Origin of the sequence: Microbacterium caowuchunii (assembly GCF_008727755.1) — a bacterium.
Classification (GTDB): domain Bacteria; phylum Actinomycetota; class Actinomycetes; order Actinomycetales; family Microbacteriaceae; genus Microbacterium; species Microbacterium caowuchunii.
This window is the reverse complement of record NZ_CP044231.1, coordinates 2,381,809-2,497,151: the sequence shown is the minus strand read 5'-3', so window position 1 is coordinate 2,497,151 and position 115,343 is coordinate 2,381,809. Positions and strand designations below refer to the sequence as shown.

98 protein-coding genes and 2 riboswitches (2 of these 100 only partly in view) are annotated in these 115,343 nt (G+C 70.9%); of the genes, 47 read left to right on the top strand and 51 right to left on the bottom strand.

Annotated features, from left to right (window positions below; genetic code table 11):
* Positions 1–1,562, top strand: the 3' portion of a protein-coding gene (purH, locus tag F6J84_RS11900) for a bifunctional phosphoribosylaminoimidazolecarboxamide formyltransferase/IMP cyclohydrolase (protein ID WP_150974019.1). It extends 46 nt beyond the left edge of the window; only the last 1,562 of its 1,608 coding nucleotides appear in the window; the start codon falls outside the window, past its left edge; its stop codon occupies positions 1,560–1,562.
* 154 nt (positions 1,563–1,716) lie between these two features.
* On the opposite strand, the gene F6J84_RS11895 is transcribed toward purH, so the two are convergent.
* Positions 1,717–3,156: a dihydrolipoyl dehydrogenase family protein gene (locus F6J84_RS11895; RefSeq protein ID WP_150974017.1), complete on the bottom strand. Its 1,440-nt coding sequence runs from the start codon at positions 3,154–3,156 to the stop codon at positions 1,717–1,719.
* Positions 3,157–3,382: 226 nt separating this feature from the next.
* On the opposite strand from F6J84_RS11895, the gene F6J84_RS11890 reads away from it, so the two are divergent.
* The 4 genes from F6J84_RS11890 (at position 3,383) to F6J84_RS11875 (ending at position 9,159) form a co-directional block, all read left to right on the top strand.
* Positions 3,383–4,864 (top strand): DNA-3-methyladenine glycosylase 2 family protein, encoded by a 1,482-nt coding sequence (locus F6J84_RS11890; RefSeq protein WP_150974015.1) that lies wholly within the window; start codon positions 3,383–3,385, stop codon positions 4,862–4,864.
* Positions 4,861–5,388 (top strand): methylated-DNA--[protein]-cysteine S-methyltransferase, encoded by a 528-nt coding sequence (locus F6J84_RS11885; protein WP_150974013.1) that lies wholly within the window; start codon positions 4,861–4,863, stop codon positions 5,386–5,388. The genes F6J84_RS11890 and F6J84_RS11885 overlap by 4 nt, the downstream gene beginning before the upstream one ends.
* Positions 5,389–5,542: 154 nt before the next feature.
* Positions 5,543–7,351, top strand: coding sequence for an ABC transporter ATP-binding protein (locus tag F6J84_RS11880; RefSeq protein WP_150974011.1), 1,809 nt, complete (start codon positions 5,543–5,545; stop codon positions 7,349–7,351).
* Complete coding sequence (locus F6J84_RS11875; RefSeq protein ID WP_150974009.1) at positions 7,348–9,159, top strand: ABC transporter ATP-binding protein; 1,812 nt, start codon at positions 7,348–7,350, stop codon at positions 9,157–9,159. Before F6J84_RS11880 ends, F6J84_RS11875 begins: the two co-directional genes overlap by 4 nt.
* 64 nt (positions 9,160–9,223) lie before the next feature.
* On the opposite strand, the gene F6J84_RS11870 is transcribed toward F6J84_RS11875, so the two are convergent.
* On the bottom strand, positions 9,224–9,676 hold the full coding sequence (locus tag F6J84_RS11870) for a GNAT family N-acetyltransferase (protein WP_150974006.1): 453 nt from the start codon (positions 9,674–9,676) through the stop codon (positions 9,224–9,226).
* A gap of 79 nt (positions 9,677–9,755) precedes the next feature.
* On the opposite strand from F6J84_RS11870, the gene F6J84_RS11865 reads away from it, so the two are divergent.
* The 5 genes from F6J84_RS11865 (at position 9,756) to F6J84_RS11845 (ending at position 14,537) form a co-directional block, all read left to right on the top strand.
* Positions 9,756–10,967 carry a hypothetical protein gene (locus tag F6J84_RS11865; protein ID WP_150974004.1) on the top strand — a complete coding sequence of 404 codons (1,212 nt, stop codon included), beginning with the start codon at positions 9,756–9,758 and terminating at the stop codon, positions 10,965–10,967.
* Entirely contained in the window at positions 10,964–11,419 is a 456-nt protein-coding gene (locus tag F6J84_RS11860; protein ID WP_150974002.1) for a hypothetical protein, read from the top strand. The genes F6J84_RS11865 and F6J84_RS11860 overlap by 4 nt, the downstream gene beginning before the upstream one ends.
* Entirely contained in the window at positions 11,416–11,712 is a 297-nt protein-coding gene (locus F6J84_RS11855) for a WXG100 family type VII secretion target (RefSeq protein ID WP_150891992.1), read from the top strand. The genes F6J84_RS11860 and F6J84_RS11855 overlap by 4 nt, the downstream gene beginning before the upstream one ends.
* Complete coding sequence (locus F6J84_RS11850; RefSeq protein WP_150974000.1) at positions 11,709–12,221, top strand: hypothetical protein; 513 nt, start codon at positions 11,709–11,711, stop codon at positions 12,219–12,221. Before F6J84_RS11855 ends, F6J84_RS11850 begins: the two co-directional genes overlap by 4 nt.
* Before the next feature lie 99 nt (positions 12,222–12,320).
* A complete protein-coding gene (locus tag F6J84_RS11845) occupies positions 12,321–14,537 on the top strand; it encodes an NADP-dependent isocitrate dehydrogenase (protein ID WP_150973998.1) in 2,217 nt (738 codons plus the stop codon).
* Positions 14,538–14,608: 71 nt separating this feature from the next.
* Here the strand turns inward: F6J84_RS11845 and F6J84_RS11840 are convergent, their stop codons facing one another.
* The 4 genes from F6J84_RS11840 to F6J84_RS11825 form a co-directional block, all read right to left on the bottom strand.
* On the bottom strand, positions 14,609–16,060 hold the full coding sequence (locus F6J84_RS11840) for a L,D-transpeptidase (RefSeq protein ID WP_150973996.1): 1,452 nt from the start codon (positions 16,058–16,060) through the stop codon (positions 14,609–14,611).
* A gap of 191 nt (positions 16,061–16,251) precedes the next feature.
* Positions 16,252–17,622 (bottom strand): FAD-binding oxidoreductase, encoded by a 1,371-nt coding sequence (locus F6J84_RS11835; RefSeq protein WP_150973994.1) that lies wholly within the window; start codon positions 17,620–17,622, stop codon positions 16,252–16,254.
* Positions 17,619–18,041 (bottom strand): YrdB family protein, encoded by a 423-nt coding sequence (locus tag F6J84_RS11830; RefSeq protein ID WP_150891987.1) that lies wholly within the window; start codon positions 18,039–18,041, stop codon positions 17,619–17,621. The genes F6J84_RS11835 and F6J84_RS11830 overlap by 4 nt, the downstream gene beginning before the upstream one ends.
* Positions 18,038–19,639, bottom strand: a complete 1,602-nt coding sequence (locus F6J84_RS11825) for a beta-N-acetylhexosaminidase (protein ID WP_150973992.1) — start codon at positions 19,637–19,639, stop codon at positions 18,038–18,040. Before F6J84_RS11825 ends, F6J84_RS11830 begins: the two co-directional genes overlap by 4 nt.
* 103 nt (positions 19,640–19,742) lie before the next feature.
* Positions 19,743–19,826, top strand: a riboswitch (ZMP/ZTP riboswitch).
* Between the two features lie 37 nt (positions 19,827–19,863).
* On the opposite strand from F6J84_RS11825, the gene glyA reads away from it, so the two are divergent.
* Both glyA and F6J84_RS11815 read left to right on the top strand, forming a co-directional pair.
* A complete protein-coding gene (gene glyA, locus F6J84_RS11820) occupies positions 19,864–21,138 on the top strand; it encodes a serine hydroxymethyltransferase (RefSeq protein ID WP_150973990.1) in 1,275 nt (424 codons plus the stop codon).
* A 169-nt stretch (positions 21,139–21,307) separates the two neighbouring features.
* Entirely contained in the window at positions 21,308–22,189 is an 882-nt protein-coding gene (locus F6J84_RS11815) for a bifunctional methylenetetrahydrofolate dehydrogenase/methenyltetrahydrofolate cyclohydrolase (RefSeq protein ID WP_150973988.1), read from the top strand.
* A 150-nt stretch (positions 22,190–22,339) separates the two neighbouring features.
* Here the strand turns inward: F6J84_RS11815 and F6J84_RS11810 are convergent, their stop codons facing one another.
* The 8 genes from F6J84_RS11810 to F6J84_RS11775 form a co-directional block, all read right to left on the bottom strand.
* Positions 22,340–22,951 (bottom strand): hypothetical protein, encoded by a 612-nt coding sequence (locus F6J84_RS11810; protein ID WP_150973986.1) that lies wholly within the window; start codon positions 22,949–22,951, stop codon positions 22,340–22,342.
* Positions 22,952–23,158: 207 nt separating this feature from the next.
* Positions 23,159–23,971: a transglutaminase-like domain-containing protein gene (locus F6J84_RS11805; protein ID WP_150973985.1), complete on the bottom strand. Its 813-nt coding sequence runs from the start codon at positions 23,969–23,971 to the stop codon at positions 23,159–23,161.
* Positions 23,972–24,150: 179 nt separating this feature from the next.
* Positions 24,151–24,954 carry an HpcH/HpaI aldolase family protein gene (locus F6J84_RS11800; RefSeq protein ID WP_150973983.1) on the bottom strand — a complete coding sequence of 268 codons (804 nt, stop codon included), beginning with the start codon at positions 24,952–24,954 and terminating at the stop codon, positions 24,151–24,153.
* Positions 24,939–25,721, bottom strand: coding sequence for a 2-oxo-hept-4-ene-1,7-dioate hydratase (gene hpaH / locus F6J84_RS11795; RefSeq protein WP_150973981.1), 783 nt, complete (start codon positions 25,719–25,721; stop codon positions 24,939–24,941). Before hpaH ends, F6J84_RS11800 begins: the two co-directional genes overlap by 16 nt.
* Entirely contained in the window at positions 25,721–26,878 is a 1,158-nt protein-coding gene (hpaD, locus tag F6J84_RS11790) for a 3,4-dihydroxyphenylacetate 2,3-dioxygenase (protein WP_150973979.1), read from the bottom strand. Before hpaD ends, hpaH begins: the two co-directional genes overlap by 1 nt.
* Before the next feature lie 23 nt (positions 26,879–26,901).
* Positions 26,902–28,464, bottom strand: coding sequence for a 5-carboxymethyl-2-hydroxymuconate semialdehyde dehydrogenase (hpaE, locus tag F6J84_RS11785; RefSeq protein WP_150973977.1), 1,563 nt, complete (start codon positions 28,462–28,464; stop codon positions 26,902–26,904).
* Positions 28,461–29,138: a GntR family transcriptional regulator gene (locus F6J84_RS11780; protein ID WP_150974802.1), complete on the bottom strand. Its 678-nt coding sequence runs from the start codon at positions 29,136–29,138 to the stop codon at positions 28,461–28,463. The genes hpaE and F6J84_RS11780 overlap by 4 nt, the downstream gene beginning before the upstream one ends.
* Before the next feature lie 5 nt (positions 29,139–29,143).
* On the bottom strand, positions 29,144–30,625 hold the full coding sequence (locus F6J84_RS11775; protein ID WP_150973975.1) for a fumarylacetoacetate hydrolase family protein: 1,482 nt from the start codon (positions 30,623–30,625) through the stop codon (positions 29,144–29,146).
* Between the two features lie 127 nt (positions 30,626–30,752).
* Between F6J84_RS11775 and F6J84_RS11770 the strand changes: the two genes are divergently transcribed.
* On the top strand, positions 30,753–32,636 hold the full coding sequence (locus F6J84_RS11770; protein WP_150974801.1) for an FAD-binding monooxygenase: 1,884 nt from the start codon (positions 30,753–30,755) through the stop codon (positions 32,634–32,636).
* A 21-nt stretch (positions 32,637–32,657) separates the two neighbouring features.
* Here F6J84_RS11770 and F6J84_RS11765 read toward each other — a convergent pair whose 3' ends face one another.
* Positions 32,658–34,310, bottom strand: a complete 1,653-nt coding sequence (locus F6J84_RS11765; protein ID WP_150973973.1) for a thiamine pyrophosphate-binding protein — start codon at positions 34,308–34,310, stop codon at positions 32,658–32,660.
* Between the two features lie 261 nt (positions 34,311–34,571).
* On the opposite strand from F6J84_RS11765, the gene F6J84_RS11760 reads away from it, so the two are divergent.
* Positions 34,572–36,044 (top strand): NAD-dependent succinate-semialdehyde dehydrogenase, encoded by a 1,473-nt coding sequence (locus F6J84_RS11760; RefSeq protein ID WP_150973971.1) that lies wholly within the window; start codon positions 34,572–34,574, stop codon positions 36,042–36,044.
* Positions 36,045–36,064: 20 nt separating this feature from the next.
* Positions 36,065–37,150 (top strand): winged helix DNA-binding domain-containing protein, encoded by a 1,086-nt coding sequence (locus F6J84_RS11755; protein WP_150973969.1) that lies wholly within the window; start codon positions 36,065–36,067, stop codon positions 37,148–37,150.
* Between the two features lie 3 nt (positions 37,151–37,153).
* On the opposite strand, the gene F6J84_RS11750 is transcribed toward F6J84_RS11755, so the two are convergent.
* The 3 genes from F6J84_RS11750 to F6J84_RS11740 are packed head-to-tail and all read right to left on the bottom strand — an operon-like array spanning position 37,154 to position 40,299.
* On the bottom strand, positions 37,154–38,002 hold the full coding sequence (locus F6J84_RS11750; protein WP_150973967.1) for a carbohydrate ABC transporter permease: 849 nt from the start codon (positions 38,000–38,002) through the stop codon (positions 37,154–37,156).
* A complete protein-coding gene (locus F6J84_RS11745; RefSeq protein WP_238702479.1) occupies positions 37,995–38,987 on the bottom strand; it encodes a carbohydrate ABC transporter permease in 993 nt (330 codons plus the stop codon). The genes F6J84_RS11750 and F6J84_RS11745 overlap by 8 nt, the downstream gene beginning before the upstream one ends.
* Entirely contained in the window at positions 38,980–40,299 is a 1,320-nt protein-coding gene (locus tag F6J84_RS11740) for an ABC transporter substrate-binding protein (RefSeq protein ID WP_150973965.1), read from the bottom strand. Before F6J84_RS11740 ends, F6J84_RS11745 begins: the two co-directional genes overlap by 8 nt.
* Positions 40,300–40,527: 228 nt before the next feature.
* Here F6J84_RS11740 and F6J84_RS11735 point away from each other — a divergent pair, with 228 nt between their 5' ends.
* Complete coding sequence (locus F6J84_RS11735) at positions 40,528–41,946, top strand: LLM class flavin-dependent oxidoreductase (RefSeq protein WP_150973963.1); 1,419 nt, start codon at positions 40,528–40,530, stop codon at positions 41,944–41,946.
* 19 nt (positions 41,947–41,965) lie between these two features.
* Positions 41,966–43,198 (top strand): acyl-CoA dehydrogenase family protein, encoded by a 1,233-nt coding sequence (locus F6J84_RS11730; protein WP_150973960.1) that lies wholly within the window; start codon positions 41,966–41,968, stop codon positions 43,196–43,198.
* 36 nt (positions 43,199–43,234) lie between these two features.
* Here the strand turns inward: F6J84_RS11730 and F6J84_RS11725 are convergent, their stop codons facing one another.
* Positions 43,235–44,671, bottom strand: coding sequence for an XRE family transcriptional regulator (locus tag F6J84_RS11725; protein WP_150973958.1), 1,437 nt, complete (start codon positions 44,669–44,671; stop codon positions 43,235–43,237).
* A gap of 170 nt (positions 44,672–44,841) precedes the next feature.
* Between F6J84_RS11725 and F6J84_RS11720 the strand changes: the two genes are divergently transcribed.
* Positions 44,842–46,722, top strand: a complete 1,881-nt coding sequence (locus tag F6J84_RS11720; protein ID WP_150973956.1) for a phosphoenolpyruvate carboxykinase (GTP) — start codon at positions 44,842–44,844, stop codon at positions 46,720–46,722.
* A 125-nt stretch (positions 46,723–46,847) separates the two neighbouring features.
* Here the strand turns inward: F6J84_RS11720 and F6J84_RS11715 are convergent, their stop codons facing one another.
* From F6J84_RS11715 to F6J84_RS11680, 8 genes are all read right to left on the bottom strand, one after another.
* Entirely contained in the window at positions 46,848–48,740 is a 1,893-nt protein-coding gene (locus tag F6J84_RS11715) for an ABC transporter ATP-binding protein (RefSeq protein WP_150973954.1), read from the bottom strand.
* Positions 48,741–48,937: 197 nt separating this feature from the next.
* Positions 48,938–50,377 carry an MFS transporter gene (locus F6J84_RS11710; protein WP_150973952.1) on the bottom strand — a complete coding sequence of 480 codons (1,440 nt, stop codon included), beginning with the start codon at positions 50,375–50,377 and terminating at the stop codon, positions 48,938–48,940.
* A gap of 248 nt (positions 50,378–50,625) precedes the next feature.
* On the bottom strand, positions 50,626–50,979 hold the full coding sequence (locus F6J84_RS11705) for a Fe-S protein (protein WP_150973950.1): 354 nt from the start codon (positions 50,977–50,979) through the stop codon (positions 50,626–50,628).
* 144 nt (positions 50,980–51,123) lie between these two features.
* On the bottom strand, positions 51,124–51,597 hold the full coding sequence (gene ribH / locus F6J84_RS11700) for a 6,7-dimethyl-8-ribityllumazine synthase (protein WP_150973948.1): 474 nt from the start codon (positions 51,595–51,597) through the stop codon (positions 51,124–51,126).
* Positions 51,594–52,868: a GTP cyclohydrolase II gene (gene ribA / locus F6J84_RS11695; protein ID WP_150973946.1), complete on the bottom strand. Its 1,275-nt coding sequence runs from the start codon at positions 52,866–52,868 to the stop codon at positions 51,594–51,596. Before ribA ends, ribH begins: the two co-directional genes overlap by 4 nt.
* Complete coding sequence (locus F6J84_RS11690; protein ID WP_150973944.1) at positions 52,865–53,524, bottom strand: riboflavin synthase; 660 nt, start codon at positions 53,522–53,524, stop codon at positions 52,865–52,867. The genes ribA and F6J84_RS11690 overlap by 4 nt, the downstream gene beginning before the upstream one ends.
* A complete protein-coding gene (gene ribD, locus F6J84_RS11685; protein ID WP_150973942.1) occupies positions 53,524–54,561 on the bottom strand; it encodes a bifunctional diaminohydroxyphosphoribosylaminopyrimidine deaminase/5-amino-6-(5-phosphoribosylamino)uracil reductase RibD in 1,038 nt (345 codons plus the stop codon). Before ribD ends, F6J84_RS11690 begins: the two co-directional genes overlap by 1 nt.
* Positions 54,562–54,620: 59 nt before the next feature.
* Positions 54,621–54,775: riboswitch (FMN riboswitch) on the bottom strand.
* A 63-nt stretch (positions 54,776–54,838) separates the two neighbouring features.
* Complete coding sequence (locus F6J84_RS11680) at positions 54,839–55,837, bottom strand: sugar-binding transcriptional regulator (protein ID WP_150973940.1); 999 nt, start codon at positions 55,835–55,837, stop codon at positions 54,839–54,841.
* Between the two features lie 98 nt (positions 55,838–55,935).
* On the opposite strand from F6J84_RS11680, the gene F6J84_RS11675 reads away from it, so the two are divergent.
* Both F6J84_RS11675 and glpK read left to right on the top strand, forming a co-directional pair.
* Positions 55,936–57,711 carry a glycerol-3-phosphate dehydrogenase/oxidase gene (locus F6J84_RS11675; protein WP_150973938.1) on the top strand — a complete coding sequence of 592 codons (1,776 nt, stop codon included), beginning with the start codon at positions 55,936–55,938 and terminating at the stop codon, positions 57,709–57,711.
* Between the two features lie 158 nt (positions 57,712–57,869).
* Positions 57,870–59,411: a glycerol kinase GlpK gene (gene glpK / locus F6J84_RS11670; protein WP_191905656.1), complete on the top strand. Its 1,542-nt coding sequence runs from the start codon at positions 57,870–57,872 to the stop codon at positions 59,409–59,411.
* Here glpK and F6J84_RS11665 read toward each other — a convergent pair.
* The 3 genes from F6J84_RS11665 to F6J84_RS11655 all read right to left on the bottom strand — a co-directional run bounded on the left by F6J84_RS11665 (position 59,404) and on the right by F6J84_RS11655 (position 62,351).
* Positions 59,404–60,276: an Fpg/Nei family DNA glycosylase gene (locus F6J84_RS11665; protein WP_150973936.1), complete on the bottom strand. Its 873-nt coding sequence runs from the start codon at positions 60,274–60,276 to the stop codon at positions 59,404–59,406. The two genes, glpK and F6J84_RS11665, sit on opposite strands and share 8 nt — an antisense overlap.
* A gap of 140 nt (positions 60,277–60,416) precedes the next feature.
* On the bottom strand, positions 60,417–60,989 hold the full coding sequence (locus tag F6J84_RS11660) for a GNAT family N-acetyltransferase (RefSeq protein WP_150973934.1): 573 nt from the start codon (positions 60,987–60,989) through the stop codon (positions 60,417–60,419).
* A gap of 99 nt (positions 60,990–61,088) precedes the next feature.
* The gene (locus F6J84_RS11655; protein WP_150973932.1) at positions 61,089–62,351 is read right to left on the bottom strand and encodes an alpha-hydroxy acid oxidase; all 1,263 of its coding nucleotides are present in this window, start codon (positions 62,349–62,351) and stop codon (positions 61,089–61,091) included.
* A gap of 131 nt (positions 62,352–62,482) precedes the next feature.
* On the opposite strand from F6J84_RS11655, the gene F6J84_RS11650 reads away from it, so the two are divergent.
* Positions 62,483–63,217 carry a FadR/GntR family transcriptional regulator gene (locus F6J84_RS11650; RefSeq protein WP_238702478.1) on the top strand — a complete coding sequence of 245 codons (735 nt, stop codon included), beginning with the start codon at positions 62,483–62,485 and terminating at the stop codon, positions 63,215–63,217.
* A 650-nt stretch (positions 63,218–63,867) separates the two neighbouring features.
* The gene (locus F6J84_RS11645) at positions 63,868–64,722 is read left to right on the top strand and encodes a type IV toxin-antitoxin system AbiEi family antitoxin domain-containing protein (protein WP_150973930.1); all 855 of its coding nucleotides are present in this window, start codon (positions 63,868–63,870) and stop codon (positions 64,720–64,722) included.
* A 662-nt stretch (positions 64,723–65,384) separates the two neighbouring features.
* On the opposite strand, the gene trpS is transcribed toward F6J84_RS11645, so the two are convergent.
* The 7 genes from trpS to sdhC all read right to left on the bottom strand — a co-directional run bounded on the left by trpS (position 65,385) and on the right by sdhC (position 72,171).
* Complete coding sequence (trpS, locus tag F6J84_RS11640; protein ID WP_150973928.1) at positions 65,385–66,389, bottom strand: tryptophan--tRNA ligase; 1,005 nt, start codon at positions 66,387–66,389, stop codon at positions 65,385–65,387.
* A 56-nt stretch (positions 66,390–66,445) separates the two neighbouring features.
* A complete protein-coding gene (locus tag F6J84_RS11635) occupies positions 66,446–67,294 on the bottom strand; it encodes an exodeoxyribonuclease III (RefSeq protein WP_150973926.1) in 849 nt (282 codons plus the stop codon).
* An 88-nt stretch (positions 67,295–67,382) separates the two neighbouring features.
* Entirely contained in the window at positions 67,383–68,606 is a 1,224-nt protein-coding gene (locus F6J84_RS11630) for a YihY/virulence factor BrkB family protein (protein ID WP_238702476.1), read from the bottom strand.
* A 69-nt stretch (positions 68,607–68,675) separates the two neighbouring features.
* Positions 68,676–69,449, bottom strand: coding sequence for a succinate dehydrogenase iron-sulfur subunit (locus F6J84_RS11625; RefSeq protein WP_150973924.1), 774 nt, complete (start codon positions 69,447–69,449; stop codon positions 68,676–68,678).
* Complete coding sequence (gene sdhA, locus F6J84_RS11620) at positions 69,449–71,257, bottom strand: succinate dehydrogenase flavoprotein subunit (RefSeq protein ID WP_150973922.1); 1,809 nt, start codon at positions 71,255–71,257, stop codon at positions 69,449–69,451. The genes F6J84_RS11625 and sdhA overlap by 1 nt, the downstream gene beginning before the upstream one ends.
* Positions 71,258–71,293: 36 nt before the next feature.
* Entirely contained in the window at positions 71,294–71,737 is a 444-nt protein-coding gene (locus F6J84_RS11615) for a succinate dehydrogenase hydrophobic membrane anchor subunit (RefSeq protein WP_191621739.1), read from the bottom strand.
* Positions 71,737–72,171, bottom strand: coding sequence for a succinate dehydrogenase, cytochrome b556 subunit (gene sdhC, locus F6J84_RS11610; protein WP_150891949.1), 435 nt, complete (start codon positions 72,169–72,171; stop codon positions 71,737–71,739). Before sdhC ends, F6J84_RS11615 begins: the two co-directional genes overlap by 1 nt.
* 198 nt (positions 72,172–72,369) lie before the next feature.
* On the opposite strand from sdhC, the gene F6J84_RS11605 reads away from it, so the two are divergent.
* The 13 genes from F6J84_RS11605 (at position 72,370) to F6J84_RS11545 (ending at position 86,764) form a co-directional block, all read left to right on the top strand.
* A complete protein-coding gene (locus F6J84_RS11605; RefSeq protein ID WP_150891948.1) occupies positions 72,370–73,485 on the top strand; it encodes a mannose-1-phosphate guanylyltransferase in 1,116 nt (371 codons plus the stop codon).
* A 135-nt stretch (positions 73,486–73,620) separates the two neighbouring features.
* The gene (locus tag F6J84_RS11600; protein ID WP_238702475.1) at positions 73,621–74,718 is read left to right on the top strand and encodes a BMP family lipoprotein; all 1,098 of its coding nucleotides are present in this window, start codon (positions 73,621–73,623) and stop codon (positions 74,716–74,718) included.
* A gap of 184 nt (positions 74,719–74,902) precedes the next feature.
* Positions 74,903–75,964 (top strand): BMP family lipoprotein, encoded by a 1,062-nt coding sequence (locus F6J84_RS11595; protein WP_191905655.1) that lies wholly within the window; start codon positions 74,903–74,905, stop codon positions 75,962–75,964.
* A 61-nt stretch (positions 75,965–76,025) separates the two neighbouring features.
* Positions 76,026–76,853, top strand: a complete 828-nt coding sequence (locus F6J84_RS11590) for a GntR family transcriptional regulator (protein ID WP_150973918.1) — start codon at positions 76,026–76,028, stop codon at positions 76,851–76,853.
* Positions 76,850–77,632 carry a transcriptional regulator gene (locus F6J84_RS11585; protein ID WP_150973916.1) on the top strand — a complete coding sequence of 261 codons (783 nt, stop codon included), beginning with the start codon at positions 76,850–76,852 and terminating at the stop codon, positions 77,630–77,632. Before F6J84_RS11590 ends, F6J84_RS11585 begins: the two co-directional genes overlap by 4 nt.
* Before the next feature lie 40 nt (positions 77,633–77,672).
* Complete coding sequence (locus tag F6J84_RS11580; RefSeq protein WP_191905654.1) at positions 77,673–78,704, top strand: ADP-ribosylglycohydrolase family protein; 1,032 nt, start codon at positions 77,673–77,675, stop codon at positions 78,702–78,704.
* Positions 78,701–79,717, top strand: a complete 1,017-nt coding sequence (locus F6J84_RS11575; protein ID WP_150973913.1) for an adenosine deaminase — start codon at positions 78,701–78,703, stop codon at positions 79,715–79,717. The genes F6J84_RS11580 and F6J84_RS11575 overlap by 4 nt, the downstream gene beginning before the upstream one ends.
* A 10-nt stretch (positions 79,718–79,727) precedes the next feature.
* Positions 79,728–81,248, top strand: coding sequence for an ABC transporter ATP-binding protein (locus F6J84_RS11570; RefSeq protein WP_150973911.1), 1,521 nt, complete (start codon positions 79,728–79,730; stop codon positions 81,246–81,248).
* Complete coding sequence (locus tag F6J84_RS11565; protein WP_150973909.1) at positions 81,245–82,576, top strand: ABC transporter permease; 1,332 nt, start codon at positions 81,245–81,247, stop codon at positions 82,574–82,576. Before F6J84_RS11570 ends, F6J84_RS11565 begins: the two co-directional genes overlap by 4 nt.
* Complete coding sequence (locus tag F6J84_RS11560; RefSeq protein WP_150973907.1) at positions 82,573–83,868, top strand: ABC transporter permease; 1,296 nt, start codon at positions 82,573–82,575, stop codon at positions 83,866–83,868. The genes F6J84_RS11565 and F6J84_RS11560 overlap by 4 nt, the downstream gene beginning before the upstream one ends.
* 15 nt (positions 83,869–83,883) lie before the next feature.
* Entirely contained in the window at positions 83,884–84,327 is a 444-nt protein-coding gene (locus tag F6J84_RS11555) for a cytidine deaminase (protein WP_275094035.1), read from the top strand.
* The gene (locus F6J84_RS11550; protein WP_150973903.1) at positions 84,324–85,616 is read left to right on the top strand and encodes a thymidine phosphorylase; all 1,293 of its coding nucleotides are present in this window, start codon (positions 84,324–84,326) and stop codon (positions 85,614–85,616) included. The genes F6J84_RS11555 and F6J84_RS11550 overlap by 4 nt, the downstream gene beginning before the upstream one ends.
* A gap of 32 nt (positions 85,617–85,648) precedes the next feature.
* Positions 85,649–86,764, top strand: coding sequence for an adenosine deaminase (locus tag F6J84_RS11545; RefSeq protein WP_150973901.1), 1,116 nt, complete (start codon positions 85,649–85,651; stop codon positions 86,762–86,764).
* Positions 86,765–86,863: 99 nt separating this feature from the next.
* Here the strand turns inward: F6J84_RS11545 and F6J84_RS11540 are convergent, their stop codons facing one another.
* From F6J84_RS11540 to F6J84_RS11515, 6 genes are all read right to left on the bottom strand, one after another.
* The gene (locus F6J84_RS11540) at positions 86,864–88,015 is read right to left on the bottom strand and encodes a mannitol-1-phosphate 5-dehydrogenase (protein WP_150973899.1); all 1,152 of its coding nucleotides are present in this window, start codon (positions 88,013–88,015) and stop codon (positions 86,864–86,866) included.
* Positions 88,012–88,443: a PTS mannitol transporter subunit IIA gene (locus tag F6J84_RS11535; protein WP_150973897.1), complete on the bottom strand. Its 432-nt coding sequence runs from the start codon at positions 88,441–88,443 to the stop codon at positions 88,012–88,014. Before F6J84_RS11535 ends, F6J84_RS11540 begins: the two co-directional genes overlap by 4 nt.
* A 112-nt stretch (positions 88,444–88,555) precedes the next feature.
* The gene (locus tag F6J84_RS11530) at positions 88,556–90,172 is read right to left on the bottom strand and encodes a PTS mannitol transporter subunit IIBC (RefSeq protein WP_150973895.1); all 1,617 of its coding nucleotides are present in this window, start codon (positions 90,170–90,172) and stop codon (positions 88,556–88,558) included.
* Positions 90,169–91,863 carry a phosphoenolpyruvate--protein phosphotransferase gene (gene ptsP, locus F6J84_RS11525; protein WP_150973893.1) on the bottom strand — a complete coding sequence of 565 codons (1,695 nt, stop codon included), beginning with the start codon at positions 91,861–91,863 and terminating at the stop codon, positions 90,169–90,171. The genes F6J84_RS11530 and ptsP overlap by 4 nt, the downstream gene beginning before the upstream one ends.
* A gap of 7 nt (positions 91,864–91,870) precedes the next feature.
* Positions 91,871–92,146 carry an HPr family phosphocarrier protein gene (locus F6J84_RS11520; protein WP_150891933.1) on the bottom strand — a complete coding sequence of 92 codons (276 nt, stop codon included), beginning with the start codon at positions 92,144–92,146 and terminating at the stop codon, positions 91,871–91,873.
* A 15-nt stretch (positions 92,147–92,161) separates the two neighbouring features.
* On the bottom strand, positions 92,162–92,485 hold the full coding sequence (locus tag F6J84_RS11515; protein WP_150973891.1) for a PTS sugar transporter subunit IIB: 324 nt from the start codon (positions 92,483–92,485) through the stop codon (positions 92,162–92,164).
* A 159-nt stretch (positions 92,486–92,644) separates the two neighbouring features.
* Between F6J84_RS11515 and F6J84_RS11510 the strand changes: the two genes are divergently transcribed.
* Positions 92,645–94,549: a BglG family transcription antiterminator gene (locus F6J84_RS11510; RefSeq protein ID WP_150973889.1), complete on the top strand. Its 1,905-nt coding sequence runs from the start codon at positions 92,645–92,647 to the stop codon at positions 94,547–94,549.
* Positions 94,550–94,573: 24 nt separating this feature from the next.
* Here F6J84_RS11510 and F6J84_RS11505 read toward each other — a convergent pair whose 3' ends face one another.
* Genes F6J84_RS11505 through F6J84_RS11495 form a run of 3 tightly spaced genes read right to left on the bottom strand, consistent with a single transcriptional unit; the run spans position 94,574 to position 97,697 of the window.
* Positions 94,574–95,170 carry a GNAT family N-acetyltransferase gene (locus F6J84_RS11505; protein WP_150973887.1) on the bottom strand — a complete coding sequence of 199 codons (597 nt, stop codon included), beginning with the start codon at positions 95,168–95,170 and terminating at the stop codon, positions 94,574–94,576.
* Positions 95,167–96,870 (bottom strand): phospho-sugar mutase, encoded by a 1,704-nt coding sequence (locus tag F6J84_RS11500; RefSeq protein ID WP_150973885.1) that lies wholly within the window; start codon positions 96,868–96,870, stop codon positions 95,167–95,169. The genes F6J84_RS11505 and F6J84_RS11500 overlap by 4 nt, the downstream gene beginning before the upstream one ends.
* Positions 96,867–97,697 carry a purine-nucleoside phosphorylase gene (locus F6J84_RS11495; protein ID WP_150973883.1) on the bottom strand — a complete coding sequence of 277 codons (831 nt, stop codon included), beginning with the start codon at positions 97,695–97,697 and terminating at the stop codon, positions 96,867–96,869. The genes F6J84_RS11500 and F6J84_RS11495 overlap by 4 nt, the downstream gene beginning before the upstream one ends.
* An 85-nt stretch (positions 97,698–97,782) precedes the next feature.
* Between F6J84_RS11495 and F6J84_RS11490 the strand changes: the two genes are divergently transcribed.
* Positions 97,783–99,234: an NAD(P)H-quinone dehydrogenase gene (locus F6J84_RS11490; RefSeq protein WP_150891927.1), complete on the top strand. Its 1,452-nt coding sequence runs from the start codon at positions 97,783–97,785 to the stop codon at positions 99,232–99,234.
* Positions 99,235–99,283: 49 nt separating this feature from the next.
* On the opposite strand, the gene F6J84_RS11485 is transcribed toward F6J84_RS11490, so the two are convergent.
* Complete coding sequence (locus F6J84_RS11485) at positions 99,284–101,050, bottom strand: acetyl/propionyl/methylcrotonyl-CoA carboxylase subunit alpha (protein ID WP_150973881.1); 1,767 nt, start codon at positions 101,048–101,050, stop codon at positions 99,284–99,286.
* Between the two features lie 78 nt (positions 101,051–101,128).
* The gene (locus F6J84_RS11480) at positions 101,129–101,776 is read right to left on the bottom strand and encodes a Maf family protein (RefSeq protein ID WP_150973879.1); all 648 of its coding nucleotides are present in this window, start codon (positions 101,774–101,776) and stop codon (positions 101,129–101,131) included.
* A gap of 69 nt (positions 101,777–101,845) precedes the next feature.
* On the opposite strand from F6J84_RS11480, the gene F6J84_RS11475 reads away from it, so the two are divergent.
* Genes F6J84_RS11475 through F6J84_RS11460 form a run of 4 tightly spaced genes read left to right on the top strand, consistent with a single transcriptional unit; the run spans position 101,846 to position 106,084 of the window.
* Entirely contained in the window at positions 101,846–103,129 is a 1,284-nt protein-coding gene (locus F6J84_RS11475) for a class I SAM-dependent RNA methyltransferase (protein WP_150973877.1), read from the top strand.
* Positions 103,130–103,152: 23 nt separating this feature from the next.
* The gene (locus tag F6J84_RS11470) at positions 103,153–103,830 is read left to right on the top strand and encodes a response regulator transcription factor (protein WP_150973875.1); all 678 of its coding nucleotides are present in this window, start codon (positions 103,153–103,155) and stop codon (positions 103,828–103,830) included.
* Positions 103,827–105,041, top strand: coding sequence for a sensor histidine kinase (locus F6J84_RS11465; RefSeq protein ID WP_150973873.1), 1,215 nt, complete (start codon positions 103,827–103,829; stop codon positions 105,039–105,041). Before F6J84_RS11470 ends, F6J84_RS11465 begins: the two co-directional genes overlap by 4 nt.
* Complete coding sequence (locus tag F6J84_RS11460) at positions 105,038–106,084, top strand: hypothetical protein (RefSeq protein ID WP_150973871.1); 1,047 nt, start codon at positions 105,038–105,040, stop codon at positions 106,082–106,084. The genes F6J84_RS11465 and F6J84_RS11460 overlap by 4 nt, the downstream gene beginning before the upstream one ends.
* A 294-nt stretch (positions 106,085–106,378) precedes the next feature.
* Here F6J84_RS11460 and F6J84_RS11455 read toward each other — a convergent pair whose 3' ends face one another.
* The 3 genes from F6J84_RS11455 to F6J84_RS11445 form a co-directional block, all read right to left on the bottom strand.
* A complete protein-coding gene (locus F6J84_RS11455) occupies positions 106,379–106,603 on the bottom strand; it encodes an acyl-CoA carboxylase epsilon subunit (protein WP_150973869.1) in 225 nt (74 codons plus the stop codon).
* Positions 106,600–108,189 (bottom strand): acyl-CoA carboxylase subunit beta, encoded by a 1,590-nt coding sequence (locus F6J84_RS11450; protein ID WP_238702473.1) that lies wholly within the window; start codon positions 108,187–108,189, stop codon positions 106,600–106,602. The genes F6J84_RS11455 and F6J84_RS11450 overlap by 4 nt, the downstream gene beginning before the upstream one ends.
* Positions 108,190–108,406: 217 nt before the next feature.
* The gene (locus F6J84_RS11445; RefSeq protein ID WP_150973866.1) at positions 108,407–109,243 is read right to left on the bottom strand and encodes an endonuclease domain-containing protein; all 837 of its coding nucleotides are present in this window, start codon (positions 109,241–109,243) and stop codon (positions 108,407–108,409) included.
* A 329-nt stretch (positions 109,244–109,572) separates the two neighbouring features.
* Between F6J84_RS11445 and F6J84_RS11440 the strand changes: the two genes are divergently transcribed.
* From F6J84_RS11440 to F6J84_RS11415, 6 genes are all read left to right on the top strand, one after another.
* Entirely contained in the window at positions 109,573–110,364 is a 792-nt protein-coding gene (locus F6J84_RS11440; RefSeq protein WP_150973864.1) for a biotin--[acetyl-CoA-carboxylase] ligase, read from the top strand.
* Between the two features lie 82 nt (positions 110,365–110,446).
* Positions 110,447–111,016, top strand: a complete 570-nt coding sequence (locus tag F6J84_RS11435) for a PH domain-containing protein (RefSeq protein ID WP_150973862.1) — start codon at positions 110,447–110,449, stop codon at positions 111,014–111,016.
* Positions 111,017–111,059: 43 nt separating this feature from the next.
* Positions 111,060–112,220 carry a 5-(carboxyamino)imidazole ribonucleotide synthase gene (locus F6J84_RS11430; RefSeq protein ID WP_150973860.1) on the top strand — a complete coding sequence of 387 codons (1,161 nt, stop codon included), beginning with the start codon at positions 111,060–111,062 and terminating at the stop codon, positions 112,218–112,220.
* 130 nt (positions 112,221–112,350) lie between these two features.
* Entirely contained in the window at positions 112,351–112,818 is a 468-nt protein-coding gene (purE, locus tag F6J84_RS11425; RefSeq protein ID WP_150974795.1) for a 5-(carboxyamino)imidazole ribonucleotide mutase, read from the top strand.
* The gene (locus tag F6J84_RS11420; protein ID WP_150973858.1) at positions 112,815–114,293 is read left to right on the top strand and encodes an LCP family protein; all 1,479 of its coding nucleotides are present in this window, start codon (positions 112,815–112,817) and stop codon (positions 114,291–114,293) included. Before purE ends, F6J84_RS11420 begins: the two co-directional genes overlap by 4 nt.
* A gap of 67 nt (positions 114,294–114,360) precedes the next feature.
* Positions 114,361–115,343 carry the 5' portion of a glycosyltransferase gene (locus F6J84_RS11415; RefSeq protein ID WP_150973856.1) on the top strand. 124 nt of this gene lie beyond the right edge of the window, so only the first 983 of its 1,107 coding nucleotides appear in the window; its start codon is at positions 114,361–114,363; its stop codon lies beyond the right edge, outside the window.

Below are 115,343 nucleotides of genomic sequence, written 5' to 3'. Positions count from 1 at the left end.
CCGTCCCTGTACGGCGCGCCCTCGTCTCGGTCAGCGACAAGACCGACCTGCTGGCGCTCGCCGAGGCCCTTGCCGGCGCGGGCGTCGAGATCGTCTCGACGGGATCGACCGCGTCCACCATCCGGGACGCGGGCTACCCGGTCACGGATGTGTCCTCCGTCACCGGCTTCCCGGAGTCGCTCGACGGCCGCGTGAAGACCCTGCACCCCGGTGTGCACGCCGGTCTCCTGGCGGACCTGCGTCTCGAGGGTCACGAGCGGCAGCTGGACGAGCTCGGTATCTCCCCGTTCGAGCTCGTCGTCGTGAACCTCTATCCGTTCGTCGAGACGGTCGCCTCCGGCGCCGAGGGTGACGCCGTGGTCGAGCAGATCGACATCGGCGGGCCCGCGATGGTGCGCGCCTCGGCCAAGAACTACGCCAACGTCGCCATCGTGGTCTCCCCGGAGTCCTACCCCGCCATCATCGAGGCGATCGGCACGGGCGGGACGACGCTCGCGCAGCGTAAGGAACTCGCCGCGCGTGCCTTCGCGCACACGGCCAACTACGACCGTGCGGTGGCGACCTGGTTCGCCGAGGGGACTCTCGCCGAGGGGGAGGAGCTCCCCGCGCACCTGACCATCAAGGCGGAACGACTGGCCACCCTCCGGTACGGGGAGAACGCCCACCAGCGGGCGGCCATCTACACCCGCGTCGGTGGTCACGGCATCGCGCAGGCCACGCAGCTGCAGGGCAAGGAGATGTCCTACAACAACTACGTCGACGCGGATGCGGCGCTGCGTGCGGCGTTCGACATGGTCAAGCCCGCCGTGGCCATCGTCAAGCACGCGAACCCGTGCGGGATCGCGGTCTCCGCGCCCAACGCGCTGGACCCGATCGCGAGCGCGCACGTGCGGGCGCACGAGTGCGACCCGGTGTCGGCCTTCGGTGGTGTGATCGCGGCGAACCGCACGGTGACCCTGAAGATGGCGGAGAACCTCCGCGAGATCTTCACCGAGGTCATCATCGCGCCCGACTTCGAACCGGAGGCGCTCGAGCTTTTCCGCCTGAAGAAGAACCTGCGCGTGCTGCAGCTGCCCGCGGACTGGAAGGAGGAGCCGATGGATGTGCGGCTCGTCTCCGGCGGTCTGCTGCTGCAGGAGGCCGACCGCTTCCCGCAGGACATCGAGTCGGTCGCCAAGGACTGGGAGCTCGTCGCGGGTGAGCGCCCGGAGGGTGAGGACATGACGAACCTCATCTTCGCCTGGAAGGCCTGTCGTTCGGTGAAGTCGAACGCCATCGTGCTCGCCAAGAACGGCGCCACGGTCGGCATCGGCATGGGCCAGGTGAACCGCGTCGACTCCTGCCGACTCGCGGTCGAACGCGCGGGAGACCGCGCGAGCGGCTCGGTGGTCGCGTCCGACGCCTTCTTCCCGTTCTCCGACGGCCCGCAGGTGCTCTTCGACGCGGGTGTATCCGCGATCGTGCAGCCGGGCGGATCCGTGCGCGACGAGGAGACGATCGCCCTGGCCCGCGAGCACGGAGTGACCATGTTCTTCACGGGGGAGCGGCACTTCTACCACTGATCCCCACGGACGCGGATCCCACCGCGTCCCGGGACGAGGGCGATCGCCCCGGATGAGGACGGTCCTGCCACGGATCCCCTCGTCCGGGGCGATCGTCCTTCCCCGGCGGGCCGCCGGGTGCCGGCGGGATGCCGGGTATCCGGACGGGCGGGCGTCAGGGGGTGGGACGGCCGTACTCCTCGAGGAACCGCAGCCAGACCTCGCTGAGCGTGGGATAGGACGGTACCGCGTGCCAGAGCCGGCGCAGCGGCACCTCGCCCACGATCGCGATCGTGGCGGCGTGGAGCATCTCGGCCACGCCCGGTCCGACGAAGGTCGCGCCGATCAGGACCTCCCGATCCTCATCGACGATGGCCCGCGCCCGGCCCGTGTAGTCGTCACTCAGGGTCGAGGCGCCGGCGATCCAGGACAGGTCGTAGTCGAGGGTGCGGATGCGGCGGCCTGCCCTCCGCGCCGCCGCCTCGGTGAGCCCGACCGAGGCGACCTCGGGATCCGTGAACGTGACCTGCGGTACCGCCTCGTGGTCGGCGGTCGCGACGTGCGCGCCCCAGGGGGCGTCGTCCACCCGGGTGCCCCGCGCCCGCGCGGCGATCACGTCACCCGCGGCGCGCGCCTGGTACTTGCCCTGGTGGGTGAGCAGCGCCCGGTGCGTCACGTCGCCGACGGCGTACAGCCAGTCCGAGCCGCGCACGCGCATCGTGTCGTCGACGTCCAGCCAGTCGCCCGGCTCGAGCGAGACGTTCTCCAGCCCGAGTTCCTGGGTTCGCGGAACCCGCCCGGTGGCCACGAGGACCTCCTCCGCGCGCACGATCGTGCCGTCGCGCAGCGTGAGCTCCGTGGCGCCGTCCGCCCGTCGTGCCCGCGTCACCTCGGCGCCGAAACGAATGGTGACGCCCCTGGACCGGAGCGCATCGGCGACCATGTCGCCGGCGAACGGCTCCATCCCACCCAGCAGGGTGCTCCGGACGATGAGGGTGACCTCCGCGCCCAGGTCGGCGTAGGCCGTGGCCATCTCCGCGGCCACGACACCGCCGCCGATGATCGCGAGGCTCTGCGGGATGCGGTGCGCCGCCGTCGCCTCCCGGCTCGTCCACGGCGCGACCTCGGTGAGGCCGGGGATGTCGGGGAGGAGCGCCGCGGAACCCGTGCACACCGCCACGGCATGCCGCGCGGCGAGCTCGGTGACGGTGCCCTCCGCATCCGTCACGCTCACCCGTCGCTCGGCCGTGATCCGGCCGTGCCCGCGCACCAGGTCGATGTGCGCGCCGGTCAGCCACTCCACCTGCGATCCGTCGTCCCAGTCGTGCGTGAGGGCGTCCCGGCGCCGCAGTACGCCGGCCACGTCCACGTCCTCGGTCACCGCCTGCGACGCACCGTCGACCGCCATCGCCTCCCGGAGCACCGCGCCGGCGCGGAGGAGGCCCTTCGACGGCATGCAGGCCCAGTACGAGCATTCGCCGCCGACCAGTTCGCTCTCCACGATGACGGCGGACAGGCCGGCCTGGACAGCGCGGTCCGCGACGTTCTCACCCACCGGCCCTGCCCCGATGACGATGAGGTCGTACTCCTGGGGTTGCGCGGTGATCTCGGCCATCCCGCGACGTTAGCGGCTCGGAACCCGGCGGCGCGAGGGGTTGCCGCAGCCACGGCGTGTGGGCGTGCCGGGGCTACGGCGCGTGCGTGATGGCGTGCCGCCACCCGGATTCGTGCACGGGTCGTGCCCACCTGACGCCTCGGCTCGGTGGGGCGCTGCGTGAGCGCCCGGCAGTGGTGTCCGAAAACCGCGAGCCGGGAAGCGCGGAGCGTGTCAGGCTGGAGGCATGTCCCTGCCGGCGATGACCTTCGACGAGCGTTACCGCGCGATCCACGCGCGCGACGTGCGGTTCGACGGGCACTTCGTCACGGCCGTCCGCACGACCGGGATCTACTGCCGGCCGAGCTGTCCCGCCCGCACGCCGCTGCCGGCGAACGTCACGTTCTTCGCAACGAGCGCCGCGGCGCACGAGGCCGGATATCGCGCATGCAAGCGCTGCCTGCCCGAAGCGGCGCCGGGCTCACCCCTCTGGGACCTCCGCCGCGACGTCACGGGACGGGCCATGCGGCTCATCGCGGACGGCGTGGTCGAGCGGGAAGGCGTGCCGGGGCTCGCGCGCCGTCTCGGGTACTCGAGCCGCCATCTCACCCGCGTGCTCACCGCGGAGCTCGGCGCGGGACCCCTCGCCCTCGCCCGCGCCCACCGCGCGCACACCGCGCGGATGCTGCTCATCGGGACGGACATGCCCGCCGCCGACGTCGCGTTCTCGGCCGGTTTCGCGAGCGTGCGGCAGTTCAACGAGACGGTCCGCGAGGTCTTCGGGATGCCCCCGCTCGCGCTGCGCGCGCGTCGCCGCGGGGAGCACGCCGCCGCGCCCGGCGCGATAGACCTCGTGCTCGCCCACCGCACCCCGATCGATCTCGATGGGATCTTCGCCTGGATGCAGGCCCGCGCGATCGCCGGCGTGGAGGTGGCGACGCCCGACTCCTTCGCACGGACACTGCGCCTGGCGGGCGGTGTGGCCCGGTTCGAGATCCGTCGGGAACAGGGCGCGCTGCGCCTGCACGCGAGGCTCACACATCTCTCCGACCTTCCCCAGCTCGTCGCGAGGGTGCGGCGACTGTTCGACCTGGATGCGGATCCGGCTGCCGTCGATGAGGCGCTGCGTGCGCACCCCGAGCTCGCCGCGCGGGTGGCGGCGGTACCCGGCATCCGCGTGCCCGGCACGGTCGATCCCCACGAGATGCTCGTCCGCGCGATGATCGGCCAGCAGATCACGGTGGGAGCCGCCCGGACCGCCTTGACCGCGCTGACCGACGCCCTGGGAGAACGCCTTCCCGGCGGCGACGGCATGGACCGGCTCTTCCCGACGATGGCGGCCATCGCGGAGCACGGCGCCGAGGTGCTGCGCGGACCGGGGGCACGTATCCGCGCGGTCGTCGCAGCGGCGCGGGAGCTCAGCGAAGGGACCCTCGTGCTCGACAGCGGGGGAGACCCGGACGAGCAGCGCGCCGCCCTCCTCGCGATGCCCGGCATCGGCCCGTGGACCGCCGACTACGTCAGGATGCGGGTCACCGGCGACCCCGATGTGTTCCTGCCGGGAGACGTCGCCGTCCGCACCGGGGCGGCACGGCTCGGACTCCCCGACGCGCCGCGCCCGCTGACCGCTTGGACGGAGCGCGCAGCCCCCTGGCGCAGCTACCTCACCGCGCACCTGTGGCGTGCGCTCACCCCCGCACCCGCCCTTCCCGAACGGAGCCACCCATGACCGCGCATCTCGACACGATCGACACCCCCGACGGACCCTTCACGGTGCTGGCGGACGGGCATCAGCGGGTGCTGGCGTCCGGGTGGACAGCCGACCCGGAAGCGATCCTCGGCCGCCTGCGGCCCCGGGAGCGACCCGAGCAGGTCGTCGAGGGCGGCGTCGCGGCCCTCGACGCCGTGCACGCCTACTATGCGGGGGACCTCGCGGCGATCGACGAGGTCCAGGTCAGTCAGAGCGGTACCACGGGGCAACTGGCGGGATGGCGGGGCCTGCGCCGGATCGCTCCCGGCGCGCCGCTCACCTATGCGCAGTTCGCCGCCGAGCTCGGCAGTGAGCGTGCGGTGCGTGCGGCTGCGTCCGTCTGCGCGCGTAACGCCGCCGCCCTGTTCGTGCCCTGCCATCGGGTACTGCGCACCGGCGGTGCGCTCGGTGGCTTCGCCTGGGGGCTCGAGATCAAGCGCAGCCTGCTGGCGCGGGAGCGGGCGGCGCTGCCCGCCGGTCCGGTCGTGCCGTCCGGGAGATGAGCTCGCGACTCACCACGGAGAAGGTGCTTGTTGCATACAGGAAACACCCAGCACTAGTCTGGAGGGCTGCCGTCGCGCGACGCAGCATCCCCCGCGGACCGTCCCCGCGACCGCGCGCGCCCGCAGGGCTCACTCACGCTGACCTCCAGGACCCATGACCACCTCCCCTCCGCTGTCCACGCCCCGCGCGCTCGCGCGCCTGCTCCCCTTCGCACGCCCGGTGCTGCCGCGCCTCGTGCTCGGGGCGGTGAGCGCGCTCGCCGCGAGCATCGTCGCCCTGATGCTGCCCCTGGTCCTCGAAGGCGTGGTCGCCGGTCCGATCGCCTCCGGCGAGACGCCGCAGATCGTCTGGGGTGCGGTCGCCGTCCTCGCTCTCGGCCTGGCCGAGGCGGGGCTCGTCTGGGCCCGCCGGTGGTTCGTGCTCGCTCCGGCCACCCAGGTGGAGTACGAGCTGCGTACCGGCTTCTACCGCCGGCTGCAGCGTCTGCCCGTCAGCTTCCACGACCGCTGGCAGTCGGGACAGCTCCTCAGCCGGATGATGCAGGACATCAGCCTCATCCGCCGGTGGCTGGCCTTCGGGCTCATCCTGCTCGTCGTCAACGTGCTGACGATCGCGATCGGCTCCGTTCTCCTGTTCCAGTGGCACTGGCTGCTCGGGGTCGTGTTCCTCGCCTGCTCCGCGCCCCTCTGGTACGCCGGATACCGGTTCGAGAAGCAGTACGGCACGCTCGCGCGGCAGAGTCAGGACCAGGCGGGCGACCTCGCCACCTCGGTCGAGGAGAGTGTCCACGGCATCCGCGTGCTGAAGGCGTTCGGGCGTGGCGGACACGCCCTCAACAAGTTCATGCGACAGGCGGAGACGCTCCGGCACACGGAGCTCCGCAAGGCGCGCGCCATCGGCTTCATCTGGTTCTGGCTGGTGCTGCTGCCCGACATCGCGTTCGCCTTCTGCCTGGCCGTGGGGATCGTGCTCGCTCAGCTGGGCGAACTCTCCGTCGCCGAACTGTTCGCGTTCTTCGCCATGGCGACCGTGCTGCGCTGGCCGATGGAGTCCATCGGCTTCCTCTTCTCCTTCCTCCTCGATGCGCGCACCGCCACCGACCGCATCTACGAGGTGTTCGACGAGCCGAACACGATCGTGGACCCGGACACCCCGAGCAGCATCGCCGAGCCGCGCGGGCACCTCGTGTTCGAGCGCACGCACTTCCGCTATCAGGACGCCCCCGCCGAGCAGAGGGACCTCCTCGACGGCATCGATCTCGATCTGGAGCCGGGGGAGACGATGGCGCTCGTCGGGCTCACCGGTTCCGGTAAGACCACGCTGACGACGCTGCCGGCCCGGTTGTACGACGTGACCGGCGGGCGCGTGGTCCTGGACGGCGTCGACGTGCGCGACCTGACCCTCAGCGAGCTGCGCACGCACGTGTCGATGGCCTTCGAGGACGCGACGCTGTTCTCCGCATCCGTCCGCGAGAACGTGCTGCTCGGGCGGGCCGACCTCGATCCCGCGTCCCCCGAGGGGGAGCGGGTGATGCGCCAGGCTCTCCAGGTCGCCCAGGCCGGGTTCGTGGACGATCTCCCCGACGGAGTCGACACGGTGATCGGGGAGGAGGGGCTCAGCCTCTCCGGCGGCCAGCGCCAGCGCCTCGCGCTGGCACGCGCGGTCGCCGCGCGACCGACCGTGCTCGTCCTCGACGATCCGCTCTCCGCCCTCGACGTCGACACGGAGGCACTGGTCGAAGCGGCGCTGCGGGAGGTACTCGCCGACACTACGGCGCTCATCGTCGCGCACCGGCCGTCGACGGTCGCACTGGCCGATCGCGTCGCCCTCCTCGAGGCCGGTCGCGTGACGGCGGTGGGCACCCATTCGGAGCTCATGCGCACCTCGGAGCACTACCGCTACGTGATCTCGAGCCTCGAGGCGGATGACGAGTCCGCCGTGCAGAAGGAGACGACGCCGTGAGCACGGTCACCGGAACCAGCGGCGAAGACCGCTCGGACTACACCCAGGTCGAGAGCCGGCAGATCCGCCGTCGCTCGATGCGCCTCCTGGGATCGCTCGTCAGCCCTCTCCGCTGGCAGCTCGTCCTCGCCGCGCTGGTGCTCGTGGTCTCCACCGCGCTGCGGGTGCTGGGCCCGGCCCTCATCGCCTTCGGGATCGACAACGCGTTGCCCGCCGTCATCGAGCGGATGGACTGGATGCCGACGATCGCGGTGTCCCTCGTCTACCTCCTCTCGGCGATCGGCGGGGCCGTACTGATCGCCTGGTACGTCGTGGTCGCGGCCCGCCTGACCCAGGCCGTGATGTTCGACCTGCGCACCAGGATCTTCCGGCACACGCAACGGCTGAGCCTGGAGTTCCACGAGTCCTACACCTCGGGCCGGATCATCTCCCGCCAGACCAGCGACCTGGACACCATCCGGGAACTGCTCGACGGCGGGCTCAACGAGCTCGTCTCCGGCGTCCTCTACGGAGGGTTCACGCTGATCGCCCTGCTTCTGCTGGACTGGCAGAGCGGCGTCATCCTCATCGTGATGGGCGGCCCGCTCATGCTGCTGATGCGGTGGTTCTACCGCCGCTCCCAGGTCGTCTACCGGGAGTCCCGGGTGGTCAGCGCGAAGGTCATCGTGCACTTCGTGGAGACGATGACCGGCATCCGTGCGGTCAAGGCGTTTCGGAAGGAGCCCCGAAACGACGTCGAGTTCGGCGAGCTGTCGAGTCAGTACCGCGCCGTGAACATGCGTTCCATCCGCCTGTTCGGGACGTTCGAGCCGGCGCTCATGGCGATCTCCGCCGCGACGCTCGCAGCCGTGATGCTCTGGGGCGGTCTGCGCGTCGCCGACGGCGCGCTCGCGGTCGGCGTGCTCCTGGCCGCGGTCCTGTACGTGCGGAACTTCTTCTCTCCGCTGCAGGAGGTCGCGATGTTCCTGAACTCCTACCAGTCCGCCGCGGCGGCGCTGGAGAAGGTGTCCGGGGTCCTGGAGGAGGAGCCCTCGGTCCCCGACCCCTCGCAGCCGGTGGATCTGCGCGCGGCGCAGGGCGCCATCCGCTTCGAGGATGTGGCGTTCGGTTACGGCGACGGGCGCGTGGTGCTGCCCGGGTTCAGCCTGGACGTGCCGGCGGGCCAGACCGTGGCGCTCGTGGGAACGACGGGGGCGGGGAAGACGACCCTCGCCAAGCTCGTGTCACGGTTCTACGACCCGACGGCCGGCCGGGTGACGCTGGACGGGGTCGACCTGCGCCGCCTGCATCCCAAGGACCTGCGCCGGGCGATCGTGATGGTCACCCAGGAGGCGTACCTGTTCAGCGGGACGGTCGCCGACAACATCGCCCTGGGAAAGCCCGATGCGACGCTGGAGGAGATCCAGGCGGCCGCCCGTGCGGTCGGTGCGGACGAGTTCATCCGGGCCCTGCCGGACGGCTACGACACCGACGTGAACAAGCGCGGTGGCCGGGTCTCGGCCGGTCAGCGCCAGCTGATCTCGTTCGCGCGGGCGTTCCTGGCGGATCCCGCCGTCCTCATCCTGGACGAAGCCACCGCTTCGCTCGACATCCCGAGCGAACGGCTCATCCAGGAGGCGCTGCAGACGCTCCTCGCCGACCGGACGGCGCTGATCATCGCGCACCGCCTGTCGACGGTGGCGATCGCCGACCGGGTGCTGGTGATGGAGCACGGCCGCATCATCGAGGACGACACCCCGGAGATGCTCATCGCCGGCACGGGCAAGTTCGCCCAGCTGCACGCCGCGTGGCGCGCCTCGCTGGTGTGATCGTCGCCGGATGCGGTGTCCGCCGCTCCCGCCGCTCCCGCCGTACGCGCCCCGTGACGACGCGTCAGACCGTGATGCGCGCGATGACCTCGCCGAACTCTGTCTCGCCCACGGGCTCGAAGCCGACGCGGCGGAAGAACGCCTCGGGCCCTTCCTCGCCGGCTTCGTAGATCACGTCGACGTGGTCCATCCCGCGCCTGCGGGCTTCGTCCATCAGGCCGTCGACGGCGAAGCGGCCGACGCCGCGACCCTGGTCGTCGGCGTCCACGTTGATGCGCCACAGGACGGAGCGGAAGTGCTCCTGCGGCGCGTCCTCGGAGAAGTTCGCGCTGACGAACCCGACGACCTCGTCCCCGTCGAGCACGACCCGCTGCCAGGTGGTGCCGGGATCGGCGACGGTCGCGGCCACTCCATAGCTGACCGGAGCGAGGAACTGTTCCTGGCCCGGTTTCAGCGACAGGGTGTTCACGGCGACGATCGTCGCGGCGGAGAGCTCTTCCAGGCGCAGTTCCGTCATGAGCACAGGGTAACGCCCCTGTGGATGACACCCCAACCGGATGCCCGGCGCGGTTAGGGTGGGTCGGCAGGAGGTCCGAATGCGCGTCGATTACGCACAACTCGCACTATCGTCCGCCGTGCTGCGCCGCCAGAGCGACGAGCATGTGCCGGCGATGGTCGCGTACGTCAAGAGCCACAGCGTGCTGACGCCGTCGGACACCGGCATCATCCTGCTGCCGTTCACGGGGATCTCCCTCGCGGTCTCCGTCGTCGGGGTGGAGATCCTGGAGGGCCTCGGCACGGTGCTCCGCACCGCCGCGGACAAGGTCGACGGCGCTGCCGCGGCCTATGCCGCGCAGGAGCAGCGCACGTACGAGGCCGCCGCGCAGGCGATGCGGTCCATCGGTGCGGGCGTCCCGCCCTTCGCCGACCCCCGGGCGGGCGGCCCGACGCTCCCCGCGGCCGCGGGCGGCGCCCCGGCGGGCCACGGGGATGCGGAGCCCTGGCTGTTCGGGCAGGCCTACGACGCGGGCAAGGGCCTCGTGACGGGCACGCGGGGGATCGTCGAGGACATCTCGTCCGCGGCCGACAGCTGGGGGCGCGGGCCCACCGGCGTCATCGAGCGGCAGGACCCGTCCAGCTACCTCGTCACCCCGAACGCGGCCAAGAGCGAGATCGAGTCCATGCGGTGGGGTGCGGGTCCGCTCCTGGGCGGAGTCGACTGGGTGTTCGAGCAGGTGGCCGGATTCAGCCTCCTCGAAGACGTCATCATGAAGCCGTTCGCCGGCGACTGGACCGGAATCGAGGAGGTCTCCCTCGCCTGGCAGCACCTGGGGCAGGCCAGCCGGGCCATGGCGGACAACGCCGCGGGACTCGTGGAGCAGGGCGAGTTCTGGGATGGCGAGGCGGGGCTCGCGTTCCGCGGCGGCATGGTCGCCCTCGGCACGACGATGTACGGCGTCGGTGCCGCCTGCGATTCCGTCTCCGGAACGGTCGGCACCCTCGTGATCGTGTCGAAGGCGGGTGCCGCGACGATCGGGTTCATCCTCAACAAGATCTCGGTCAAGCTCCTGCGCATCGCGGCGGAAGCCGCGATCCCGATCGCGGGCTGGATCGTCGCCGCGGTGGAGGGGGCGATCCTCGTCACGGAGGTGTTCTCCCTGGTGCGGTTGATCTACACGGTCGTCGACACCATCTTCGATGCGATCGAGGGCGCGGTGCAGGCTCGTGCCCAGCTGGTGGAGACGCTCCTGCTCGTGGAGGACCTGATGCAGTTCCTGGTGAACACGGGGGAGAGGTACGCGCGATGAGCGGATCCGCCTATGGACAGCTCGTCGAGCTGATCGAACAGACCAGGCAGCGCGTGGAGGCGATCGAGCAGATCGCGCTCGGTGCCCGTCGCATCGGGGAGACGGACGAGGACGAGGATGCCGCAGAGGCATTCGCCCGCCGCGCCCGCAGCGGTGCGCTCGGACGGGAGTGGTCCGTGCTGCAGGGGCGGATCGATCTCGGGGAGACCACCCTCGCGGCGATCATGTCCGGTGACGACCCCTCGCCCGAGGCTCAGGCCGTCCGGGAGGCCTCCCGCGCGCGCCTGGCCGCGCTCACCGACGCCGAACGCGAGCGCGCCGAGCAGGCGGGGGAGCCCGACCCTGCGGCCGAGCTCGCCCGAGATCGGGAGCGGCTGCTGGCACGGGGTGCGGCGCTGCGCGCCCGCATCTCGGACGAGCTCGGCCGCCGCCCGTCGGGAGGAGCGGAGTGAGCGCGGGCGGGGTGACGCTCGAGTTCGGCGCCGCGGAGGCGGCACTGGCCTCCCTGCGGGCGTCCCGGGTCGGCATCGCGGCGGAACTGCAGAAGCTCGAGGATGCCGCTCAGGGTCTGAGCGGGTCGTGGTCAGGGGACGCCGAGCGTGCCTACCGGAGTGCGCAGGCGCAGTGGTCGACGAGCATGATCGAGCTCAACGCCGTACTGGATGCCGCGTGCACCGTCCTGCAGAACTGGATCGAGGGCATGCGGCAGACGGAGCGCGAACTCGCGCAGGGGTGGCCCGGGTGACCCGGGCGACCGTCCGCCCCTGGCAGGAGAGCGTCGTCGGGGGGCACGGCGTCCCCGCCGGATGCGTCGTGCGGGTGCCCGCCGCATCGGCGGCGGACTACGTCGCCGCGGTGGCCGCGGGCCTCACGGACACCGGCTTCCAGCCGGGACCGGTGCCGGCGGGTACGGCGGCGCAGGTACGGCTGCTCCGGCGCGGGTCCCTGATCGGCGACACCCTGCTCACCGGCACGGGGCTCGCCGCCCTGCGCTCCCGGATCGGCCCGCTGTCGTTGCGGGCCTCCGTCGTCATCGAACAGAGACCGGAAGAGGACGGCAGCGTCCGGATCATCACCGCGATGATCGCCGGCGATGCGCTGGCCGCCGAGGTCGCCGCGGCCGTCGACGCCGCGACCGCCGGACTGTCGCGTACGGGCGTCCCTGTCGAGGGCCCCGGCTGGATGCGTGCGGTGGACGTTCCCGAGGACTCTCTGGCGAACCCGCGCACGGCCCAGTCGCGCGGCATGCGCTGACCGAACGCCCCCCGCGCCGAGATCTCTCGACGTCGAGATAGTTTTCGCGCGTGCGGTAGTCTGGTGGGTGATCCCTGGACATCGACGGAGAGACGACACGTGCCTGATTCCACCATCATCTACACGCACACCGATGAGGCTCCGGCTCTCGCGACGGCGTCGTTCCTCCCCCTGGTGCGGGCCATCGCCGGCCAGGCCGGAGTCGACATCGAGACGCGGGACATCTCGCTCGCAGGCCGCATCCTCGCAGCCTTCCCGCAGCGGCTGACGCCCGAGCAGCTCGTCGGCGACGCGCTGGCCGAGCTGGGCGCGCTCGCGACCCTGCCCGAGGCGAACATCATCAAGCTCCCGAACATCTCGGCCTCCCTCCCGCAGCTGAAGGCCGCCATCGCGGAACTCCAGTCGCAGGGTTTCGACGTGCCGGACTACCCGGACGAGCCGTCGTCCCTCGACGAGACGAACATCCGCGCGCGCTACGACCGCATCAAGGGCTCCGCGGTCAACCCGGTTCTGCGCGAGGGCAACAGTGACCGCCGTGCGCCGCTCTCGGTGAAGAACTACGCGCGCAAGCACCCGCACGTGAACAAGCCCTTCCCCTCCGGCTCCAAGACCCGCGTGGCGACGATGGGGCACGACGACTTCCGCACGAACGAGATCTCCTGGGTCAGCCCCGAGGACGACGTCCTCACGATCCGTTTCGTGGGCGCCGACGGTGAGACGACGACCCTGAAGTCCGGCATCAAGACCCTGCCCGGCGAGATCATCGACGCCACGTTCCTCTCCGCGAAGGCGCTGGACGCCTTCCTGGCGGACACCATCGCCACGGCCAAGGCCGACGACGTGCTCTACTCGGTGCACCTCAAGGCGACCATGATGAAGGTCAGCGACCCGATCATCTTCGGGCACGTCGTGAAGGCGTACTTCGCCGACGTGTTCGACACCTACGGCGACGCGCTCGCGGCAGCCGGCGTCACCCCCAACAACGGACTGGGTGCGATCCTGTCCGCGCTCGGCAAGGTCGAGGGCGGCGAGGACATCGCCAAGGCCATCTCCGCGGACCTCGCCAACGGGGCGCGCCTGTCCTACGTGAACTCCGACAAGGGGATCACGAACCTGCACGTCCCCTCCGACGTGATCGTGGACGCATCGATGCCCGCGCTGATCCGCAACGGCGGAAAGCTCTGGGGCGTCGACGGCGGCGAGGACGACACGCTCGCCGTGATCCCGGACTCGTCCTACGCGGGCGTCTACCAGGCGGTCATCGAGGACGTCATCGCGAACGGCCCGCTGGACCCCGCCACGATCGGCACGGTCCCCAACGTCGGTCTCATGGCGCAGGCGGCCGAGGAGTACGGCAGCCACGACAAGACGTTCGAGATCAGCGGGACGGGGGTCGTCCAGGTCGTGAACTCGGCCGGCGACGTCGTGCTCGAGCACGCGGTCGAAGCGGGCGACATCTGGCGCGCCACGCAGACCAAGGACATCGCCGTGCGCGACTGGGTGAAGCTCGCCGTCACGCGCGCCCGTGCGACCGGTTCCCCCGCGGTCTTCTGGCTCGACGAGACGCGTGCGCACGACGCGCAGCTCATCGAGAAGGTGAAGACCTACCTCGCCGACCACGACACCGAGGGCCTGCAGATCGAGATCCTCGCGCCCGCCGAGGCGACGCTTTTCTCGCTCGAGCGCATCCGCCAGGGTCTGGACACGATCTCGGTCACCGGCAACGTCCTCCGTGACTACCTGACCGACCTGTTCCCGATCCTCGAGGTCGGCACGAGCGCCAAGATGCTCTCCATCGTGCCGCTGCTGGCCGGCGGCGGGCTGTTCGAGACCGGGGCCGGCGGCTCTGCGCCCAAGCACGTGCAGCAGCTGCTCAGCGAGGACTACCTGCGGTGGGACTCGCTCGGTGAGTTCTTCGCGCTGGCCGCGTCCTTCGAGCACTACGCGGAGTTCACCGGCAACGCGAAGGCCAAGGTCCTCGCGGACACGCTGGATGCGGCCACCGGGACCTTCCTGGAGAACGACAAGTCCCCGGGGCGCAAGCTCGGCTCCATCGACAACCGCGGAAGCCACTTCTACCTCGCGCTGTACTGGGTGCAGGAGCTGGCGGCGCAGACCGCGGACGCCGGACTCGCCGCGATCTTCGCGCCGATCGCCGCCGAGCTCCAGGCGAACGAGCAGGCCATCGTGGACGAGCTCGCCGCCGTTCAGGGGTCGCCCGTCGAGATCGGCGGGTACTACCACCCGGACGAGGCCCTCGTCTCGGCGGTCATGCGTCCGTCCGCGACCCTGAACGGGATCATCGACGCGCTCTGACCCGACCCGGGTACGACGAAAGGGGCGGATGCATCAGCATCCGCCCCTTTCGCGTACCTGCTGCGAGCGGGTCAGTAGTGCACGGACACCGGGGTGCCGTTCGGGGCCCAGTCGAAGACGAACTTGGCCTCGGAGATGCGCATGTTCACGCAGCCGTGGCTCATCGGGCTGCCGAAGTTGTTGTGCCAGTACGCGCCATGGAAGGCGATGTCGGGCGCGAAGTAGGTGACCCACGGGACGTCCTCCGTGCAGTACGAGGACGTGGGTCCGCAGCCCATGTTCTGCATCCGCACGTGCGCGAAGACCGTGAAGTTGCCGGTCGGTGTGGGTGTGCCGGACAAGCCCGAGGAGATCGCCCAGCTGTAGACGACCTGCCCGTTCTCGTACAGCGTCGCGCGCTGCGAGGACAGGTTGACGTCGATGTTGCGTGCGAGGGTCGTCGTCTCGAAGGCGGTCTCGGTGACCGGGACCTGATAGGCGGCGTTCCCCGTGGCCAACTGGGCGGCGAAGGCGTCCGCCACGCCGGAGGTGTCGCCGACGGCTCGTCCGGCGACGCCCGGGGTGAGCTCCTGCAGGACGTTCCCCGCAGTGTCGGTGACGACGGTGGCGTTCACCGGGGAGCGGTCGACCAGACCGGGCAGCGCGTCGACCGAGGGTTGGATGGCGGCGGCGTCGGCGGACAGCGCAATGCTGCCGTCGAGATCCGTCACGGTGAGCCAGGATGCGGCGACCGCGCGGTCGATCGGGACCGTGCGCTCTTCGCCGACGTAGAAGCCGACCGTGTCGAGCATGCCGTTGAGCTGTCCGACGGCCGCGTCGGCCTCCGCGGTGGTGAGCGCCGCCTCGATCGGTACGAAGGTGCCGTCGATCGTCGTGCGGCCGGTCCCGCTCGTGAACGCGTCCTCCAGGGCGGCGGTGACGGTGGCGGGGTCGAGACCCTGGCCCTCGACCGCCGGGGTCGTGGTGTACGAGGCGGAGGCCGCGTCGAAGGCGACCGAGGCGTCGACCGGCGCGGAGTACGCGCTGCCGGCCGCATCCCGGAGCGCCTGCTCGGTGAGGACCGGATCGACGGTGATCTCGGCCTCCATCGGGGCGGAGTTCCACTGCGTGATGTTCCACATCGGGTGCGCGGCGAACGCGCTCTCGGCCAGAGCGCGCGCGTCGACGGAAGCACCGAGGTCGGCGCCGGTGATCTGCGCCGTGCCGGCGGGCGTCTCCACCTCGATGGTCGTGGACGCGAGCCGGCTCTGCAGGGCGTCCGCAGCGCCGCCGACGGTGAGCCCGCCGACGGGCACTCCGGCCACGGCCGTGCCGGGAGCGATCAGGATGAGGGACGCGGCGACGGCTGCGATCGCGACGGCCGCGGAGGGGATGCCGATCCAGAGTCCCAGGCGTCGCTTCTTGGGAGCCGGTTCCTCCGGCGCCCAGGCATACGCCGTCGTCTCGGCGTCGCCTGATCCGGCGGACGACACCGCGTTGGTCGTCTCGGCCTGCGACGTCGGCCCGGTAACCAGATCGGTCACGCGCTCACCCCCTGCGAATGATAAGTCCTTTCATGGTAAGGGAGAGCCGTCCGAACGGGGTCGGGTTCATATCACGGATCCACAACCGTTCGACGGTGTACCGGAGGTGCGGCGGGAACCTCGCTCGGAACAGGGCGGCTCGGAACAGGGTGGAAAGGGCGTTGCGTGCTCCCGCTCGGGCCGATTCCTGGTCAGGGGGTGAAGACCTTGCCGGGATTCAGGATGCCGGCGGGGTCGAACACCTGCTTGATCCGGCGTTGCAGCTCCCACTGGTCGTCGCCGAGCTCCTCGCCGAGCCAGCGCCGCTTCAACACGCCGATCCCGTGCTCCCCGGTGAGGGTGCCGCCGAGGCGGAGCGCGGCGTGGAACAGCTCCGCGGCCGCGGCCCAGATCGCGTCCGGGACGTCGGGGCCGTCGAAGACGAAGTTCGGGTGGAGATTGCCATCGCCGGCATGGGCCACGGTGGGGATGACGATCCCGTAGGCGCGCTCGATGCGGGCGATCTCCTCGAACATCGCGGGGAGCGCCGAGCGCGGCACCGACACGTCCTCGATCAGCGTCGTCCCCAGTCGTTCCATGGCCGGGTGCATGGCGCGCCGCACGTCCAGGAGACGTTCGCCCTCGGCGGGGTCGCCCGAGACGACGACGGCGGCTCCCCGCTCCCGCAGAATGCGCGAGATCGCTTCGGCCTCGGGGACCGCGGCCGGGCCGTCGGTCTGGATCGTGAGCTGGGCCGCGCCGGCGAGCGGGGAGTCCAGGCCCAGGAGGTCGTGCACGGCCGAGAGGCTGGCGGCGTCCATCAGCTCCATGACGGCGGGCTGGATGCCGGAGGCGGTGACCGCTGCCGAGCCTGCGGCAGCAGCACGGACGTCCGCGAACACGGCGGTCAGCGTGCACACGTCACCCGCGACCAGCCGGCGGAGCTTGAGCGTCGCCTGCACGACCACGCCGAGGGTGCCTTCCGAGCCGATCATGAGCGAGGTGAGGTCGTACCCGGTCACGCCCTTGACGCTGCGGTGGCCGAGGCTCAGGAGACGGCCGTCGGCGAGCACCACCTGGAGCCCGAGGACGGCATCCCGGACGACCCCGTACTTGGCGCAGAGCAAGCCCCCGGCGCCCGTGGCGATGTTGCCGCCGACCGTGGAGATCGACCGGCTGGCGGGGTCGGGCGCCCACCAGAGCCCCTCGCGGGCGAGGGCGTCGTTGAGGTCGGCGTTGAGGATCCCCGGCTCCACCACGGCGAGGAGGTCGTCCGGTCGGATCTCGAGGATGCGGTCCATCGCGCGCACGCACAGGGCGATCTCGCCCGGGCCGGTGTTGGCGGCGCCGGCCAGTCCGGTCCCGGCGCCCCGGGTGACGACGGGCGTGCCGGTGGCGGTGGCGATCCGGAGGGTCTCCTGCACGTCGGCGGCCGACCGGGCGTTCACCACGGCCAGGGCGGGCCCTGCGGAGGAGTGCCCGGACTTGTCGGCACGGGCGGCGTGACGTGCCGCATCCGACGTGTCGACGCGCTCCCCGAGTGCTTCGGTGAGCCGGGCGACGACCACGTCGGGGGCGGTCATGCGAAGCGGCGGCGTCCCGACACGGCACCCACCGCGATAGCCACCACCGCGTAGCCGACACCCACCCAGGTGAGGTCCATGGCCCACAGTGCGGCGGTGGCGGCGGCGTAGACGAGCAGCTCCACGACCGCCCGGACGAACGGATGCACCGAGAAGACCGCGCGCGGCGAGACGAACAGCGCCCAGATCAGGATGGCGGCGAGCGGCGTCGCGATCCCGACGACGATGTTCCACGGGAACGGCCACATGGCGAAGCCCCACACGGCGAGGACGCCGAAGGCGACGATCTGGCAGAGGAACCCGAGGAGGTCCAGCGCTCGCAGCGGCGGCCGTGTACCGGCGGGCAGGGCGTCGTCCACGTCCCGCTCGCCGCGGGGCTGCGGGTCGGACGGTGCGGGCACGGAGTTCGGGTCGGTCACGCGTCCAGTCTACGAGCGTCGCGGTCCACGGCCGGCCCGGTCCCGGGGCTGTGCCAGGGGACGCCGGGGGTGCGGGTGAAGCGCAGTCCGGTCGCCGCCCACCCCTCGGCGAGCACCGCGAGGCGGCTTCGGAAGGACTCCCAGGTGCGCTCCGGTCCGCTCGCCGGCGACCAGGCGATCTCCGCCACCGCGGCCAGGCGCGGGAACAGCATCGCCTCGATGTCGGCCTCCGTCGCGATCGTCTCCGTCCACAGGGCCGCCTCGACCCCCAGGATGTCCGACTCGGTGATCCCCGGGATCACGTCCGTCGGCTCCCATCGGTATGACGCCTCCGTGCTGGTGGGGCCGTTCGCCCAGTCCAGACCGAGGGGGTCACCCGGTTCGACCTTCATGTCGAGGTAGGCGGTATCCGCGGGGGAGAGGACCAATCCGCCTCCGCGGGCGGGGAAGCCGCGCGCTGCCTCCGCCGAGCCGGGGGCCGGGCGGACGAACCCCCAGTACTGGCCGACGGTCCCCGGTGCGAGGGTGGCGACGGTTCCGGCATCGTGCCAGGCGATCGGGGTCTTGCCGAGCTCCGCGACCATCCCCGTGACCCGCGCCATGAACACGGCGTAGTCCTCCGGCGGGGTGCCGAGCGCCTCGTCCCCGCCGATGTGCAGATAAGGGCCCGGCGTCATCCCGGCCAGCTCCGACAACACATCGGCGAGGACGTCGTACGTCGCCTCCTCGTGGATGCGGAGCGAGGAGAACCCCACCGCGAAACCCGGATACGGCCGTCCGGGCGTCGGGATCCCTCCGCCGAACTCGGTCACGGCCGCGCGGACCTCGTTGGTGATGACCGGTTCGGCGGCGATCTCCGGATACGCCAGCCCCATGGCATGCGTATGCCCGGGCATGTCGATCTCGGGGACCACCGTCATCCGGCGCGCGGCTGCGTGCGCGATGATCCGGTCCCAGTCCCGGCGCGTGTAGAAACCGCCGCGGTCCCCCTGCGCCGCACCGGCGGAGGCCCGCTCGGCGAGTTCGGGGCGGGAGGCGAGCGCCAGCCGCCAGCCCTGGTCGTCGCTCAGATGCAGGTGCAGATGGTTGAGTCCGAGTGCGCAGGCCCGGTCGATGACGCGCAGGACGACCTCCACCGGGAAGAAGTGCCGGGCGACGTCGAGCATGAGCCCGCGGTAGCGGAAGCGCGGCGCGTCCTCGATCCGTACCGCCGGGAGATGCCATCCGGATGCCGCCGGATCCTCCGGCCGGCCGGGGGAGAGCAGCTGGACGAGCGTGCGGGTGGCGTACTGGAGACCGGCGGCGTCCGCGGCCTCGATCGTCGCGCCCTCGGGCCCGGCCTCCAGCAGGTACGACTCCGGGGCGCGTCCCGCGGTGTCGTCGAGGCGGAGGGTGATCGTCGTTCCGGCACCGCCCTCTGCTGCGGGTGGGGCGACGGACAGCGGGATCCCGGTGCGGTCGGCCAGCTCCCCGACGAGGCGCTGCGCTGCCGCGGAGGCCGTCTCGCCGATCCCGGACACGGACGATCCCGGGTCGAGGGGGAGGGTGCCTCGGCGCATCTGCACGGAACGCGGATACGGGATCAGTCCGAGGGGCATGTCCCGACGCTAACAAGACCGCGTCGCGCGCTCCAGGACCGTCGTCCGGTTCGCGGGTTCGCGCGCACCCGCTCGGGTGGCAGCGGTCCGCATCCGGTATGCTCGTTCGCGTCGCGACTGGCGTTGAGGTGGGCTACCACCGGGGAGCGACCGACACGGTATCCGGCCGTACGCCTGGGCCGGTGCGGAATCCCATTCGTCCGATGCCGCCGTCAAGGAGAGCCATGACCGACCCCGTCTTCAACGCCCCTCTCGCCGAAGTCGATCCCGAGATCGCCCAGGTCCTCGAGCGCGAGCTCGAGCGTCAGCGCGGCTACCTCGAGATGATCGCCTCGGAGAACTTCGTGCCCGTCTCCGTCCTGCAGTCGCAGGGCTCGGTGCTGACCAACAAGTACGCCGAGGGCTACCCCGGTCGTCGCTACTACGGCGGCTGCGAAGAGGTCGATGTGGCCGAGGAGCTCGCCATCGAACGCGCGAAGTCGCTGTTCGGCGCCGGCTTCGCGAACGTTCAGCCGCACTCGGGCGCCTCCGCGAACGCCGCGGTGCTCCACGCCATCGCCCGCCCCGGCGACACCCTGCTCGGCCTCTCGCTCGACCACGGCGGTCACCTCACGCACGGGATGAAGCTGAACTTCTCCGGCCGGTTGTACGACATCGTCGCCTACGGCGTGGATGCGGAGACGTCGCTCGTCGACATGGACGAGGTCCGTCGTCTGGCCCTCGAGCACAAGCCGAAGGTCATCATCGCCGGGTGGTCGGCCTACCCGCGCCAGCTGGACTTCGCCGCGTTCCGCGCGATCGCCGACGAGGTGGGCGCCCTGCTCTGGGTCGACATGGCGCACTTCGCCGGTCTCGTGGCGGCGGGTCTGCACCCGAACCCGGTCCCGCACGCGCACGTCGTGTCCTCGACCGTGCACAAGACCATCGGCGGTCCGCGCTCCGGCTTCATCCTCACCAACGACGCCGACATCGCGAAGAAGATCAACTCCGCCGTCTTCCCGGGGCAGCAGGGCGGCCCGCTCATGCACGTGATCGCGGCGAAGGCGACCGCTTTCAAACTGGCGGCGACGCCCGCGTTCCGGGAGCGCCAGGAGCGGACCGTCCGCGGCGCGGCGATCCTCGCCGAGCGGCTGAGCCAGCCCGACGTCGCCGAGGCGGGCATCACGCTGCGCTCGGGCGGCACCGAGGTGCACCTCGTCCTCGTGGACCTGCGCGACGCCGCGATCGACGGCAAGCAGGCGGAGGACCTCCTGCACGAGATCCACATCACCGTCAACCGAAACTCGGTGCCCAACGACCCGCGGCCGCCGATGGTGACCTCGGGGCTGCGGATCGGCACCCCCGCGCTCGCGACCCGTGGTTTCGGTGACGCGGAGTTCACCGAGGTGGCCGACATCATCGCCCGGGCGCTCCTCCCGGACGCGGATGTCGAGGCGCTGCGGGCGCGCGTCGCGGCCCTGACCGCGGCGTTCCCGCTGTACCCCGGCCTCCAGCAGTAGTCCGCTGACCGGAAACGCGGTTGCCAACCGTAGATACCTACGGGCATAGTGATTTGGGTCGTGTGGTCGGTGCGGTGCGGGTGCGAACCCGTGCCCGCACCGGCCCGGACATCCGGTCGGCATCCGATGCCCCGGTCAAGACGCACGACGACGTGAAGAGAGGGACGGCATGACTGCTCAGAAACTCGACGGCACCGCCACGGCGGCCGCGATCAAGGACGAGCTGCGCGCACGCGTCGCGGCGCTCGTGGAGAAGGGGACGACCCCCGGCATCGCGACCGTGCTCGTCGGGGCGGACCCGGCATCCCAGCTCTACGTCGGGATGAAGCACAAGCAGTCCGAGGCGATCGGGATGAACTCCATCCAGCGTGAGCTCCCCGCGGACGCCACGCAGGAGCAGGTCGAAGCGCTCATCGACGAGCTGAACGCGGACCCCACCTGCCACGGCTACATCGTGCAGCTGCCGCTCCCGAAGCACCTCGATACGGACGCGATCCTGGAGCGGATCGATCCGGCCAAGGATGCCGACGGGCTGCACCCGGTGAACCTCGGGCGGCTCGTGCTGAACGTGAACGCCCCGATCACGACGCCGCTGCCGTGCACGCCGCGCGGCGTCATCGAACTGCTGCAGCGCAACGGCTACGACCTCGCCGGCAAGCACGTCGTGGTCGTGGGCCGCGGGGTCACGATCGGCCGGTCGATCGGCCTGCTCCTGACCCGCCGCGATATCAACGCGACCGTGACCCTCACGCACACGGGAACAGTGGATCTGCCCCGTTACATCCGTGAGGCGGACGTCGTCGTGGCCGCGGCCGGGGTCAAGCACCTCGTCCGGGCCGAGGACGTCAAGCCCGGCGCCGCGGTACTGGATGTCGGCGTGACCCGCGAGGCGGACCCGGAGACGGGCAAGTCCCGGGTGTTCGGCGACGTCGACCCCGCGGTGGCCGAGGTCGCCGGGTGGCTCTCGCCGAACCCGGGCGGCGTGGGTCCGATGACGGTGGCCCTGCTCATGATGAACGTGGTCGAGGCGGCCGAGCGCGCCGCATCCTGAGCCGCCTTCTCTTTCCCGCGAGACTGCATAGGCAGCACGAGACAGCGGCTGGTTACGTCCGTCTCGTGGTGTGCGTGCAGTCTCGCGGTGTTCCGGGGCGGGGGAACCGGGGCATCGCGGGCGGTGCGGGGTGGCGTGCCGACGGTCCGATCAGCCGAGGTCGTCGAGCATCCGGCGCTGCTCCTCGGTGAGTCCGTCGTAGCGGTCCTTGCGCGGGGTCTCCTCGGCCCGGGATGCGGCCGGGCGGGGCGCTGCGGCGGCGGGCCGTCCGGCGGGCTCGGGGATCGGCGGCGCCGCCGTCCCGCGGGTGGTCGCGCCATCCGTGCTGCCGCGGCGACCGCCGAGCGCGCGATCGTAGAGCGCGCCGGCGCGCGCCTCGATGCGGTCGTCGATGAGGTCGTAGGCGGCGAACGCGAGGAGCAGGGCGAGCGGCGGGATGATCCATCCCCACAGGAATCCGCGGACGTCCACGCCGGAGAGCAGGACGACGGCGATCCACACCACGACCTCCACCACGAAGACGACGAGCCCCTGGACGAGCTTCTCACCGAGCCGGGTGCGGCGTTCCGCCGAGCGGGCTGCGATGCTCCGGAACATCCTCTGCACGAGGGGTTTCAGCCAGATCGTCGCGGCGGTGAGGACGAGCGCGGCCCAGAACGCCGCCCAGCCGACCCGGACGCTCGTCAGCAGTACGCCGATCAGCACCAGGACGACGAGGTTGAACACGTAGAGGGAGACGAAGCGGACGATCCAGGTCTTCATCCCTCCACCCTGGCACGATCGGGCCGGTTGCGGAGGTCCGGTGACGACCGTGCCGGTGCCCCACCGCGCGGTCGACATGCCCGGCCCGGGCTGCGCCGTTCCCGCGAGACTGCACGCCGGGCACGAGACGGACCGTGCCACGCGCTGTCTCGTGCGCAGGATGCAGTCTCGTGCGCAGGATGCAGTTTCGCGCGGAGCGGATGGCGGTCAGGGGAGGGATACGAGGCGGGTGACGTCGTCGGCGGGGAGTGACTCGGCGACGGCGGTCACCATGAGCCCGTCGAACTCGGCGCGGCCGGAGAGCACGGTGAGGAACGCCGTGTCCGCCGCATCCCGTCCGGTCGCGATCCGCACGAGCGTCTGCCGGGGTGCCAACGCGGTCGCATCGACGACCCGCCATGCGCCGTCGACCCACGCTTCCGCCACCGCGTGGAAGTCCATCGGACTCAGCCCGGGCGCGTAGACGGACACCAGCCGGGCCGGGATGCCGCGTGCCCGCAGCAGCGCGACGCACAGGTGCGCGAAGTCACGGCACACCCCGCGCCGGGCGAGCAGCGTCCGCTCCGCCCCGTCGGTCGGCAGGGACGCCCCGGCGAGGTACGCGAGGCGCGTGCCCACCCAGGACGACACGGCCGCGAGGAGGTCCGCGGGCCGCTCGATCCCGCCGAACTCAGCGGCGGCGGTCGCGGCGAGGACGTCGGACTCCGCATACCGGCTCGGACGGATGTAGCGGATGCGGTCAGCCGCATCCGTCCCCGCGACAGGCGTCCCCGCGTCCGGCGCCGCGTCGGGGTCCGCCGTCGCGGAGTAGGTCAGGACGAGTCCGCCGACGGGGGCGAGCACGCGGTGCAGCCGGGTGCCGTGCAGGTCGGGGATCTCCGCGACGTCCAGCTCGGCGTCGTCGACCGTGACCCGCAGGCTCTCCCGTGCCGGGATGCCGGCGCTCACCGCGACGGCGAAGACGAGGTCCGCCGGTTCGGTCACGGACAGGGCGATGGTCGCCGAGACATCCCTCTTCATACCCTCAGCGTGTCACGCCCGGATCCCCGCCCCGCGTCCGTTGACACCCATGCCGCCGTATGCCGCCCCCCGCCCCGCCACCCCCGCCGCCCCCCGCGAGACTGCACGCACGCCACGAGACGGATGTAACCAGCCGCAGTCTCGTGCCGCCTATGCAGTCTCGCGGGAAAAAGGGGCGCTCAGGACGAGGGGTGGGGGGTGGGGTCGGCGGCGGGGAGGAACGTGCGGGCGAGGGACTCCGCGCCGCGCGCGACCAGGCTCACATCGGCTCCGACGAGCAGGAACTCCGCGCCGGCGGCGGCGTAGCCCTTCGCCGCGGACTCGGCGAACGCGTTCACGCCGACGGGTCTCCCGGCGGCCCGTACGCCGGCGAAGGCGCGCTCGACCGCGGAGACGACATCCGGATGCGTCTGCTGCCCGATGAGGCCCATGGATGCGGCGAGGTCACTGGGGCCGATCAACACCCCGTCGACCCCGGGCGTCCCCGCGATCGCCTCGGCGTTCTCGACGCCCTCCGCCGTCTCGATCTGCACGATCACCGACGTGTATTCGGCCGCGTTCGCGAGATAGTCGGCCACGCGGTTCCAGCGGCCGGATCGGGCGAGGGCATTGCCGACTCCCCGGTGCCCCCTCGGCGGGTACGACGCGTGCGCGACGGCCTCGGCCGCCTGCTCGGCGGTGGACACCATCGGCACCATGATCGTCTGGGCGCCGACGTCCAGCACCCGCTTGATCCACACGGCGTCGTTCGCGGGTACGCGCACGACCGTCGTGACCGGGTACGCGGCGGTCACCTGAAGCAGCACCTGCACGCTCTCCAGCGAGTTCGGCCCGTGCTCCATGTCGATCATCAGCCAGTCGAGACCGGATCCCGCCATGATCTCGGCCAGCACCGGTGACCCGGAGCAGATCCACCCGCCGAAGAGGGGGCGGTCGGATGCGGCGATGCGGTGACGCAGGGTCGCGCTCAGGTGAAGCGGCATGTGATGGTCCCCATCGGTCCGTAGTCGCACAGGATGCTGTCACCGCGGGAGACCGCGATCGGCCGGGTGAACGACCCGGCCAGGATGATCTCGCCGGCCTCCAGGCGCGCGCCGTGCTGGTGGAACTTGTCCGCCAGCCAGGCCACGCCGGTGGCGGGGTGGTTGAGGACGCCGGCGGCGACACCGGTCTCCTCGATCGACTCGTTGCGGTACAGCAGCGCGGACACCCAGCGCAGGTCGATCCGGTCCGGGCGCATCGGGTTGCCGCCGAGCACCATCCCCCCGTACGCGGCGTTGTCGGCGATCGTGTCGACGATCGTCCGGCCCTCGAGCGCGACGTGCGAATTCAGCACCTCGAGCGCGGGGGTCACGTACTCCGTCGCCCGCAGCACGTCGAACAGCGAGCAGTCCGGACCCTCCAGCGGCTCCTTGAGGACGAAGGCGAGCTCGACCTCGACCCGCACGTTCGAGAAGTCGTCGAACGGGATGACGGACCCGTTCTGCCAGACGGTGTCGTCGAACATGACGCCGTAGTCCGGCTCGCTGATCCCGGTCGCCTGCTGCATGGCTTTGGACGTGAGGCCGATCTTCCGGCCGACCAGGCGACGGCCCGCGGCGATCCGGGAGTCCCGCCACACCGCCTGGATCGCGTACGCGTCATCGACGGTCGCGTCCGGGTGGCGCGCGGTGATGCGCGGGATCACGCCCCGGGTGCGGTCGGCCTCGGCGAGTTCCGCCGCGATCGACGCGATCGTCCCGGCATCCATCAGAGCTGGTTCCCGAGCTTGTACTCGCCCTGCGCGACCACGGGTGCCGCAGGCTCGGGGCGGGTGTAGGAGAAGCCGTCCGCACCGATCGTGACCGCCATCTCGCTGGCGTCGGTGCGAGTGGTCACCGGCTGCGGTTCGCCGTCCAGGTCGAGCACCAGGGAGGCCTCGGTGTACCAGGAGGGCACGACGGGGTTTCCCCACCAGTCGCGACGCTGGTTGTCGTGGACGTCCCAGGTGATGACCGGGTTGTCCGGGTCGCCGGTGTAGTAGTCCTGCGTGTAGATCTCCACGCGGTGTCCGTCGGGGTCGCGCAGATACAGGTAGAACGCATTGGACACGCCGTGGCGGCCCGGGCCACGCTCGATGCGGTCCGACATGCGCAGCGCGCCGAGCTTGTCGCAGATCGCGAGGATGTTGTGCTTCTCGTGGGTGGCGAACGCGATGTGGTGCATCCGCGGTCCGTCCCCACCGGTCATCGCGGTGTCGTGCACGGTGGGCTTGCGCCGCATCCAGGCCGCGTACACGGTGCCCTCGTCGTCCTGGATGTCCTCGGTCACCCGGAAGCCCAGGTCCTGCATGAACTTCACCGCCCGCGGCACGTCGGGGGTGACCTGGTTGAAGTGGTCCAGCCGCACCAGCTCGCCCGGGGTGTGCAGGTCGTAGCGCCAGGAGAGCCGTTCGACGTGCCGGGTGTCGTGGAAGAACTCGTAGGGGAAGCCGAGCGGGTCCTCCACACGCACGGAGTCGCCGATGCCGCGGGTGAAGCCGTCCGGGCGACGCACGACGCGGCAGCCGAGTTCGGTGTAGAACGCGACCGCCCGGTCGAGGTCCTCCGGGGTGCGCACCCGGTAGGAGAACGCCGCGACGGCGGGCACCGGTCCCCGGCGCAGCACGAGGTTGTGGTGGATGAACTCCTCGGTGGTACGCAGGTACACCGCATCCGCATCCTCCTCCGTGACGTACAACCCGAGGACGTCCACGTAGAACGAGCGGGATGCGGCGAGATCGGAGACGACGAGTTCCATGTAGGCGCAGCGGAGGATGTCGGGCGCCGGTGCCATCGGCGTCGGGATCGGGTCGTCGGAGTGGATCGGCGCCTCCTGCGAGACGGAGAAGCCCGACGAGGTGGGGGTGCGGGCGTCGAGACGGGTCATGTCAGCGTCCTTGCTCTCTGGGCTCAGCTCTCGGCATCCGCGGATGCGGCGGCGACCTCGTCCGGGGACGGGTGCTTGCCGAAGGTGGGGTTGTGCACGTCGCCGAGCGTGATGTGCACGGCCTGCTGGTCGGTGTAGAAGTCGATCGAGCGGTATCCGCCCTCGTGGCCGAGACCCGAGGCCTTCACCCCGCCGAACGGTGTGCGCAGGTCACGGACGTTGTTCGAGTTCAGCCACACCATGCCGGCCTCGATCGCCTGAGCGACGTTGTGCGCCCGTTTCAGGTCGTTCGTCCACACGTAGGCGGCGAGACCGTACTTCGTGTCGTTCGCGAGGGCGAGCGCCTCCTCCTCGGTGTCGAACGGGGTGATCGACACGACCGGGCCGAAGATCTCCTCCTGGAAGATCCGCGCGTCCGGAGGGACATCCGCGAAGACCGTGGGGGCGACGAAGTTGCCGAACGCGTAGCCCTCCGGCCGTCCGCCGCCGGCGACCAGCCGCCCTTCGGACTTGCCGATCTCGACGTAGCGCATGACCTTCGCGAAGTGTTCCGGGTGCACGAGCGCGCCGACCTCGGTCTCCGGGTCGTGCGGGTAGCCGACTCTGACGCGTTCCGCCTGGGCGGCGTACCGCTCGACGAACTCGTCGTACACCTCCCGCTGGACGAGGATGCGGGATCCGGCGGTGCAGCGCTCGCCGTTGAGCGAGAACACGCCGAAGATCGTGGCGTCGATCGCGGCGTCCAGATCGGCGTCGGCGAACACGATCGCGGGGCTCTTGCCGCCGAGCTCCATCGACAGGCCTTTGAGGAACGGGGCGGCGTTGGCGAAGATGAGCTGGCCCGTGCGGCTCTCGCCGGTGAAGGAGATGAGCGGCACGCCGGGGTGCCGCACGAGTGCGTCGCCGGCCTCCTCGCCCAGCCCGTGGACGAGGTTGAACACGCCCCGCGGCAGCCCCGCCTCCTCGAAGATCTCCGGCCAGAGGGATGCGGACAGCGGCGTGAACTCGGCGGGTTTGAGCACCACGGTGTTGCCCGTCGCGAGCGCGGGGCCGAGCTTCCACGACTCGAGCATGAACGGCGTGTTCCACGGCGTGATGAGTCCGGCCACGCCGATCGGCTTGCGGTTGACGTAATTGATCTGCCGACCCGGCACCTTGAACGTGTCGTCGGCCTGGGCCACGATCAGATCGGCGAAGAAGCGGAAGTTCTCGGCTGCGCGGCGGGCCTGGCCGAGGGCCTGCGTGATCGGCAGGCCCGAGTCGAACGACTCCAGCTCGGCGAGCCGGGCGTCGCGGGACTCGACGATGTCCGCGATGCGGTGCAGGATGCGGGAGCGTTCGCGGGGCAGCATCCGGGGCCAGGGCCCCTCGTCGAAGGCCCGCGTGGCGGCAGCGACGGCCGACGCGATGTCGGCCTCCCGGCCGGCGGCGGCCCGGACGTACACCTCGTTCGACACGGGCTCCAGCACGTCGAATGTGGCGCCGTCGATCGAGTCGACGAGGGCCCCGTCGATGTAGTGCCGGATGCGTTCCGGAAGCCCCTCGGGGACGTGCCGCCCAGGGGCCGGTGCGGAGCTGTCGGTCATGGTGTCTCCGAGGGGTTCGGTGCGGTCCCGTCGTCACGACGAGCGGCGAGGAAGGCGTCCATCGTGCGCCAGCGGTGGTTGCGTGCCGCCAGCTCGATCTCGAGCGGATCGGCACCGGAGCGGATGAGCCGGATGATCTCGACGTGCTCGGCGACGGAGTGCCGTGCGCGACCGGGCACGAAGGCGAAGGAGCTGTCCCGCAGGTGCGCGAGCCGCCCCCATCCGCGGTGCACGAGATCCAGCAGGTGCGGATTCGGGCACGGTTCGTAGAGGACGGAGTGGAACCGCTGATTGAGGCGGGTGAACTCGTGCGGGTCGAAGTCGTCGAGGAGCGCCTGCATCCGGTCGTTGACGGCCAGGGCACGATCCAGGTCCTCCGCCGTGAGCAGGGGCGCCGAGAGTGCGGTGGCGGATCCCTCCACGAGGCCGAGGGTCTGCATCGCGAAGACGTACTCGCTCTCATCGAGGAACACCACGCGTGCGCCGACGTTGCGCTCGAAGCTCACCAGCCCTTCCGCCTCGAGGCGCCGGATGGCCTCACGCACCGGGACGACGCTCATCTCGAGCTCGTCGGCGATGGTGCCGAGCACCAGACGGTGTCCGGCGGCGTACTCGCGCCCGGTGATCCGGCCGCGCACCCACTGATAGGCGCGTTCGGACTTGCTGAGCACGATGCCGGTCACCGCCGCTCCCCGTCGTAGCGGGCGCGCCAGGCGGCGTTCATCGGGAAGAGTCCCTCGATCGGATTCCCCTCGGCGACGCGGGCGGCGATCCAGGCGTCCTCCGACTCCTGGGCGAGCGCGGCGTCCACGACCTCTTCGGCGAGGGCGGGCGGCACCACGATGACCCCGTCCGCGTCGCCGACGATGATGTCACCCGGCTGCACCGTGGTGCCGCCGCATCCGATCGTCACGTCGAGATCCCAGGGAACGTGCTTGCGTCCGAGCACCGCGGGGTGCGCGCCCGCGCTGTAGACGGGGAGGCCGACCGCCGCGACGGCGTCGTGGTCCCGGACGCCGCCGTCGGTCACGATGCCCGCTGCTCCGCGGGCGTGTGCGCGGAGGGCGAGGATGTCGCCGAGCGTGCCGGATCCCGTCTCCCCGCGGGCCTCGATCACGATGACCTCACCCGCGCCCACCGCGTCGAAGGCGCGCTTCTGCGCGTTGTACCCGCCCCCGTGCGCGGCGAACAGGTCCGCCCGCAGCGGGACGAACCGCAGTGTTCGGGCCGTGCCGATGAGCCGGCGGTCAGGATGCATCGGACGGACCCCGTCGATGGTCACGTCGTCGAGACCGCGTCTGCGCAGCTGTTGCGAGAGGGCGGCGACCGGCACCTGCTCGAGCTTCGCGCGGAGGGCCGGGGAGAGCGTCGGGCCGATGGGCGGCAGTCCCGCCGCGGCACGGGATCCCCAGGCGTCCTCGCGTTGCGCGTCGTCCGTGCTCGGCAGCGAGCCCAGCCCGGGGTCGAATCCCCGGTCGCCGTCGACCACCGTGGTGACGAGTCGTCCCGTGCGGGGTCCGCCCGGGACGTCCACCTCGACCTCGATGACGTCACCGGGCGCGGCCACGGAGGAGCCGGCCGGGGTGCCGGTGAGGATGACGTCCCCGGTCTCGAGGGTCAGGTGCTGGGAGAGGTCCGCGACCAGCTGCGGAAGCGGGAACAGGAGACCGGCGGTGGTGTCCTCCTGCACGATCTCCCCGTTCAGCCAGGTGCGCACCCGGAGCATCGCGGGATCGACGGTGCGCGCGTCGATCAGGCCCGGTCCGAGGGGCGTGAAGCCGTCGCGGCCCTTGGAGCGCAGGTTCGACCCCTTGTCGTTCGCGCGGAGGTCGTAGAGGCCCAGGTCGTCCGCCGCCGTCACCCATGCGACATGATCCCAGGCGGATCCGGAGTCGACGCGATGGGCCGGGTCTCCGATGACGAGGGCGATCTCCCCCTCGAAGGCGAGCAACTCGGTGCCTGCGGGTCTCTCGACCGTCCCTCCGGTGGCCGCGACGGAGCTCGAGGGTTTCAGGAAGTACGAGGGGTGCGCCGGACGTCGTCCGCGCTGGTCCGCGCGGGACGCGTAGTTGAGGTGGACGGCGATGATCTTGCCGGGACGCCGGGGGAGCGCGCGGAAGCGCGGGTCCGCCGCATCCGCGTCGATGCCGTCTGAGGTCATGAGCTCCCTCGCTCTTGCGTGTTGCAGAGGATCGTATATGATCTGGGGCATCTGCGGCAACCGTCCCGGCGGACCGCGGAGCGGCGGGGAAGGGACGACGGAGTCCTCCCCGGGAAGGACCATGCCGATGCAGTTCCACCACCACGGTTACGTCTCCACCGATCCGCGGGTGCAGCCTGCCGCCGGCACCGGCGTCGAGCGCCCGGAGGAGATCCCGGAGGAGGTCGACGTCCTCATCGTGGGGTCGGGACCGGCCGGCATGCTCCTCGCGGCCCAGCTCGCGCAGTATCCCTCCCTCACCACCCGCCTCGTCGAGAAGCGTCCGGGGCGCCTCGCGATCGGTCAGGCGGATGGGATCCAGGCGCGCAGCGTCGAGACCTTCCAGGCCTTCGGGTTCGCCGAGCGCATCGCCGCCGAGGCGTACCGCATCTGCGAGATGAACTTCTGGACCCCGGACCCCGAGCGTCCCGAGAACATCGTCCGTACCGCGCGGGCGGCGGACGATCCGCACGGCATCAGCGAGTTCCCGCACCTGATCGTCAATCAGGCCCGTGTGCTGGACTACTTCGCCGAGGTCGCGGCGGTCGCTCCCGCCCGGGTCACCCCCGACTACGGTGTCGAGTTCGTCGGGCTCACCGTCGGCGAGGGGGATCGCCCCGTGTCTGTCACACTGCGCGACGTCGCAGGGGAACACGAGGGACGGGAGCGCACGATCCGTGCCGGCTACGTCGTCGGCTGCGACGGCGCGCGCAGTCGCGTGCGCGAGGCCATCGGGCGTCGGCACATCGGGGGGCAGGCCGCCCACGCGTGGGGCGTCATGGACGTGCTGGCCGTCACCGACTTCCCCGACATCCGCATCAAGTGCGCGATCCAGTCCCGTGCCGGCAGCATCCTCCACATCCCCCGCGAAGGCGGTCATCTCTTCCGGATGTACGTGGACCTCGGCGAGGTGCCGGAAGGTGACGACGGGCGGATCCGCGCGACGCCGCTCGCGGCCATCATCGCGAAGGCGAACGACATCCTGCATCCCTATGCGCTGGACGTGAAGGACGTCGCGTGGTGGAGCGTCTACGAAGTCGGGCACCGGGTCACCGACGGGTTCGACGACGTGGGCTCGGGTTCGTCGCGCACCCCGCACGTGTTCATCTGCGGTGACGCATGCCACACCCACAGTGCGAAGGCGGGGCAGGGGATGAACGTGTCCATGCAGGACGGCTTCAACCTGGGCTGGAAACTCGGCTCGGTGCTGAGCGGGCGTGCACCCGAGTCGCTCCTGGGCACCTACTCCGCCGAGCGGCAGGTGATCGCACAGAACCTCATCGACTTCGACCGGGAATGGTCGACGCTGATGGCGAAGAAGCCGGAGGAGTTCAACAGCCCCGAGGATCTCGCCGAGTTCTACACGCGCACCGCCGAGTTCCCCGCGGGCTTCATGACCCAGTATCCGCCCTCCATGATCGTGGGCGAGGCGACGCATCAGGAACTCGCCTCCGGGTTCCCGATCGGTAAACGCCTGAAGTCCGCGCCGGTCGTCCGCATCGGCGACGCGGTGCCGGCCCATCTCGGACACCACGCCCGCGCCGACGGCCGCTGGCGGATCTACGCCTTCGCCGACCGGGACGCGGTGGCGCTCGCCGGATGGGCGCAGTGGCTGGCGACGGCGGACGGATCGCCTGTACGCAGGTTCACTCCCGAGGGCGCCGACATCGACAGCGTCTTCGACGTCAAGGTCGTGTACCCGCGGTCGCATGCCGACGTCGAGATGAGCGGGATCCCGCCGATCTTCCTGCCCCGGGTGGGGCCGTTCGGACTCGTCGACTACGAGAAGATCTACGCCGTCCATCCCGATGCCGACATCTTCGCACTGCGGGGCATCGCTCCCTCCGGAGCGGTCGTGGTGGTGCGCCCGGACCAGTACGTCGCGCACGTGCTTCCGCTGGGGGCGACGACCGAACTCGCCGACTTCTTCGCGCAGCAGATGGTGCCGGCGCGCGAGAGTGCCGCGGTCTGACCCCCGGGAGAGGTCGCCGGCTCAGGAGTTCACCCGGATGACCTCCTGCTGGTACGGCGCGATGACCGAGCCCGAGATGCGCAGGTCGAGCAGGAGGAAGGGCCGTTCGGAGGCGGGGCGCCCGGCCCAGTCGCGCAGGACGCCGAGGTCGTCGAGCCGGCGCACGACGACGCCCTCCGCCCCCACGGCGGTCGCGAGCCCCGCGAAGTCCACCTCGGGGATCAGCATGGGCTCGGTCGCGAGACCCTTCAGCCCGTAGAGGTTCACCTCCGCGCCGTACGCGGCGTCGTTCCAGACGACGCCGATGCCCCGTCCCGCCGCGACCCGCACGGCGGATTCGAGGTCCGCCAACGCCATCAGTGCGCCCCCGTCGCCCGTGGTCAGGACGATCGTGGCATCCCGGCGTGCGCGGGCGGCGCCCGGGACGCTCGCCATCCCCAGGCCGATGGACTGGTACGCGGTGCCGATCATCGCCATCCGGTCGGATGCCGCCACCGGCCAGTACATGTTCGCCCACCCGATGAAATGCCCCCCGTCGGAGACGACCACCCGGTCCTCGGGGAGGAGCTCGGCGATGCGGATCGCGGCCGCGCGCGGATCCAGCCGGCCGTCCGGGGCGAACTCCGCGGCGCCGTCCTGCCTCCGGGCGGCCGCCACATCCACCGTCTCCCGCCACCCGGACGCGGATGCGCCGGTCCGGCGCAGCTCCTGGACGAGCTCCTGCGCGACCACGGCGGCGTCGGCGCGGATGAACCCCCCGACGTGCGGATGCGTCGCGGCGGGGGCGAGATCGACCTGGACGACGCGCGTGCGCGGGTCGAAGAGTTCCCCGAACCGCATCGTGAACTGGTTCAGCGAGGCCCCGAAGACGACGGCGACGTCGGCAGAGCGGACGAGGGCCATCGCGCCCTCCGCCCCGAATCCGCCGGTGACCCCGAGGTCGAACCGGTCGTCCGGGAAGACCCCGCGCCCGAGCGCCGTGGTCGCCGTCAGCGCCCCGGTGGCGTCGGCCAATGCGCCGAGCGCCTCGCCCGCCCCGGACAGCCACGCGCCGCGGCCCGCGATCAGCACCGGGCGCTCGGCCAGGGCGAGGGCGCCGGCGAGCTCACGGACGGCGTGCGCCGCGAACTCGCCCTCGATGCCGTGCGCCGGGGGCAGGGCGGGTGCGGGGGTGGCCGGCACGGGCCCCGCCTCCAGCCGCGCGACGTCGTAGGGGATGGCGAGCACGGTGGGTACCCGGTAGGAGAGCGCGTGCTCGATCGCGATGGCGGTGGTGGCGGCCGCATCCGTACGCCCCACGGTGTAGGTGCGGGCGCCGACCGCGGAGGCCAGGGCGATCTGGTCCACATCCCAGGGACGCGGCCCCGATGTCGGTTCATCGCCCACCACGAGCACCAGCGGCACGTGGGCCTGCACCGCCTCGGCGAGGGCGGTCAGGGTGTTCGTGAACCCGGCTCCGTACGTCGCGGTCGCCGCGCCGAGGCCTCCGCCGGTCCGGTGGTACGCGTCCGCGGCGATGACCGCACCGGCCTCGTGCCGCACGGCGGTGTACGTCGCGTCGGTCTCCCGCTCCAGCGCATCGAGGAAGTAGGCGTTGCCGTTTCCCATCACCCCGAAGACCTCTCGGATGTGGCGGGCCAGGGTGATGGCGACATGGGCGGAGACGGTGGGCATCGGCGAGACCTTTCGGACAGGACGGAGGGTTCCGTATGTGTCTCGCGGTGTGCTTCGTGCCCCTTTTGCGGGCACCGGCCCTCGTTCTGGACGCGCCGGACGGCTCGATGATAGCCGCGAAGTCCGCCGGGGCCGAGGGGTGGGATCGCGACTGTACGCCGTGGCGATCACCGCGTCGCCCAGTGGACGGCGGGGAGACTGACGTCCGCGGACGGCGGAGCGACAATGGGGCGACGGTGACGGAACCGACGAAGGAGTGCCATGACCCCGAACAGGGAGACCGAGCTGCTGGCGGATGTGCCCGACGGACTGTTCATCGGCGGACGGTGGCGTCCCGCCCAGGACGGGGCGACGTTCACCGTCCAGGATCCGTCGAACGGCGAGACGATCAAGACGATCGCCTCGGCGTCCGTGGCGGACGGGAAGGCCGCCCTGGATGCTGCGGTCGACGCGTTCCCGGCGTGGGCGGCGACCCCGGCGCGCGAGCGTGCGGAGCTGTTGCGTCGCGCCTTCGACCTGCTGCAGGAGCGCAAGGAGGACTTCGCGCTGCTGATGACGCTGGAGATGGGCAAGCCGCTCGCGGAGGCGCGTGGGGAGGTGGCCTACGGTGGCGAGTTCCTGCGCTGGTTCAGCGAGGAGGCGTCCCGCATCCAGGGGCGGTACGGCCCGAACCCGGAAGGCACCGGCCGCATGATCGTGTCGCAGCATCCGGTGGGGCCGTGCTACCTGATCACCCCGTGGAACTTCCCGCTGGCGATGGCGACACGGAAGATCGCCCCCGCCCTCGCCGCCGGGTGCACGGTCGTGGTCAAGCCTGCCGGGCTGACCCCGTTGACCACCCTCGCGTTCGCGAAGCTGCTGGAGGACGCGGGGCTTCCCGCAGGCGTGGTGAACGTGGTGACCACCACGTCCTCGGGTTCCGTGTCCGAGGAGATCATCCGGGATCCGCGTCTGCGGAAGCTCTCCTTCACCGGGTCCACGCCGGTGGGACAGCGACTGCTGGAGCAGGCCGCATCGGGTGTGCTCCGCACCTCGATGGAGCTCGGCGGGAACGCGCCGTTCGTGGTGTTCGACGACGCGGACCTGGACAAGGCGGTCGAGGGGGCGATCGCCGCGAAGTTCCGCAACATCGGCCAGGCCTGCACAGCAGCCAACCGGTTCATCGTGCATCGTGCGGTGGCCGACGAGTTCGCCCGCCGTGTGACGGAGCGCGTGAACGGCTTCGGCATCGGCCGGGGTACCGAGGACGGCGTCACGATCGGTCCGCTCATCGACGACCGCGCGGTCGAGAAGGCGGCGCAGCTGGTCGAGGACGCCGTCGGGCGCGGTGCCACCCTCCGCACCGGCGGCCGGGCGATCGACCGTCCCGGGACCTTCTACGAGCCCACCGTCATCAGCGACGTGCCCGCGGGTAGCGACATCCTGCGCGAGGAGATCTTCGGACCGGTCCTCGCCATCATCCCCTTCGACGACGAGGACGACGCCGTGCGGCTCGCGAACGACACCGAGTACGGCCTCGTGTCCTACGTCTACACGGAGAGCCTCGCTCGCGGGCAGCGCATGATCGAGCGGCTCGAGACGGGGATGATGGGCCTGAACATGGGCGTCGTGTCGAACGCGGCGGCCCCCTTCGGCGGCTGGAAGTTCTCCGGCCTCGGCCGCGAGGGCGGCGCAGAGGGCATCCACGAGTACCTGCAGACGAAGTACACGCTCACGGCCGACCCGTTCGCGTAAAACGCTCCACGATGGTGGGCATGAACGACGCGACGAGGTCGCGGGAGCGGATGCGGTCGCACCGGCTCACCGCGCCGGCCGCCGACCCGGTCGCCGCCGCCCGGCACATGCTCGCGACGCAGGCGCAGGAATTCTGGGGCGGACGCTGGGCCCTCGCGGTGCGGTCGTCGAGGGCGCCCGGGCTGTCCCGCCTGGACGCGGCGTTCGACGACGGGCGCCTGGTGCGTTCGTGGACGATGCGCGGCACCATCCACATCTGCCCGGCCGCAGACCTCGGCTGGCTCCTCGGCATCACGGGCGAGCGGCAGCTGCGCAGCGCGGCCTCCCGTCACCGTCAGCTCGAGATCGACGCGGACGCGCTCCGCCGCGCCGAGCGGGCCGTGCGGTCGGCGCTGCGCGGGGGCGGCCGGCTCACCCGCGCCGAGGTGGCCGGGGTGCTCGAGCGGGTGGGGGAGCGGACCGCCGGCCAGCGCGGCCTGCACCTGCTGCAGTCGCTCAGCCTGCGCGGCATCGTCTGCCACGGCCCGGTCGTGCCGCGGCCGGGCGCGGTGACCCGGGAGCAGTACATCGTGCTGTCCGAGGAGTGGATCCCGGATCCGGTGACCCCTGTGGATCCGCTCGCGGAGCTCTTCGTCCGGTACATCGATGGGCACGGACCCGCGACGGCCGCGGACTTCGCGTGGTGGACCGGGCTCCCGCTCGGCGTCGCCCGGACGGCGGCCGCCGCAGCCGAGGGGCGCGTCACGGTGGCGGACCGCGACGTCCCGCTCTATGCGTCGATCGGGGCGCCCCGGCCGGACCCGGGGCGCCCCGAGGTCGTCGCGCTGCCCGCCTTCGACGAGTACTACATCTCCTACGCCGACCGCAGTGCGGCGGCTACGACCGCGCACCGGGCCCTCATCGGCCCGGGCGCGAACGGCATGGTTCGGCCCACGATCCTCGTCCGAGGGCGTATCGCGGGGGTCTGGACGCATTCGCGGGCCGTGGGCCGCCACGAGGTGGCTGCCCGGGCCGAGCTCTTCCCCGCCGCATCCGGTGCGGATCCGGTCGACGAGGTCGCCGTCCAGGCCGCCTTGGACCGGTATGCCGAGTTCATCCGCGGCTGATGCCTATCGCACGCTGCCGTTCGTGAGCCCGCCGATCAGCCAGCGCTGCAGGAACACCGCGGCGGCGAACACCGGGATGAGACCGATCACGGAGGCGGCGGCGATCTTGCCGACGTGCGGAGTGCGCTCCCCGTAGAACAGTGAGAGCACGACCGGCAGGGTCTGCGCGTCCGGGCTCTGGGTCAGGAAGGTCGCAAGCAGGAACTCGTTGTAGTTCAGTACCCCCGCGATGATTGCCACCGCGACGATCGCCGGGGCGATGAGGGGCGCGACGATCGAGAGCAGCAGCCGGAACGAACCGGCGCCGTCGATGCGGGCGGCCTCCTCGATCTCCACGGGGAGTCTGCGCAGGAATCCCTCGAGCAGCCAGATCGCCACCGGCACGTTGACGAGCGCGTAGACCAGGGTGAGCCCGAGCAGCGTGTTGGTGAGCCCGATGACCCGCAGCAGGGTGAACAGCGGGACCACTGCGACGATCGGCGGCAGCAGCCACGGGCTCATCAGGGTGCCGGCCAGGGTCGCGCCACCGGTCCGGAAGCGCACGATGGCCCACGCGCCGGGGATGGCGAGCACGATCGTCAGGGCGGCGCCGCCGATCGCGGCGACCAGCGAGTTGGTGATGCCGTGCAGCAGGTCCGACCCGGTGAGCACGTCGAGCCAGTTCGACCATTGCGGGATGGCGGGGATCAGCACCCCCTGGCCGGTCTCGTTGCGTCCCATGAGCGAGACCGAGACGAGGTACAGCAGCGGCACGACGAAGAAGACGAGGAGGATGCCGAGGACCACCGTGGCGAGGACGCTGCGGTGATCGGTGGAGGATCTGTGGCGGGGCCGGGGGAGGGTTTCACTCATGGTTCGCCTGCAATCTGCGCGCGATGAGCGCGACCGGGATGGTGATGACCGTGACGAGGACCGCCAGGAGGAGGGTGATCACGGCCGCCTTTCCCAGGTCGAACTCGCGCAGAGCCGCCTGGTAGATCAGGTAGGAGGTCGTCGTGGTGGACTGCCCCGGTCCGCCCGAGGTCATCATGAAGACCAGATCGAAGACCTTGAAGGCCAGCACGAGACGAATGAAGAATGCCGCGGCGACGACGCCCGCGATCGCCGGCAGGGTCACGTAGCGGAACAGCCGCCATCCGTGCGCGCCGTCCAGCCGCGCGGCCTCCAGGGTCTGCGGGTCCTGCGAGAGGAGCGCGGTGAACACGAGGAGCACGATCAGGGGGGTCCACTCCCAGACGTCGGCCACGGCGACCGCGGGCAGCGCCCAGGTCGTCGACGACAGCGGCGCGATCGTCTGCGCGGGGACGCCGAAGAATCCCAGCACGGTCGCGAGCAGCCCGCCGCCCGGGTTGTAGATGAGCTTCCACAGCGTGCCGACGATCACCGGCGGAGTGATGAGCGGGAGCAGCAGCAGGGTCCGGACGAGGGAGCCGCTGCGCACCGCGCCGTGCAGGGCGAGCGCCGCGACGACGCCGAGGGCGAGGCTCGCCACCGACACCCCGAGCGAGGAGACGAGAGTGCGTCCGAGTGAGGACACCGCATCCGCATCCGCGAGCACCTTCTGGAACGTCTCCGTGCCCACCCATTCCTGGAAGGGCTTGCCGAGCGACGACTCGGTGAAGGCGGCGAGCAGGATGAAGACCAGCGGATAGACGCCGAGCACCAGCAGCGTGAGGACGCTCGGTCCGACGAAGAGGCGATGCGCCCACGCCGGACTCCGGGGCGCACGGCGGATCGGCGCCTGCCCCGGAACGGGGGACGGGCGGCGCGCCCGCTCCGGTCCGCGGGACGACTCCCGGGACCGGCGCGGGCGGGCGAGGACGGCGGACTCAGCCAAGGAGTTCTTCCCACTCCGCCTGCGTCGCGTCGAGCGCTTCCTTCGCGGTGACCTCTCCGGCGATGAGCTTCGCGAGCTCGTCGGTCAGCACCTCCGCCGCCTGCGTGGCGTTCTTCCCGGTCGGCCACGCCAGAGCGCCGTCGAGCGTGGCGCGGTTGACCCGCTGCAGCTCCGGGTACGCGGTGCCGTACGCGTCGCTCTCGAGGGACGAGATCCGGTTCGGATCGATGCCGGTCTGCGGGTCGGCGACGAGCAGCTGCTCGTTGACCTCGCTGGATGCGGCCCACTGGATGAAGTCGCGAGCGAGCTCGGTCTTCTCGGTGTTCTCCGCGATCACCCAGGTGAAGCCGGCCACGAGCGACGCGCGGGGCTCGGTGTTGCCGCCGCCCACGGGCAGGAATGTCACGCCCCACCTGTCGACGACGGTCGAGTCGGGGTTCGTCTGCGAGCCGACGCCGAGGTCGGTCCAGTTCTCGATGAACGCGGCCCTGCCGGCGTACCAGGCGGAGTTACCCTCGCCGAAGGCGGTCTCCGCCGCCGTCGGGTAGGCCGACGCGATGGAGTCGGCCAGGGACTGCGCCGCGGCGATCGCTTCCGGCGAGTTGATCGTGGGGGCACCGTCTTCGTCCACGAACGCGCCGCCGAACCCGGCCAGCCGGTTCGCGAAGCTCGCGCCCAGGATCAGCGGCGACTTCTGTCCGAAGATCACGTTGCCGTAGACGCCGTTCGCGCTCTCGTTCTCGGTGATCACCCGGGACTGCTCGACGTACTCGTCCCAGGTGGCGGGCGGTGCGGTGAAACCGTTCCGTGCCAGGATCTCGGTGTTGTAGAAGAGCACGTGGGTGTCGCCGTCGAACGGCAGCCCGTACCGCTTCCCGTCCACCAGGGTGTACGGGTCGTAGACGGCGGGGATGAAGTCGTCCGTCTCCAGCGCCGGCGTCTCCTCGATCCACTCGGTGAGGTCCTGGATCGCACCGGAGGCGGCGAGGTCGCCGATCGAGACGTACCAGGGCGCGGCGACGTCGATCGTGTTCGCGCCGGACTGCTGATCGAGCGCCAACGTGTTGCCGATCTCGTCGTAGGGGACGATCACCGGGTTGATCTTGACGCCGGTCTTCGCCTCGTACTCCTCGGCGAGGACCTTCGAGGCGCCCTCGTGCGAGGAGATGAGCAGGACGGTCAGCTCCTCGGCGTCGTCGGATGCGGACGCCGCGCCCCCGGCGCAGGACGCCAGGGCGAGGGCGGTCACGGCGAGCGCTGCGGGCGCGGCGAGTCGGCGCAGGATGCGCGGGCGGGACGGGGGAACGGACATGAGGGCCTCCGGTGCGGTCGTGTTCGGGGCGGCCGCGGGGCCGCTCGGTGGCCAGTGTGGGAGGCGGCACGCCGTGCCCGCCCTCCGGTGCGTAAGACGGCGACATGCGACGTCGCACACCGACACCTGCCGTCATCGCGTGTCGGCGTGTGTCGCCGGGGGGTGAGGTGACGGCCCCAGCGCGATTACGTTGCTCGGGCGTCGAGACCGGCGCAGGAAGGAACGGCCATGAGCTCCCGCATCATCCTCAACGCGTTCGAGATGAGCTGCGTCACCCACCAGGCGCCCGGCCTCTGGCGCCATCCGGACAACGACGCCGATCGCTACAACCGCCTGGACTACTGGACGGACCTGGCGAAGCTCCTCGAGCGCGGCACGTTCGACGCCGTCTTCCTCGCGGACGTGCTGGGCGTCTACGACGTCTACCGCGATTCGGCGGCGCCCGCCCTGCGGGACGCGGCCCAGATCCCGGTCGGGGACCCGCTGCTGCAGATCCCCGCCATGGCGGCAGTCACCCGCGGGCTCGGCTTCGGGGTCACCATCGCCTCCACCTACGCGCAGCCGTACGCGCTCGCCCGCACGCTCTCGACGCTCGATCACTTCACCGACGGCCGGGTGGGATGGAACGTCGTGACGTCCTATCTGGACAGCGCCGCCCGCAATCTCGGCCTCGGCGAACAGATCGCCCATGACGACCGCTACGCCATCGCGGACGAGTTCCTCGACGTGACCTACAAGCTCTGGGAAGGCTCGTGGGAGGACGGCGCGGCCGTCCGCGACCGGACAGCCGGAGTGTTCACCGACCCCGAGCGCGTGCACCCGATCCAGCACCACGGCCGGTTCTTCGACGTCCCCGGGATCCACCTGGCCGAACCGTCACCCCAGCGCACCCCGGTCATCTTCCAGGCGGGCGCATCGCCCCGGGGCCAGGAGTTCGCCGCCCGGCACGGGGAGGCGATCTTCATCAACGGTCTGGTGCCGGAACTGACGCGCACCGTGACCGACGGTATCCGGGACAAGGCGGAACGGATCGGCCGGCCCCGCGACTCGGTCAAGATCCTCACGCTCGCGACCGTGATCGTCGCCGAGACGGATGAGGCGGCGCACGCCGCCTACGCCGACTACCGGCGGTACGTATCCGTCGAGGGCGCTCTGGCACTGTACGGCGGCTGGTCCGGAATCGATCTGGCCGAGCTCGACCCCGACGAGCCGCTCGAGTACGTGGACACGGATGCGGCGCGCTCGGCGCTGTCGATCTTCACCCTCGCGGACCCCACCCGGACCTGGACCCCTCGCGACATCGCCGAGTACGTCGGGATCGGCGGGATCGGACCGGTGCTCGTCGGGGGACCCGCGACCGTCGCCGACGAGCTGGAGCGGTGGATCGAGGTGGGCGGGATCGACGGATTCAACCTCGCCTACGTGACGACACCGGGAACCTTCGAGGACATCGTCGAGTACCTCATCCCGGAGCTCCGCCGGCGCGGGCGGGTCTGGGACGACTACGAGGGGGCGACGTTGCGCGAGCGGCTGAGCGGAAGCGCCGTCGTCCCCTCCTGGCATCCCGCGCACGCATACCGCGGAGCGTATTCGGGTCTGCACAGCGCCGCCGACGGCGGCGCATCCGTCCTGCCCGCGACCGTCTGATCGATCACCGAGGAGCATCATGACCATCGTCGAGACCCCCGCCACCACCGCCCGGACGCACTGGAGCGGCAGCGCAGACCACCAGGAGATCGACCGCTGGGACGCGGAGGCAGAACGGGTCGCCGCGGTCCTCGGCGAGGACGCCCTGGCCCGGGACCGGGCGAACGCGCAGCCCTTCGCGGAGGTCGAGCTCCTGAAGGGCTCGGGCCTGACCACGCTCCTGGATCCCGCCGAGTGGGGCGGCGGCGGGGCGCACTGGGAATCCGCGCTGCGCGCCGTCCGCATCCTCTCCCGCACCGACGGCTCGATCGCGCAACTGCTCGGCTACCACTACATCAACTCCGCGAACATCGCCCTGGTCGCGCCGCACGGGGAGCGCGAGCGCTGGTATCGGGAGAGCATCGCCGGGCGCTGGATCTGGGGCGACTCGGTCAACCCGGTCGATCCGAACCTGACGCTCACGGTCGACGGCGACGGCTACCGGCTGAACGGGTTCAAGCGCTACTCCACCGGCTCCGGCGTGGGGGAGGCGTTGCTGGTCAACGCGGTCGTCGAGGGGGGAGCCGAACACGGCCGGTTCGCATTCCTCGTCCTGCCGTTCGGGCATCCGGGGGTGGAACTGGTGGACGACTGGGACAACCTCGGACAGCGCCTGTCGGCGAGCAACACCGTGACCTATCGCGACGTCCGGGTGGAGGCGCGGCACCTGCTCGGCTTCGGGACCGACGAGCCGGTGCAGAGCCTCATCACCCCGGGCATCCAGCTGGTGTTCGGCAACCTCTACCTCGGCATCGCCCAGGGGGCTCTCGCCCAGGCGAGGGCGCTGACCAACGCCCGCCCCAACGCGTGGTTCCTGAGCACGGCGGACACCTACCGGGAGGACCCGTTCGTGCAGCGGCTGTACGGGGAGCTCGTCTCCCGGGTGGCCGCGGTGGAGGCGCTCGCCGACCGCGTGAACCGCCGGTTCGACGAGGTCATCGGATCGCCCGGCGGTGTCGACGCCGAGGCCCGGGCGGCGCTCGAGATCGAGGTCGCCCGGCTCAAGGTGGTCTCCAGCGACACCGCGGTCGACGTCACGACACGCGTGTTCGAGGCCACCGGGACGAGTTCCACCGCGACCAGGGTGGGTCTCGACCTGCACTGGCGCAACGTCCGCACGCACTCGCTGCACGACCCGGTGGACTACAAGAAGCTCGAGGTCGGCGCGAACTTCCTGACCGGCGCGGTGCAACCGATCTCGCTCTACACCTGACGCGGGCAGCGCTTCCGGCGCGCGAGCGGGCCCGGCCTAGAGGTGCCGGTCGAGGAAGGCGTACACCTCGTTGTCGTCGACACCGGGGAAGGCGCCGCGCGGCAGCGGCGTGAACATCTGCATGTGCACGCGCGCGCTCGGCCACGCCTTGCCCTCCCAGCGGTTCGCGGCCTCCGCCGCCGGGCGGCGGCAGCACGCCTCGTCCGGGCACGTCGAGGTCGCCCGCTGGGTGGTCTCCCGTCCGCGGAACCACTTCGCGTCGTCGAACGGCACCCCCACCGTGATGGAGAACTCGCCTTCCGGGGTGGACCCGGTCTGGGTGGAGCACCAGAACGTGCCGGAGGGGGTGTCGGTGTACTGGTAGTGCTCGGTCGTGCGGTTCTGCTCGGCGAAGGCGGAGCGGGCGGAGAACTTGCGGCACACGATCTGCCCCTCCACCGCACCGGTGACATCCATCGGCAGGGGCAGGTCGTCGTTCTCGAACACCCGCGAGATCGCCCCGTCGCCGTCCACGCGCAGGAAGTGCAGCGGGATGCCGACATGCTCGGTGAGGAGGTTCGTCATCCGCATCCCGGCCGCTTCGTGGGTGACGCCGAACGCGTCGCGGAAGTCCTCCACCGCGAGGTCGCGCTCTTTCTTGGCCTGCTGCAGGAAGGCCACCGAGTTCGTCAGAGGCATCAGGCAGCACGCGGCGTAGTAGTTGATCTCCAGGCGCTGCTGCAGGAAGTCGGCGTAGTCGCTGGGCGGCTGGTGTCCGAGCAGTCGGTGCGCCATCGCCTGCAGCGCCATCGAACGGAGCCCGTGGCCGCCGGGGATCGACGCCGGCGGGAGGTAGATGCGGCCGTTCTCCAGGTCGGTGATGGACCGGGTCGACTGCGGCAGATCGCTCGCGTAGATGAGCTCGAACCCGAGCTGCGCGGCCATGATGCTGACGGTGCGGTGGGTGAGCGCGCCCGCGGTGTGCCCGGCCGCCTTCAACTGCTTCTCGGCCAGCTTCTCGATGTCGGGCAGATAGTTGTTGCGCTCCCGCATCCGCAGGCGCAGTTCGGTGTTGGCGCGCCGAGCCTCCTCCGGCGTCGCGATCGCCTCCCGCTCGCGACGCTGCAGCTCGTGGTGCAGCCCCAGGACGGTCTCGATGGTCTCGTCGCTGAGCCCCTTGGTCACGCGGATGGGGGGGAGCCCGAGGCGCCGGAACGCGTGGGCGGACTGCGCCCGCTCGAGCTCGATCTCGAGGGCGGCCCGGCGGTTGGGCGGCTCGCTGGAGAGCAGGTCGCTCAGCTGCGCTCCGGTGGCGGTCGCGATCTCCTGGAGGAGGGAGAGCTTCGGCTCCCGCTTGCCGTTCTCGATCAGGCTCAGGTGGCTTCCGGCGACGCCCACCGCGAGCCCGAGTTCGTCCAGGGTCAGGCCGGCGCTCGTCCGGTAGTGACGGATGCGGTGCCCCAGGGTGGTGAGTTCGATCGTGCTCGACGGCATTCCTTGATCATACTGAAAGAACCGCGACTCTTTCAGCGTCAAGGGCTGGAAAGAACACGAGGACGCTCGCCAAGCTAGGAGGGAACTCAGTTCTGAACGTCCGAAATCTCTTCGGAGTGGTTCGGACGACGGGGTTCTGAACGTCCGACATCCCTCACACAGGAGTGATCATGGCACTGGCCGAGACCTACACCCGTACCGCACCGAACCGCATCGTCGCTTCGAGCGCGTATGGCCAGCGTCCCGAGATCGAGGGCCCCGGCATGGCCGCACTCGTCGAATGGGTCGAGGAGATCGCCGCGCTCACCAAGCCCGACCGCATCCACTGGGTCGACGGCTCCCGTGCCGAGAACGACGCGCTGCTGCGAGAGATGGTCGACGAGGGCAAGCTCATCAAGCTGAACCCGGAATGGCGGCCGAGCTCCTACCTGGCCCGGTCCCACCCGAGCGACGTGGCGCGCACCGAGGGTCGTACCTTCATCGCGTCCGAGCGTGAAGAGGACGCCGGTCCCACCAACAACTGGGCCGACCCGGCCGAGATGCGCGGCACGATGAACCGCATCTTCGACGGATCGATGCGCGGCCGCACGATGTACGTGGTGCCGTTCTCGATGGGTGCCGTCGGTGGCCCCCTCTCGCACATCGGGGTGCAGGTCACCGACTCCGCCTACGCGGTCACCTCCATCGGCATCATGACCCGCGTGGGCACCCACGTCGTGGAGCAGATCGCCGCTGGGTCCCCCTGGGTGAAGACGGTGCACTCCGTCGGCGCCCCGCTCGCACCGGGCGAGGCGGATGTGGCATGGCCCTGCAACGACGACAAGTACATCGTGCACTTCCCGGACACCCTCGAGGTGTGGTCCTACGGCTCCGGCTACGGCGGCAACGCGATCCTCGCCAAGAAGTGCTTCGCGCTGCGGATCGCCTCGGTGATCGGCCGCAACGAGGGCTGGCTCGCCGAGCACATGCTGCTCATCCGCGTCATCAGCCCGGAGGGCAAGGCCTACCACGTGGCCGCGGCGTTCCCGTCGGCATGCGGCAAGACGAACCTTGCGATGCTGCGCCCCACCATCCCCGGCTGGCGGGTCGAGACGCTCGGCGACGACATCGCCTGGCTGCGTCCGGGGGAGGATGGGCGCCTGTGGGCGATCAACCCCGAGGCGGGCTTCTTCGGCGTGGCACCGGGCACCGGCGAGTCGACCAACGTGACGGCCGTCGAGACGCTGTGGGGCAACACGATCTTCACGAACGTCGCACTCCGCCCCGACGGCGATGTCTGGTGGGAGGGTCTGACGGACGAGGCCCCGGCTGAGCTCGAGGACTGGGAGGGCAACCCCTGGACCCCGGCATCCGGTCGTCCGGCCGCGCACCCGAACTCGCGCTTCACGGTCGCCGCCGCCCAGTGCCCGCAGATCGCGGAGGACTGGGATGCGCCGGAGGGCGTGCCGCTGGATGCCATCCTCTTCGGCGGACGTCGCGCCACGAACGTGCCGCTCGTCGTCGAGGCCACGGACTGGACACACGGGGTGTTCCTCGGCTCGACCATCTCGTCCGAGCGCACCGCCGCCGCAGAAGGCACGGTCGGGGAGCTGCGCCGTGACCCGTTCGCGATGCTGCCGTTCTGCGGATACAACATGGCCGACTACTTCGGCCACTGGGTCAAGGTCGGCCAGAAGCTGCGCTTCGACCGCGCACCGCGGATCTTCCAGGTGAACTGGTTCCGCCGCGGCGCCGACGGCCGGTTCCTGTGGCCGGGATTCGGCGACAACGCCCGCGTCATCGACTGGATCATCCGCCGCGTGGAGGGCAAGGTCCCGGCGGTGGACACGCCGATCGGTCGCGTGCCGCGCACCTCCGACCTGAACCTGGACGGCATCACCGTCCCGCAGGAGGACCTCGACGAGCTGTTCTCGATCGACACGGAGTCCTGGCTCACGGAGGCCCGGCTCACGGAGGAGTTCTACGACACCTTCGGCGACAAGGTGCCCTCTGCGCTGCGCGCCGAGCTCGCGTCGCTGCGCTACCGGCTGGGGCAGAAGGCCAACGCCTGACCCCGCCCACGTGGAAACGCCCCGCACCCTCCGGTGCGGGGCGTTTCCACGTCCGCCGTCGCCCTGCGTTCACCTGTCGCGTCCGTCGGCTCGGACCGCGTCTTCGCGACAGGTGAGCGGGCGCGCTAGACGAGGAGCTGGTGCTTGGCGAGGTCCCGGTACAGCGGCACGGTCGCGACGAGCTCGGAGTGCGTGCCCTGGCCGACCACCCGACCGCCCTCGAGGACGACGATGACGTCGCTGTCGACGACCGTGGACAGGCGGTGGGCGATGACGATGAGGGTGCGCCCCTCGGCCACCGAGTCGATGGCCTCCCGCATCCGCTGCTCGTTCAGGCCGTCGAGCGAGGACGTCGACTCGTCCAGCAGCAGGATGGGCGGCGCGGCCAGCAGCGCGCGGGCGATGGCGAGGCGCTGACGCTCGCCCCCCGACAGCATGACCCCGGCCTCTCCGACCGGCGCGTCGAGGCCCAGCGGAGACCGGTCCAATACCTCGCCGAGATTGACCTCGCGGAGGACCCGCTCGCACTCCGCATCCGTCGCCTCGGGAGACGCCAGCCGCAGGTTGTCGCCGATCGTGCCGGCGAGGGTCGGGGCGTCCTGCTCGACGTATCCGAGGTGGGCGCGCAGATCGTCGCGATCGAGGGTCCGGATGTCGCGGCCGTCCAGCAGGATCGCGCCGTCGGTCGGGTCGTAGAACCGCTCGATGAGTGACAGCGTGGTGCTCTTGCCGGCGCCGGACGGGCCGACGAGCGCCACGCGCGCGCCGCGCGGGACCCGGAAGGAGACGCCGCGCAGCACGTGCCCCTCGGTCTCCTCCGCCTCGATCGCCTGGAGGGCGGACGTGTCGACGTGCGCGCTGGCGAGCATCGCCTTCGCCTCGGCCTCGGTCTTCTGCCGGGCGGCGACGACCGCGGCGGGGTAGGTGAAGTGCACGTCGCGGAACTCGATCGCGGTGTCCGCCGGGGCCACGGCGGCATCCGCATCCGTGATCCGGGCGGCGATCGCCGCGTCGTCCTCCGTCTCGGTGGGCAGGTCGAGGACCTCCTGGATGCGGCCGAGCGCGCCGAGTGCCTGGTTCACCGAGGTGATGGCGCCGAAGAAGGAGCCGAGCGGCTGGATGAGGAAGAAGAGGAACATCACGAACGTGACGAGGCTCGCGATCGTGATCGCGCCCGAGGCGACCCGGTAGCCGCCGACACCGAGGACCACGAGCAGGGACAGTTGCAGGGCGATGCCGGCGATCGGCACGATCAGCGCCGACGCCTTCGCGATGGCGACGCCGATGCCGTACGCCTCGGTCGCGGTCTGCGTGATCCCGGCCTGCTCGCGTTCGGCGGCGCCCGCGGCCCGCACCGTCCGGATCGATCCGACCGCGCGCTCCACGGCGGAGGCGAGCTCGCCGACCTTCTCCTGCTGGGCGCTGGTGTGACGACGGATGCGGCCGCTGAGGGCACCGACCACGCCGAAGGAGGCGCCGATGACCACGAGGATGAGCAGGAGCAGCAGCGGGTCGATCACCAGCATCGCGATGATCGCGCCCACGAAGATCAGGACGTTGCCGATGGAGTCCGCCAGCCCCTGGGTGAGCACCGCGTAGAGGAGGGTCGTGTCCGTGCCGACACGGGAGACGATGTCCCCCGTGCGGCGGGCGTCGAACTCGCGGATCGGCAGATGCAGGATGCGGGCGATGAGCCGCCGGCGGCTGGAGAACACGACCGCTGTCCCGGTGCGCTGCAGCAGATAGTGCTGGTAACCCGAGATCACCGAGGAGGCGACGACGAGGGCCACCAATGCCCAGACGAGCACTCCGAGGGTGTCGCCGGCCTGCACGCGCGAGATCACCTCGCCGACGACGAGTGGCTGGCCGAGCGTCGTGACGGCGGCGATGACGCTGAGGATCGCGACGACCACGAGGGTGCGCTTGTGTTCGAACAGGAACGGCAGCAGCTGGCGGAAGCTCGCGCGGGGGCCGTCGGTGCGGCCGCGGGCGCGGCGGCCGGAGAGGGGGGAGCTCATGGGGGTTCCTCGGTCCGGAAGAGGGGGTCGTATCGACCGTACCCGCCCCGAACCCAGGAACGGGTGTCAGACCGGATGCGAACCGTCGCCGGTCACGCGGAGGGGAGTGACGTCGCCCGCCATCCGCCCGCCCGCGAACGGGAGAGCGCCGGGCCGAAGGGGATGCCTCCGGCCCGGCGCTCGCGGTCAGGACGAGGTCAGAGCGACGCGGTCTCCTGCAGCGCCGCGCCCTCGTCGTAGTCGACGTCCTTCGTCTCCTTGGAGAGCACCAGCGCGATGAGGGTGAGCACGCCCGCACCGCTGAGGTAGATGCCGACCAGCCACGGGGATCCGTCGGCGGCGGCCCAGAGCGCGACCGCGATGATCGGGGCGAGGGCGGCGCCGAGGATCGACGAGACGTTGTACGAGATCGCCGAGCCGGTGTACCTGACGTTCGTCGGGAAAAGCTCCGGCAGGATCGCCCCCATCGGGCCGAACGTCGCGCCCATGAGCACGAACCCGATGATCAGGAACCCCTGGACGAGCGCCCCGGTGAACTTCGGGTCCACCTGCGGCAGCAGGAACACGTTGAACGTGCAGCCGAACACGATGATCGCGACGGTCACCCAGATCAGCAGGCGTCGGCGCCCGATCGCGTCCGCGACCGGGCCGGACAGCAGCGTGAAGATGCCGAAGAACACGACGCCGATGATCTGCATGATCACGAAGTCGGTGTACCCGAAGCCGAGTCCGGGCACGTACGTCGCGGCATCGAACGGGGTTCCGGCGGCCTCGGCCGCGGCCTGCGCCGCATCCGTCGCCGCCTTCGTGCCGTAGGAGAGGGTGAAGCTCGTCATCAGGTAGAAGAGCACGTAGGTCGCCAGCATGATGAACGTGCCGAGGATCAGGTGCCACCAGTGCATGCGCAGCACCGCGCCCAGCGGGAACTTGCGGATCGCGCCGGTCTTCTCGGCCTTCGTGAAGGCGGCGGACTCGACCAGGCGCAGACGCACCCAGAGCCCGACGATGACCATGACCGCCGAGAACAGGAAGGGCACGCGCCATCCCCAGGCCAGGAACTCCTCGGAACGCTGCGCGCCGCCGTCCGGATGCGGCAGGGCGAAGTTGATGATGAGGAACACTCCGTTGGCGATGATGAAACCGATCGGGGCGCCGAGCTGCGGGAACGTGCCGTACCAGGCACGCTTTCCCTTCGGTGCGTTCTCGGTCGCCACGAGGGCGGCGCCGGACCACTCGCCACCGAGGGCGAAGCCCTGGGCGAGGCGCAGGAACAGCAGGATGAGGGCGGCCCACCATCCGATGTCCTGGTAGGTCGGCAGGCAGCCGATCAGGAAGGTGGCGACGCCCATCGTGAGCAGGGACGCGACGAGCGTGGCCTTGCGGCCGAAGCGGTCGCCGAAATGGCCGAAGATGACCGCACCGATGGGGCGAGCGACCATCGCGGCGCCGAAGACGGCGAAGGACGACAGCAGCGCCGTCGTGTCGTCGCCGGTGGGGAAGAAGAGGGCGGGGAAGACGAGGACCGCGGCGGTCGCGTAGACGTAGAAGTCGTAGAACTCGATCGTCGTGCCGACGAGGCTCGCGGTGATCACGCGAGAGCGGGAGTTGACCGGTGCGGCGGGGGAAGCGGATGACATGCGGGGGGGACCTGTCCCGAAGAGAAGCGGAGGGCGTCCTCGTGAGACGCACCGGTGAGGCGGGCGTCCGGGCAGGGATGATGCGGCGGGCGTCACGTCCTTGGATCACCGGAGCGCGCCGGCGTTGATCGGCGGCGCGCAGGGGAAAAGTCTACGCCTGCGCGCGCAATGGCCTGGTCAGAGCTGTGGATGAGACGCGGAACGCCGCACGACCGGTGGGGTCGCGCGGCGTTCTCGAGCGAGGGGCGTCAGCGCCAGATGACGGCGAGTCCCGCGTTCAGCAGGGTCAGGACGCCGACGGCCCAGAACAGTGCGGGCGGCAGCGATCCGGTGCGCTTCTGGCGGCCGCCGCCGATACCGAGCAGGGCGCCGATGACGAGCAGGACGACCAGCTTGACCGTGATCTTCACATAGTTGAGCTCGTACTCGATGCCCCACGGAGCGGCGAGGGCGAAGCCCGTGAGCGCGGCGATGGTCATGCCGACGCTCATCAGGCGGGTGAAGCGGATGCGGCGCGCCACCGCCTCGACGAGCCAGGCGCCGAAGAGCACGGCGAAGCCGATGAGGTGGATGTATACGACGATGTCGCGCAGGGTCTCCATGCCGCCCAGCATACCTTGCGCCTTACTGAAGGTTCCGGCCTTCGGGCGTTCCCTTCCCGCGAGACTGCATAGGCGCTACGAGACGGACGTTCTCACGCGCTGTCTCGTGCCTCCTATGCAGTCTCGCGGGAGGGCAGTTCCTCGTCAGCCGCGGAGAGCGCGGAGGGTCAGCGCGGTGCGGAGTGCTGCATCCGCCGCCTCGGCGCCCTTGTCCTCCCGCGACCCGTCGAAACCGGCGCGGTCGATGCCCTGCTGTTCGTCGTCGAGCGTCAGCACACCGAAGCCCACCGGCTTGCCCGTGTCGAGGGCGACGCGGGTCAGCCCGTCCGTCGCGGCGGCCGAGACGAACTCGAAGTGCGGGGTGCCGCCGCGGATGATCACGCCGAGCGCGATCACCGCATCCGCCCCGGCCTCGAGGGCCGTCTTCGCCGTCACCGGCAGCTCGAAGGAGCCCGCGACGCGCACGACGGTGTAGTCGGCGCCGGATGCGGTGAGCACCCGCTCGGCTCCGGAGATAAGGCCTTCGGTGATGACCTCATGCCAGGTGCCGGCGACGACCACGACACGGAGGCCCGTGGCGTCGACGATCTCGGTCTTGGGTGCGCCGTGTCCGCTCATTGGCCGGTGGCCTCCTTCATCTGTGCGAGTGCGTCGGAAAGATCCGCGTCCGCGATCACGTGACCCATCCGGTCGCGCTTCGTGGCGAGGTACTGGTGGTTGTTGGGACCGATGCCCACCAGCAGCGGCACCTGCTCGACCACGTCGAGCCCGAGTGCGCGCAGTTGCGACGTCTTGTCGGTGTTGTTGGTGAGCAGGCGGACCCGCTCCACGCCGAGATCGGCCAGGATGCCGGCCGCCGCGGCGTAGTCCCGTGCGTCCGCGGGGAGGCCGAGGGCCAGGTTCGCGTCGACGGTGTCGAGCCCGCGCTCCTGCAGGTTGTACGCGCGCAGCTTGTTGATCAGGCCGATGCCGCGTCCTTCATGACCGCGCATGTACACGACCACGCCGCCGTCCTTCGCGATGCGGTCGAGCGCCGCGTTCAGCTGCGGCCCGCACTCGCACTTGGTCGACCCGAAGGCCTCACCGGTCAGGCACTCGGAGTGCACGCGCACGAGCGGCGCATCCTCGAGGTCGCCGGAGACGATCGCCACGTGATCGGTCCCGGTGACCCGGTCCTTGTACGCCAGGATCCGGAAATCGCCGTGCGTGGTGGGCACGGCGGCTTCGGCGCGCAGACTCACCCGGCGGCGGTGCGGAGGGTGCGCGAGGGTTTCGCGGGGCTCGGTCTCATCGAGGTGCGCGATCAGCTGCTCGATCGTGATGACGGGGATGCCGTCGCGTGCGCCGAGCTCCATGAGCCCCGGCAGGCGCATCATGCTGCCGTCCTCCGCCACGATCTCCGCAATCGCGCCGACCGGTTCGAGGCCGGCGAGTCGCATCAGGTCCACGGCCGCCTCGGTGTGGCCGCTGCGTTCCCGGACCCCGCCGTCGACCGCGCGCAGGGGAAGCACGTGCCCCGGCCGGATCAGGCTCGTCGGGACGGCCGTGGGGTCGGCCAGGACGTTCAGGGTGTGTGCGCGGTCCGCGGCGCTGATGCCGGTCGTCACACCCGAGGCCGCGTCCACGCTGACCGTGTAGGCGGTTCCGCGCGCGTCCTGGTTGACCTCCACCATGGGGGGCAGATCGAGCCGGTCCGCCCAGTCGGCGGGCATGGGGGCGCAGATGAAACCGCTGGAGTGGCGCACCGTCCACGCGATCCACTGCGGGGTCGCGAGCTGGGCGGAGATGATGACATCGCCCTCGTTCTCCCGGTTCTCATCGTCGGCGACGATGACAGGCTTGCCTGCGCGGAGCGCCTCGAGGGCCTCGGTGATGGGGGAAAGGCTCATCGGGAGCCTCCTTCGTTCGGGATGGGGGCGGCAGTGGCGATGGCCGCTGCCTCGGGGAAAGCCAGAAGGCGCCGGACGTGGCGCGCGAGGATGTCGGTCTCGAGGTTGACGCGATCGCCCACCGCACGCGCGCCGAGGGTCGTGGCCGCGAGCGTCTCCGGGATGAGGGACACCTCGAACCACTGCTCGTCGGCATCCGCCGCGCTGACGGAGCTGACCGTGAGGGAGACCCCGTCGACGGCGATCGATCCCTTGTCCACGACGAGGGGGGCGATGTCCTCGCCGAGCGAGATGCGCAGCACCTGCCATTGGTCGCCGGGGCGGACCTCACGCACGACGCCGGTGCCGTCGATGTGTCCCTGCACGATGTGCCCGCCGAGGCGACCGTGCGCGGCCATCGCCCGTTCCACGTTGACCGCGGAACCGTCGGCGATTCCGTCGAGGGTCGACATCTCGAGCGTCTGGCGCATGACGTCCGCCGTGAACCAGTCCTCGCCGCGGTCGACCACGGTGAGGCAGACACCCGAGATGGAGATGGAGTCGCCGTGACCGGCGTCGGATACGGCCAGCGGGGCTCGGACGGTGAGGCGGATGCCGTCACCCGACGGTGCGACACCGCTCACGGTGCCGATCTCCTCGACGATGCCGGTGAACATCACAGGTCTCCTTGCTGTGCGGGGGATGCGGGGCGGGCGACGAGCAGGACGTCGGCGCCGAGCCGGTGGACGTCCCGGATGTCGAGACGATGCGCGTCGGCGATGGTCGGCACCGCGAGGTCGCCGACGGCGAGTCCCGGGCCGCCCAGGAGCACGGGGCCGAGATAGACGAGCAGCTCGTCGACGAGGCCCTCGCGCAGGAAGGCGCTCTGCAGGGTGGGGCCGCCCTCGACGAAGACGCGGTGCACGCCGTCGGCGCGCAGCCGTGCGAGGACGGCGCCCAGGTCGCGGGTACGGAACTGCTGCAGGGTGATCGGATGACGGCGGACGGCCGCATCCGCGGGGATCTCCGCCGAACCGATCACCACCGGCCGGGGCTGATGGGCCAGCAGCGACCCGTCCGCCGCACGTGCGGTGAGGGCGGGGTCGTCGGCGAGCACGGTGCCGGTGCCGGCCACGATCGCATCGGCCTGCGCACGGCGCTCGTGCACGTCGGCGCGGGCGTCGGGTCCCGTGATCCACTGGCTGGTGCCGTCCGCGGCCGCGGCGCGGCCGTCGATGCTCTGCGCCCATTTCAGCGTGACGTGCGGCCGGCCCAGGCGCTGCACGGTCGTCCAGGAGCGGAGCAGGTCGCGTGCCTCGTCGGCGAGCACTCCGGGCTCCACCGAGACCCCCGCCGAGCGGAGTCGGTCGGCGCCACCGCGGGCGACCGGCGTGGGATCGGGGAGGGCGTAGACCACCCGGGCCACGCCCGCGTCGATGAGCGCAGCCGCGCACGGACCCGTGCGCCCGGTGTGGTTGCACGGCTCCAGCGTCACGACGGCGGTCGCGCCGTGCGCCGCTCCCGGCGTCAGCTTCGAGAGCGCGTCGACCTCCGCGTGCGCGGTCCCGGCCCCGTGGTGCCATCCCTCCGCGAGGATGTCGCCGCTCGGGCTCAGCAGGATCGCGCCCACCTGGGGGTTCACGCCGCGCGGGCCGCGGGCGGCGAGTTCGAGCGCGCGTGCCATGGCACGTCGCTCCGTTTCGCTCACCGTCATCGCTTCTCCCCTCGGGCGGTTCCGGGGGAGGGGGCAGGGCGGTACGACGTCGTCGAACGCGCGTGCTGCCTCCCATCCGGACTCGCGACATCGAGATGTCGCATCACCGTCGGTCCCGGAATTCCACCGGATCGGCATCCCCCGTCCTCTCGGACCGGGAACGCTCGCGGACTGTCACCGCCGGTTCGGATTCACACCGACCCCGGAGCACGTTTCTGTGGGAAGTCTAGCGAATCGCGGGGGTGCTCGGCGCGCTCCCGCCGGCGGCGCACCGGACTCACCGTATGCCGGTGTCGACCGCCCGCGGGGCCGCGCTCCCATCCCCGTCGGCGAGTGCGCGTGCCGACGGCTCGTCGATCACGAGGTCCGTCACGAGGCCGGCGGCGAGGGCGCCCCGCACGCTCGCGAGCTTGCCTTCGCCGGAGACGATGCAGATCCGCCGCGGCACCCGGGCGAGATCGGCCAGGGCGGGACCCGACGCCCTGGCGTTGAGCGCGATGTCGGCGCTGGAGCCGTCGGCGCGGTAGAAGACCGTCGCGACGTCGCCGACGACGTGTTCGCGCTCGAGCTCGCGCAGGTCGGCCTCCTCCAGGTAGCCGCCGGCGTAGACATGGCTGGGCACGGATGAGCCGCTGGCGCCCACGCTGAAGACGACGGCATCCATCCCCGTCTGCGCGTCGAGGATGCGACGCATGCTGCGTTCACGCCACAGTGCGGTCTTCGTGGCGGGGTCGTCGAAGAACGCGGGCACGGGGAACTGCTGCACCTGCGCGGTGAAGGCGCGCCCGAACCTGCGCAGGATGTCGCTCGCGTACCCGAGTCCCGTGGTGCGTGTGTTGCCGGAGCCGTTGACCTGCACGAAGCGCGTACCCGTCGTGGGCCGGGGGACGAGCAGCCTGCTCACGGCGGCGAGCGTGGAACCCCAGGCGATGCCCACCGTCATGTGCGACCCGATGTGCGAGCCGACCACCTCGGCGGCGGTGGCCGCGACGATGTCGAGCCTCTCCACATCCGTGGCGTCCTCGCGGACCGGGGCGGTGTGGACGGTGATGCCGTGGCGGGCGCCGAGTTCTGCGGCCAGCACGCGCGGCGCGTCCAGTCGCGAGCGGATGCGGATCTCCACCAGTCCCTGTGCCCGGGCGCGGGACAGCAGCCGGGATACGGTCGATCGGGAGACGCCGAGTCGCGCGGCGATGGACTCCATGGTCTCGTCGTGCAGGTAGTGCGCCGTCGCTGCGGCGAGCATCAGGTCGTCGCGCGCTCGGTCGGCCGTCATCCCGCCAGTGTGCACGTTCGTGCAGGCGCATTGCAACGATGTGTCTCCCGGGCGACGATGGGGAAGGCGCATGCCCGAGCGCGCCCGGAGGGAACCCCATGCAGACCGAGCGCAGCGCACGAACGGTATGGAGCGATCTGGTGGATCGGCCGCACGCCGACGTGCTGGTCATCGGCGGGGGCATCAACGGCCTCGCCACGTTCCGGGACCTCGCGATGCAGGGTGTCGACGTGGCGCTCGTGGAGCGGGACGACTTCGTCGCCGGTGCGTCCGCCGCGAGCTCGCACATGATCCACGGCGGGATCCGCTACCTCGAGAACGGCGAGTTCCGGCTCGTGCACGAAGCGGTGGTCGAGCGCAACGGACTCTTGCGGATCGCGCCGCACTACGTGCGTCCGCTGCAGACGTCGATCCCCATCTTCTCGACGTTCTCCGGCATCCTCGCCGCCCCCCTGCGGTTCCTGCGGCACGGCGCCGGGGCTCCGCGGGAACGCGGAGCGGTGCTGATCAAGATCGGACTGGAGATCTACGACTCCTTCTCCCGCGGCGGCGGCCGGGTGCCCCGGCACGCGTTCCACGGGCGCCGCCGGTCGCGGGAGCTGCTCCCCGCGCTCAACCCCGGCGTGAAGTACACCGCGACCTACTGGGACGCCTCGCTGCTCGACCCCGAACGGCTGGCGCTGGACGTCCTGCACGACGCCCTCGAGGGCAGCGCCGGGCGGGCCCGCGCGGCGAACTACGTGTCCGCGGTCGGCAGCAGGTCGGGAGCGATCGTGCTCGAGGATGCGGAGACCGGGGAGCAGGTGGAGTTCACCGCATCCGTCGTCGTGAACGCGTCGGGGCCGTGGACGGACCTCACCAACGAGGCGCTCGGCGACGGCACGCGGTACCTGGGCGGGACGAAGGGGTCGCACATCGTGCTGGACCACCCGGAGCTGCTCGCGGCGACCGGAGGCCGGGAGATCTTCTTCGAGAACAGTGACGGCCGGATCGTGCTGATCTACCCCCTGAAGGGCCGCGTGCTGGTGGGGACGACGGATCTCGAGCACGACATGCGCGAGGAGATCGTGTGCACCGAGGCAGAGGTGGACTACTTCTTCGACCTCGTCCGGCACGTCTTCCCCGGCATCCCGGTCTCCCGCGATCACATCGTGTACCGCTTCGCCGGCGTGCGACCCCTCCCCGGGCACGGTGACATCGCGCCCGGCTTCGTCTCGCGCGACTACCGGATCGAGAGTGCCCCGCTGCCCGGATCGGACGGCCGGGTCACCGTGCTGAGCCTGGTCGGCGGTAAATGGACGACGTTCCGGGCGCTCGCTGCGCGGCTCGCCGACCGGACCCTGGAATCGCTCGGGGCGACGCGTCGCCAGAGCACGGCGGGCGTCCCCATCGGTGGGGGCCGGGGATACCCGACCTCCGAGCGCCAGCGGGCGCGTTGGCTGGACGAGCACGCGCGCGGACTGTCCCGCGCCCGGGCGGCGGAACTGCTCGGCCGCTACGGCACGCGGGCGGTCGAGGTGATCGACGCGATCACCCGGGACCCGTCCGACGCGCCGCTGCGGACCGCTGCGGCGTACTCCACCGCGGAGCTCCGGCATCTGGCCGGCACCGAGCACGTCGTGCACCTCGCCGATCTGCTCATGCGACGGACCTCGCTGGCCTTCACCGGCGGCGCCGTGGACGCGGCCGAGGAGGTCGCCCGTACCGTGGCCGACGTGCTCGACTGGGACGAGCCGAGGATCGCGCACGAGGTCGCCGCGGGCATCGCCGCCGTCCGGCGCGCGGAGCCGGACGGCGCCGTCGCGGACGCCGGAGCGCGCGGGACGACGGTGGGCGGGGCCGCACCGGAGGCCGCGGCGAGCGGACGCGGCTGACGAGCTCGCATCCCGGGGCCAGCGGACGCGGCTGACGAGCTCGCATCCCGGGGCCACCCGGCGGCCGCCCGGGTCGTCCCGTGCCGATGCCGGCACGTCCCGGACGGCATAATCGAGCAGGGGCGACGAACGAACGCGCCCGGGAAGGAACCGGCGACGTGGCCGAGCATGTGATCGCCCTGGATCAGGGCACGACGTCGACGCGCGCGATCGTCTTCGACGCCGGCGGACGGATCGTCGCCAGCGCGGCGCGCGAGCACGCGCAGATCTTCCCGCGGGCGGGATGGGTCGAGCACGATGCCGCGGAGATCTGGACGGCGGCCCAGGACGTGCTCGAACGCGCCCTCGCCGACAGCGGTCTGGACGCCTCGGCGATCGCCGCCCTCGGCATCACGAACCAGCGGGAGACCGCCGTCGTCTGGGACCGGCGCACCGGGCGGCCGGTGCACAACGCCATCGTCTGGCAGGACACGCGCACGCAGCCCGCCATCGACCGCCTCGCCGGGGAGCACGCGGACTACAACCGTTTCGCCGACCTGACCGGGCTTCCCCTGGCGACCTACTTCTCCGCGTCGAAGATCGCCTGGATCCTCGATCACGTGCCCGGGGCGCGCGCCGACGCGGAAGCCGGTCACCTGCTGTTCGGGACACCTGACACCTGGCTCGTATGGAACCTCACCGGCGGCGAACGCCACATCACCGACGTCACCAACGCCAGCCGCACGCTCCTGATGGACCTCGCCGCGCTGGAGTGGTCGGATCGGATGCTCGAGGTCTTCGGCATCCCGCGGGCGATGCTGCCGGAGATCGTGTCCTCCTCCGCGGTCGTGGCGGACATCACCACCTTCGCCCCGCTGCGCGGCACGCCGATCGCCGGCATCCTCGGCGACCAGCAGGCCGCGACCTTCGGACAGGCGGCGTTCCGGCCCGGCGAGTCCAAGAACACCTACGGCACCGGGAACTTCCTGCTCGTCGGCACGGGCGAGCGCATCGTGCGCTCGCCGCACGGACTGATCACCACGGTCGGCTACCGCATCGGCGACGAACCGGCGCATTACGCCGTCGAAGGATCCATCGCGGTGACCGGTTCGCTCGTCCAGTGGCTGCGGGACAACCTCGGGATGATCGCCGAATCGGACGAGGTCGGCCCCCTCGCCGCCTCGGTGCCGGACAACGGCGGTGCGTACTTCGTGCCCGCGTTCTCGGGGCTCTTCGCGCCGTACTGGCGTCCCGACGCCCGCGGCGCGCTCGTCGGACTCACGCGGTACGTCAACCGCGGCCACATCGCCCGGGCGGTGCTGGAGGCGACCGCGTTCCAGACCCTCGACGTCATCGACGCGGTGGTCGCCGACACCGGAACTTCGCTCGGTGAGCTGCGCGTGGACGGCGGGATGACCCGGAACGGGCTGCTGATGCAGTTCCAGTCGGACATCCTCGGCATCCCGGTCGTCCGCCCGGAGGTCATCGAGACCACGGCGCTGGGAGCGGCGTACTCGGCGGGGCTCGCCACGGGGGTGTGGACGACGCTCGACGAACTGCGCGGGCACTGGCGCGAGGCGCAGCGGTGGGAGCCGCAGATGCCCGGGGAGGAGCGCGATCGCCGCATCCGGATGTGGCGCAAGGCCGTCCGGCGCTCGTTCGACTGGGTCGATGAGGACGCCCGCATCCTCATGGGGACGACGGACGAGCCCGCTACTTGAGCAAGCGCGACAGGCGGCGGTCGGCGAGGATCTTGCCGCCGGTCTGACAGGTGGCGCAGTACTCCAGGGAGTTGTCCGCGAAGAACACCGAGCGCACCTCGTCCCCGCACACCGGACAGGCCTCCCCGCGCCGGCCGTGCACCCGCATCCCTCGGCGCTTGGCGTCCTTCAGGTCGGCCGGAGGCTTGCCGGATGCCGTGGCCACTGCATCCGTCAGCGTGTCGACCGTCGCGGCGTACAGGGTGTCGATCTCGGCGTCGGTGAGGTTGGCGGCGAGTGCGTAGGGGGAGAGCCTGGCCACGTGCAGGATCTCGTCCGAGTACGCGTTGCCGATGCCCGCGATGACCGACTGGTCGCGGAGGACGCCCTTGATCTGCGTCCGCCGCCCCGCGAGCATGCCGGCCAGTGCGTCCCGCGTGAAGCCCGGGTCGAGCGGGTCGGGTCCGAGTCGCGCGATGCCGGGGACCTCGCCGGGCGAGCGCACCGCGTAGACGGCGAGGGACTTCTTGGTGCCGGCCTCGGTCAGGTCGAACCCGCTGCCGTCATCGAGCCCCACCCGGAGCGCGATCGGGGTACGCCCGGGCTTGACCGGGGTGGCCGGGACGGTGTCGTACCAGCGCAGCCAACCCGCCTTGGCGAGGTGGAAGACGAGGTGCAGGGGGTCGCCCTCGTCGCCGGTGGCGATGTCGAGGAACTTCCCGTGGCGTGCCACAGCGCGCACCACCTTTCCCCGGAGGAGGTCGATGGGCGGGTCGTACGTCTTCAGCGCGGAGATGGCGACGATCTGGGCGCGGATGATCTCCCGGCCGGGGAGTCTCGTCGCGAGGAACGCGGCCAGGCCTTCCACCTCGGGCATCTCGGGCATGCGCACATCCTGCCACGGGGCTTCCGTGGCGGCACCGGTCTTGCGCTCCACCGGGGTCCTGCGCTGGGCGCTCGGCCTGCGGGGTCTCGCGGGGTTTCGCGGGGTCGTTCTGCGTGCACCCGCTCAGCGGTGCATGGTCCTCACCCCAGCACGGGCCAGCGGACGGGGGTGCGCGGGTCGGCGGGCAGGATGCCGCCGATCCACGCGTCCGAGCGCACGCCCGAGCCGTTGCGGATCGCCTGACGCAGGGTGCCCTCGTAGCGGAAGCCGACCGAGCGCGCCCCGCGGGCGGAGGCGACGTTCCCCACGACCGCCCGCCATTCCACCCGGGCGAGATCCGGGCCCGCCGCGGAGAATCCCCAGTCCAGCACGGCGTTCGCGGCCTCGCTGAGCACCCCGTGGCCGCGGGCGCCGGGGGCGACCCAGTACCCGATCTCCGCGGCGCCGGTGCCGGCCCGATCCATCCGGTAGAGGCCCACCGTTCCCACGAGCAGGCCGTCCTGGTGGATGCCCCAGGTGAGGTGGACGCCCTCCTGCCACTGTTCGGCGACGCGGTCGATGAAGGACTCCGCATCATCCCGGGTGTAGGGCGAGGGCACGGTCGTGTAGCGCTGGATGTCCGCATCCTGGCAGGCGTCGTGGATGGCGTCGATGTCGTCCCGGGTGGGCGGGGACAGCTCCAGCCGAGCGGTGCGCAGCGTCACGGGATCCATGCCGGAAACGCTACAACTCCTGCACTCCGCCGTCCGAGCGGCGCGAGGGCCGGGAGGGGGCGGGGAGTGCAGGAGTTGTGCGTGCTGGTCTATTCGAGGTCAGGCGGAGATCTGCGCGCCGGAGGTCGCGCGCGGGCTGAGCCGCTGCAGCTGCGTGACGTGCGCCGGGGTGAGCTCTGCCAGTTCCTTCACCTGCAGGAGCTTCATGGTGCGCTCCACCTGCTCGGTGAGGATCGCGATCGTGCGGTCGACGCCGGCACGGCCACCGGCCATGAGCCCGTACAGGTAGGCGCGCCCGATGAGGGTGAACTTCGCCCCCATCGCGATCGAGGCGACGATGTCCGCGCCGTTCATGATGCCGGTGTCGATGGCGATCTCGGTGTCCCGGCCGACCTCGCGCACGACGTCCGGGAGGAGGTGGAACGGGACGGGGGCACGGTCGAGCTGGCGTCCGCCGTGGTTCGAGAGCACGATGCCGTCGACGCCGAGGTCGACGAGCTTGCGGGAGTCCTCGACGTTCTGCACGCCCTTGACGACGATCTTCCCGGGCCAGAGCGACCGGATGATGTCGAGGTCCTCGAACGATATGGACGGGTCCATGGCGGCGTCGAGCAGTTCGCCGACGGTCCCGCCCGTCGCGGAGAGCGACGCGAACTCGAGCTTCGGGGTCGTCAGGAAGTCGAACCACCACCAGGGGCGGGGGATCGCGTTGATGATCGTGCCGAGGCTCAGCTGCGGCGGGATGGAGAAGCCGTTGCGCTTGTCGCGCAGGCGTGCGCCGGCGACGGGGGTGTCGACGGTGAAGAACAGTGTGTCGAAACCGGCCTTGGCCGCGCGCTCGACCAGTCCGTACGAGATCTCGCGCTGGCGCATGACGTACAGCTGGAACCAGTTGCGTCCGTGGGGGTTGGCCGCCTTGACGTCCTCGATGGAGCTCGTCCCCAGAGTCGAGAGGGTGAAGGGGATCCCCGCCGCACCGGCCGCGCCGGCGCCCGCGATCTCGCCCTCGGTCTGCATCAGACGGGTGAAACCGGTCGGGGCGATGCCGAAGGGGAGGGCGGAGGGACCGCCGAAGATCGTGGTGGACGTGTCCACCGTGGAGACGTCGCGCAGGATCGAGGGGTGGAACTCCACGTCCTCGAAGGCCTGGCGAGCACGGCTGAGCGAGATCTCGCCGTCGGCGGCGCCATCCGTGTAGTCGAACGCCGCGGCCGGGGTGCGGCGCTTCGCGATCCGCTGGAGGTCCTCGATGGTCAGCGCCGAGGAGAGCCTGCGCCGTTTGCCGTTGAAGTCGGGCTTCTTGAACTGCATGACCTCCAGCAGTTCGGCGGGTTTGGGCAGCTGCCGGCGGATGGCGCTCATGGACTTCTTTCGATCGGAGACGAGCGCCCGACGAGCGCCGTCAGGTGGTCTGACCTCTGCAGATAGACTATGGACGCGCACCGACCGCGTCAATCCGACGCGGGAGGGGCCCGCGGCAGGAGGATGAATACGTGACCGATGTGCGAACTCCCGACTGGGCTCCCGTCGCCCGCAGCCGCGCGCACGAACTCGTGATCCAGGCCATCGAGGACCAGATCATGTCCGGCGCCCTCGTCGTGGGCGACCCGCTTCCGCCCGAACGTGAACTCGCCGCCCGGCTCGAGGTCAGCCGTGCCGGGGTGCGGGAGGCCGTGCGGGTGCTGGAGGGACAGGGTGTCCTCCGGGCCCGGGTGGGCTCCGGTGCCGAGGCCGGGACCTTCGTCGCCGCGCTTCCGGATGCCGCGCTGACGCGCTTCCTCCGCCTGCACGTCGCCCTCGCCAACTTCCCCCTCAGCGACGTGGTGGACGCACGGGTCACGCTCGAACGGTCCAGTGCCGCGTTGGCTGCACGGAACGCGGATGCCGCCGCTCTCGCGTCCATCGAGGAGGCGCTCGACCGCGGGGGAGCGCCGGGGATCTCGCCCGCCCTGTTCAACGATGCGGACACCGCGTTCCACGTGGCCATCGCCGAGGCCGGCGGCAACCGGCTCGTGTCGTCGATCACCGTCGCCATCCGCGAGTCGCTGAGCGCCCGCATCCTCCAGTCCCTGCACGCGCATCCCGACTGGACCCAGCTCGCTGCACGCCTGCATGCCCAGCACCAGGACATCTTCGCGGCCATCTCCCGGCGGGAGGCGGACGCTGCCGCCGACCTCGCCGAGCAGCACATCCGCTTCGCCGGCGCGGAGCTCCCCGCCCTCGCCTGAGCGCGACACGAGGGAGGGCGCCCTCGTGCGTGGGCCGGTTCCGTGCGGCCCGGGCCCGGCTCGGCCGCGGGACGGTGCCGTGTCGCCCGGGTTGGCGCGGCCAAGGGACGGAGCCTTCTCGCTGCCCGCGTCTGCTCGCGGGGCTGGGCTCGCCCTCGGGCCCGGGCCGGGTGGGGTTGCGGGCGTGCCCGAGGGTCGGTGCCGTCTCCCGGCGCTGGGCTCGCCCTTCGGAGCGGTGCCCCGTCGCACGGACCGAGCTCGCTTGCCAGCCGGTGCCGGTCCTCCCGAGGGGGTTCCGGCGCCGCTGCCGGGTCGGCCGCTCCGGGCGGTTGCGGGTATCGGACCGGGTTCGTTGTGTGGAGCCGCCCCGCCCCGCCCCGCCGCCGCGACGCGGAGCCGCTGACCCTCCTGGACGGACTCTCTGACCGCTGGCGGCGCGTGAGTCCGTGCACAACTCCGGCGATCGGACCACGTCCGCCGGAACCGGCACGATTCCGAGGGGATCTGCAGGAGTTGTGCCCTGTGCTCTCCGCCGGCACGGTCGAGCCGGCGCCGGGCATCCGTCCTCCCCATCCTGCGATGCAGCGGTTTCATCCCGATCCGGTGCCGACGGCATCCGTGCCCTGCGGCGCGTACCGCACGATCGCCGCATGATGGCCGCGACCGAACCTGCCGAATTCGTGACGTTCGCCGAACTCCGCGCCGCCGGGACGGGCAGGGCGGCGCTCGAGCGGATGCTGCGAGCGGGGGTGCTCGTACGGGTGCGGCGTGGAAGATACGTCTCCGGGGCGCTGTGCGACGAACTGCTCGCGGCGGGGCGGCTCGGCGGAAGGCTCGACTGCGTCTCGCTGCTGCGCCTCCTCGGAGTGTTCGTGCACGGCGCCCACGGTCTGCACCTGCAGTTCGACCGCGTCGCGAGCAGGCTGCCGCAACGTGGTGACGGTGTGCGCGCTCATTGGCGCGTCTCCGGGAGTGCGTTCGGGGACCTCTGCGTCGACATCACGGAGGCACTCGCGCAGGCGTGCCGGTGTGTAGGACCCCGCCTCGCTGTGGCGACGCTCGACAGCGCCTGGCATCTCGGTGTGGTGGACGAGTCAGGGATCGCCGAGGTGTTCGCGCGGCTACCCGTGCAATACCGCGCCGTGCGCAGGCTCCTCGACCCGCGCAGCGAGTCCGGCCCGGAGACGATCGTGCGACTGATGCTCCGTCAGCTGGGCTGTCGGGTGGAGGTTCAGGCGCGCATCCCCGGAGTCGGAAGAGTGGATCTGCTCGTCGACGGGTGGCTCATCGTGGAGTGCGACAGTCGTGCCTTCCACAGCGACTGGCAGCAGCATCGGGAGGATCGGCGGCGGGATGCGGCCGCCGCTACGCACGGGTATGTCACCATCCGTCCGATTGCCGAGGACATCCTGTTCCACCCCGAGATCGTCCGTGCGGCACTGACGGGGCTCCTGCACGGACGTTCGACGCGGCCCCGGCGCCGCGTCGTCGCCGGGGCCCGCTGACGTCGCGCGACGACCTCCGCCCGTTGGTCCTTCCACTTCCGGCACCGCACAACTCCTGCAAACCGGGCACCGTTGACCCGCCGCGACGCCCGGGCGGCGCGTTCTGCCGGAGTTGTGCGGCCGGGGTCTGACCGGGGGAGGGGTGATCTGTGTGCCGTGCCGTGTCCGGACTGGAACGGAACCCCCACGGCACCGCACGGAGCGGCCCGGGGTCGGACGCGGACACACGGCAGAACTCCTGCAGAATCGGAACCGGACGGCGCGGCCACACCCGGACGGGAGAGATCTGCCGGAGTTGTGCGGGCTGAAACGGCAGATGGTGCCCGCAGGGAGGACGAACCGGTCCGGTGGCGGGGCCGGCCGGCTTATGGGACCGGAAGGGTTGCGGAAGGCGAAGGGAGAGGCGGGCGGGCGGCAGAACTCCTGCAGAACCGTGGCCCGTACCCGCAGGGGACGTCAGCCGAGCGGGGTCTGCAGGAGTTGTGCGGTGAGGCCGGACGTGCACGAGTTGTGCGGTGAGGCCGGACGTGCACGAGTTGTGCGGTGAGGCCGGACGTGCAGGAGTTGTGCGGTGGGGCCGGACGTGCAGGTGGATGCGGTGAGGCCGGACGTGCGCGGGGAAGCCGGACGCGTCGGCGCCCAGAGAGTGCCGGACCGACGGGTCAGCGGCGGCGGAGCAGGCCGATCCGGTCGTAGACGTCGCCCAGCGTGCGCTCCGCCACGGCGGAGGCCTTCTCGGCGTTGACGGCCAGGGTACGGTCGAGCTCTGCGGGGTCGTCGAGGAGGGCCAGGGCGCGCTCGCGCACCGGACCGAACTCATTCACCACGACCTCGGCGAGGCCCTTCTTGAAGTCGCCGTAGCCGCGCCCCGCGTACTCGTCCTCGATCGCGGGGATCTGCCGGCCGGTCAGTGCGGCGTAGATGACGAGCAGGTTCGACACCCCCGGCTTCGCCTCGCGGTCGTAGCGGACCACACCCTCCGAGTCGGTCACCGCGCGCATGATCTTCTTCGCGCTCTTGGCCGGGTCGTCGAGCAGCCACAGCACACCCGCATCGGACTCCGCCGACTTCGACATCTTGGCGGTCGGGTTCTGCAGGTCGTAGATCCGCGCGGTCTCGGTCTGGATGACCGGCATCGGCACCTGGAAGGTCTGCCCGTACCGGGCGTTGAACCGCTCGGCGAGGTCACGGGTCAGTTCGACGTGCTGCTTCTGGTCGTCACCGACCGGAACGACGTCGGAATGGTAGAGCAGGATGTCGGCCGCCATCAGCACCGGGTAGGTGAACAGGCCGACGTTGGTCGCATCGGTTCCGTACCGCTTGGACTTGTCCTTGAACTGGGTCATGCGGCCGGCCTCGCCGAAGCCGGTGATCGTGGACAGGACCCAGGCGAGCTCGGCGTGCGCGGGCACGTGCGACTGGACGTAGAGGGTCGACTTCGACGGCTCGATCCCCGCGGCGATGTACTGCGCGGCGGTCCGGCGGGTCTTCGCGCGCAGCTCGGCCGGGTCGTTCGGCTGCGTCAGCGCGTGCAGGTCCACGACCGAGAAGAACGCGTCGTACGACTCCTGCAGGTCGCGCCACTGCAGCAGCGCCCCGATGTAGTTGCCGATCTGGAGGGAATCCGCCGAGGGCTGCATTCCGGAGTACAGGCGCGCTTTGCTCACGCTTCGATTCTAGGTGCGCCGGATGCGGCGGACCGCCCGCGCGTGGCGGCCCGGGGTCAGAGCCCCAGCGCGTAGTCCGCGACCACGGGGGCGTGGTCGCTCCACCGCTCCGCGTACGCGACCGCCCGGGCCACGTGGTACCCGGACACCCGCGTGGCCAGTTCCGGCGAGGCCAGGTGATAGTCGATCCGCCAGCCGGTGTCGTTGTCGAAGGCCTGACCGCGGTTCGACCACCAGGTGTACGGTCCGGGCACCTCGCCGGCGGCGCGCCGGCCGATGTCCACCCAGCCGAGACCCGTGCCGGTGGAGCCGTCGACACCGGTCACGACCGTGCCGCTCTCGCCGAGGAAGCGATCGAAGTAGGCCCGCTCCTGCGGCAGGAAGCCGGCCTTCTTCACGTTGCCCTTCCAGTTCTTGATGTCGAGCTCGCGGTGCCCGACGTTGAGGTCGCCCGTCACGAGTGCCAGAGCCCCGTCTTCCGACAGCCGGGGGAGGCGCTCGCTCATCGCGTCGAGGAAGCCGTACTTGGCGTCCTGCCGCGGCGTGCCGACCTCACCGGAGTGCACATAGGCGCTGACGACGGTGAGTCGCTCGCCGTCGACGTCGAAGTCCGCCTCGATCCAGCGTCCGCGCGAGTCGACGTCCTCGCCGCCGAGCTCGATGCGGGAGCCCGCGATCGGCAGACGGGAGGCGACGGCGACGCCGGAGCGGCCCTTGCTCAGCGACTCGTCGTGCACGATGTTCCAGCCCGGCAGCGCGTCTTCGAGGTGGGTCCGTTCAGCGCGGACCTCCTGCAGGGTCAGGATGTCGACATCGGCCCGGTCGAGCCAACCGCCCATGCCGTTGCGGACGGCGGCACGGATGCCGTTGACATTGACGGAGGCGATGCGGACGGTTCGAGGCACGTGTTTCACCCTAACCCGGGCCACAGACCGTCCGTAGCCGTAGCCGGAGCCGTAGCCGGAGCCGTAGCCGTAGCCGTAGCCGCCGCACCTAGCCGAGGAGGTCGCGTACGCGCGGTGTCGCGGCGAAGTCCGGGGCGGAGACGGCCCGTTCCAACTCGTCCTGCGCGGCACGTGCCGCGCGCCGGGCGCGGGGCCTGCGCCACCAGGGCGCCGCGGCGAGCTGCGCTTCGGCCTCGCGCAGGCGGACGTGCGCGGCGATGACCAGGGCCTGCCGCTCCATCCGCTGTCGTTCCTCATCGGTGAGTTCGACGAGCGGGAGGTCCCGGTCGGAGGTGGAGATCGCGATCCAGGCGGCCGCGACGAGCACCACGATGCCGTTGATGCGGAACCAGAGCAGGAAGCCGACGAGCACCGCGAAGGTCGCGAGGAGGGGATTGCTCGGCGTGTAGCGCAGCAGGAGGCCCGCGCCCACCTGCAGGAGCGCGAGAGCCGCGCCGCCGAGGATCGACCCCGGCAGGATCCGGCGCCACAGCAGCAGCGTGCCGGTGAGGAATCGGAACAGGAGGGCGAGCGCGGCGGTGTTGATCGCGAAGGCGACGAGGAGCGTGAGCGCGCGGAACACCGCGTTCATCCATCCCGAGTCGGCGTGCCAGCCGAACAGCGACAGGACGAGGTCCAGCGCCCAGGTGGTGATCTGCACGAGCACGGCCCCGGCGACCAGCGCGGCACCGAAGGTCACGGCCGCGACGAAGTCCCGCGCCTTCAGGATGACGACGCTCCGGCTGTCGTAGGGGAGTCCGAACGTGTCCCGCACGGCGCGGCGCGTGTAGGTGACGAAACCGATCGCCGTCCACACGATCACCACGAGCGCCACGATGCCGGTGATCGTCAGGACGCTCCCGGAGCTGTCCGCGATGTCCCGCACCTGCTCGGGCTTGACGAGGCCCTGCTCGCTGATGAGGTTCGGGATGTAGCTGTTGATGATCGTGATGAGGCGCTCCACCGCGCCGGGGTCGCCGCCCAGCCACGCGCCGACGACGGCGAAACCGAGGTAGATCGCGGCGAAGATCGTGAACAGCGCCTGATAGCTGATCCCGGCGGCGAGCAGGAATCCGTTGTGCTGGAGGAAGTGACGCCACACCCGTACCGGGAACCAGGTGAGGGTCTTCTGCGTGATCCGCGTGGCGCTCTCCAGCGGCTCGTCCAGGAGCTCGCGGAGGGTGGGGCCGGTGGTGCCACCGGCGATCGTGCCGAGGGGTCGGAGCGATGCGCCGGCCTCGCCGGACGGGGACCGGTCACGTGTGTCGCTCACCCTGCCAGAGTAGCGATGGAGGGATGCGGCGAATGCCGCATCCCTCCATCGCTGTGTCTCGGTGCCTGCTCAGCCGCGCAGGATCGCCTGCTTGACCTCGGCGATCGCCTGCGTGACCTGGATGCCGCGGGGGCACGCCTCGGTGCAGTTGAAGGTGGTGCGGCAGCGCCACACGCCTTCCTTGTCGTTGAGGATGTCCAGGCGCACGTCGCCCGCGTCGTCGCGCGAGTCGAAGATGAAGCGGTGCGCGTTGACGATGGCGGCCGGGCCGAAGTACTGGCCGTCGGTCCAGAAGACGGGGCAGGAGGACGTGCACGCGGCGCACAGGATGCACTTCGTGGTGTCGTCGAAACGCTCGCGGTCGACGATCGACTGGACGCGCTCCTTACCCGGGGTGGGGGCACTGTTGGAGATGAGGAAGGGCTGCACGTCGCGGTAGGAGGCGAAGAACGGCTCCATGTCGACGATGAGGTCCTTCTCCAGCGGCAGGCCCTTGATCGCCTCGACGTAGATCGGCTTCGAGATGTCGAGGTCCTTGATCAGCGTCTTGCAGGCGAGGCGGTTGCGACCGTTGATGCGCATGGCATCCGATCCGCAGATACCGTGCGCGCAGGAACGACGGAAGCTGAGCGACCCGTCGACCTCCCACTTGATCTTGTGCAGGGCGTCCAGGACGCGGTCGGTCGAGTAGACCTCGACGTCGTAGTCCACCCAGCGCGGCTCCTCATCGGTCTCCGGGTTGAAGCGGCGGACGATGAACGTGACCAGGAACGCCTGGATGCCGGAGTCAGCGGCGGGTGCGGGCGCGGCAGCGTCGGATTCGGTTTCGACGAGAGTCGACATCAGTACTTCCTCTCCATCGGCTGGTAGCGGGTGATGACCACGGGCTTCCAGTCCAGGCGGATGTGGTCCTCCGGATGCGACGAGTGCGGGTCGCCGGACAGGTACGCCATCGTGTGCTTCATGTAGTTCTCGTCGTCACGCTGGGGGAAGTCGTCGCGCATGTGGCCGCCGCGGCTCTCCTTGCGGTTGCGTGCGGCGACGACGACGACCTCGGCGATGTCGAGGAGGAACCCGAGCTCGACCGCTTCGAGCAGGTCGGTGTTGTAGCGCTTGCCCTTGTCGTCGACGTGGATGTTGCGGAACCGCTCGCGCAGTTCCTCGATGACGGTCATGACCTCGCCGAGCGACTCGTCGGTGCGGAAGACCTGGGCCTTGCGGTCCATCTCCTCCTGGAGCGTCTTGCGCAGGACGGCGATGCGCTCCGTGCCGGCGTTGTTGCGCAGGCCCTCGATCATGTCGCGGACCTCCTTGGCGGGGTCCTCCGGGAGCGGCACGAATTCGGCGTTCTGCACGTACTTCACGGCGTTCTTGCCGGCGCGCTTGCCGAAGACGTTGATGTCCAGGAGCGAGTTCGTGCCGAGACGGTTGGAGCCGTGCACGGACACGCAGGCGCACTCTCCGGCGGCGTACAGGCCCGGGACCACGGTCGTGTTGTCGCTGAGCACCTCGGCCTCGACGTTGGTCGGGATCCCGCCCATCGCATAGTGGGCGGTCGGCATGACCGGGACCGGCTCGACGACCGGGTCCACACCGAGGTAGGTGCGGGCGAACTCGGTGATGTCGGGGAGCTTCGTCTCCAGTACCTCGGCACCCAGGTGCGTGCAGTCCAGGTACACGTAGTCCTTGTGCGGGCCGGCGCCGCGGCCCTCCGCGACCTCCTGCACCATGCAGCGGCTCACGATGTCGCGCGGGGCGAGGTCCTTGATGGTGGGGGCGTAGCGCTCCATGAACCGCTCGCCGGAGGCGTTGCGGAGGATGGCGCCCTCGCCGCGCGCACCCTCGGTGAGGAGGATGCCGAGCCCGGCCAGGCCGGTCGGGTGGAACTGGAAGAACTCCATGTCCTCGAGCGGCAGGCGCTTGCGCCAGATGATGCCGACGCCGTCACCGGTGAGGGTGTGCGCGTTCGAGGTCGTCTTGAAGATCTTCCCGAATCCGCCGGTGGCGAAGATGACGGCCTTGGACTGGAAGACGTGCAGGTCGCCCGTGGCCAGTTCGTACGCCACGACCCCGGCGACCTGCGTGGTGCCGCTGCCGTCCTCGACCGTGATCAGGTCGAGCACGTAGAACTCGTTGTAGAAGTTGATGCCGAGCTTGACGCAGTTCTGGAACAGCGTCTGCAGGATCATGTGACCGGTGCGGTCGGCGGCGTAGCAGGCGCGGCGGACCGGGCTCTTGCCGTGGTCCGAGGTGTGCCCGCCGAAACGGCGCTGGTCGATCTTGCCCTCGGGGGTGCGGTTGAACGGGAGACCCATGTTCTCCAGGTCGATGACCGCGTCGATGGCCTCCTTCGCGAGGATCTCCGCCGCGTCCTGGTCGACGAGGTAGTCGCCGCCCTTGACGGTGTCGAAGGTGTGCCACTCCCACGAGTCCTCTTCGACGTTGGCCAGTGCCGCGGCCATGCCGCCCTGTGCCGCACCGGTGTGGGACCGGGTGGGGTAGAGCTTCGAGATGACGGCGGTGCGGGCACCCGGGCCCGCCTCGATCGCCGCCCGCATGCCGGCGCCGCCGGCGCCCACGATGACGATGTCGAACTGGTGGTAGTAGACGCCGTCCTTGACGACGGTGTCCTCTGTGGAATGAGCGCTCACGTGAAGGATGCCTCTTGTCTTGTCTCGAGCAGCGGATTACTGGCAGCGGTCCCAGAGGACGCTGTCGGGCGTGACGCCCAGGCACGGGTCGAAGGTGAAGACGACCAGCGTGCCGAGCACGATGAGGAACACCGAGACGATCCAGATCGCCCAGACGAGCGTCCGGCGGGTTCCGCCGTGGGTGACGTAGTCGTTGACGATCGTGCGCATGCCGTTCGCGCCGTGGATCATCGCCAGCGTCAGCATGAGGAAGTCCCACCACTGCCAGAACGGGGAGGCGAGCTTGCCGGCGACGAAGGCGAAGTCGATCTGGTGGATGCCGTCACCGGTGAGGAGGTTGACGAACAGGTGGCCGAAGATGAGGACGACCAGGAGCACGCCGGAGACGCGCATGTACATCCATCCCCACTTCTCCAGGTTCGGCCCCTTGCGGCGCGGTGCGGAGTGCGGGGTGCGGGGTGCGGCGATCGTGGTGCTCATCAGTGGCCGCCTCCTGTCGCAGCGAAGACATTCATGAGGTGGCGCGGCGCGAAGCCGAGCATCGTCACGGCCCAGACGCCGAGCACGATCCACCACAACTGGCGCTGGTAGCGGGCGCCCTTGGCCCAGAAGTCCACCAGGATGATGCGCAGGCCGTTGTACGCGTGGTACGCGATGGCGGCCACGAGCACGACCTCGCCGATCCCCATGAGCGGGTTCTTGTACGTCCCGATGACGGCGTTGTAGGCCTCGGGGGAGACCCGGATCAGCGCCGTGTCGAGGATGTGTACGAGGAGGAAGAAGAAGATCGAGACGCCGGTGATCCGGTGCAGGACCCACGACCACATTCCCTCGTTGCCGCGGTAGAGCGTTCCCCGCGGGGTTTTAGAGGTGGTCTCCGCCACCGTTGGTGTGACGCGTGCTGGTGCCGACACGGTCGTCCTCCCTGATCGAACACGTATGAGGGGCCGTCGATGCCACTCGGGAAATCCACCCCAGTGCGTCACTCGGGCGCGAGGGACATCATATTCCGCCGGGCGGGAGCCCGCCCTTTAGGCGATCCTAACTATCTCGACGTCGAGATATCGGTGGCCCAAACCGGCGATCGTGCGACCGCCGGATACGCTGGCCGCATGGCGACTCCCATCGACGACTTCTATGCCGTGATCCCCGCCGGCGGCATCGGCAGCAGGCTCTGGCCGCTCTCCCGGGCGGATGCGCCGAAGTTCCTGCACGACCTGACCGGTTCGGGGCAGACCCTCCTGCGGGACACCTGGGACCGCCTCGCCCCGCTCGCCGGGATCGAGCGCATCGCCGTGGTGACCGGTCGGGCGCACCGGGCCGCGGTGGAGCAGCAGCTGCCGGGGATCCTGGATGCGAACGTGATCCTGGAATCCGAGCCGCGCGATTCCACGGCCGCCATCGGCCTGGCCGCCGCGATCCTCGTCCGGCGCGAACCGGATGTGGTGATCGGATCCTTCGCCGCGGACCACGTCATCCGCGGCGCCCGGGTGTTCGACTTCGCCGTCCGGCAGGCCGTGGAGGTCGCGCGTGCCGGGTACATCTGCACGATCGGCATCCAGCCGACCGAGGCATCCACCGGGTTCGGGTACATCAAGCGGGCCGATGAGCTCATCGTCGAGGGGGCACCCGAGGCCGCTCTCGTTGAGCGCTTCGTCGAGAAGCCCGATCTCGAGACCGCCCGCACCTATTTCGCAGACCGCTCCTACTCCTGGAACGCCGGCATGTTCATCTCCCGTGCCGACGTGCTCCTCGCCGAGATCGCCGCGAACGAGCCCGAGCTGCACGCCGGGCTCGTGGAACTGGCCGCGGCGTGGGACGACCGTGACCTCCGGGGCCCGGCGGTGGATCGGATCTGGCCCGAGCTGAAGAAGATCGCCATCGACTACACCGTGGCGGAGCCGGCCGCGGCGAAGGGGCGGCTGGCGGTCGTGCCCGGGCACTTCGACTGGGACGACGTGGGGGATTTCGCGAGCCTCACCAAGCTCATCTCCAACGGGCGCAAGAACGACCTGGCCATCCTGGGGGAGAACGCGCGCATCCTCTCCGACGCCTCGAGCGGCATCGTGGTCTCGCAGACGTCCCGGGTGATCAGCCTGATCGGGGTGCAGGACATCGTGGTGGTGGACACCCCCGATGCGCTGCTGGTGACGACCACGGAGCACGCGCAGCGCGTGAAGCAGGTGGTGGACGCCCTCAAGCTCACCGGCCGGGGGGACGTGCTCTGAGCATTGTGCACGGGCTTTGTAACCATTGGGTTGCGGCCTGTCTGCGGAGCCGGTCGCGGAGCGACACATTGGGTAACGTGACTGCATCCGCCCTGGACTCGCCGGGGCATTTCCACGTCTCTTGATGGAGGACTCGTGAAGAAGACGACTACCAAGGCGATGCTCAGCGGCCTCGCGATCGCAGGTACCGCTGCACTGCTGGCCGGATGCGGATCCGCTCCGGAGAGCTCGAGCACCTCCGGTGGCGACGCATCCGACTACCTGCCCTGCATGGTCTCCGACGCCGGTGGGTTCGACGACAAGTCGTTCAACCAGCTCGGTTACGAAGGTCTCACCAAGGCCGCCGACGAGCTGGGCGTCGAGCCCAAGACCGTCGAGTCCGCCGCCGAGACCGACTACGCCGCCAACCTGCAGAGCCTGGTCGACCAGGGCTGCAACACGATCGTCACGGTCGGCTTCCTCCTCGCCCCGGCCGCGGCCGAGGCAGCGGCCGCCAACCCCGACGTCGAGTTCGTCTCGATCGACGACACCGTCGACCTCGACTTCGACGGCACCACGGACGAGCCCAACATCAAGCCGATCATCTTCGACACCGCTCAGGCGGCGTTCCTCGCGGGCTACCTCTCCGCCGGGGTCACCGAGACGGGTGTCGTGGGCACGTTCGGCGGCATGAACATCCCGACCGTCACCATCTTCATGGACGGCTTCGCCCAGGGTGTCGACTACTACAACGAGCAGAACGGCACCGACGTCAAGGTCGTGGGCTGGGACCGTGCGACCGAGGACGGCTCGTTCACGGGAGGCTTCGAGGCGAACGACACCGCGCGTCAGATCGCCCAGGGCCTGATCGACCAGAACGTCGACGTCCTGCTCCCGGTCGGTGGGCCCATCTACCAGTCGGCCGCCGCGGCGATCGAGGACTCGGGCAAGACCATCGCCCTCCTGGGCGTCGACGCCGACGTCTTCGAGACCGACCCGTCCGTCTCCTCGCTGCTGCTGACCTCGATCCTCAAGCAGATCGATGTGGGCGTGTACGACGCGATCATGGCCGCGGGCGGCGGGGACTTCGACGTCACCCCCTTCATCGGCACGCTGGACAACGGCGGTGTGGGCCTGGCCCCGCTGCACGACTGGGAGGCCAACGTCCCGGCCGACCTGATGACCCAGGTGGAGGAGCTGCAGCAGGCGATCATCGACGGTGACCTCACCATCGAGTCCTACCTCGCTCAGTAAGAACCCACGAAACGAGGGGGAACGGCGCACGTGCGCCGTTCCCCCTCTGCGTTGGAGGCGGTTGACCAATCGCGCAAGTGGTTACGATCAGGTAAACCTTCCCGCGGTGATGACCTGACCAATTCGTCCAATGGTTAGGTTGGAGGCACCCGAACACCCCCCCAGCCTTCCGGAGACCGTGAGCATGACCACCCGCCGTACCCTTACCTCCTTCGCGCTCGCCCCCGCGGCGCTCGCCCTCGCGCTGGCCGGCTGCAGCGCAGCTCCTGCGGAGACGTCCTCCGACGCCGCCGGGGACTACCTCGCCTGCGCCATGTCCGGTGCCGGTGGGTGGAACGACAAGTCCTTCAACGAGCAGGTCCTCGCCGGTCTCGAGCAGGCCGAAGCCGAGCTCGGTGTCGAGGTGCTGCCGTTCGAGTCGCGCACCTCGGACGACTTCGTCCCCGGGCTCGAGTCCCTGATCGACCAGGGCTGCGACCTGGTCTTCAGCGTGGGCTTCGACGCGAACGAGGCGGTCAACGCCGCGGCCGCGGCGAACCCGGGCATCGATTTCGTGACGGTCGACGGGTTCGCCATCGACGACACCCTCCCGAACCTCAAGCCGGTCGCCTACGACATGGCCCAGTCGGCGTTCCTCGGCGGCTATGTCGCCGCGGCGCACAGCACCACCCACACGGTGGCGACCTTCGGCGCGGTCCACAACGCCGCCATCACGGACTTCATGACCGGGTACACGAACGGCGCCGAGTTCTGGGCGCAGGAGACCGGGACCCCGACCACCGTGCTCGGCTGGGACCCGGAGACCCAGGAGGGCGTGTTCGTCGGCGGCTTCGAGGACCAGATCGCCGCGAAGAACATCGCCGCGACGCAGCTCGACCAGGGGGCCGACGTGCTCTTCCCGGTCGCGGGTCCCCTCTTCGCCGCGGTCGGGGCAGCGATCGCCGACACCGGCACCGACGCGGTGTTCCTGGGTGTCGATTCGGATGTCGCCGTCACCAGCCCCGACTACGCTCCGAGCGTGCTCGTCTCGGTGGAGAAGCGGATGACGGATGCCGTCGTCGCCATCATCGCGGAGGCCGCTGCCGGGGACTTCTCCTCGGAGGCCTACCTCGGTGATCTGGACAACGGGGGAACGGGCCTGTCCGCGTTCCACGATTTCGAGGAGTCCGTGTCGCCCGAGCTGCGTGACCGACTCGCGGAGATCGCCGCGGACATCATCAGCGGGGACATCGACCCGCGCGCATGAGACCGACCGGCGGGGCGCCTCGGGGTGCCCCGCCGGTCTCCACTACGAGGAGGGGTGACGCATGGAGGAGCAGGAGCTCTTCGATCGGCTGCGCCTGGCCGAGGACGACGGCGGTCTGTCGCTTGCGGTCCGGCTCCGGGATCGCATCGACCAGTTGATCGACGCCGGTCTCCTCGCCGACGGTGACCGCCTGCCGCCGGAACGTCGGATGGCCGAGGCGCTGTCGGTGTCCCGTCCCACGGTGCGTCAGGCGCTCGAAGGTCTCGAGCGACGAGGCTCGGTGCTGCGCCGGCACGGTTCGGGCACCTACGTCACGAACGCGAAGATCGAGGGCAACCTGCACGTCCTCTCCGCGCTCACCGACGACGTCGCCCAGAACCGGCGCACTTCCCGGACGAAGGTGCTGCAGTTCGGTTTCTGCGCTCCCGACATCACGGTCCAGAAGGCCCTCGGGGTCGAGGCGGACGCGCTGTCCGCCGTGCGCCTCATCCGGGTGCGCGTCATCGACGACGTCCCCAGCACCTACGAGATCTCCTGGATGCCGGCCGCCATCGCCGGTCATCTCGTGGGCCGCGACCTCAGCGACGTGTCCCTGTTCCGGCTGCTCGCCGAGACCGCGGACGTACGCCCCGATCACGGCACCGAGCGACTGCGCGCGAGCACCCTGGCAGAAGACGAGGCGCGCGAACTCGAGTGCCCGGTGGGCACGGCCTGCTTCCTCGTGGACCGGACGACCTACGCGGCGGACGGGGTGCCGATCGAATACGCCACCACGCTCCTTCGCGGCGACCGGTTCCTCTACTCCACTCGGCTCCAGGCCCCGGCCCGCGCCGCCCGGTCCGACGAGCCGCTCGGCGGCTTCGAGACCCTCGCGACGGACGACCGATGACCGATCGGGAGCAGTGGAGCGTTCGTCGTTTCCGGGACCTCGTCGTCATGTCGGGTGAGCGCAGCGACATCGTCATCGCCTGCGACTCCGTGGGCGGCATCGGGGCGAAGCCGGGCGACGCCTTCGCGGCGTCCGCGGAGGTCGTCACCCACTTCGCCGCGCGGGTGCCGCTTCTCGAGGTGATCGCGGCCGGCGCGCGGCCGCAGGTCATCGTCGACACCCTCAGCGTCGAGAAGGACCCCGCCGCCATCCCGATGATCGCGGAGATCCGGCGGCTCGCCGCGGAGATCGGCATCGATCCGGAGGAGGGGGTCACGGGGAGCACCGAGGACAACGTCCCCACCGGGGCCACGGGACTCGGCGTCACGATCATCGGCACGGCCCCGCGCGGCGGACTCCGCCTGGGACGATCGCTCGCCGGAGACGTCGTGGCCTGCCTTGGCCTGCCGCTGTCCGCTCCGGAGGACGTCCTCCGCCCCGGCGACCCGCGGATGCCCACCCTGGCCGAGGCCCTCCGGGCGTCGGATCTGCCCGCCACCCACGAGATGCTGCCGGTGGGCTCCCGTGGGGTCGCCTACGAAGCCGCGCAGCTCGCCGGCTCCAGCGGTCTCCTCGCGCGGATGCGCGCGACCCCGGGAATGGATCCGACGCGGACGGCCGGGCCCTCGACGTGCGTGCTGCTGTCGCTCCGCGAAGCCGATCTCCCGGAACTCCGCCGTATCCGCTCCGATCTTCCGGTGACCGTGGTCGCCGATCTGTACGACAGCAATGAACAGTGAGGACCTCTCCGTGGTGAGTATCGACAGTTCCGTCCGTGCGATGACACGCGATCGCGCGGCCGGCGCCCTGTACGGCGTGGCGCTCGGCGACGCGATGGGGATGCCGGGCGAGCTCTGGTCGCGCCCGCGCATCATCGCGCATTTCGGGGCCATCGACCGGTTCCTGGCGGGACCGGATGGACACTTCGTCGTCGACGGCTTCGTCGCCGGACAGGTGACCGACGACACCGGGCAGATGGAGATGCTGGCCGAATCGATCGTGGGCGCCGACGGCCGCGTCGAGGTGCGCCGGCTCGGGCGCGACCTGGTGGCCTGGGCCGACCGCGTCGGGGCGTCCGAGGGGCATTTCCTCGGACCGACGAGTGCGCGGGTGATCACGGCGCTGCGCGCCGGTGCGGACCCCGCGGCGACCGGTGTCGCCGGCACCACGAACGGCGCCGCGATGCGTATCGCGCCGGTCGGTGTGCTGTGTCCCGTCGAGGACCTGCCGGCGCTGGTGGACGAGGTCGAGGCGAGCTGCCGCATCGCCCACCACACGAACATCGCCGTCGCCGGTGCCGCCATGATCGCCGCGGCGATCTCGGCCGCGGTCGGCGCCCCCGCCGCCGCATCCCCGGTGCAGCGCACGAGTCTCGCCCTCGCGGCCGCGCTGCGTGCCGCCGACATCGGCATGACGCGCGGACAGGACGCGGCGGGCGCCTCGCTCACGGCGCGGGCGGAGCTCGGCATCCGCTACGCACGGGAGACCGGCACCGACGACGCCTTCCTGCAGCAGGTGTACGACGTGGTGGGAGCCTCCACCGAGACCACCGAGTCCGTGCCCGCAGCTCTCTCGATCGTGGCGAGGGCCGCCGGGGACCCGCGCAAGGCGGCGCTCCTGTGCGCCAACCTCGGCGGGGACACCGACACCATCGGGGCCATGGCCGTCGGCGTCGTCGGCGCGATCGCGGGGCGCTCGGGGATCCCGGACGAGCTCGTGGAGACCCTCGAATCGGTCAACGGGTTCTCCTTCACCGCGCTCGCGGACCGGCTCGCCGACTACCGGCTGGCGCGTCTGGAGGGGATCGGATGAGTACCCCGCCCCCGCTCGTCGAACTGCACCTCCACCTGGAGGGCACCCTCGAGCCCGAGTTCATCATGCGTGCGGCGCAGAAGAACGGGATCGACCTGCCCTGGGCGTCGGTGGGGGACCTCCGCGCCCGCTACGAGTTCAGCGACCTCCAGTCGTTCCTGGACCTGTACTACGCGAACGTCTCGGTGCTGCGGGAGCGCGAGGACTTCAGCCAGATGGTGTACGAGTACCTGCGTCGTGCCCAGGCGGCAGGGGTGCGCCACGCGGAGGTGTCCCTCGACCTGCAGGTGCACACCTCCCGCGGCGTGCCGCTGGAGGTGGCGTTCGGCGGTGTCCGGGACGCGCTGGATGTGGCCGAGGAGCGGTACGGCATCACCACCCGGCTCATCATCTCGTTCCTGCGCGATCGGCCCCCGGCCGAGGCCACGGACCTGCTGCGGCGACTGATCGCCACCGGCGCGCGGTTCGACGGGATCGGACTCGACTCCGCGGAGGCGGACTACCCGCCCGCCCTGTTCACCGAGGTCTACGAGATCGCCCGGCAGCACGGCCTCCGCCGGACCGCGCACGCCGGTGAGGAGGGCCCGGCGGAGTACGTCCGCCAGGCGCTCGATCTCCTCCACGTCGAACGCATCGATCACGGCAACCGCAGCCTCGAGGACGACGCCCTCGTGCAGCGGCTGGTGCGCGAACGCGTGCCGCTCGCGGTATGCCCGCTCTCCAACGTGCGGCTGCGGGTGGTGGACGTGATCGAGGAGCATCCGCTCGTGCGCATGCTGGAGCACGGGATGCAGGTCTCCGTGCACTCCGACGACCCGGCCTACTTCGGCGGTTACGTGGACGAGAACCTCGCCGCGGTGCGCGGCGCGCTCGCGATCACGCCCGCGCAGGAGGAGACACTCTTGCGCAATGCGGTGGACGCAGCCTTCGTCGACGCCGACCGCCGGGCGGAGCTCCACGCGGAGATCGATCTCTGGATCGAACAGTGTGGCCGCGGCACGGACGCGACGTAGGATCGAGGGCATGAAGCTCGAACTTCGGGGCATCACGAAGACGTTCGGGTCTCTCGTGGCCAACGACCACATCGATCTCACCGTCGAGGCCGGCGAGATCCACTGCCTGCTGGGCGAGAACGGCGCCGGCAAGTCGACGCTGATGAACGTCCTCTACGGGCTGTATCAGGCCGACGGCGGCGAGATCCTCCTCGACGACGTCGTCCAGCACTTCGCGGGCCCCGGGGACGCGATGCGTGCGGGCATCGGCATGGTGCACCAGCACTTCATGCTGATCCCCGTCTTCACCGTCGCGGAGAACGTCATGCTCGGCCACGAGCAGACCCGTTTCGGCGGGCGGCTCGACCTGTCCTCGGCGCGGGCGAAGGTGCGGGAGATCTCCGACCGCTTCGGCTTCGACGTCGATCCGGACGCCAGGGTGGAGGACCTCCCCGTCGGCGCTCAGCAGCGCGTGGAGATCATCAAGGCGCTCTCCCGGGACGCGCGCGTGCTCGTCTTCGACGAGCCGACGGCGGTGCTGACGCCCCAGGAGACCGACGAGCTGATGGCGATCATGCAGCAGCTCAAGGCCTCCGGCACCTCCATCGTCTTCATCACCCACAAGCTGCGCGAGGTCCGCGAGGTCGCCGACCGGATCACCGTCATCCGGCTCGGGAAGGTCGTGGGCGAGGCCGCCCCGACCGCCTCCAACGCCGAGCTCGCCTCGCTCATGGTGGGCAGGGCGGTCGAACTGACCGTGCAGAAGGAACTCCCCACGCTCGGAGACCAGGCTCTCGTCGTCGAGGGCCTCACGGTCATCGATCCCACCGGCCAGCTCGTCGTCAACGACGTCTCCTTCGACGTCCGGCACGGCGAGGTGCTGGCGGTGGCCGGGGTCCAGGGCAACGGCCAGACCGAGCTCACCGAGGCGCTCCTCGGGCTCCAGGCGCATGTCCGCGGGTCGATCCGCCTGGACGGGGCGGAGCTGCTCGGCAAGAGCGTGCGCGGCATCCTCGACGCCGGAGTCGGATTCGTGCCGGAGGACCGCAAGGAGGACGGGCTCGTCGGCGAGTTCACCATCGCCGAGAACCTCATGCTCGATCGTGCCGACGGCCCGCCGTTCGTGCGGGGCGGGTCGGTCCAGCAGGGGGCTCTCGCCGAGTTCGCCGAGCAGAAGGTCGCCGAGTTCGACGTGCGCACGCCGTCCATCGACACCAAGGTCGGGCGTCTCTCCGGAGGCAACCAGCAGAAGGTGGTGCTCGCGCGCGAACTCAGCCGCGACCTGCGGCTCTTCGTCGCCGCGCAGCCCACCCGCGGTGTGGACGTCGGGTCGATCGAATTCATCCACAAGCGCATCATCGAGACCCGGGACACCGGCGTCCCGGTCATCGTCGTGTCCACCGAGCTCGACGAGGTGACCGCCCTCGCCGACCGGATCATGGTGATGTACCGGGGCAAGGTCGTCGGCATCGTGCCGGGCGACACCTCCCGAGACGTCCTGGGCCTGATGATGGCCGGAGAGACCGCGAGCATCGAAGGGGCCGCCGCATGAGCGACCAGCCGCAGATCGGCGACCCGGACGTCGCCCTCGAATCGCCGCAGAACGCACCGCCGCCGCAGCCGCCGCTCCGGAAGGAGCCGGAGACGCCCGAGCCGAGCCGCTGGCACCGTGCCCTGCACGAGATCGTCACCGGCAACGCCATCATCTCCGTGCTGGCGGTCGTGCTCGCCCTCGTCGTCGGCGCCGTGATGATCGCGGCGACGGATTCCCGCGTCCAGGAGACCTCCGGGTACTTCTTCGCCCGGCCCGGCGACATGCTGGCCGCCATCTGGGATTCCGTTTCCGGCGCGTACATCGCGTTCTTCCAGGGATCCATCTACAACTTCAACCGGCCGGACTTCCTCACCGGGATCCGTCCGCTCACCGAGACCCTGACCTTCGCGACCCCGCTCATCGCCGCCGGTCTCGGCGTCGCCCTCGCCTTCCGGGTGGGCATGTTCAACATCGGTGGCCGCGGTCAGATGCTGGTGGCCTCGGCCGCGGCCGGCTGGGTGGCGTTCGCGGTGGACCTCCCCTGGGGCGTGCACATGGCCGTCGCACTCCTCGCCGGCCTCGTCGCCGGCTCGGCCTGGGCCGGCATCGCCGGACTACTGAAGGCCCGGACCGGTGCCCACGAGGTCATCGTCACGATCATGCTGAACTACGTGGCGCTGTACCTGGTGACCTGGATGCTGCGTACTCCGGGCCTGCTGCAGGCGCCCGGATCGAACAACCCGAAGACGCCGGCCATGAAGGAGACGGCGATCTTCCCCGACCTGCTCGGAGCCGGGTACAACCTGCACTTCGGCTTCGTGCTGGCCCTGATCGCCGTCGCCGTGGTGTGGTGGATCCTGAACCGCTCCGCCCTGGGATTCCAGTTCCGCGCGGTGGGGGAGAACCCGAACGCCGCGCGCGTGGCCGGCATCAAGGTCCCCCGGATGTACGTGTACGCGATGCTGATCTCCGGTGCCCTCGTCGGCCTCGCGGGCGTCAGCCAGGTGCTCGGCACCGTCACGACCGGCTTCTCCAGCGGGATCGACGCCGGGATCGGCTTCGATGCCATCACGGTCGCTCTCCTCGGCCGGTCGACGCCGATCGGCGTGCTCGTGGCCGGCATCCTGTTCGGCGCGTTCAAAGCCGGCGGCTTCGCGATGCAGGCGGCGGAGGGTGTGCCGATCGACATCGTGCTCGTGGTGCAGTCGCTCATCGTCCTGTTCATCGCCGCGCCGCCGCTGGTCCGCGCCATCTTCCGGCTGCCGGCGCCCGGCCAGGGCCCGCGCCGTCCCCGCCCGATCGTCACGAATGAACTCCGCACCGGAGAGGAGGTGACGGTCAAGTGAGCGCCACCACCGTCTCCGAGCAGGTCGTTCCTGATGCCCCCCTCGCCCGCACCGTGGTGGTGAGCTGGAAGGCACCCATCGCCTTCGCCGCGCTCACCGTCATCGGCGCCGTCCTCTTCCTGCTCGTCGGGCACGGCGTCGAGACCGTGTTCCGGATCACCTCCGAGGGCGCCGCGATCCAGATCCCCGAGATCACCCTCGACGCGACGGTCACCGGCATCGTGTGCACCATCGCGATGGCCGCGATCACGGCCTACGCCGTGCTGCGCGTGCGCCGCCGCACGCGCGTGCCGATGTGGCTCATGGTGTTGTTCGCGGTCGTCTTCCTCGTCGGGTTCCTCACCTGGGCGGGCTCCGGTGCGCGCACCAACGTCATCCCGCTCACCGGGCTCCTCGCCGGAGCGCTGAGTCTGTCCGTGCCGCTCATCTACGGTGCGCTGTGCGGCGTGATCAGCGAGCGCGTCGGCGTCGTCAACATCGCCATCGAAGGACAGCTGCTCGCCGGCGCATTCACCTCCGCGGTCGTCGCCTCCGCCACGGGTCAGCCGCTGCTCGGACTGGCCGCGGCCGGCGTCGCCGGCGTCCTGGTCTCGTTCGTGCTGGCCGCCTTCGCGATCAAGTACTTCGTGGACCAGGTCATCGTCGGTGTCGTGCTGAACGTGCTCGTCACCGGTCTCACCAGCTTCCTGTTCTCCCAGCTGCTGGCCCCGAATGCGGCGCTGCTGAACACGCCGCCGCGCTTCGAGCGGATCGCCATCCCGCTGCTGAGCGAGATCCCGCTGATCGGGCCGATGCTCTTCCGGCAGACGATCATCGTCTACCTCATGTACGTGCTGATCATCGCCGTGTACGTGGGACTGTTCCACACGAAGTGGGGACTGCGTCTCCGTGCCGTCGGCGAGCACCCGCAGGCGGCGGACACCGTGGGCATCAACATCGCCCGCACCCGCTTCTGGAACGTCTCACTGGGAGGCGCCATCGCCGGTATGGGCGGGGCGTTCTTCACCCTCGGCTCCGTCGGCGCGTTCAACAAGGAGATGACCGCGGGCGCGGGCTTCATCGCGCTGGCTGCCGTCATCTTCGGGCAGTGGGATCCGATCAAGGCGACGCTGGCCGCGCTGCTGTTCGGCTTCGCCTCCAACCTGCAGAACACCCTCGGGGTGATCGGTTCGCCGGTGCCGAGCGAGTTCATGCTGATGCTGCCGTACGTCATCACGATCTTCGCCGTGGCGGGACTCGTCGGCAAGGTCCGTGGGCCGGCGGCATCCGGCAAGCCGTACATCAAGGGCTGACGCCCCGCGGGACCGATCTGCCTCCGGTCCCGCGCTCTCGACGACCGGAAGGCGATCGTGACAGACATCGACTGGGACCACCTGCGCAGCGTGGCGAACGAGGCGATGCAGCGCGCGTACGCGCCGTACTCGCGCTACAAGGTGGGGGCGGCCGCACTCGTCTCCGACGGGCGGGTCGTCTCCGGCTGCAACGTCGAGAACGCGTCCTACGGCGTGGGCCTGTGCGCCGAATGCGGACTCGTGTCCGAGCTGAACATGACCGGTGGCGGACAGCTGGTCGCGTTCGTGTGCGTCAACGGCGAGGGGGAGACGATCATGCCCTGCGGGCGATGCCGGCAGTTGCTGTTCGAGTTCGCCATCCCGGGGATGCTGCTGGAGACCGTGTCCGGCATCCGCACGATCGACGAGGTGCTGCCGGACGCGTTCGGCCCGCGCAACCTGGAAGGATTCCGCGCATGAGCGCCGTCGAGCCGTACGACGCGGTCGACGTCATCCGCGCGAAGCGCGACGGCCACCCGGTCGACGAGGCGGCGCTGCGCTGGATGATCGATGCGTACACCCGCGAGTACGTGACGGACGCGCAGATGGCTGCGTTCGCCATGGCGGTGCTGCTCAACGGCATGGAACGGGACGAGATCCGGGTCATGACCGAGGCGATGATCGCCTCGGGGGAGCGGATGAGCTTCGCCACCCTGCCGAAGACGACCGTGGACAAGCACTCCACCGGAGGAGTGGGCGACAAGATCACCCTTCCGCTCGCGCCGCTGGTCGCCGCGTTCGGCGTCGCGGTGCCGCAGCTGTCCGGACGCGGCCTCGGACACACCGGCGGCACGCTCGACAAGCTGGAATCGATCCCGGGCTGGCGCGCAGCCCTCACGAACGACGAGATGTTCGCGCAGCTCGACTCGATCGGTGCGGTCATCTGCGCCGCCGGATCCGGACTCGCGCCCGCCGACAAGCGCCTCTACGCGCTGCGCGACGTCACCGGGACCGTCGAGGCCATCCCGCTGATCGCCTCCAGCATCATGTCGAAGAAGATCGCCGAGGGCACGGCCGCGCTCGTCCTGGATGTGAAGTTCGGCTCCGGAGCGTTCATGCGGGACGTCGATCGCGCGCGGGAGCTCGCGCGCACGATGGTGGCGCTCGGCACCGACTCCGGTGTCGCCACCACGGCCCTGCTCACCGACATGAACTCGCCCCTCGGCCTCGCGATCGGCAACGCCAACGAGGTCCGCGAGTCGGTCGAGGTGCTCGCCGGCGGCGGTCCGGCCGACGTGGTGGAGCTCACCGTGGCGCTGGCCCGCGAGATGCTCACCCTGGCCGGACAGCCGGACGCCGACGTCGAAGCGGCGCTGGCGGACGGCCGCGCGATGGACGTGTGGCGACGGATGATCATCGCGCAGGACGGCGACCCGGACGCTCCGCTGCCGAAGGCGCGGGAGACCCATACGGTCACCGCGCCGAGGGACGGATACGTCACCCGCCTGGACGCGCTGCCGTTCGGCGTCGCCGCCTGGCGGCTGGGCGCCGGACGCGCCCGACCGCAGGACCCCGTGGTGCACGCCGCGGGCATCGACCTGCATGCCAAACCGGGCGACCGCGTCGCCGCCGGTGCCCCGCTGTTCACCCTGTCGGCGCAGGACGACGCGCGGTTCGCGCGAGCCCTCGACGCGCTCGAGGGCTCGTGGGAGATCGGAGACGCGGCGCCCGCCGCATCCGCCCGCGTGCTCGAACGCATCACCGCCTGACCATTCCCGCCCATCACTTCCGAGGAGCCCGCATGCCCATCGATCAGCACGGAGACGCACTGTTGGAAGGCGTGTCCCTGCGCAGCCTTCCCAAGGTGTCGCTGCACGACCACCTCGACGGCGCGCTGCGGCCGCAGACGATCATCGAACTCGCCGAGGATGCCGGTGTCGAGGTGCCCGAGCGTGACGCCGACGACCTCGCGGACTGGTTCGCGGACAAGAGCAACTCCGGTTCGCTCACCGAGTACCTGAAGACCTTCGACCTCACCACCGCGGTCATGCAGACCCGCGAGGGCCTGACCCGGGTCGCGCGCGAGTTCGTCGAGGATCTCGCCGAGGACGGCGTGATCTACGGCGAGGTGCGCTGGGCGCCCGAGCAGCACCTCGGCGGGGGACTCTCGCTCGAAGAGGTCGTCGAGGCGGTGCAGGAGGGCCTCGAGGAGGGTGAGGATGCGGCTGCGGACGCGGGACGCGACATCCGGGTGGGTCAGCTGGTCACCGCGATGCGGCACGCCGACCGTGCCCTCGAGATCGCGAAGCTCGCCGTCTCGTTCCGCGACCGGGGCGTCGTCGGTTTCGACATCGCCGGTGCGGAGGACGGCTTCCCGCCCTCGATGCACCGCGCCGCGTTCGACTACCTGGCGGGCGAGTTCTTCCCCGTGACCGTGCACGCCGGCGAGGCCGCCGGACTCGACAGCATCCGTTCGGCGCTCATCGACGGCCGTGCGCTGCGTCTCGGGCACGGCGTGCGGATCGCGGAGGACCTGGAGATCGTCTCGCGCTCCGGTGACGTCGTGGAGGTCGTCTTCGGCGACCTCGCCCGTTGGGTGCGCGACCGTGAGATCCCGCTGGAGCTCTCGCCGTCGTCCAACCTCCAGACCGGGGCCATCGCCGCATGGGGCGAGGAACTCGGGGACCACCCGATCGACCTGCTCCACCAGCTGGGCTTCTCGGTGACGGTGAACGTGGACAACCGGACCATGAGCCGCACCTCCCTGACCCGGGAACTGGCGTTGCTCGTCGAGACGTTCGACTACGGTCTGAGCGACATCGAGGCGTTCCAGCTCAATGCCGCAGCGGCGGCGTTCCTTCCGGTGGAGGAGCGCGAGGAGCTCATCGAGCTGATCGCCGAGGGCTTCGAGCGCTGACCCATCGCCACGAGGGGCCGGACCGGATCGGTCCGGCCCCTCGTGCGTGGATTCCCCCGCCGACCCGTCGCGTCGGTGCCGGTCGGGGGAGGGGACGCGTCAGGTGAGTTCGGCCTGGCGTGCCGAGATCGCCTCGCGTACGCGTTCGAACAGCGGATGCTCCGGCTCGAGGCCGGTGATCTCGGCGGTCAGCGCGGGCGCGTCGGTCTCCCGCAGCAGCCGCTGCAGTTCGACGGCCTCCGGGTCCTCCGGGGAGGAGAAGGCCAGTGCGGCGCGGATGGTGGCGACCAGCGCATCGACCGACAGGCCCTGCTCGGCCGCTTCCGCCGCCGGCCCGATGAACCGCTCGTGGCGGGAGAGCTTCCGCAGCGGCTGGCGGCCGACCCGCCAGACGGTGTCCGGCAGGCCCGGGTTGCGGAACCGGCCCAGGATCGTCTCCCGGTAGCGGGACAGCTCGTCCGGGGCGAAGCCGTGCTTGGCCATGAGCACGGCGGATGTCTCGGCCAGCGTCGCCGAGACCGCCGCGGCGATCTCCGGCACCGCGAGGGCATCGGAGATCCGCTCGACGCCCGCGCGGGCACCGTAATACGCCGTGGCGGCGTGGCCGGTGTTCACCGTGAAGAGCTTCCGCTCGATGAAGGGGGCGAGGTCGTCGACGAAGTGCGCGCCGGGGACGTTCGGGAGCGACTCTCCGAACGGGCCCTGCTCGATCGCCCATTCGTAGAACGGCTCGACGACGACGTCCACACCCGCGTCGGCGGGCTGACCGGGGACGATGCGGTCGACGGCGGTGTCGGCGAACACAGCGCGCTCGGCGATCGAGTCCCAGGCGTCCCCGGCCTGCTCGCGCATGTGCGCGCGCAGCTGGCCGGTGGCCCGGATGGCGTTCTCGCACGCCATCACCTGCAGGGGAGGGAGGGCCGGGTCGCGCGCGGTGAGCCCGGCGTTCACCAGCGGTGCCACGAACTTCAGGATGCCGGCTCCCACGGCGGTGGTCACGACATCCGCCGTCGCGATCTCGTCGATGACCGACTGCGGGTCCTCGGCGCTGTTCAGCGCGCGGAAGCCGGTGACCTCCACGTCCACGCCGCCGTCCCCGACCTCGTGCACCGTGTACGACTCGACGGAGTTGATCGCGTCCACGAGCGCCCCGGACACGTCCGAGAACACCAGCTCGTACCCGCCCTGGTGCAGGAGCAGCCCGACGAATCCGCGGCCGATGTTGCCCGCGCCGATCTGGACGGCTTTCACTGGTTCACCGTGTCGAGCAGAGCGTAGAGAGCCTCGGGGGAGTCCGCGGCCTTGAGTTTGGCCACCTCGTCCTCGTCCGAGAACAGCAGGGCGATCTGCGACAGGATCTCGAGGTGCTCGTCGCCCTTCCCGGCGATGCCCACCACGAACGTGACGGGGTTGCCGTCCCAGTCGATGCCGCCGTCGTAGCGGACCACGGAGAGGGCGGAGTCGAGGATGGCGTCCTTGGTCTCGTTGGTGCCGTGCGGGATGGCGAGTTCGTTGCCCATGTACGTCGACACGGTCTCCTCGCGCTGCAGCATCGCGTCGAAGTAGGCGTCGGTGACGGCACCTGCGGACTGCAGGATGTCGGCGGCCTCCCGGGTCGCCTCCTCGCGGCTGACGCTGCCCGGGTGGATGCGCACCTGTCCGATGCTCAGAACTGCCATGGTGTTCCCTTTCGCTTGGGGGGAGCTTTCGTCCGCGGGTCGTCCCGGGGACGGGGCCGGATGACGGATGCGGGCAGCGCGACGAGTCGACGCTGCCCGCATCCGCGGATGGTCAGCCCTGCTGACCATCCTTCTGCTGATCGACGACCAGGTCCACGACCTCGTCGTACTTCGGCGAGTTCATGAAGTTGTCGACCGACACGTGCAGGGCATCGGGCGCCTGACCGCGTGCGCGGTCGGTGAGCTGGTTCTGCGTGATGACGAGATCCGCGGAGCCGTCGAGGGCGGCGATCGCCTTGTTGGTGACGGTCACCCCTTCGACACCGGCCTTCTTGATCTTGTTGCGCAGCACGCTCGCGCCCATGGCCGACGAGCCCATGCCCGCGTCGCAGGCGAACACGATGTTGTGCACGGGCTTGACCGCGACGCGGCCGCCGTCGAGCCGGCCGCCGGTCTCCTCCTCGGTCTCGAGGCGGTCGTACTCGGCCTCGGCCTCGCGGAGTCCCTCGCGGTCCTTGTCATCGCTGACGCGCAGGGCGTCCATTGCGGCGGAGGACCGGCCCTTGTTCGCCTCGGTCTTGGCGATCGCGGCCTCGAACTCGGACAGGCCCGCGGCGAGGTCCCGCTTGCGCGACGCCCGCAGGATGATCGCGGAGATCACGAAGGTGACCGCTGCCGACAGCACGACCGACAGGACGACCCCGAAGTAGCTGTCGCTCGCGGTCTGGGCGAGCACCGCGATGATCGATCCCGGGGCGGCGGGGGCTCGCAGGCCCGCGTCCAGCAGCATGTTGGTGGTGACACCGGTCATGCCGCCCGCGATCAGCGCGACGATGAGGACCGGCTTCATGAGCGCGAACGGGAAGTACACCTCGTGGATGCCACCGAAGAACTGGATGATGGCCGCACCCGGGGCGGACGCGCGCGCGGCGCCCAGCCCGAAGAACGTGAACGCCAGCAGCAGACCGACACCAGGGCCGGGGTTCGCCTCGAGCAGGAACAGGATCGACTTGCCGTTCTCGGCCGCCTGCTCGATGCCGAGCGGGGTGAGCACGCCGTGGTTGATGGCGTTGTTCAGGAAGAAGACCTTCGCCGGCTCGATCAGGATGCTGGTCAGCGGCAGCAGGTTCGTCTCCACGAGCCAGTTCACCGCGGTGCCCAGCACGCTCATCAGCCCGTTGATGAACCAGGCCAGCGGGTAGAAGCCGAGGATCGCCATCGCGAAGCCCCAGATGCCGGCCGAGAACATGTTGACGAGCATCTCGAACCCGGCGCGGACCTTGCCGTCCCAGAGCTTGTCCAGCATCTTCATGGTCCAGGCGGCCAGCGGGCCCATGATCATCGCGCCGATGAACATGTTGATCGTGCCGAGAGGGTCCTCACCCGCCGGCAGGGCGGCGTTGAACTGCGCGATGAGCAGGTCGGACCCGGCGATGACGCCGAAGGTCGCGATGGAGCCCACGACACCACCGCGCACGCCGTAGACCATGTGACCACCGGTGTAGGCGATGAGGATCGGCAGCAGGTAGTGGATGAACGGTCCGACGATCGTCGCGAGGTCCGCGTTCGGCGTCCACCCCACGTCGATGAAGAACGCGGTGAAGATGCCCCACGCGATGAGCGCGGGGATGTTGGGCATGATCATGCCGGACAGGAACGTGCCGAAGCGCTGCACTCCCACCCGTGCCTTGTTCCCGCCGGACGTGGCGGGGGTCGACGTCGTCGTCATCGGTCTGTCTCTTTCTGTGCGGTGGCGGCCGCGGCCGCGCGGGCCGCGTCTCGGGCGGATGCCGCATTCGGCGCGGCGAGGGCTGCCTCGGCGATGCGGCGTGCATCGTCGAGGGTGTACTGCAGGAGGATGGCGCGGACGTCGGCCAGCGCGCTCGGCGCCATCGACAGGCTCGTGGCTCCGAGACCCACCAGGACGACGGCCAGGAGCGGGTCGGCGGCGGCTTCGCCGCAGATCCCGACCGGTTTGCCGAGCTCCGCGCCGGCGCGTCCGGCGGTGTGGATCAGGGTGAGGACGGCGGGATGCCACGGATCCTGGAGTGCGGAGACGGAACCGAGCAGCCGGTCGGCGGCCATCGTGTACTGGGTCAGGTCGTTCGTGCCGATCGAGGCGAAATCCGCCTCGCGCAGCACCCGGTCCGCGAGCAGCGCGGCAGCGGGGACCTCGATCATGATGCCCGCCGTCTTGATCCCGTACTCGCGGGCGAGACCGACGAAGTAGCTCGTCTCCTCGACGGTGGCCACCATCGGCGCCATGACCCAGAGGTCTGCGCCCTCCCCGTCCGCCCGGACGTCCGCATCCGCGGCCGCCAGCGCGGTGAGCTGCTCACGGAGGATGTCCTCGTTGGCGCGGAGGGCGCGCAGGCCACGCAGACCCAGCGCGGGGTTCTCCTCGTGCGCGTCGTTCAGGAACGCGAGCGGCTTGTCCGCACCGGCGTCGAGCGCCCGGACGACGACCTTCTTGCCACGGAACTCCGACAGCAGCTGCCGGTAGGACTCCCGCTGCTGATCGACGGTGGGCGCGTTCGTGGAACTCAGGAAGAGGAACTCGGTGCGGAACAGCCCCACGCCCTCGGCGCCCTGCGTCACCGCATCCGCGGCGGCCTCCGGCTTGCCGAGGTTCGCCAGGAGCGGCACCGGGGTGCCGTCGGAGAGTGCGCCGGCGGTGATCGGGGCGGACGCGGCGTTCGCGCGGGTCTCCGCACGGTTGCGTGCGCGCTGCAACTCCTCCTCGGTGGGGGAGGTGATGATCTGTCCGGCCGCGGCGTCGACGATCACGGTCTCGCCCTCGGCGAGGTCGGCCGCCGCCGCGGCGCCCACCACCGCGACGATGCCCTTCTCGCGCGCCAGGATCGCGGTGTGCGACGTCGGTCCGCCCTCGCTCGTGATGAGGGCGAGCACCTGATCGAGGTCGAGCAGGGCCGTGTCGGCGGGGGCGAGGTCGGTGGCGACGAGGACGAACGGGTGCCCGGGGTCCGGCACGCCGGGCGCCGGGACGCCGCGGAGCCGGGCGATGACGCGCTGCGCCACATCGTCCAGGTCCGCCGCACGCTCACCGAGGTAGCCGCCCACCGCGACGAGGGTCTCCCGGAACGTGGCGAATGCCTCGTGCACCGCGCGCTCGGCGGTCGCCCCCGCGGAGATGCGGGTGTCCAGCTCGGACTCGAGGGACGGGTCCTCGGCGATCATGGCCTGCGCTTCGAGCACGTCGCGCGCGGACCCGCCGGCCTGCGCGCCGCGCTCCTCGAGCTCGCGGGCCACCGCGGAGACGGCTTCCCGCACCCGCGCCGTCTCGGCCTCCGCGCCGATCGTCGAGGGCTCGTCGTCGGGGGCAGGGAGGGGTTCCGCCATGCGGGCGACCGGACCCTGCGCGACGCCGAGACCGATGCCGACTCCGGGGATGGTGGTCATCGTGACATCACTCCGAATCGTGATCGGTGGAGAGGAGGTCGGCGAGGCGATCGAGGACGTCCTCCGCCCCCTCGCCCTCGACGGTGAGCGTGACGTAGTCGCCGTGGTCGATGCCGAGCGCGATGACCCCGAGGATGCTGGCGGCGTTCACGGGAGCGCCCGCGTCCTTCGCGATGGTGACCGGAACCCCGGCGTCCTTCGCTGCCTGGGCGAAGAGCTTCGCTGGGCGGGCGTGCAGTCCGTGGGACGATCCGATGCGCACGGTCCGTGTTGCAGCTGCCATGGTGAACCCTTTCGTTCAGGCCGGTCGGCCGTCGGGGGAGGAGACCGCATCGGTGACGAGACGCAGTGTGCGCGCCCCGTCGCGGTCGGAGAAGACATCGTCGGGGAGGACGATGACCGGGACGTCGTAGGCGGCGGCATCCGTGCGGATGCCGTCCAGGGCGTCGGTCAGATGGGGGCCGATCAGCACGAGCTGCGCCTCGCCGAGCCGTTGCGGCAGCGCGGAACGGCTCACCGCAGCGGCGTCGTGATCGAGTCCCGCCCGCGCGGCTGCGCGGCGGAGCCGCTGCGCCACGAAGGTGCTGGACGCGCCCGCACCGCACACCACAAGGATCCTCATCGACCCGCCTCCTTCTCTCCTATCCTGGAAAGAAGCTGTGAGAACAGCAACCAGACGTTCTTCCGCGGGGGCGGAAATCCCGTCCGGGAGGACGCCCCGGGGTGGTCGGGGGCGTGATGGAATGGGAACAGCCGGGCGGATCGAACGCGAGAGGCAGCCGTGACACGAGTGAAGCAGGACCGTGTTCTCGGGGTGCTCGTACGCGAGCGCGACTGGGTCACCGCCGCCGCCCTCGCCGATGTCGTCGGGGTGACGCCGCGCAGCATCCGCTCCTACATCACGGCGATCAACGCGCGCGCCGCGGGGGCGATCGAGTCCAGCCCCTTCGGCTACCGCGCCTCGCAGGAGGCGGCGACCGCCCTGCGGAAACCCTCGGAGACGGGCACGCCCCGGGACCGGCTGCACACCATCGTGCGGGCGCTCCTGTCCGGGCCGGCAGGCATAGACGTCTTCGAGACCGCGGACGCCCTCTTCGTGAGCGCCGCAACGCTCGAGGCGGATCTCGGCCGGGTCCGGGGTCTGCTCGGCGGCACCCAGCTCGCCCTGGAGCGCTCCGCCTCGCGGGCGCAGCTCGTGGGCACGGAGGTGGCGCAGCGGCGCCTGCTCAGTCGTCTCGCACACGACGAGATGGATGAGGGCGCGTTCGACCTCGCGGCGCTGCGCCGCACCCTCGGCGACGGTTCGGTGGGCCCACGCGCGTTCGGCCCGTTCAAGTCCGACTTCGTCGCGCGCTTGACCGGACTCGGCTACTTCGTCAACGAATTCGGGATCGCCGACGTCATCATGCACATCGCGATCGCCGCGGACCGGGTCGCCGCGGGACGTCCCCTCGGGGACGCGGGGGTCGTCACGACACCCGCTCAGCAGTCCATCGCGGAGATCATCGACGAGCTCGCCCGGCGCCACCTGGACATCAGGCTGGGGGCGGGCGATCTGGTGCACCTCGCGACGCTCGTGCTGACCCGCATCGTCGCACCGGGGACGAGCGAGTCGCGGGCTCCGCTCGACCCGGATGTCGAACTGGCGGTGCGGGAGATCGTGGAGGAGGCGGCATCGGAGTTCCTGGTCGACATCGTCGCCACGGAGTTCATCCAGCGGCTGGCCCTGCACGTGCAGAACCTGCGCCTGCGCGCCCGGGAGCAGGCCTGGTCTCGGAACCCCCTGACCCGCTCGCTCAAATCCACCTATCCGATGATCTTCGAGGTCGCCGTCTACATCGCCTCGCGCCTGCACGAACGCCTCGAGATCCCGCTGCTGGACGACGAGATCGCCTACATCGCGATGCACGTGGGCGGGCAGCTGGAGCGCAGCCGGCGCGCAGATCACCTGCTCACTGCGACGATCGTCTGCCCGGGCTACTACGAACTGCACGAACTGCTGCGCTCGAGCGTGGACCGCTCGCTCGGCCAGGCGATCGAGGTCGTCGAGGTGGAGACACGCGTCGACCCGGACTGGACGGCGATCGACACCGACCTGGTGCTGACGACCATCGACCCGGCGATCCCGGGGGACCGGTTCGTGCGCATCCAGCCTTTCCTCACCCCGGCGGACGTGGAGCGGGTGCAGATCGTGGCCGGGCGCATCCGGCGTGGCCGTCGGCTCGCGCGGCTGCGGGCGGAGCTCGAGCGCTACTTCGACGCCTCGGCGTTCATCCGTGGTTTCGACGGCGCGGGAGGCGAGGATGCGGTGATCCGCCGCCTCGGCGGCACGCTCGTCGAGCGCGGAGTGATCGACGCCGACTACCTGGATCGCGCGATCGAACGGGAGCGGCTGTCGTCGACGGCGTTCACCGACGCGCTCGCCGTGCCCCACGCCATCGGGATGACCGCGTCCCGCACGGCCATCGCGATCGGCATCTCGGAGCACCCGATCTCGTGGGGTGACGGCCGTGTGCAGGTGGTGGCGCTCGCCGCGTTCTCGGAGAGCGATCGAGAGGCGTTCCAGACGGTCTTCGAGCAGTTCGTCGAGGTCTTCAGCGAGCGCGAGAGCGTGCAGCGCATCGTCCGGCGGGGCACGGACTTCTCCGCGTTCCTCGACGAGCTGGTCGCGGTGATCGACGGCTGATCCGCCGCGATCCGCGGGGCCGGGTCAGCGCGGGAGCAGCCGGTGCTGCAGGGCCGTGCGCACGGCCGGCCACTCGATGTCGAGGACCGAGAAGACGACGGTGTCCCGCCGTGACCCGTCCGGCATGATCATGTGGCTGCGCAGCACGCCGTCCTGCTTCGCCCCGAGCCGGGCGATCGCTGCCCGCGACTGGTGGTTGTGCCAGTGGGTGCGCAGCTCCACGGCGCGGCATCCCAGTTCCTCGAAGGCACGCGTGAACAGCAGCAGCTTGGCGGCGGGGTTGATCCCTGTGCCCTGTGCCGCCCGTCCCAGCCACGTCGACCCGATCTCGAGCCGGAGGTTGGCCGGATCGAGGTTCAGGTAGGTGGTCATGCCGACCGCTCGGTCGGTGCGCGGGTCCACGACCGCCCAGGGAGCGAGGGTGCCCGCGCGCTGCCGAGCGAGCCTGGTCTCGATCTCGGCATCCATGGCGTCCGGAGCAGGGATGCGGGTGTACCAGGTGCGCCACAACTCGCCGTCGGTGACGGCGTCGGCCAGGGCGGGTCCGTGGTCGGGGGAGAGCGGTTCGAGCCGGACCCGGTCGTTCTCCAGGAGCCGGGTCGCCGCGAACGGGTTCGTCATGACAGTGCGTCGAGGAGCTCGCGAGCGCCGGCGGCGAGAGCGGCGAGCCGCTCCTGGGCGTCGGCGGCGGAGTCGCCGCGCACGTCGAGGTACAGCTTCAGCTTCGGCTCGGTGCCCGACGGGCGCACGATGAAGCGGCGCCCGTCCTCCAGCCAGATGCGCAGCACATCCCCGGCGGGGAGGTCGTCGAATCCGGCGATGAGGTCGTCGATGCCCGTCACGGCGGTCTCGCCGATCCGTGCCGGCGGGTCCGCGCGCAGGGCGGCCATGATTCCCGTGATGATCGAGACGTCCTCGACCCGCACCGAGATCTGGTCGCTCGCGAAGAAGCCGAAGGTCCGATCGAACTCGTCCAGCAGGTCGGCGAGGGTCCTGCCCTCTCCGCGCGCCTCACCGGCGAGGCCGAGGATCGCGATGGCTGCCGAGATGCCGTCCTTGTCCCGCACGGTCTCCGGGTTCACCAGGTACCCCAGTGCCTCCTCGAATCCGTAGACGAGGCCGGGTGCGCGGGCGATCCACTTGAAGCCGGTGAGCGTCGCCCGGAACCCGAGGCCGTAGTGGTGGGCCACGGCCTCCAGCCCGGGCGACGAGACGAGCGAGCAGGCGAGCGACGCGCCCTCGGGGCGGTCCGCGGCCGAGGCGGCCAGCCGTGCGGCACGCCATCCGAGGAGGAGCCCCGTCTGGTTGCCGGTGAGACGGCGCCAGCCCCCCTCGACGGAGGCGTCGGGGATCGCGACGGCGAGCCGGTCCGCGTCCGGGTCGTTCGCGATCACGAGTTCGGCGCCGACGTCGCGGGCGGTCGCGAAGGCGAGGTCCATCGCGCCGGGTTCTTCGGGGTTGGGGAACGCGACGGTGGGGAAGGTCCCGTCCGGATCGATCTGCTCGGCGACGGGCACGGGGGCCGGGTATCCGGCTTCCGCGACCGCCCGCAGGAAGGTCTCGGCGCCGACGCCGTGCATGGCCGTGTAGACCCAGTCCAGCCCGGTCGCACCCGCCGGTGCGGGGGCGACCGCGGCCGTCGCGGCGACGTAGGCGTCGACGAGCTCCTCGGGTGCGGTGCGGAACGCCAGGGAGCGGGGGATCTCGCTGACCGGGACGGATGCCGCGATCCGTGCGATGCGGTCGTGGATCTCCGCATCCGCGGGCGGGACGATCTGTGCGCCGTCGTCGTCACCGCCGAGGTACACCTTGTACCCGTTGTCGTCGGGCGGGTTGTGGCTGGCCGTGACCATGACCCCGGCGTCCGCACCGAGCGCGCGCACGGCGAAGGCGAGGACGGGAGTGGGTAGGAGCCGCGGCAGGAGGATCGCGTCGAGGTCGGCGCCCGCGAAGATCTCCGCGGAATCGCGGGCGAACACGTCCGAGTTGCGTCGCCCGTCGTATCCGACCACCACGACCGGGTTCCGGTCGGGCCCTGCAGCGGAGCGCAGGTACGCGGCGAGGCCGGCGGCGGCCTGCGCGACGAGCACGCGGTTCATGCGCATCGGACCCGCGCCGAGCTCGCCGCGCAGGCCCGCGGTGCCGAAGGCGAGCCGGCCGGCGAAACGGTCGGCGAGGTCGCGGGAGGCCGCGGCGTCACCGGATTCCGCCGCCGCGACGAGCGCCGCGAGCTCCTCACGGGTGTCCGGGTCGGGATCCTGGGCGAGCCAGTCCCTGGCCGCATCCAGCACGGCGGGGTCGTGCCCGCCGGGCGTGTTCACAGCGCGCCGATCACGCGGGCGAGCAGGGCGGAGATGACGGGCTCGGCCTCCCGGCCCGCCTCGATGACCTCGGCGTGGCTGAGCGGGGTGGTCTGGATGCCCGCGGCGAGGTTGGTGATCAGCGAGAACCCGAGGATCTCCATGCCCGCCTGCCGGGCGGCGATCGCCTCCAGCGCGGTCGACATGCCCACGATGTGGCCGCCGATCGCCTTCGCCATCCGCACCTCCGCCGGGGTCTCGTACTGCGGTCCGCGGAACTGGCAGTAGACGCCTTCCTCCAGCGAGGGATCGATCGTGTGCGCGAGGTTCCGCAGACGCGTCGAGTACAGGTCGGTGAGGTCGATGAAGGTGGCGCCCTCGAGCGGGGAGTCAGAGGTGAGGTTGATGTGGTCGCTGATGAGCACCGGCTGGCCCGGCTTCCAGTGCGGCTTGATCCCGCCCGCGCCGTTGGTCAGCACCATAGTCGTGGCCCCCGTCGCCGCTGCGGTGCGCACGCTGTGCACCACGCGGCGGACGCCGTGGTTCTCGTAGTAGTGGGTGCGAGCGCCGATGACGAGCACGTTCTTCCCGTTCGGCGTGCGGACGCTCCGGAGCGTCCCCACATGCCCCTCGAGGGCAGGCTTGCTGAATCCGGTCACCTCGTCTGCGGGGAGGGTGGCCGTGGTCTCGCCGATGAGCTCGGCGGCCTTCCCCCAGCCGCTGCCGAGGGTGAGGGCGATGTCGTGATGCCCGACACCCGTGAGCCGCGCGATATCGTCGGCAGCCCGGCGTGCGACCTCGAACGGATCGGCGGCCGGGTCGTCGAGGGGATTGCTGGTGGTTGCCATCCCCACAGCTTAGGAACCCGCGCGGCGCGGGGCCACTCGGCGGGCTCGTTTCGTTCCGTGCGTGCGCGCGGGTGAGAATGGGGGAATGTCCATGAGCTTCGAGAGTGCCCAGAGCGTCGCGATCATCGGCGGAGGGCCCGGCGGGTACGAGGCGGCGCTCGCCGCCGCGCAGCTGGGCGCCGAGGTGACCCTCGTCGAGCGTGCCGGTGTCGGCGGGTCCGCGGTGATGACCGATGTCGTGCCGTCGAAGACGCTCATCGCGACCGCGGACGCCGCTGTGGCGATCGCCGGTGCGGGGGACCTGGGGGTGCAGCTGTTCGCGAAGGGGGCGGACGGCAAGCCGCTGAAGCCCCAGATCGCGATCAACCTGGCGGCGGTGAACCGGCGACTGCTGGCCCTGGCCCGTCAGCAGTCCGACGACATGCGCGCGTCCCTGGTGGAGGCCGGCGTGCGACTGATCTCCGGCCACGGCCGCCTCGAGGGCCCCGGCGCCGTCGTGGTCTCCACCGGCCCCGGTGGGACGGACTTCGACCGCGTCGAGGCCGACACGCTCGTCGTCTCCGTCGGCGCCTCGCCGCGCCAGCTGCCGAGCGCCAAGCCGGACGGGGAGCGCATCCTCACCTGGACGCAGCTCTACGACATGAAAACCCTCCCGGAGCACCTCATCGTGGTGGGATCCGGCGTCACCGGAGCCGAGTTCGCCTCCGCGTACATGAACCTGGGCGCCAAGGTGACCCTCGTCTCCAGTCGTGACCAGGTCCTTCCGGGCGAGGATGCGGATGCGGCGGCGGTACTGGAGAAGGTGTTCCGCCGCGGCGGGATGACCCTCCTGTCCAAGGCCCGCGCGGACCGGGTGGAGAACACCGGTTCGGGCGTGCTGGTCACGCTCTCCGACGGCCGCACGATCGAGGGCAGCCACTGTCTGATGGCGGTCGGCTCCGTCCCCAACACCGCGGGGATCGGTCTCGAGGAGGCCGGTGTGGAGATGACCGAATCCGGCAACATCCGGGTCAACCGGGTCGCGCGCACCTCCGTGCCGAACATCTACGCGGCGGGGGACTGCACGAACTTCGTCCCGCTCGCCTCGGTCGCCTCCATGCAGGGTCGCACCGCGATCTTCCACGCCCTGGGTGATGTCGTCATCCCGTTGGAGGCGCGCCGGATCGCCGCGAACATCTTCACCGCGCCGGAGATCGCGACGGTGGGGTGGCAGGAGAAGGACATCGCGGCCGGTGCGGTCAACGGCGTGGTGCGGAAGCTCCCCCTCGCCGCCAATGCGCGCGCGAAGATGATGGGCATCAAGGACGGCTTCGTCAAGATCATCGCCCACCAGGGCAGCGGCACGGTGATGGGGGGCGTGATCGTGGGGCCGCGGGCCTCCGACATGATCTACCCGATCGCGATCGCCGTCGAGCGGCGACTGACGGTGGACCAGGTCTCCCGGGTGTTCACGGTGTACCCGTCGCTCTCCGGCAGCATCACCGACGCGATGCGTGCCATGCACGGGGTCGAGCGCGAGGCTGCCACCGGGAACTGAGCGGGACCGCCGCGCGGGGCGTGTCGTCCTCCGCGCGGCGCGATCCCCGCTAGGAGATCGTCAGCAGCTGGTGGCCGGCGGAGACGGTCGTTCCGGGCTCGCCGTTGATGGCTCCGATGACGCCGTCCTTGTGCGCCTGGATCGGCTGTTCCATCTTCATCGCCTCGAGGACGGCGACGAGGTCGCCCTTGACGACCTGCTGCCCGTCCTCGACGGAGATCTTCACGATCGTGGCCTGCATGGGCGCCTTGACCGCATCACCCGAGGCTCCCGAGGGCACCGAGGTCTGGTGCGAGCGCCGTGACGGGGGCACGACGGCCGGTCGGCCGGAGGACGCCGGCGGGGCAGCGATGCGATCGGGCAGGCTGACCTCCAGCCGCTTGCCACCGACCTCGACGACGACGGTGTGGCGGCTCTCCGCGGGTACCGGGTCGCCGAGCTCGCCGTCCCAGGGGGGCAGGTTTCCGGCGAACTCGGTCTCGATCCAGCGGGTGAAGACGCCGAAGGTGCCGTCCTCCGCGGTGAAGGCGGGGTCACGCACCACGGCACGGTGGAAGGGCAGCACGGTCGGGAGTCCGGCGACCTCGAACTCGTCGAGTGCACGCCGTGCACGTGCCAGCGCTTCGTCGCGGTCGCGACCGGTGACGATGATCTTCGCGAGCAGGGAGTCGAACGCGCCGGAGACCGAGTCGCCCGCGGTCACCCCGGAGTCGAGACGGATGCCGGGGCCGCCGAACGTCTTGAAGACGCTGATCGGGCCGGGCTGCGGCAGGAACCCGCGCCCCGGGTCCTCACCGTTGATGCGGAACTCGATCGAGTGCCCGGATGCGACCGGGTCGTCGTATCCGATCAGCTCGCCCTCCGCGATGCGGAACTGCTCGCCGACCAGGTCGATGCCGGTGACCTCCTCGGAGACCGGGTGCTCGACCTGCAGGCGGGTGTTGACCTCGAGGAAGGAGATGGTGCCGTCGGCGCCGATGAGGAACTCGCACGTGCCGGCGCCGATGTACCCCACTTCGCGCAGGATCGCCTTGGATGCCTCGTAGAGGGTGCGGTTCTGGTCCTCGGACAGGAAGGGCGCGGGGGCCTCTTCCACGAGCTTCTGGTGGCGGCGCTGCAGGGAGCAGTCGCGCGTGGAGACGACGACGACGTTGCCCGCGGCGTCCGCGAGGCACTGGGTCTCCACGTGGCGCGGCTTGTCGAGGTACTTCTCGACGAAGCACTCGCCGCGGCCGAAGGCGGTGATCGCCTCCCGCGTGGCCGACTCGAACATCTCCTCGATCTCGTCGAAGGTGCGTGCGACCTTCAGGCCACGGCCGCCGCCGCCGTAGGCGGCCTTGATCGCGATGGGCAGTCCGTGGATCTCGGCGAACGCGACGACCTCCTCGGGGCCCGCGACGGGACCCGGGGTTCCGGGGGCGAGCGGTGCGCCGACCTTCTCCGCCACGTGCCGGGCGGTCACCTTGTCTCCCAGCGCTTCGATCGCGTCGGGCGAGGGGCCGATCCAGACGAGACCGGCCGCGATGACGGCGCGCGCGAACTCCGCGTTCTCGGCGAGGAAACCGTAGCCCGGGTGCACCGCATCCGCACCGGAGCGGCGGGCGATGGAGAGGATCTTCTCGATCGAGAGGTAGCTGTCGGCGCTGGTGGCGCCGTCGAGCGAGTACGCCTCGTCGGCGAGGCGGGCGTGGAGGGCGTCGCGATCCTGGTCGGCATACACGGCCACGGAGGCCTTGCCGGAGTCGCGGGCGGCACGGATGATGCGGACGGCGATCTCGCCGCGGTTCGCGATGAGGACCTTGGCGATTCGAGGCATGGATGCCAGCCTAGCGAGCCCCGTGCGGGTGCTTTTGACCGAACGACACAAAGCCGCCGCGAAATCGTGGGTGGAATCCTACGAGCGGTTCCAGAGGCTCGGCCAGGCCACGTCGAGTTCGCCGCAGAGCCGCCGCAGCGTCGACAGCGACATCCCGACCACGGTGGAGGGGTCCCCGTCCACACGCGTGATGAACGGACCCCCCAGGCTGTCCACGGTGAACGCGCCGGCCACCAGGAGCGGTTCACCGGTGGCCACGTAGGCCTCGATCTCGGCGTCGGTCACATCGGCGGCGAAGGTCACCGCGGCCTGGGCTACCGCGTGGGCCTCGACGGGGTCGGTCCCGGGCGCCAGTCGCCAGACGCTGTGGCCGGAATGCAGGATGCCGGTGCGCCCCCGCATCCCGTGCCAGCGGGCGATCGCCGCCTCCGCGGTGTAGGGCTTGCCGAGGATCTCGCCGTCGAGCTCGAACATCGAATCGCCGCCGACGATGAGCCCGTCGAAGCCGGGTTCGTCGGCCGAGATGGCGGCGGCGACGGCCGCGGCCTTGCGGCGGGCGAGCAGCAGGACGTGCTCGTCGGGCGCCAGGGTCCTGCCCTCCGCGGCCTCCACTGCGGCGACGACCGCTTCCTCGTCGACGTCCGGCGACTGCGTCTCCGGCTCGACGCCCGCCTGCCGCAGCAGCATGAGTCGGGCGGGGGAGGTCGAGGCCAGCAGCATGCGCATGTCCCCACGCTAGCCCGGTCGGTCGGTCGGGCGGTCCCGGCCGGGTCCGTCGTGTGAAAGGCTCGAAGGATGGAAAACGGCGACGTCATCGAACTCGAGATCACCGATGTCGCACACGGCGGCGTGTTCGTCGGCAGGTACGGCGCTCCCGGCGAACGCGGCCGCGTCGTGTTCGTGCCGGACACGATCCCCGGCGAACGCGTGCGCGTGCAGCTCGTGGACACCCGCAAAGCGGCGTTCTGGCGGGGCGAGGTGCGAGAGGTGCTCGAGGCGTCGCCGCACCGGCGGCCGCACATCTGGGCCCAGGCGGACCTTTCCACCCCTGCGGACGAGCGGCCCGGAGGCGCCGACTTCGGGCACATCGAGCTCGCCCACCAGCGCGCTCTGAAGCTGCGGGTCGTCGAGGACGCCCTCGCCCGCATCGGCAAGCTCGACGTCCCTGCCACGATCGAGGCGCCGCTTCCGCTGCGTCGCGCGGACGGTTCGGTCGACGAGGAGAGCGAGGACGGTACCGGGTGGCGCACGCGGGTCAGCCTGCACGTCGACGACGCGGGGCGGATCGGCCCGTTCGGGGCGCGCAGCCACCGGGTCGTCCCGGTGACCGAGCTCCCGCTGGCCACCGCGGCGATCGCCGAGGCGGCAGCACGCCTCGACCACGGGCGCCCGGGGCGCATCGACCTGGTCCAGCCCGCGGACGGCCGCGTCCGTGTGCTTCCGCGCCCGGACGCGCGTCCGGCGCGACGCCATACTCCGGAGGTCGTCCGCGAGGTCGTCGGTTCGCGGGAGTTCCGTGTCGACGCGGGTGGTTTCTGGCAGGTGCACCGCCTCGCCGCGCACACCCTCACCGGCTTCGTCTCCGATGCGCTGCGCGACGTGCAGGCGGATGCGGACGGGTGGCACCTGGACCTCTACGGCGGAGTCGGCCTCCTGGCTGCGGCGATCGGCGACGTCGTCGGCGACGGCGTGCGTGTGACGACCGTCGAATCGGATGCGCGCGCGACCGAGCACGCCGGCGAGAACCTCGCCGGCTGGGTGGGCGCCCGCGCGGAGACCGCCCGGGTCGAGCGATGGGTCAGCGCCCTCGCCGCGGGAGCCGGAGCAGCAGAACGCGAACGACTGGCCCGCGGCGTCGTCGTGCTCGATCCGCCACGCGCGGGCGCCGGGCAGGCGACGGCGCGTGCGATCGTGGGGCTCGGGCCGAAGGCGATCGTCTACGTCGCCTGCGATCCGGTCGCGCTGGCACGTGATCTCGCGGTTTTCCGGGAGTCGGGTTACGCCGCGACCGCCGTGCGCGCCGTGGACCTGTTCCCCCATTCGCATCACATCGAGGCCGTCGTCGCGCTCACGCGGTGAGCGTGCGCCGGTAGCATGAGCGCATGACGCGTGTCGCTTTCGTCGACGACCACGAGTCGGTCCGACTCGGGGTGGAGGCGGCGTGTGCACGCACCGGGAACACCGAAGTGATCTTCTCCGGGTCGACGGTGACGGCGTACCTCGACTGGCGGCGCGGGGCGAACGCTGATCCGGCCGACGTGGTGGTCCTGGATCTCACGCTCGGCGACGGCACGACGGTCAGCGAGAACGTGTCGCGCCTGGTCGCGGAGGGGTCGGCCGTGATCATCTACAGCGTCGCCGACCGACCGGCCGCGGTCCGAGAAGCGCTCGTCGCCGGCGCGGCGGGAGTCATCAGCAAGTCCTCGCCCATCGAGGACGTCGTGGGCGCCATCGCCACCGTCGCCCGCGGCGAGGTGTTCAACACGGTCGAGTGGGCCAGCGCCATCGCCGGGGACCGGGCCTTCGCCGACGCGCAGCTGTCCACCCGCGAGCGCGAGGTGCTCAAGCTCTACGCGGCCGGGCTGCCGCTGAAGATCGTCGCGGACCGGCTCGGCATCGCGTTCTCCACCGCGAAGGAGAACATCACCCGCATCCGCGTCAAGTACGTGGAGGTGGGCCGTCCCGCGCCGACCAAGGTCGATCTGCTGCGGCGGGCCCTCGAGGACGGGTTGTTGTCTGAGTTCCCGGCCGGTGCGGACGGCGCCCGGCGGCAGCCGTGAGCCACCTGGCGGAACAGGCCGGAGGCCCCGGGATCGCGTCGTTCACCCGCGAGCGGGTGGAACGCGTCATGGCGGTGTCGGTCGCGATCGGCTTCCTCGCACTCGGCGCCCAGGCCTTCTTCGCGGCGCTCGGCTCGACGGACATGAACCCGGGCTGGGACATCGCCCTGCCACTGCTGGCCTTCGTACCCCTGCTGGTGATGGAGCTGTCGTTCTTCGTCGGGCGTGCGGTGAAGACCGGCGGCACCCTCTTCGTCGTCTGCTACATGCTCGTCCTCGTCCTCTGGCCGATCGCGACCGAGGGGTCGGACACCCCGGTCGCCTACCAACCCTGGACCTACTTCCTGGTGACGGTCGCGACCGTGGCCGCGGTGATCGTGATGCCCCGGCGCATCCACATCGTGCTCACGATCGCCATCCCGGTCCTGTACGGACTGGTCCGGATGGTGCAGCTCGGATTCGAGCCGGTGGCCTGGATCGCGGTGTCGCTCGACACCGTCTACTCGCTCATCCTCGGCGGAGTACTCGCGGTGCTCGCGTGGACCTTCCGCACGGCGGCCTCCACGATCGACGAGCGGCGTGAGCGGGCTGTGAGCTCTTACGCGCAGGCGGCGGCCGTCAGTGCCACCGAGCGCGAGCGCGTCGCCGTGGCCGCGCTCATGCACGACAGCGTGCTGGCGGCCCTGCTGGCCGCCGCGCGGGCCGAGAGCCCCCGGGAGCGCGACCTGGCCGTCTCCATGGCACGGGAGGCGCTCACGCGGCTGGCCAACACGGACCGCGACGTGGGAGAGGGGAGCGACGCACCCGTCACCGCGGACGCGATCGTCGCCGACATCCGCGCGCTCGTGCCGGCGCCCGGCGACGAGTCGATCCTGCGGGTGGACCTGCATCCGGACACGCCCGCCGTCCCCGGACGCGTGGCCCGTGCGCTCGTCCTCGCGACGGCACAGGCGGTCTCCAACGCCGTCGAGCACGCGGACGCCGCGGGACTGCAGGTGTCGGTCGACGGACGGCCCGCGCCGCACGGCGTCGCCATCCGCGTGCGGGACGCCGGCCCCGGATTCGACATCGACACCGTTCCGGACGACCGGCTCGGCATCCGCGCGTCGATCCTGGCCCGGGTCAGCGCATTCGGCGGCGAGGCCTCGGTGGACTCCGACGACTCCGGGACCCGGGTCACGATGATCTGGCGGCAGGGGGCGACGCAATGATCAGCATCCGCTTCGTGACGACGTTCCTGGGATTCGCGTTCACCGCCTTCCTCGTCGCCCGGGCCTCGTGGGTGACCGGCCCCGTGGAGGTCCCCGCGCTGCTGTGGGGGTCGATGATCCTCTATCTCCTGACGGCGTGGCTCTGCATCTTCTGGGGGATGCCGACCGGGCTGAAGGCACGGAGCAGCAGCGTGACGGTCGCGCGCGGGTCCGACCGGCTGCCGATGTGGGCGTGTCTCTTCGCCCTCGCGGTGTCGATGGTGCTCCCGCCCATGGTCACCATCGGGGTCGGGCCGGACGGGCTCACCGAGCAGTACGCGACCTGGTACATCGGTGGGCTCGGCGCGCTGATGACCATCCTCGTGATCCGGCGTCGTCCGTGGCCGGCGTGGAGCGGTACGGCGGTCCTGGCGGGGTGGTCGATGTTCCTGCTCGGGCCGCTGCCTGCCCTCGGCCTCGGCCTCGTCGGGTCGATCGTCTGGGTGACGGGCGCACAGTTCTTCACCAACGCCCTCGACGCCGCCGCCCGCGACACCGAACGGCTGGGCGACCTCCAGCGCACGGCGTCGGCGGTGCAGGCGGCCCAGGGCGGTCAGCAGCGCGAGCGCCGCATCCAGGTGCAGCGGGCGCTGGCGGTGGCGGGCCCTGTGCTGGCGCGCACCATCGCCAGCGGGGGCAGGCTGACCGAGGAGGAACGCACCGAGGCACGCATCGCGGAGGGGCGGCTGCGGGACGAACTCCGCGGGCCGCGTCTGCTGGATGCCGACGTCCGCGCGGCGCTCGATGCGGCACGTCGCCGCGGTGCGCTGGTCACCGTGCTGGACGAGGGCGGACTGGACGAGCTCGAGGAGTCCCAGCTGCACGAGATCCGCGTCCAGCTCGCCGAGACGCTGCGCAGTGCCCGGTCGGAGCGGCTCTACATCCGGACGTCATCGGACGACCGCGTCGCGGTGACGGTCGTCGGGCGGGCCTCGTCGACCCTCGGCCTGTCGGACGAGGACAGCGTCGACCTGTGGCGAGAGATAGAGCACCCCGGGCGCTGAGCGCGGATCCTCCGGGGCACCGGTGCGGCGGCGGAGCGCGCGGTTCCCGCCGCTGAGCGCGCCGCTGCGCAGGGTCCGAACGCGTCCGGAGAAGAGAGGGAGCGGGAGGCGGCGATACGCACGCCCCCCGCCCCAGGCAGACAGTTACCCGAAAACCGTCTGCGGGATCGTTCGCGGCCGGAAGCGTGGCTTCTGGCGGAACGACCGAACGCATGAATGCGTTCCAGCTCCTCAAGTATCCGTGCCGGGTGCAAACTCCGTCTGTAGGTACTTTGGGGGACACTTTCGGCGGGCTCAGCCGCCGAACCGGCCCCAGCCGATGTCGCGACGCAGGGGAGTGCGCATTCCGCGCCGGGAGAGCTCCCACGCGGACCGGCGATTCTCCTCGGCGCGGGCCTCCTCGGACTCCTGGGTGTACCCCGCGCTGACCACCGCGACGACGGCAGCGAGCTCGTCCGGGGAGGGGTTGCCCCGGCGCACCTCGACCCGCAGGCGCGTGTCTTCCGCGTCGCCGGTCACAGCGGGATGTTCCCGTGCTTCTTCGGCGGGAGGCTGGCGCGCTTCCCGCGCAGCGAGCGCAAGGCCTTGGCGATGGCCACGCGCGTCTGCGCCGGCTCGATGATGCCGTCGAGCTCGCCGCGCTCGGCGGCGAGGAACGGCGACGCGACGTTGTAGGTGTATTCGTTCGCGAGCTTCGTCCGCACGGCGGCGACGTCCTCGCCCGCCTGCTCGGCGCGCTTCAGCTCGCCGCGGTACAGGATGTTGACCGCGCCCTGTCCGCCCATCACGGCGATCTCGGCCGTGGGCCAGGCCAGGTTGACGTCCGCACCGAGCTGCTTGGAGCCCATCACGATGTAGGCGCCGCCGTAGGCCTTCCGCAGGATCACGGTCACCAGGGGAACGGTCGCCTCGGCGTAGGCGTAGAGGAGCTTGGCGCCGCGGCGGATCACGCCCGTCCACTCCTGGTCGGTGCCGGGAAGGTAGCCGGGGACGTCCACCAGGGTGACGATCGGGATGGAGAACGCGTCGCAGAACCGGACGAAGCGGCTGGCCTTCTCGCCGGCCTCGATGTTCAGTGTGCCCGCCATCTGCGAAGGCTGGTTCGCGATGATGCCGACCGAGCGGCCCTCCACGCGACCGAACCCGATCACGATGTTCGGCGCGAACAGGGGCTGCACCTCGAGGAACTCGCCGGAATCGACGATGTGCTCGATGACCTGGTGGATGTCGTACGGCTGGTTGGGCGAGTCGGGGATGACGGTGTTGAGGAACCGGTCCGCATCCGTCGTCTCGAACTCGAAGGCGCTCTCGTAGGCCGGGATCTCGGCCATGTTGTTGTCGGGGAGGAAGCCGAGCATCGTCCGCACGTAGTCGATCGCGTCATCCTCGTCCTCGGCGAGGTAGTGCGCCACGCCGGACCGGGTGTTGTGCGTGTAGGCGCCGCCGAGCTCCTCCATCCCGACGTCCTCGCCCGTGACGGTCTTGATCACGTCGGGGCCGGTGACGAACATCTGGCTGGTCTTGTCGACCATGACGACGAAGTCGGTGAGCGCGGGGGAGTACACCGCTCCGCCGGCGGCCGGACCCATGATGATGGAGATCTGCGGGATCACCCCGGATGCCTGCGTGTTCAGCCGGAAGATCTCGCCGTATTTGCCGAGGGCGACGACGCCCTCCTGGATGCGGGCGCCACCGGAGTCGAGGATGCCGATGCAGGGTATGCCGCCGCGGAGCGCGAACTCCATGATCTTGATGATCTTGTCGCCGGCGACCTCGCCCAGCGAGCCGCCGAAGGTGGAGAAGTCCTGCGAGTACACCGCGACGGTCCGGCCGTGGATGGTGCCGGTGCCGGTGACGACGGAGTCGCCGTAGGGACGTGACTTGTCCATGCCGAAGGCGGTCGTGCGGTGGCGCACGTACTCGTCCATCTCGACGAAGCTGCCGTGGTCCACGAGCAGCTCGATGCGCTCGCGGGCGGTGAGCTTGTGCTTGGCGTGCTGCTTCTCCTGGGCGATCCGCTCCGCGTCGAGCACCGCCTCCTGGTATCGCAGGCGCAGGTCGGCGATCTTGCCGGCCGTGGTCGAGATGTCAGGGGTGTCCGTCACGCGTTCCACCCTATCGGCGGGCCCGGCCTCGACCTTGGAGGGTCTGGACAGCGGTTCGCCGCATCCGCTGTGTGCGATCGCTCGTGCGAGCGCCCGGGGCGCGTCCCCGTCGTTCCTGCCTACGGTGCGTCCGTCCCCCCGGTCCGGCGGAGGGCATTCCCTCCGGCCGAGGGCAACGGTGACCGGCCGGTCCTCATCCCGGCGGAAAGCCCTCGTCTCACGGGAGCCGGGGCGGGTGGTGCAGCCCCTGCGCCACGGCGGCCAGGATCTCGCGCTCCACCCGCGGCCAGTCGTTGACGACCTCGTGGTAGTCGAAACGGAGCACGGTGTAGCCGCTCAGCCGCAGCCGTCGATCGTGCGCGATGTCCCGGCGGCGGTCGGACGCGCGATGGTGGGCGAACCCGTCGAACTGCAGCACGAGGCGGGTGCCGATCAGCCCGTCGACGCGGTGCCCGAGGATCCGCACCTGCTGCCGCATCCGCACGCCGGCTCGCGCGAGGCGGACGAGGCCGAGCGTCTCCAACCCGGAATCCGACAGATCGCCCACATCCGCGGCGAGGCGCCGGGCGTGGGGACCGCGCCACGGCACCGCCATGAGGTGCTCCCGGCTGACGAGGCCGATGCGAACGGCGGACTCCCACACGGCCAGCGCGTCTTCGTACCCGAGACAGTCCGCCACGGCGGCGAGTGCGTTCTCGAGACGGTCGATGAGGGAACGGGGATGGGGCGCCACCGTCTCCAACGACCGGTGCACGCGCGTCCCCTCGCAGCGACCGCTCGAGTGCGGCGGCAGCCGCACGTGCCCGGTGTCGTCGTGTCCGGGCCGCCAGACGCCCTGCAGACCCGTGGCCGTGACGCACGTGACACGCGCGCCGGCGGCCGCCGCGCTGCGGATGATCGCTGGCGCCTCCGGGGACACGATCCACTGCCGACGCAGGAGCGTGCACCCCTCGTCCGCGGTGGCCGAACGGATCCGTTCGGCCGACCACCCGAGGTCCAGGAGATCGGCCCGATGCAGGAACCCGAGCGGATGGAGCCGGGATCGGATGCTCATGTCCTCAGCATCCGGGGCGAGCTGTCTCGCGCAGACGTCTCCACAGGCGCCCGGCGGGTGAGCGGGGGTGGGGAGGAGGAGACACCCGCTTTTCCCGGCCGGACATGGTGCACCCGGCGGAGGACGATCGCCCGATGCGAGGGCTTCCTGCCGGAGAACCCCCTCCTCCCGGCGGATCCTCCTCTTCCCGGAGGTGGGGCCCTCCGCCCGGAGGTGGGGCCCTCCGCCCCGGAGGTGTGGTCTTCCGTATCCGGCGGGGGACCGTGACCACGGGCGGCGTCCCTGTCAAGGGAGCGGAAGGGCGCCGGCCACGGCATAAGGTGGGCGGCATGTCGATCCCCGCCGAGGGCTTCCCGCTCGCCGCCGCCGTCAGTCCCCGTCTCCAGGTCGTCGAGACGACCGATTCGACCAACGCGGACGTGGTGGCCGCGGTGACCGAGGACGAGGCGGGATGGCCGCACCTGTCGGCTCTGGTCACGACCGATCAGCGGCACGGCCGCGGCCGCCTCGACCGCACCTGGGTGGCGCCTCCCGGCACCGCGCTGGCCGTATCGGTCGTCGTCCGCGTGCCCGGTCTCCCCGTCGAGGCGCGCGGTTGGATCCCCCTCATGGCGGGTGCGGCGATGACGCGCGCGGTCGCCGCGCAGCTGTCCGGATCGCACGGGGTGGGGCTGAAGTGGCCCAACGACGTCCTCGCCGGCGGCGGGAAGATCTGCGGCATCCTCGCGGAGGTCGTGCCGAACCATCCGGACACCGTCGTGGTCGGTGCGGGTGTGAACACGCGGATGCCGCAGACCGAACTCCCGGTGTCGACCGCATCCTCGTTCGAGGTCATGGGCCGGACGGCGGATGAGGACCGCCTGCTGGCCGATTTCCTCTCCGCTCTCGACGAGCAGGTGCAGGCGCTGATCGCAGCGCGCGGCGACGCGTCGGCCGCCGGCGTGAAGGGCGGGATCGAGCGCCTGTGCGCGACGCTCGGTTCCGACGTGACGGTCTCGCTCCCCGACGGCACGCAGCTGGTGGGACGGGCGGAGCGCATCGACGAGTCCGGGCGCCTGGTGGTCCGGTCCCAGGGCGCCGAGGTCCCGGTGTCCGCCGGCGACGTCACGCACGTGCGCTGAGACGACCCCGCCGGATCGGAACCGCGGCCCCCTCGGGCGTGTGCGACGAGCCGACCCCGCCCCGACCCCGCACAATGGGAGCATGACCATGCCGACCGGACTCGGGCTGTCGCGGCCCCAGACGCCCGCGCCCGGCGTGCCCACGCCCGAGATGCGGGTGGTGCGCACCCGCGGCCACGCGCGGCGGTTGTTCTGGTCCGCGCTCGTGCTGATCGCGGTGGCCGGGATCGTCGGCTACGGGGTCGGGAACCTCCCGGAACCCTTCGAGGACTGGATGCTGTTCGCCGCCGCGGGCGCGGTGGTCCTGCTGCTGGTCGTGCTGCCGTTCCTGGTCTGGTGGTCGCACACGTACACGATCACCACCCGCCGCGTCATCGAACGCTCCGGTCTCCTCCGCCGCCGTGCACGCGAGCTCAGCCACGTGCGCGGGTATTCGATCACCGAGCGCCGCGGGCTGCTGCAGCGGATGTGGGGCACCGGCTCGCTGTTCCTCGCGGACGGGATCGATCAGCCGCTCGTGCTCCGGAACATCCCGCAGGTGGCGCTGGTGCACGAGGTGCTCGTGGACCAGGTGGAGGTCAACCAGATCCTCGCGCACCGGGATGCGCAGCCCCTGCCGCCGGCGCCGCCGCTGCCGAACGCATCCGCCTGAGCGGCCTTCGCTCGGAGCGGAACGCACGCCCCGGTGGGGGACAATGGCGAAGACGAAAGGGAGTCGGATGACCATGCGTGTCGGTGTCGTGGGCGGGGGGCAGCTGGCCCGGATGATGATCGCCCCGGCGGTGGAGCTGGGTCTGGAGATCCGGGTCCTCGCCGAGCAGGAGGGGATGTCCGCATCCCTCGCCGCCACCCAGGTCGGCGACTACCTCGACCTCGAGACCGTGCGGGCGTTCGCCCGCGACGTCGACGTGCTGACCTTCGACCACGAGCACGTGCCGCAGCCCGTCCTGCGCGCCCTCGTCGAGGACGGCGTCGCCGTGCACCCGGGGCCGGACGCGTTGCAGTTCGCCCAGGACAAGCTCGTGATGCGGGCTCGTCTCGCGGAACTCGGGATGCCGCAGCCGGACTGGGCCGCGGTGGCGTCGGCCGATGAGCTCCAGGCTTTCCTCGACGACCACGGCGGGCGTGCGGTCGTGAAGACGCCGCGCGGCGGGTACGACGGGAAGGGCGTGCGGGTCGTCTCGGCGGCGACCGAGGCCGAGGACTGGTTCACGGCGCTCGCCGAGGACGCCCGCGGTGGCGCACTGCTGGCGGAGGAACTCGTGGACTTCACGCGCGAACTCGCGCAGCAGGTCGCCCGTCGTCCCTCCGGACAGATCGTGGCCTATCCCGTCGTCGAGACGGTCCAGCGTGACGGGGTCTGCGCCGAGGTCGTGGCTCCGGCACCGCGCGCGACCGGGCGCCTCGCCGCGGAGGCGGAGCGCATCGGCCTCACGATCGCCGAGGGGCTCGGTGTCACGGGGATGCTGGCGGTGGAGTTGTTCGAGACGGCCGACGAGCGTCTCCTCGTGAACGAGCTGGCGATGCGCCCGCACAACAGCGGGCACTGGACGCAGGACGGTGCCGTGACCGGGCAGTTCGAGCAGCACCTGCGGGCGGTCCTCGACCTCCCCCTCGGGGATGCCCGGCCGCGTGAGGCGTGGTCGGTGATGATCAACGTGCTGGGCGGACCGGCGGACGGGTCCCTCGAGGACCGGTTCGCCGCGGCGATGGCGGACCATCCCCGGGCGAAGATCCACACCTACGGCAAGGCGCCGCGCCCCGGACGCAAGGTCGGCCACGTCACCGTCGTGGGCGACGATCTCGACGACGTCGCCTACGAGGCGCGTGCGGCGGCGGCACACTTCGCGGACTGAGCGGGGGATCCGGCTCGTGCGGCGGGGATTCCGGAGCGCGCCGTTGCGGGAAACTCGCAGCGCCGGGCAATAGCCTGTTCGGGTGACCCGGCCACTGCACTCTTCCGACGCGCCCCTGGTCGGCGTCGTCATGGGATCCGACTCCGATTGGCGCGTGATGAGCGCGGCATCCGAGGCACTGACCGAGTTCGGGGTGCCGCACGAGGTCGAGGTCGTCTCGGCGCACCGGACGCCCGAGAAGCTGCACCGTTACGGCACCGAGGCGCGTGGGCGGGGCATCAAGGTCATCATCGCCGGGGCAGGGGGCGCTGCGCACCTGCCGGGCATGCTGGCCTCGGTCACCGCGCTCCCCGTGATCGGCGTACCCGTGCCGCTCGCCACCCTCGACGGGCTCGACTCCCTTCTCAGCATCGTGCAGATGCCCGCCGGCATCCCCGTCGCCACGGTCTCGATCGGGGGCGCCAAGAACGCCGGGCTCCTGGCCGCCCGCATCCTGGGCGTCGCGGATGCGGCCCTCGCCGATCGCGTCGAGGCCTACGCGCGTGAGCTGGAAGAAGTCGTCGAGGAGAAGAACCGGCGGCTGAAGGACTCCCTGTGAGCGTGGCGAGCGCGCCGAGGATCGGACGGGGGAGCGCGCCGCAGTCCCTCGTCAACCCGTACCCGATCCGTTATCCGGACAGCTCCTCGCGAGACGTGATGACCCGCCGGGCGTGGTGGCTCGTGGTGCTGAACCTGTTGATCCCGGGCTCCGCCCAGGCGCTCGCAGGCAACCGTCGGCTCGGCCGGGTGGGTCTCGGTGCGACGCTGTTCCTGTGGGTGTGCCTCGTGTTCATCGGCATCGTGACCCTCGCCTCGCCGGCGGTACTGGTCGGCCTCGCGACGGGAGCGTGGATCCCGGAGTGGCTCAGCGCGCTGCGCGGCATTCCGCTGCTCGTCGCGCAGGGACTGATGATGGCCTACGCCCTGCTGTGGGCCATCCTCACCGTCGACACCCTGCGGCTCGTGCGGTTCGTGAAGGTCAAGCCGTGGGCGCGACTGGCGACCGGTGTGCTCGCCGTCGGCGCGATGGTCCTGTCCACCGGAGGCGCCGTGTACGCGGCGGGCGTCGCGGGTTCGGCGCGGGAATCCCTCGGCGCGATCTTCACCCAGACGGGCCCGGCCATCGAACCGGTCGACGGGTACTACAACATCCTGCTCCTCGGTGCGGACAGCGGCGAAGGACGCGACTCCATGCGGTTCGACAGCATCTCGGTGGTGTCGGTCAACGCGGACAGCGGTGCGGTGACGATCTTCGGTATCCCGCGGGACATGCCCGGCTTCCCCTTCGCGCCCGGCCCCCTGCAGGACAAGTACCCGAACGGTCATGAGAGCCACACCAGCCCCACGTGCGGCTGGGGGAGCGGCATCAACCAGCTGCGCACCGAGGTCGAGGTGTGCGGTGACGGGAACGCGCTCTACCCGGATGCGGTGGAGAACGGGTCCGAACCCGGCATCGAGGCGACCAAGGACGCGGCGGAGGGCATCCTCGGCATCCAGATCCCGTACTACGCGTTCATCGACATGTACGGGTTCGCGGCGCTCATCGACGCCCTGGGCGGTGTGGACATCACGGTGAGCGAGCGGTTGCCCAAGGGCGGCGGACCGGCGTACGACGGACAGCCGGCCGAGGACTGGGCGATCGGATGGATCGAGGCGGGCGAGCAGCATATGGACGGCGACACCGCCCAGTGGTACGCCCGGTCGCGGTACACGACCAACGACTGGGATCGGATGACGCGCCAGCGGCAGTTGCAGGAGGCGATCCTCGCGCAGTTCACCCCGGCGAACGTGCTGACCCGTTTCCAGGAGGTCGCCGCGGCGGGCCAGCACCTCGTGCAGACCGATATCCCGCAGTCGATGCTCGGGTATTTCGTGGAACTCGCCATCAAGGCGAAGGAGCAGCCGATCACCACGATCGAGCTGACCCCGCTGAACGGCATCGACGACCGGGACCCGGACTACGCGTACATCCACGAGCTGGTGCAGCAGACGCTGTACCCGCCGCCTCCTGCGACGTCGGAACCCGCCGGCTGAGTCACGGATGCGGTGATGTGCGGCGCTCTTTCAGGGCGGACGCACAGCTGCTGGCTAGGCTCGTGGTGTGACGGTCTCTCTGCGTGTCGTGCTGGACCAGCTGGTCGACGTCGTCGATCCCGATGTGGCGGAGGCCGGTACCCAGATCGTCCGTGCCCTCGTCGCCACAGCGCCCCGGGGATGCGATGTCACCGTGATCGTGCCCTCGGACGCGGTCGAGGCCGCGGCCGGTGTCGCCGACGTGTCGAGCGTGACCAGGGCGCCGTTCTCCCGGTCCCGGCTGGCGGGATCCTGGCAGCTGGGGGTGACCCCCGGCATCGGCGGCGGTCTGATCCACTCGCCGTCCCTGATGGCGCCCCTGGTGCGGCACGATCGGGTCAACGAGAACGACCAGACGGTCGTCACGTTGTGGGACCTGTGCGCGTGGGAGTCGCCGGAGCAGTTCTCGCGGGGGACCGTCGCGTGGAACCGGGCGATGCTCAAGCGAGCCGAGAGGCATGCGGATGCGGTGGTCGTGCCGGCCCACGCGATGATCGCCGGTCTCTCCGAGGCGGCCCCGAAGCTCCGCGGGCGGGTCAGGGTGATCTCCGGTGCGGCGCCGATCGGATTCTCCGTGCCCGCTGATGCCGTGGGGAGGCGACGTGACCTGGGCGTGCCCGACGAACTCATCGTGATCTCCGGCGCACGATGCGACGACGAGGCGCTGTCCGCCGGACTCGCCGCCGTGTCCGCGCTGAACGAGGAATACGCGGTCGTCGTGCTGGACGTGCCGGAGGGGCAGGAGCCGAAGGTCCAGGACCTCGCGGCCGCGGCGGGTCTCCGGGCGGAGATCGTGCATCCGCGGGCCGCGCTGCCGGCAGCCGATCGCGCAGCCGTACTCGATGCCGCCGTCGCGCTCGTGGCCCCGTCGTCGCTGACCGCCTTCCCGTGGCGGGTCGTCGAAGCGCTGACGCTCGGCCGGCCGGTGGTCGCCGCTGACTCCGCCGTGCACCAGGAGATCCTGCTCGACGGCGGGCTCGCCGTCCCTCCGGCAGGACTCGGGGAGGCGCT

Bases quoted from the DNA above. Each gene is read 5' to 3' on its own strand.
- F6J84_RS11515 (WP_150973891.1), bottom strand. From the start codon at position 92,485: ATGAGGATCCTTGTGGTGTGCGGTGCGGGCGCGTCCAGCACCTTCGTG.
- F6J84_RS11485 (WP_150973881.1), bottom strand. From the start codon at position 101,050: ATGCCTCGAATCGCCAAGGTCCTCATCGCGAACCGCGGCGAGATCGCC.
- F6J84_RS11595 (WP_191905655.1), top strand. From the start codon at position 74,903: ATGACCACCCGCCGTACCCTTACCTCCTTCGCGCTCGCCCCCGCGGCG.
- F6J84_RS11805 (WP_150973985.1), bottom strand. From the start codon at position 23,971: ATGAAGAGGGATGTCTCGGCGACCATCGCCCTGTCCGTGACCGAACCG.
- F6J84_RS11885 (WP_150974013.1), top strand. From the start codon at position 4,861: ATGACCGCGCATCTCGACACGATCGACACCCCCGACGGACCCTTCACG.
- F6J84_RS11740 (WP_150973965.1), bottom strand. From the start codon at position 40,299: ATGTCCGTTCCCCCGTCCCGCCCGCGCATCCTGCGCCGACTCGCCGCG.
- F6J84_RS11505 (WP_150973887.1), bottom strand. From the start codon at position 95,170: ATGACGAACCCGTTCGCGGCGACCCGGCTCCTGGAGAACGACCGGGTC.
- F6J84_RS11470 (WP_150973875.1), top strand. From the start codon at position 103,153: ATGACGCGTGTCGCTTTCGTCGACGACCACGAGTCGGTCCGACTCGGG.
- F6J84_RS11665 (WP_150973936.1), bottom strand. From the start codon at position 60,276: ATGCCCGAGATGCCCGAGGTGGAAGGCCTGGCCGCGTTCCTCGCGACG.
- hpaH (WP_150973981.1), bottom strand. From the start codon at position 25,721: ATGGATGCCGGGACGATCGCGTCGATCGCGGCGGAACTCGCCGAGGCC.
- F6J84_RS11460 (WP_150973871.1), top strand. From the start codon at position 105,038: ATGATCAGCATCCGCTTCGTGACGACGTTCCTGGGATTCGCGTTCACC.
- F6J84_RS11720 (WP_150973956.1), top strand. From the start codon at position 44,842: ATGGCACTGGCCGAGACCTACACCCGTACCGCACCGAACCGCATCGTC.
- F6J84_RS11810 (WP_150973986.1), bottom strand. From the start codon at position 22,951: ATGAAGACCTGGATCGTCCGCTTCGTCTCCCTCTACGTGTTCAACCTC.
- F6J84_RS11765 (WP_150973973.1), bottom strand. From the start codon at position 34,310: ATGCCCACCGTCTCCGCCCATGTCGCCATCACCCTGGCCCGCCACATC.
- F6J84_RS11775 (WP_150973975.1), bottom strand. From the start codon at position 30,625: ATGACCTCAGACGGCATCGACGCGGATGCGGCGGACCCGCGCTTCCGC.
- F6J84_RS11435 (WP_150973862.1), top strand. From the start codon at position 110,447: ATGACCATGCCGACCGGACTCGGGCTGTCGCGGCCCCAGACGCCCGCG.
- F6J84_RS11860 (WP_150974002.1), top strand. From the start codon at position 10,964: ATGAGCGGATCCGCCTATGGACAGCTCGTCGAGCTGATCGAACAGACC.
- F6J84_RS11490 (WP_150891927.1), top strand. From the start codon at position 97,783: ATGTCCATGAGCTTCGAGAGTGCCCAGAGCGTCGCGATCATCGGCGGA.
- F6J84_RS11800 (WP_150973983.1), bottom strand. From the start codon at position 24,954: ATGCCGCTTCACCTGAGCGCGACCCTGCGTCACCGCATCGCCGCATCC.
- F6J84_RS11835 (WP_150973994.1), bottom strand. From the start codon at position 17,622: ATGACCGCCCCCGACGTGGTCGTCGCCCGGCTCACCGAAGCACTCGGG.
- F6J84_RS11710 (WP_150973952.1), bottom strand. From the start codon at position 50,377: ATGTCATCCGCTTCCCCCGCCGCACCGGTCAACTCCCGCTCTCGCGTG.
- F6J84_RS11770 (WP_150974801.1), top strand. From the start codon at position 30,753: ATGCAGTTCCACCACCACGGTTACGTCTCCACCGATCCGCGGGTGCAG.
- F6J84_RS11730 (WP_150973960.1), top strand. From the start codon at position 41,966: ATGACCATCGTCGAGACCCCCGCCACCACCGCCCGGACGCACTGGAGC.
- F6J84_RS11605 (WP_150891948.1), top strand. From the start codon at position 72,370: ATGGCGACTCCCATCGACGACTTCTATGCCGTGATCCCCGCCGGCGGC.
- F6J84_RS11865 (WP_150974004.1), top strand. From the start codon at position 9,756: ATGCGCGTCGATTACGCACAACTCGCACTATCGTCCGCCGTGCTGCGC.
- F6J84_RS11750 (WP_150973967.1), bottom strand. From the start codon at position 38,002: ATGAGTGAAACCCTCCCCCGGCCCCGCCACAGATCCTCCACCGATCAC.
- F6J84_RS11530 (WP_150973895.1), bottom strand. From the start codon at position 90,172: ATGACGACGACGTCGACCCCCGCCACGTCCGGCGGGAACAAGGCACGG.
- F6J84_RS11475 (WP_150973877.1), top strand. From the start codon at position 101,846: ATGGAAAACGGCGACGTCATCGAACTCGAGATCACCGATGTCGCACAC.
- F6J84_RS11680 (WP_150973940.1), bottom strand. From the start codon at position 55,837: ATGACGGCCGACCGAGCGCGCGACGACCTGATGCTCGCCGCAGCGACG.
- F6J84_RS11760 (WP_150973971.1), top strand. From the start codon at position 34,572: ATGACCCCGAACAGGGAGACCGAGCTGCTGGCGGATGTGCCCGACGGA.
- F6J84_RS11705 (WP_150973950.1), bottom strand. From the start codon at position 50,979: ATGGAGACCCTGCGCGACATCGTCGTATACATCCACCTCATCGGCTTC.
- F6J84_RS11625 (WP_150973924.1), bottom strand. From the start codon at position 69,449: ATGTCGACTCTCGTCGAAACCGAATCCGACGCTGCCGCGCCCGCACCC.
- F6J84_RS11590 (WP_150973918.1), top strand. From the start codon at position 76,026: ATGGAGGAGCAGGAGCTCTTCGATCGGCTGCGCCTGGCCGAGGACGAC.
- F6J84_RS11815 (WP_150973988.1), top strand. From the start codon at position 21,308: ATGACTGCTCAGAAACTCGACGGCACCGCCACGGCGGCCGCGATCAAG.
- ribA (WP_150973946.1), bottom strand. From the start codon at position 52,868: ATGAGCCTTTCCCCCATCACCGAGGCCCTCGAGGCGCTCCGCGCAGGC.
- F6J84_RS11580 (WP_191905654.1), top strand. From the start codon at position 77,673: ATGACACGCGATCGCGCGGCCGGCGCCCTGTACGGCGTGGCGCTCGGC.
- F6J84_RS11495 (WP_150973883.1), bottom strand. From the start codon at position 97,697: ATGGCAACCACCAGCAATCCCCTCGACGACCCGGCCGCCGATCCGTTC.
- F6J84_RS11880 (WP_150974011.1), top strand. From the start codon at position 5,543: ATGACCACCTCCCCTCCGCTGTCCACGCCCCGCGCGCTCGCGCGCCTG.
- F6J84_RS11565 (WP_150973909.1), top strand. From the start codon at position 81,245: ATGAGCGACCAGCCGCAGATCGGCGACCCGGACGTCGCCCTCGAATCG.
- F6J84_RS11480 (WP_150973879.1), bottom strand. From the start codon at position 101,776: ATGCGCATGCTGCTGGCCTCGACCTCCCCCGCCCGACTCATGCTGCTG.
- F6J84_RS11655 (WP_150973932.1), bottom strand. From the start codon at position 62,351: ATGAGCGCCATCCGCCGGCAGCTGCCCAAACCCGCCGAACTGCTGGAG.
- F6J84_RS11550 (WP_150973903.1), top strand. From the start codon at position 84,324: ATGAGCGCCGTCGAGCCGTACGACGCGGTCGACGTCATCCGCGCGAAG.
- F6J84_RS11715 (WP_150973954.1), bottom strand. From the start codon at position 48,740: ATGAGCTCCCCCCTCTCCGGCCGCCGCGCCCGCGGCCGCACCGACGGC.
- hpaE (WP_150973977.1), bottom strand. From the start codon at position 28,464: ATGACCGACAGCTCCGCACCGGCCCCTGGGCGGCACGTCCCCGAGGGG.
- F6J84_RS11430 (WP_150973860.1), top strand. From the start codon at position 111,060: ATGGCGAAGACGAAAGGGAGTCGGATGACCATGCGTGTCGGTGTCGTG.
- F6J84_RS11870 (WP_150974006.1), bottom strand. From the start codon at position 9,676: ATGACGGAACTGCGCCTGGAAGAGCTCTCCGCCGCGACGATCGTCGCC.
- F6J84_RS11445 (WP_150973866.1), bottom strand. From the start codon at position 109,243: ATGAGCATCCGATCCCGGCTCCATCCGCTCGGGTTCCTGCATCGGGCC.
- F6J84_RS11825 (WP_150973992.1), bottom strand. From the start codon at position 19,639: ATGCCCCTCGGACTGATCCCGTATCCGCGTTCCGTGCAGATGCGCCGA.
- F6J84_RS11615 (WP_191621739.1), bottom strand. From the start codon at position 71,737: ATGAGCACCACGATCGCCGCACCCCGCACCCCGCACTCCGCACCGCGC.
- F6J84_RS11735 (WP_150973963.1), top strand. From the start codon at position 40,528: ATGAGCTCCCGCATCATCCTCAACGCGTTCGAGATGAGCTGCGTCACC.
- F6J84_RS11440 (WP_150973864.1), top strand. From the start codon at position 109,573: ATGTCGATCCCCGCCGAGGGCTTCCCGCTCGCCGCCGCCGTCAGTCCC.
- F6J84_RS11895 (WP_150974017.1), bottom strand. From the start codon at position 3,156: ATGGCCGAGATCACCGCGCAACCCCAGGAGTACGACCTCATCGTCATC.
- F6J84_RS11535 (WP_150973897.1), bottom strand. From the start codon at position 88,443: ATGGCAGTTCTGAGCATCGGACAGGTGCGCATCCACCCGGGCAGCGTC.
- F6J84_RS11570 (WP_150973911.1), top strand. From the start codon at position 79,728: ATGAAGCTCGAACTTCGGGGCATCACGAAGACGTTCGGGTCTCTCGTG.
- F6J84_RS11890 (WP_150974015.1), top strand. From the start codon at position 3,383: ATGTCCCTGCCGGCGATGACCTTCGACGAGCGTTACCGCGCGATCCAC.
- hpaD (WP_150973979.1), bottom strand. From the start codon at position 26,878: ATGACCCGTCTCGACGCCCGCACCCCCACCTCGTCGGGCTTCTCCGTC.
- F6J84_RS11690 (WP_150973944.1), bottom strand. From the start codon at position 53,524: ATGTTCACCGGCATCGTCGAGGAGATCGGCACCGTGAGCGGTGTCGCA.
- F6J84_RS11675 (WP_150973938.1), top strand. From the start codon at position 55,936: ATGCAGACCGAGCGCAGCGCACGAACGGTATGGAGCGATCTGGTGGAT.
- purE (WP_150974795.1), top strand. From the start codon at position 112,351: ATGGGATCCGACTCCGATTGGCGCGTGATGAGCGCGGCATCCGAGGCA.
- F6J84_RS11545 (WP_150973901.1), top strand. From the start codon at position 85,649: ATGCCCATCGATCAGCACGGAGACGCACTGTTGGAAGGCGTGTCCCTG.
- F6J84_RS11520 (WP_150891933.1), bottom strand. From the start codon at position 92,146: ATGGCAGCTGCAACACGGACCGTGCGCATCGGATCGTCCCACGGACTG.
- F6J84_RS11755 (WP_150973969.1), top strand. From the start codon at position 36,065: ATGAACGACGCGACGAGGTCGCGGGAGCGGATGCGGTCGCACCGGCTC.
- glyA (WP_150973990.1), top strand. From the start codon at position 19,864: ATGACCGACCCCGTCTTCAACGCCCCTCTCGCCGAAGTCGATCCCGAG.
- F6J84_RS11585 (WP_150973916.1), top strand. From the start codon at position 76,850: ATGACCGATCGGGAGCAGTGGAGCGTTCGTCGTTTCCGGGACCTCGTC.
- ribH (WP_150973948.1), bottom strand. From the start codon at position 51,597: ATGAGCGGACACGGCGCACCCAAGACCGAGATCGTCGACGCCACGGGC.
- F6J84_RS11660 (WP_150973934.1), bottom strand. From the start codon at position 60,989: ATGGATCCCGTGACGCTGCGCACCGCTCGGCTGGAGCTGTCCCCGCCC.
- ptsP (WP_150973893.1), bottom strand. From the start codon at position 91,863: ATGACCACCATCCCCGGAGTCGGCATCGGTCTCGGCGTCGCGCAGGGT.
- F6J84_RS11725 (WP_150973958.1), bottom strand. From the start codon at position 44,671: ATGCCGTCGAGCACGATCGAACTCACCACCCTGGGGCACCGCATCCGT.
- F6J84_RS11575 (WP_150973913.1), top strand. From the start codon at position 78,701: ATGAGTACCCCGCCCCCGCTCGTCGAACTGCACCTCCACCTGGAGGGC.
- ribD (WP_150973942.1), bottom strand. From the start codon at position 54,561: ATGACGGTGAGCGAAACGGAGCGACGTGCCATGGCACGCGCGCTCGAA.
- F6J84_RS11645 (WP_150973930.1), top strand. From the start codon at position 63,868: ATGATGGCCGCGACCGAACCTGCCGAATTCGTGACGTTCGCCGAACTC.